The sequence below is a fragment of the Gemella sp. zg-570 genome, from assembly GCF_018866345.1.
Classification (GTDB): Bacteria; Bacillota; Bacilli; order Staphylococcales; family Gemellaceae; genus Gemelliphila.
In genome coordinates this window covers 1,358,597-1,473,939 of sequence record NZ_CP076443.1, presented here as the reverse complement: position 1 = coordinate 1,473,939, position 115,343 = coordinate 1,358,597, and the positions used below count along the sequence as shown (strand labels likewise).

At 30.1% G+C, this 115,343-nt stretch carries 112 protein-coding genes, 4 pseudogenes and 1 other annotated feature (2 of these 117 running past the window's edge); of the genes and pseudogenes, 102 read left to right on the top strand and 14 right to left on the bottom strand.

What is annotated here, in order from left to right; genetic code table 11:
• On the top strand, positions 1 to 641 hold the 3' portion of the coding sequence (locus KMP11_RS07170; RefSeq protein WP_215756447.1) for a Tle-like phospholipase domain-containing protein. It extends 343 nt beyond the left edge of the window; the window shows 641 of its 984 coding nt (coding positions 344-984); the start codon falls outside the window, past its left edge; the stop codon is at positions 639 to 641.
• A gap of 606 nt (positions 642 to 1,247) precedes the next feature.
• On the opposite strand, the gene KMP11_RS07165 is transcribed toward KMP11_RS07170, so the two are convergent.
• Entirely contained in the window at positions 1,248 to 1,598 is a 351-nt protein-coding gene (locus KMP11_RS07165) for a flavodoxin family protein (RefSeq protein WP_256444869.1), read from the bottom strand.
• 481 nt (positions 1,599 to 2,079) lie between these two features.
• Here KMP11_RS07165 and KMP11_RS07160 point away from each other — a divergent pair, with 481 nt between their 5' ends.
• The 9 genes from KMP11_RS07160 (at position 2,080) to KMP11_RS07985 (ending at position 12,383) form a co-directional block, all read left to right on the top strand.
• Positions 2,080 to 2,262, top strand: a complete 183-nt coding sequence (locus KMP11_RS07160; RefSeq protein WP_215756445.1) for a hypothetical protein — start codon at positions 2,080 to 2,082, stop codon at positions 2,260 to 2,262.
• Positions 2,263 to 2,650: 388 nt separating this feature from the next.
• Positions 2,651 to 4,888: an HAD-IC family P-type ATPase gene (locus KMP11_RS07155; RefSeq protein ID WP_216279832.1), complete on the top strand. Its 2,238-nt coding sequence runs from the start codon at positions 2,651 to 2,653 to the stop codon at positions 4,886 to 4,888.
• 177 nt (positions 4,889 to 5,065) lie between these two features.
• Positions 5,066 to 5,305, top strand: a binding site (T-box leader).
• Between the two features lie 85 nt (positions 5,306 to 5,390).
• Entirely contained in the window at positions 5,391 to 6,134 is a 744-nt protein-coding gene (locus KMP11_RS07150; RefSeq protein WP_215756443.1) for a cyclase family protein, read from the top strand.
• A gap of 48 nt (positions 6,135 to 6,182) precedes the next feature.
• Positions 6,183 to 7,349 (top strand): 5-methyltetrahydropteroyltriglutamate--homocysteine S-methyltransferase, encoded by a 1,167-nt coding sequence (locus tag KMP11_RS07145; RefSeq protein WP_215756442.1) that lies wholly within the window; start codon positions 6,183 to 6,185, stop codon positions 7,347 to 7,349.
• Between the two features lie 355 nt (positions 7,350 to 7,704).
• Complete coding sequence (locus KMP11_RS07990; protein ID WP_215756461.1) at positions 7,705 to 7,884, top strand: DUF1307 domain-containing protein; 180 nt, start codon at positions 7,705 to 7,707, stop codon at positions 7,882 to 7,884.
• Between the two features lie 290 nt (positions 7,885 to 8,174).
• The gene (locus KMP11_RS07135; RefSeq protein WP_215756441.1) at positions 8,175 to 9,011 is read left to right on the top strand and encodes a hypothetical protein; all 837 of its coding nucleotides are present in this window, start codon (positions 8,175 to 8,177) and stop codon (positions 9,009 to 9,011) included.
• Positions 9,012 to 9,684: 673 nt separating this feature from the next.
• Positions 9,685 to 10,296: a hypothetical protein gene (locus tag KMP11_RS07130; protein WP_216279831.1), complete on the top strand. Its 612-nt coding sequence runs from the start codon at positions 9,685 to 9,687 to the stop codon at positions 10,294 to 10,296.
• A 314-nt stretch (positions 10,297 to 10,610) separates the two neighbouring features.
• Positions 10,611 to 11,666: a membrane lipoprotein lipid attachment site-containing protein gene (locus KMP11_RS07125; RefSeq protein ID WP_215756439.1), complete on the top strand. Its 1,056-nt coding sequence runs from the start codon at positions 10,611 to 10,613 to the stop codon at positions 11,664 to 11,666.
• Positions 11,667 to 12,200: 534 nt separating this feature from the next.
• Positions 12,201 to 12,383: an ATP-binding cassette domain-containing protein gene (locus tag KMP11_RS07985; protein WP_215756438.1), complete on the top strand. Its 183-nt coding sequence runs from the start codon at positions 12,201 to 12,203 to the stop codon at positions 12,381 to 12,383.
• 928 nt (positions 12,384 to 13,311) lie between these two features.
• Here KMP11_RS07985 and KMP11_RS07115 read toward each other — a convergent pair.
• Positions 13,312 to 14,043: an HAD family hydrolase gene (locus KMP11_RS07115; protein WP_215756437.1), complete on the bottom strand. Its 732-nt coding sequence runs from the start codon at positions 14,041 to 14,043 to the stop codon at positions 13,312 to 13,314.
• A 448-nt stretch (positions 14,044 to 14,491) separates the two neighbouring features.
• Here KMP11_RS07115 and KMP11_RS07110 point away from each other — a divergent pair, with 448 nt between their 5' ends.
• The 4 genes from KMP11_RS07110 to KMP11_RS07765 all read left to right on the top strand — a co-directional run bounded on the left by KMP11_RS07110 (position 14,492) and on the right by KMP11_RS07765 (position 15,726).
• A complete protein-coding gene (locus tag KMP11_RS07110; protein ID WP_215756436.1) occupies positions 14,492 to 14,827 on the top strand; it encodes a zinc ribbon domain-containing protein YjdM in 336 nt (111 codons plus the stop codon).
• Between the two features lie 125 nt (positions 14,828 to 14,952).
• Positions 14,953 to 15,087 (top strand): hypothetical protein, encoded by a 135-nt coding sequence (locus tag KMP11_RS07870; RefSeq protein ID WP_256442618.1) that lies wholly within the window; start codon positions 14,953 to 14,955, stop codon positions 15,085 to 15,087.
• A 76-nt stretch (positions 15,088 to 15,163) separates the two neighbouring features.
• Positions 15,164 to 15,547 carry a pyridoxal-phosphate dependent enzyme gene (locus KMP11_RS07770; RefSeq protein WP_371741381.1) on the top strand — a complete coding sequence of 128 codons (384 nt, stop codon included), beginning with the start codon at positions 15,164 to 15,166 and terminating at the stop codon, positions 15,545 to 15,547.
• Positions 15,548 to 15,588: 41 nt separating this feature from the next.
• On the top strand, positions 15,589 to 15,726 hold the full coding sequence (locus KMP11_RS07765) for a hypothetical protein (RefSeq protein ID WP_252344695.1): 138 nt from the start codon (positions 15,589 to 15,591) through the stop codon (positions 15,724 to 15,726).
• A 183-nt stretch (positions 15,727 to 15,909) separates the two neighbouring features.
• Here the strand turns inward: KMP11_RS07765 and KMP11_RS07100 are convergent, their stop codons facing one another.
• A complete protein-coding gene (locus tag KMP11_RS07100) occupies positions 15,910 to 16,908 on the bottom strand; it encodes a lactonase family protein (RefSeq protein ID WP_216279830.1) in 999 nt (332 codons plus the stop codon).
• A 206-nt stretch (positions 16,909 to 17,114) separates the two neighbouring features.
• On the opposite strand from KMP11_RS07100, the gene KMP11_RS07095 reads away from it, so the two are divergent.
• The 13 genes and pseudogenes from KMP11_RS07095 to KMP11_RS07040 all read left to right on the top strand — a co-directional run bounded on the left by KMP11_RS07095 (position 17,115) and on the right by KMP11_RS07040 (position 28,323).
• The gene (locus KMP11_RS07095; RefSeq protein WP_215756434.1) at positions 17,115 to 17,573 is read left to right on the top strand and encodes a nucleoside deaminase; all 459 of its coding nucleotides are present in this window, start codon (positions 17,115 to 17,117) and stop codon (positions 17,571 to 17,573) included.
• Between the two features lie 148 nt (positions 17,574 to 17,721).
• Positions 17,722 to 17,913 carry a hypothetical protein gene (locus KMP11_RS07090; RefSeq protein WP_215756433.1) on the top strand — a complete coding sequence of 64 codons (192 nt, stop codon included), beginning with the start codon at positions 17,722 to 17,724 and terminating at the stop codon, positions 17,911 to 17,913.
• 23 nt (positions 17,914 to 17,936) lie between these two features.
• The gene (locus KMP11_RS07085) at positions 17,937 to 18,971 is read left to right on the top strand and encodes a competence protein CoiA (protein WP_216279829.1); all 1,035 of its coding nucleotides are present in this window, start codon (positions 17,937 to 17,939) and stop codon (positions 18,969 to 18,971) included.
• 20 nt (positions 18,972 to 18,991) lie between these two features.
• The gene (locus tag KMP11_RS07080; RefSeq protein ID WP_216279828.1) at positions 18,992 to 19,891 is read left to right on the top strand and encodes a DNA-processing protein DprA; all 900 of its coding nucleotides are present in this window, start codon (positions 18,992 to 18,994) and stop codon (positions 19,889 to 19,891) included.
• Between the two features lie 176 nt (positions 19,892 to 20,067).
• Entirely contained in the window at positions 20,068 to 20,850 is a 783-nt protein-coding gene (locus tag KMP11_RS07075) for a TatD family hydrolase (RefSeq protein ID WP_216279827.1), read from the top strand.
• A gap of 2 nt (positions 20,851 to 20,852) precedes the next feature.
• A pseudogene (locus tag KMP11_RS07760) lies at positions 20,853 to 21,494 on the top strand (ubiquitin-like domain-containing protein); the annotation flags it as partial.
• Between the two features lie 87 nt (positions 21,495 to 21,581).
• Positions 21,582 to 21,851, top strand: a pseudogene (locus tag KMP11_RS07755) (transglycosylase SLT domain-containing protein); the annotation flags it as partial.
• Between the two features lie 486 nt (positions 21,852 to 22,337).
• On the top strand, positions 22,338 to 23,282 hold the full coding sequence (locus KMP11_RS07065; RefSeq protein ID WP_216279826.1) for a diacylglycerol/lipid kinase family protein: 945 nt from the start codon (positions 22,338 to 22,340) through the stop codon (positions 23,280 to 23,282).
• Positions 23,283 to 23,287: 5 nt separating this feature from the next.
• Entirely contained in the window at positions 23,288 to 24,007 is a 720-nt protein-coding gene (locus tag KMP11_RS07060; RefSeq protein ID WP_216279825.1) for an HAD family hydrolase, read from the top strand.
• A gap of 85 nt (positions 24,008 to 24,092) precedes the next feature.
• Complete coding sequence (murC, locus tag KMP11_RS07055; protein ID WP_216279824.1) at positions 24,093 to 25,403, top strand: UDP-N-acetylmuramate--L-alanine ligase; 1,311 nt, start codon at positions 24,093 to 24,095, stop codon at positions 25,401 to 25,403.
• 31 nt (positions 25,404 to 25,434) lie between these two features.
• Positions 25,435 to 25,932, top strand: a complete 498-nt coding sequence (locus KMP11_RS07050) for a DUF948 domain-containing protein (protein ID WP_215756425.1) — start codon at positions 25,435 to 25,437, stop codon at positions 25,930 to 25,932.
• Positions 25,933 to 26,148: 216 nt separating this feature from the next.
• Positions 26,149 to 27,354, top strand: coding sequence for a sodium/glutamate symporter (gene gltS / locus KMP11_RS07045; protein ID WP_216279823.1), 1,206 nt, complete (start codon positions 26,149 to 26,151; stop codon positions 27,352 to 27,354).
• Between the two features lie 99 nt (positions 27,355 to 27,453).
• Entirely contained in the window at positions 27,454 to 28,323 is an 870-nt protein-coding gene (locus KMP11_RS07040) for a hypothetical protein (RefSeq protein WP_216279822.1), read from the top strand.
• 24 nt (positions 28,324 to 28,347) lie between these two features.
• Here the strand turns inward: KMP11_RS07040 and KMP11_RS07035 are convergent, their stop codons facing one another.
• The 4 genes from KMP11_RS07035 to KMP11_RS07020 all read right to left on the bottom strand — a co-directional run bounded on the left by KMP11_RS07035 (position 28,348) and on the right by KMP11_RS07020 (position 31,817).
• Positions 28,348 to 29,187 carry a metal ABC transporter permease gene (locus KMP11_RS07035; protein WP_215756422.1) on the bottom strand — a complete coding sequence of 280 codons (840 nt, stop codon included), beginning with the start codon at positions 29,185 to 29,187 and terminating at the stop codon, positions 28,348 to 28,350.
• Positions 29,181 to 30,041, bottom strand: coding sequence for a metal ABC transporter permease (locus KMP11_RS07030; RefSeq protein ID WP_216279821.1), 861 nt, complete (start codon positions 30,039 to 30,041; stop codon positions 29,181 to 29,183). The genes KMP11_RS07035 and KMP11_RS07030 overlap by 7 nt, the downstream gene beginning before the upstream one ends.
• A gap of 1 nt (position 30,042) precedes the next feature.
• A complete protein-coding gene (locus KMP11_RS07025) occupies positions 30,043 to 30,804 on the bottom strand; it encodes a metal ABC transporter ATP-binding protein (protein ID WP_216279820.1) in 762 nt (253 codons plus the stop codon).
• Positions 30,805 to 30,887: 83 nt separating this feature from the next.
• Complete coding sequence (locus tag KMP11_RS07020; RefSeq protein ID WP_215756419.1) at positions 30,888 to 31,817, bottom strand: metal ABC transporter solute-binding protein, Zn/Mn family; 930 nt, start codon at positions 31,815 to 31,817, stop codon at positions 30,888 to 30,890.
• A 149-nt stretch (positions 31,818 to 31,966) separates the two neighbouring features.
• Between KMP11_RS07020 and KMP11_RS07015 the strand changes: the two genes are divergently transcribed.
• From KMP11_RS07015 to KMP11_RS06990, 6 genes are all read left to right on the top strand, one after another.
• Positions 31,967 to 32,617 carry a metal-dependent transcriptional regulator gene (locus tag KMP11_RS07015; protein ID WP_216279819.1) on the top strand — a complete coding sequence of 217 codons (651 nt, stop codon included), beginning with the start codon at positions 31,967 to 31,969 and terminating at the stop codon, positions 32,615 to 32,617.
• A 402-nt stretch (positions 32,618 to 33,019) separates the two neighbouring features.
• On the top strand, positions 33,020 to 34,294 hold the full coding sequence (hisS, locus tag KMP11_RS07010) for a histidine--tRNA ligase (RefSeq protein WP_216280200.1): 1,275 nt from the start codon (positions 33,020 to 33,022) through the stop codon (positions 34,292 to 34,294).
• 1 nt (position 34,295) lies between these two features.
• A complete protein-coding gene (gene aspS / locus KMP11_RS07005) occupies positions 34,296 to 36,068 on the top strand; it encodes an aspartate--tRNA ligase (protein WP_216279818.1) in 1,773 nt (590 codons plus the stop codon).
• A 98-nt stretch (positions 36,069 to 36,166) separates the two neighbouring features.
• Complete coding sequence (locus tag KMP11_RS07000; protein ID WP_215756416.1) at positions 36,167 to 36,505, top strand: hypothetical protein; 339 nt, start codon at positions 36,167 to 36,169, stop codon at positions 36,503 to 36,505.
• 416 nt (positions 36,506 to 36,921) lie between these two features.
• Entirely contained in the window at positions 36,922 to 38,229 is a 1,308-nt protein-coding gene (dcm, locus tag KMP11_RS06995) for a DNA (cytosine-5-)-methyltransferase (RefSeq protein WP_215756415.1), read from the top strand.
• A 4-nt stretch (positions 38,230 to 38,233) separates the two neighbouring features.
• Positions 38,234 to 39,214, top strand: a complete 981-nt coding sequence (locus KMP11_RS06990) for a DNA cytosine methyltransferase (RefSeq protein WP_215756414.1) — start codon at positions 38,234 to 38,236, stop codon at positions 39,212 to 39,214.
• Positions 39,215 to 39,237: 23 nt separating this feature from the next.
• On the opposite strand, the gene KMP11_RS06985 is transcribed toward KMP11_RS06990, so the two are convergent.
• Genes KMP11_RS06985 through KMP11_RS06965 form a run of 5 tightly spaced genes read right to left on the bottom strand, consistent with a single transcriptional unit; the run spans position 39,238 to position 44,731 of the window.
• Positions 39,238 to 40,872, bottom strand: coding sequence for a hypothetical protein (locus KMP11_RS06985; protein ID WP_216279817.1), 1,635 nt, complete (start codon positions 40,870 to 40,872; stop codon positions 39,238 to 39,240).
• Positions 40,873 to 41,085: a helix-turn-helix domain-containing protein gene (locus KMP11_RS06980; protein WP_215756412.1), complete on the bottom strand. Its 213-nt coding sequence runs from the start codon at positions 41,083 to 41,085 to the stop codon at positions 40,873 to 40,875.
• Positions 41,072 to 42,886 (bottom strand): AAA family ATPase, encoded by a 1,815-nt coding sequence (locus tag KMP11_RS06975; protein WP_215756411.1) that lies wholly within the window; start codon positions 42,884 to 42,886, stop codon positions 41,072 to 41,074. Before KMP11_RS06975 ends, KMP11_RS06980 begins: the two co-directional genes overlap by 14 nt.
• Positions 42,886 to 43,335 carry an ABC-three component system middle component 2 gene (locus tag KMP11_RS06970; protein WP_371741342.1) on the bottom strand — a complete coding sequence of 150 codons (450 nt, stop codon included), beginning with the start codon at positions 43,333 to 43,335 and terminating at the stop codon, positions 42,886 to 42,888. Before KMP11_RS06970 ends, KMP11_RS06975 begins: the two co-directional genes overlap by 1 nt.
• A complete protein-coding gene (locus KMP11_RS06965) occupies positions 43,328 to 44,731 on the bottom strand; it encodes an ABC-three component system protein (protein ID WP_216279816.1) in 1,404 nt (467 codons plus the stop codon). The genes KMP11_RS06970 and KMP11_RS06965 overlap by 8 nt, the downstream gene beginning before the upstream one ends.
• A gap of 407 nt (positions 44,732 to 45,138) precedes the next feature.
• Here KMP11_RS06965 and KMP11_RS06960 point away from each other — a divergent pair, with 407 nt between their 5' ends.
• The 14 genes and pseudogenes from KMP11_RS06960 to KMP11_RS06900 all read left to right on the top strand — a co-directional run bounded on the left by KMP11_RS06960 (position 45,139) and on the right by KMP11_RS06900 (position 56,330).
• Positions 45,139 to 45,705 carry an RNA polymerase sigma factor gene (locus KMP11_RS06960; protein WP_216279815.1) on the top strand — a complete coding sequence of 189 codons (567 nt, stop codon included), beginning with the start codon at positions 45,139 to 45,141 and terminating at the stop codon, positions 45,703 to 45,705.
• Between the two features lie 82 nt (positions 45,706 to 45,787).
• A complete protein-coding gene (locus tag KMP11_RS06955; protein WP_215756407.1) occupies positions 45,788 to 45,997 on the top strand; it encodes a hypothetical protein in 210 nt (69 codons plus the stop codon).
• A complete protein-coding gene (locus KMP11_RS06950) occupies positions 45,990 to 46,301 on the top strand; it encodes an rRNA biogenesis protein rrp5 (protein WP_215756406.1) in 312 nt (103 codons plus the stop codon). The genes KMP11_RS06955 and KMP11_RS06950 overlap by 8 nt, the downstream gene beginning before the upstream one ends.
• 1 nt (position 46,302) lies before the next feature.
• Positions 46,303 to 47,430, top strand: a complete 1,128-nt coding sequence (locus KMP11_RS06945; protein WP_215756405.1) for a DUF2800 domain-containing protein — start codon at positions 46,303 to 46,305, stop codon at positions 47,428 to 47,430.
• Between the two features lie 2 nt (positions 47,431 to 47,432).
• Positions 47,433 to 47,984: a DUF2815 family protein gene (locus KMP11_RS06940; protein WP_215756404.1), complete on the top strand. Its 552-nt coding sequence runs from the start codon at positions 47,433 to 47,435 to the stop codon at positions 47,982 to 47,984.
• A gap of 12 nt (positions 47,985 to 47,996) precedes the next feature.
• Complete coding sequence (locus KMP11_RS07865) at positions 47,997 to 48,128, top strand: hypothetical protein (RefSeq protein WP_256444858.1); 132 nt, start codon at positions 47,997 to 47,999, stop codon at positions 48,126 to 48,128.
• A gap of 170 nt (positions 48,129 to 48,298) precedes the next feature.
• A pseudogene (locus tag KMP11_RS06935) lies at positions 48,299 to 50,236 on the top strand (DNA polymerase).
• Between the two features lie 121 nt (positions 50,237 to 50,357).
• Positions 50,358 to 51,038 (top strand): Rha family transcriptional regulator, encoded by a 681-nt coding sequence (locus tag KMP11_RS06930; protein WP_215756403.1) that lies wholly within the window; start codon positions 50,358 to 50,360, stop codon positions 51,036 to 51,038.
• Positions 51,022 to 51,414, top strand: a complete 393-nt coding sequence (locus KMP11_RS06925; RefSeq protein WP_253195956.1) for a DUF7768 domain-containing protein — start codon at positions 51,022 to 51,024, stop codon at positions 51,412 to 51,414. The genes KMP11_RS06930 and KMP11_RS06925 overlap by 17 nt, the downstream gene beginning before the upstream one ends.
• Entirely contained in the window at positions 51,389 to 53,635 is a 2,247-nt protein-coding gene (locus KMP11_RS06920) for a phage/plasmid primase, P4 family (RefSeq protein WP_216279814.1), read from the top strand. Before KMP11_RS06925 ends, KMP11_RS06920 begins: the two co-directional genes overlap by 26 nt.
• A 122-nt stretch (positions 53,636 to 53,757) precedes the next feature.
• Entirely contained in the window at positions 53,758 to 54,039 is a 282-nt protein-coding gene (locus KMP11_RS06915) for a PDDEXK family nuclease (RefSeq protein ID WP_215756400.1), read from the top strand.
• Complete coding sequence (locus tag KMP11_RS06910) at positions 54,020 to 55,363, top strand: SNF2-related protein (protein WP_216279813.1); 1,344 nt, start codon at positions 54,020 to 54,022, stop codon at positions 55,361 to 55,363. Before KMP11_RS06915 ends, KMP11_RS06910 begins: the two co-directional genes overlap by 20 nt.
• A gap of 45 nt (positions 55,364 to 55,408) precedes the next feature.
• A complete protein-coding gene (locus tag KMP11_RS06905) occupies positions 55,409 to 55,864 on the top strand; it encodes a DUF1492 domain-containing protein (protein WP_215756398.1) in 456 nt (151 codons plus the stop codon).
• Between the two features lie 175 nt (positions 55,865 to 56,039).
• Positions 56,040 to 56,330: an HNH endonuclease gene (locus KMP11_RS06900; RefSeq protein ID WP_252344692.1), complete on the top strand. Its 291-nt coding sequence runs from the start codon at positions 56,040 to 56,042 to the stop codon at positions 56,328 to 56,330.
• Positions 56,331 to 56,346: 16 nt separating this feature from the next.
• Here the strand turns inward: KMP11_RS06900 and KMP11_RS06895 are convergent, their stop codons facing one another.
• A complete protein-coding gene (locus KMP11_RS06895) occupies positions 56,347 to 56,619 on the bottom strand; it encodes a type II toxin-antitoxin system YafQ family toxin (protein WP_215756396.1) in 273 nt (90 codons plus the stop codon).
• Positions 56,619 to 56,894: a type II toxin-antitoxin system RelB/DinJ family antitoxin gene (locus tag KMP11_RS06890; RefSeq protein WP_215756395.1), complete on the bottom strand. Its 276-nt coding sequence runs from the start codon at positions 56,892 to 56,894 to the stop codon at positions 56,619 to 56,621. The genes KMP11_RS06895 and KMP11_RS06890 overlap by 1 nt, the downstream gene beginning before the upstream one ends.
• Before the next feature lie 207 nt (positions 56,895 to 57,101).
• On the opposite strand from KMP11_RS06890, the gene KMP11_RS06885 reads away from it, so the two are divergent.
• From KMP11_RS06885 to KMP11_RS06625, 55 genes and pseudogenes are all read left to right on the top strand, one after another.
• The gene (locus tag KMP11_RS06885) at positions 57,102 to 57,653 is read left to right on the top strand and encodes a terminase (protein ID WP_216279812.1); all 552 of its coding nucleotides are present in this window, start codon (positions 57,102 to 57,104) and stop codon (positions 57,651 to 57,653) included.
• A gap of 2 nt (positions 57,654 to 57,655) precedes the next feature.
• Entirely contained in the window at positions 57,656 to 58,438 is a 783-nt protein-coding gene (locus KMP11_RS06880; RefSeq protein ID WP_215756393.1) for an S-adenosylmethionine synthetase N-terminal domain-containing protein, read from the top strand.
• A gap of 9 nt (positions 58,439 to 58,447) precedes the next feature.
• Entirely contained in the window at positions 58,448 to 59,689 is a 1,242-nt protein-coding gene (locus KMP11_RS06875; protein ID WP_215756392.1) for a site-specific DNA-methyltransferase, read from the top strand.
• The gene (gene dcm, locus KMP11_RS06870) at positions 59,682 to 61,121 is read left to right on the top strand and encodes a DNA cytosine methyltransferase (protein ID WP_215756391.1); all 1,440 of its coding nucleotides are present in this window, start codon (positions 59,682 to 59,684) and stop codon (positions 61,119 to 61,121) included. The genes KMP11_RS06875 and dcm (KMP11_RS06870) overlap by 8 nt, the downstream gene beginning before the upstream one ends.
• A gap of 62 nt (positions 61,122 to 61,183) precedes the next feature.
• Complete coding sequence (locus KMP11_RS06865; RefSeq protein WP_163545661.1) at positions 61,184 to 61,375, top strand: DUF6900 domain-containing protein; 192 nt, start codon at positions 61,184 to 61,186, stop codon at positions 61,373 to 61,375.
• Positions 61,356 to 61,577: a DUF4314 domain-containing protein gene (locus KMP11_RS06860; RefSeq protein ID WP_215756390.1), complete on the top strand. Its 222-nt coding sequence runs from the start codon at positions 61,356 to 61,358 to the stop codon at positions 61,575 to 61,577. The genes KMP11_RS06865 and KMP11_RS06860 overlap by 20 nt, the downstream gene beginning before the upstream one ends.
• 97 nt (positions 61,578 to 61,674) lie before the next feature.
• Positions 61,675 to 61,968 carry a hypothetical protein gene (locus tag KMP11_RS06855; RefSeq protein ID WP_215756389.1) on the top strand — a complete coding sequence of 98 codons (294 nt, stop codon included), beginning with the start codon at positions 61,675 to 61,677 and terminating at the stop codon, positions 61,966 to 61,968.
• A 160-nt stretch (positions 61,969 to 62,128) separates the two neighbouring features.
• Positions 62,129 to 62,329, top strand: coding sequence for a hypothetical protein (locus KMP11_RS06850; protein WP_215756388.1), 201 nt, complete (start codon positions 62,129 to 62,131; stop codon positions 62,327 to 62,329).
• A gap of 35 nt (positions 62,330 to 62,364) precedes the next feature.
• The gene (locus tag KMP11_RS06845) at positions 62,365 to 63,954 is read left to right on the top strand and encodes a terminase large subunit (RefSeq protein ID WP_215756387.1); all 1,590 of its coding nucleotides are present in this window, start codon (positions 62,365 to 62,367) and stop codon (positions 63,952 to 63,954) included.
• Positions 63,955 to 64,003: 49 nt separating this feature from the next.
• The gene (locus KMP11_RS06840) at positions 64,004 to 64,186 is read left to right on the top strand and encodes a hypothetical protein (protein WP_215756386.1); all 183 of its coding nucleotides are present in this window, start codon (positions 64,004 to 64,006) and stop codon (positions 64,184 to 64,186) included.
• Positions 64,187 to 64,192: 6 nt separating this feature from the next.
• Positions 64,193 to 65,101, top strand: coding sequence for a hypothetical protein (locus KMP11_RS06835; RefSeq protein WP_215756385.1), 909 nt, complete (start codon positions 64,193 to 64,195; stop codon positions 65,099 to 65,101).
• Between the two features lie 73 nt (positions 65,102 to 65,174).
• On the top strand, positions 65,175 to 66,440 hold the full coding sequence (locus KMP11_RS06830) for a phage portal protein (RefSeq protein WP_216279811.1): 1,266 nt from the start codon (positions 65,175 to 65,177) through the stop codon (positions 66,438 to 66,440).
• On the top strand, positions 66,403 to 67,125 hold the full coding sequence (locus KMP11_RS06825; RefSeq protein ID WP_215756974.1) for a head maturation protease, ClpP-related: 723 nt from the start codon (positions 66,403 to 66,405) through the stop codon (positions 67,123 to 67,125). The genes KMP11_RS06830 and KMP11_RS06825 overlap by 38 nt, the downstream gene beginning before the upstream one ends.
• 5 nt (positions 67,126 to 67,130) lie before the next feature.
• Positions 67,131 to 68,012 (top strand): phage major capsid protein, encoded by an 882-nt coding sequence (locus KMP11_RS06820; RefSeq protein WP_215756973.1) that lies wholly within the window; start codon positions 67,131 to 67,133, stop codon positions 68,010 to 68,012.
• 8 nt (positions 68,013 to 68,020) lie between these two features.
• Complete coding sequence (locus KMP11_RS06815; protein WP_215756972.1) at positions 68,021 to 68,305, top strand: head-tail connector protein; 285 nt, start codon at positions 68,021 to 68,023, stop codon at positions 68,303 to 68,305.
• Position 68,306: 1 nt separating this feature from the next.
• Positions 68,307 to 68,639, top strand: a complete 333-nt coding sequence (locus KMP11_RS06810) for a phage head closure protein (protein WP_215756971.1) — start codon at positions 68,307 to 68,309, stop codon at positions 68,637 to 68,639.
• On the top strand, positions 68,632 to 69,009 hold the full coding sequence (locus tag KMP11_RS06805; protein WP_111743394.1) for an HK97 gp10 family phage protein: 378 nt from the start codon (positions 68,632 to 68,634) through the stop codon (positions 69,007 to 69,009). The genes KMP11_RS06810 and KMP11_RS06805 overlap by 8 nt, the downstream gene beginning before the upstream one ends.
• Positions 69,006 to 69,323, top strand: coding sequence for a hypothetical protein (locus tag KMP11_RS06800; RefSeq protein ID WP_215756970.1), 318 nt, complete (start codon positions 69,006 to 69,008; stop codon positions 69,321 to 69,323). Before KMP11_RS06805 ends, KMP11_RS06800 begins: the two co-directional genes overlap by 4 nt.
• A 2-nt stretch (positions 69,324 to 69,325) precedes the next feature.
• Positions 69,326 to 69,889, top strand: a pseudogene (locus KMP11_RS06795) (major tail protein).
• Positions 69,889 to 70,254: a hypothetical protein gene (locus tag KMP11_RS06790; RefSeq protein ID WP_216279810.1), complete on the top strand. Its 366-nt coding sequence runs from the start codon at positions 69,889 to 69,891 to the stop codon at positions 70,252 to 70,254. The pseudogene KMP11_RS06795 and the gene KMP11_RS06790 overlap by 1 nt, the downstream one beginning before the upstream one ends.
• Before the next feature lie 171 nt (positions 70,255 to 70,425).
• Positions 70,426 to 71,493 (top strand): phage tail tape measure protein, encoded by a 1,068-nt coding sequence (locus KMP11_RS06785; RefSeq protein ID WP_216279809.1) that lies wholly within the window; start codon positions 70,426 to 70,428, stop codon positions 71,491 to 71,493.
• Positions 71,457 to 73,166 (top strand): phage tail tape measure protein, encoded by a 1,710-nt coding sequence (locus KMP11_RS06780; protein ID WP_216279808.1) that lies wholly within the window; start codon positions 71,457 to 71,459, stop codon positions 73,164 to 73,166. Before KMP11_RS06785 ends, KMP11_RS06780 begins: the two co-directional genes overlap by 37 nt.
• Position 73,167: 1 nt before the next feature.
• On the top strand, positions 73,168 to 73,527 hold the full coding sequence (locus tag KMP11_RS06775; protein WP_215756967.1) for a hypothetical protein: 360 nt from the start codon (positions 73,168 to 73,170) through the stop codon (positions 73,525 to 73,527).
• Complete coding sequence (locus KMP11_RS06770) at positions 73,528 to 75,324, top strand: hypothetical protein (RefSeq protein WP_216279807.1); 1,797 nt, start codon at positions 73,528 to 73,530, stop codon at positions 75,322 to 75,324.
• Positions 75,314 to 76,672 (top strand): hypothetical protein, encoded by a 1,359-nt coding sequence (locus KMP11_RS06765; protein WP_216279806.1) that lies wholly within the window; start codon positions 75,314 to 75,316, stop codon positions 76,670 to 76,672. The genes KMP11_RS06770 and KMP11_RS06765 overlap by 11 nt, the downstream gene beginning before the upstream one ends.
• Before the next feature lies 1 nt (position 76,673).
• Entirely contained in the window at positions 76,674 to 77,075 is a 402-nt protein-coding gene (locus KMP11_RS06760) for a phage holin family protein (protein WP_216279805.1), read from the top strand.
• Between the two features lies 1 nt (position 77,076).
• The gene (locus tag KMP11_RS06755) at positions 77,077 to 78,060 is read left to right on the top strand and encodes an N-acetylmuramoyl-L-alanine amidase (RefSeq protein WP_216279804.1); all 984 of its coding nucleotides are present in this window, start codon (positions 77,077 to 77,079) and stop codon (positions 78,058 to 78,060) included.
• A 107-nt stretch (positions 78,061 to 78,167) separates the two neighbouring features.
• Positions 78,168 to 78,578 (top strand): RNA polymerase subunit sigma-70, encoded by a 411-nt coding sequence (locus KMP11_RS06750; protein WP_216279803.1) that lies wholly within the window; start codon positions 78,168 to 78,170, stop codon positions 78,576 to 78,578.
• Positions 78,571 to 78,741 (top strand): SHOCT domain-containing protein, encoded by a 171-nt coding sequence (locus tag KMP11_RS07980; protein ID WP_371741340.1) that lies wholly within the window; start codon positions 78,571 to 78,573, stop codon positions 78,739 to 78,741. The genes KMP11_RS06750 and KMP11_RS07980 overlap by 8 nt, the downstream gene beginning before the upstream one ends.
• Positions 78,742 to 78,792: 51 nt before the next feature.
• Positions 78,793 to 80,562: a recombinase family protein gene (locus KMP11_RS06745; RefSeq protein ID WP_216279802.1), complete on the top strand. Its 1,770-nt coding sequence runs from the start codon at positions 78,793 to 78,795 to the stop codon at positions 80,560 to 80,562.
• Positions 80,544 to 82,133: a recombinase family protein gene (locus KMP11_RS06740; RefSeq protein ID WP_216279801.1), complete on the top strand. Its 1,590-nt coding sequence runs from the start codon at positions 80,544 to 80,546 to the stop codon at positions 82,131 to 82,133. The genes KMP11_RS06745 and KMP11_RS06740 overlap by 19 nt, the downstream gene beginning before the upstream one ends.
• Positions 82,134 to 82,277: 144 nt before the next feature.
• Entirely contained in the window at positions 82,278 to 83,279 is a 1,002-nt protein-coding gene (locus KMP11_RS06735; protein ID WP_216279800.1) for a site-specific DNA-methyltransferase, read from the top strand.
• Between the two features lie 57 nt (positions 83,280 to 83,336).
• A complete protein-coding gene (locus KMP11_RS06730; RefSeq protein ID WP_215756830.1) occupies positions 83,337 to 84,662 on the top strand; it encodes an ATP-binding protein in 1,326 nt (441 codons plus the stop codon).
• Between the two features lie 71 nt (positions 84,663 to 84,733).
• Positions 84,734 to 85,798 carry a DUF6017 domain-containing protein gene (locus KMP11_RS06725; RefSeq protein WP_215756831.1) on the top strand — a complete coding sequence of 355 codons (1,065 nt, stop codon included), beginning with the start codon at positions 84,734 to 84,736 and terminating at the stop codon, positions 85,796 to 85,798.
• 15 nt (positions 85,799 to 85,813) lie between these two features.
• Positions 85,814 to 86,311 carry a PcfB family protein gene (locus KMP11_RS06720; RefSeq protein WP_215756832.1) on the top strand — a complete coding sequence of 166 codons (498 nt, stop codon included), beginning with the start codon at positions 85,814 to 85,816 and terminating at the stop codon, positions 86,309 to 86,311.
• A gap of 19 nt (positions 86,312 to 86,330) precedes the next feature.
• Positions 86,331 to 88,112, top strand: a complete 1,782-nt coding sequence (locus tag KMP11_RS06715) for a VirD4-like conjugal transfer protein, CD1115 family (RefSeq protein ID WP_216280198.1) — start codon at positions 86,331 to 86,333, stop codon at positions 88,110 to 88,112.
• Positions 88,113 to 88,429: 317 nt separating this feature from the next.
• Positions 88,430 to 88,741, top strand: coding sequence for a single-stranded DNA-binding protein (locus KMP11_RS06710; protein ID WP_215756843.1), 312 nt, complete (start codon positions 88,430 to 88,432; stop codon positions 88,739 to 88,741).
• 1 nt (position 88,742) lies between these two features.
• Positions 88,743 to 88,958 (top strand): Maff2 family protein, encoded by a 216-nt coding sequence (locus tag KMP11_RS06705; protein WP_134744142.1) that lies wholly within the window; start codon positions 88,743 to 88,745, stop codon positions 88,956 to 88,958.
• 10 nt (positions 88,959 to 88,968) lie between these two features.
• Positions 88,969 to 89,832, top strand: a complete 864-nt coding sequence (locus KMP11_RS06700; protein ID WP_216279799.1) for a VirB6/TrbL-like conjugal transfer protein, CD1112 family — start codon at positions 88,969 to 88,971, stop codon at positions 89,830 to 89,832.
• Between the two features lie 9 nt (positions 89,833 to 89,841).
• A complete protein-coding gene (locus tag KMP11_RS06695) occupies positions 89,842 to 90,150 on the top strand; it encodes a hypothetical protein (RefSeq protein WP_216279798.1) in 309 nt (102 codons plus the stop codon).
• A 2-nt stretch (positions 90,151 to 90,152) separates the two neighbouring features.
• A complete protein-coding gene (locus tag KMP11_RS06690) occupies positions 90,153 to 90,548 on the top strand; it encodes a PrgI family protein (protein ID WP_215756835.1) in 396 nt (131 codons plus the stop codon).
• Positions 90,481 to 92,958: a VirB4-like conjugal transfer ATPase, CD1110 family gene (locus tag KMP11_RS06685; protein WP_216279797.1), complete on the top strand. Its 2,478-nt coding sequence runs from the start codon at positions 90,481 to 90,483 to the stop codon at positions 92,956 to 92,958. Before KMP11_RS06690 ends, KMP11_RS06685 begins: the two co-directional genes overlap by 68 nt.
• Before the next feature lie 3 nt (positions 92,959 to 92,961).
• The gene (locus tag KMP11_RS07750) at positions 92,962 to 95,265 is read left to right on the top strand and encodes a CHAP domain-containing protein (protein ID WP_253195955.1); all 2,304 of its coding nucleotides are present in this window, start codon (positions 92,962 to 92,964) and stop codon (positions 95,263 to 95,265) included.
• A 47-nt stretch (positions 95,266 to 95,312) separates the two neighbouring features.
• Positions 95,313 to 95,534: a hypothetical protein gene (locus KMP11_RS06675; RefSeq protein ID WP_215756837.1), complete on the top strand. Its 222-nt coding sequence runs from the start codon at positions 95,313 to 95,315 to the stop codon at positions 95,532 to 95,534.
• Positions 95,518 to 96,396 (top strand): CD1107 family mobile element protein, encoded by an 879-nt coding sequence (locus tag KMP11_RS06670; RefSeq protein ID WP_216279796.1) that lies wholly within the window; start codon positions 95,518 to 95,520, stop codon positions 96,394 to 96,396. The genes KMP11_RS06675 and KMP11_RS06670 overlap by 17 nt, the downstream gene beginning before the upstream one ends.
• The gene (locus KMP11_RS06665) at positions 96,383 to 98,320 is read left to right on the top strand and encodes a coiled-coil domain-containing protein (protein WP_216279795.1); all 1,938 of its coding nucleotides are present in this window, start codon (positions 96,383 to 96,385) and stop codon (positions 98,318 to 98,320) included. Before KMP11_RS06670 ends, KMP11_RS06665 begins: the two co-directional genes overlap by 14 nt.
• 56 nt (positions 98,321 to 98,376) lie before the next feature.
• Positions 98,377 to 100,113: a DNA topoisomerase 3 gene (locus KMP11_RS06660; protein WP_216279794.1), complete on the top strand. Its 1,737-nt coding sequence runs from the start codon at positions 98,377 to 98,379 to the stop codon at positions 100,111 to 100,113.
• Positions 100,114 to 100,154: 41 nt separating this feature from the next.
• Positions 100,155 to 101,120, top strand: a complete 966-nt coding sequence (locus KMP11_RS06655) for a DNA cytosine methyltransferase (protein WP_216280196.1) — start codon at positions 100,155 to 100,157, stop codon at positions 101,118 to 101,120.
• Between the two features lie 77 nt (positions 101,121 to 101,197).
• Positions 101,198 to 102,610 (top strand): ATP-binding protein, encoded by a 1,413-nt coding sequence (locus KMP11_RS06650; RefSeq protein WP_216279793.1) that lies wholly within the window; start codon positions 101,198 to 101,200, stop codon positions 102,608 to 102,610.
• 880 nt (positions 102,611 to 103,490) lie between these two features.
• Positions 103,491 to 103,916, top strand: coding sequence for a TnpV protein (locus tag KMP11_RS07975; RefSeq protein ID WP_371741380.1), 426 nt, complete (start codon positions 103,491 to 103,493; stop codon positions 103,914 to 103,916).
• A gap of 56 nt (positions 103,917 to 103,972) precedes the next feature.
• Positions 103,973 to 110,431, top strand: coding sequence for a helicase-related protein (locus KMP11_RS06645; protein WP_371741379.1), 6,459 nt, complete (start codon positions 103,973 to 103,975; stop codon positions 110,429 to 110,431).
• 50 nt (positions 110,432 to 110,481) lie between these two features.
• Entirely contained in the window at positions 110,482 to 111,126 is a 645-nt protein-coding gene (locus KMP11_RS06640; RefSeq protein ID WP_216279791.1) for a single-stranded DNA-binding protein, read from the top strand.
• A gap of 113 nt (positions 111,127 to 111,239) precedes the next feature.
• Positions 111,240 to 111,458: a helix-turn-helix domain-containing protein gene (locus KMP11_RS06635; protein ID WP_215756808.1), complete on the top strand. Its 219-nt coding sequence runs from the start codon at positions 111,240 to 111,242 to the stop codon at positions 111,456 to 111,458.
• Entirely contained in the window at positions 111,459 to 112,388 is a 930-nt protein-coding gene (locus KMP11_RS06630) for a hypothetical protein (protein ID WP_215756807.1), read from the top strand.
• Position 112,389: 1 nt separating this feature from the next.
• Positions 112,390 to 115,343: the 5' portion of an Eco57I restriction-modification methylase domain-containing protein gene (locus KMP11_RS06625; protein ID WP_215756806.1), read on the top strand. 1,093 nt of this gene lie beyond the right edge of the window; 2,954 of the gene's 4,047 nt are visible here — the first part of the coding sequence; its start codon is at positions 112,390 to 112,392; its stop codon lies beyond the right edge, outside the window.

Here is a 115,343-nt window from a genome sequence, read left to right as displayed (position 1 = left end):
TTAGGGACAGGTATGGGGATAATATTATTTTAACTGGGCATTCACTTGGTGGCAATATTGTTCAAAGGGTGGCAGTTGAATTTAACGTAAAAAGAAGTGTCATCTATAATTCTGCTCCACTTTATATAGAAAATGGTGTCGAACTTTTTATGGACGTTAGCCCGGAAAATAAAAATTTATATCTAAAAAGATTGAGGCGATACAAGAAAAATAAACTTGCAATAGAAAGTAAAATTGCTGATTTTTCAGGAGAGATTTTACATTTTTCTTCTCAAGATGATATTTTAAATCGTATTATGGCAGTTTTAAAAGATGAAACGGTATATTGCTGTAAAAATTATATTTTAAAAAATGCAGGCAAGCATTCCTTAAAGGCAATGATTACAAATTCGCAGCAACTTATCTGTAATATTATTGAGGGCAAGGAATATGAAATTTCTGCTTTGGCAGAAAATTATTCTTTGCCGAGCAAGCTAGAAACAAAAAGTATGTTGCAAGTGGCTAGTAATGGCGACTTATCTTTAGAATATTTTGCTAGTATGTTTATAGGTTCTAGTGGTGTTTTGAATTTGGTCGGGACTATTGGTCAAGATGTAGATATTAGTAAATTTATTAGATACTTACTTTCTAAAATAGAATAATAGCCATTCCGATTTAGTTGTAATATATAATTTTATATTTTACTTAAAACTTTTTTATTACGATTTGTAAAATTTTTGGAATAAGGGTTTTAAAAAGTAAATCGTAATGATTTCTTTAAAAGGAAAAAGTATTGACAGAAAATATAAATCGTAATATAATAAAGATCCAATAAAAATAATAATTAGTAGGAGGAAGAAAATATGGAAAAATGTAAATGTGGTTGTGAAAAAGTAGGTTGTACTTGCCAAGAAAAATGCGACTGTGGTTGCCAGAAGGCGGCATAAAATTAAGACTATGATTATTTTTAATCATAGTCTTTTTTATTATCGGCAAATGAGATTTTTAGTTATCAGCGAATAATATTTTAATTATCAGCGAATAATATTTTAATTATCAGCGAATGATTTTTTAATTATCAGCGAATGATTTTTTAATTATCAGCGAATGATATTTTAATTATCGACAAATGAGATTTTAATTATCGACAAATGAGATTTTAATTATCGGCGAATGATATTTTAATTATCACTAAGTAAATTTTTAATCCAGCTACTAGCATTGGCTAAATCATTTTTGTCAGGGTGAGCTTTAGAATCCTATAGCCATTAGAGCATAGGTTGGTCTATCTTATGAATAAAATTCGGTTCTCGCCATGTTAAAAATTTGAAAACTATTAATATTTTGGGGTCTATTTTTCCTTGACAGATAAAAGTTGTTAAAATTTCATTATCTTTTTCTTGCATATATTTTAAATAGTTGTCTATGGAATCTTTTGCGTGATAGTGGTAATTTGGCAGACCGCAAGTCATAAAGAGGGCAACTTTTTTCTTCTCAATTTTTTGTTCTGCAATAAATTTTTGCATATTTTTATTGACTGTAGCCTTGTCGACCCAGCAACCCAAAATATATAAATCATAGTCAGTCAATGTTTTTTTAACTTTTCTAATGTCATAAATATCTACTTCATACCTATCTTTTATACTTTAATACATGGCTAGAGCAACTTTTTTTGTATTTTTAGTTTTTGATGAATATGCTAGTAGAATTTTCATTGCTATACTCTCCCTCGACCTACTTATTAAATAAATTATAGCATAAATTTTTTGTCGGGTAAATGATAAACATTATCAAGTATTTTAAAATTTTTATTGTGATAAGTTAAAAATTATTTTAATTATTTAGAAGATATATAAGATTTACGATAATATTTTTTTAATATTCGAAAAACTATTACAAAATAAATTGTCAAAAGTACATTATTAATTTTAATATAATTTAACTTACACCGCAACTTTACTAGGAAAATTTTGAGCATATATTTAATATTTTAAAAATATTAGCTTTTTTTATAGTTTACTTTTAATTTAAAATATTTATTTTATTATTGATTTTTTAATTTTATTTTGTTATTATATTATGTAGAAAGGAAGATTTTAGATGATGAATATTATTATAATTTTACTTGTTATAATTATTTTGCTTTTACTGTTTATTATTTTCAGCAATTTTAAAAAAAATAACATAGAAATATTTGGTGATGATATGCTTGCAAATATTATTATAATCAGTGGAATTATATTAGGAATGGTAACAACAATTTATCATATAATGAAATATTAAAAAAATTTTATAAAATTCAGAACAGTATTTTAATAATTATTATTAACCTAGTTTTAACTTATATTTTAGGATAAGGCTATATGCTGTCAAGAGATTATTAGAAAATTATTAAAAGTTGTAGAATATGTTTAGTAAATAAGCTAGCCTATAAATAATTCAAACAAATTATTACCCTAAGACTAAATAATAAAAATTATTCTGGCGGCAAAAAAGAAAAATCTAAGTATTATATTTACAATATCGAAGAAAATTAAAAAAGAGTGATACTAAAATCGCTCTTTTTTGTTTGGAATTAGCAAAGTTTTTTTGTTGTTAATTTTTTGTTATAATTAGGTATAATATTTTATATTGATTATATGAAATAAAAAATTTAATTTGGGGTGAGTTTTTGAGATTTTTAACGAATGAAGAAGTAAAACAAGCTAAAAAAAATATTGATGTGGTAAAACCCTACAAGACTACCAAAGAAATTATTTTTTCAAATGTCTTTACCTTTTTTAATGGTATGATTTTAGTTTTAGCATTTTTTGTAGCAACAACTTTAAGATTTGAAAATTTACTTTTTGTTCTTGTTATAGTAATTAATACTGTTATAGGAATTTATCAAGAAGTAAAATCGAAAAACGCCTTAGAAAAACTTAGTCTGATAAGCAGGGCAAAGTACAAGGTTAATAGAGATAACAAGGTTCAAGAAATAGATATATACGAAATTGTTTTGGGAGAATATCTAAACTTAAATCTTGGCGACCAAATTCCTTGTGATGGAGTTTTGATTGCTGGAGAAATAGAAGTAGATGAATCTTTACTTACTGGTGAAAGTGATAATATTTATAAAAAAGTTAATGATAAGCTTTTGAGTGGAAGTAATATTGTCAGTGGTAGTGGCTTGATGAAAGTTACGGCAGTAGGAGAGGATAGTTATATTAATAAGTTGGCTCAGGACAGTAAAAAGTTTAAAAAATATCCGTCTAAGTTAAGAGATTACTTGAATACAATTTTGAAATATATTTCTTTTTTATTAGTTCCAGTTGCTATTATACTGTATCTAAGAGGTAAGTTTATTGGTTTAGACTATGTAGATATAGTTTTAAATAGTGCAGGTGCCTTGGTAGGTATGATACCAGAAGGACTAGTTCTTTTAGTTAGTGTTTCCTTGGCTGTGTCTGCCTACAAGCTGACAAAAAAGAAAGTTTTGGTACAAGAATTATATTGTACAGAAACTCTGGCTCGTATAGATGTTTTATGTTTTGACAAAACAGGAACAATCACGACAGGAAATATGAATGTTGTAGCAATAGATGAATTAGCAAAAGAAAAATTATCTAGCTATCTAGCCTATTTTGATGATGAGAATGCAACATCAAGAGCCTTAAAAAAATATCTGAGACTAGAAAAAAAATGGCATGTAATTAAAAAAGGAGCATTTTCTAGTAGGGATAAATTTTCTTACATTCAAGTAAAAGATGAAGGAACATATTTTTTTGGAGCTTTTGAATTTTTGGATATAAAAGAAAAATTAGCAAGTAATTTTGAAGAATATAAAAATAATGGTTATAGAATTTTAACTTTAGCATTTAGTAAAGACTTTATAGATAAGCCTAAAGATACAGAGTTAATTGGCAATGTAGTTTTATCTGATGAAATTAAGGAAAATACAAAACAAACTTTTGATTATTTTAACAGTCAGGGTGTAGACATAAAAATAATTAGCGGCGACAACCACAAGGCAGTTTTGGGTGTTGCCAAAAAAGCTGGTTTTAATAAAAATGCTCTGGCAGTAGATATGACTAAAGTCAGTGATGAAGATTTTGAAAGTGTAGTTTTAAATAATCAAATTTTTGGTAGGGTTAGTCCTAATCAAAAAGAAAAAATGGTTGAGATTTTACAAAAAAATGGTAAGACGGTTGCCATGAGCGGCGATGGTGTTAATGATGTTTTGGCACTAAAAAAAGCTGATATTAGTTTTGGTATGAAAGAAGCGACAAGTGCAGTAAAAAGTGTGGCTAATATAGTTTTACTAACTGATGATTTTGGAGTTTTTTATAATATTCTTATGGAGGGACGTAGGGTAATAAATAACATTCAAAAGGTGGCAGCCCTATTTTTAACAAAAACATTTTTTTCAATTTCTTTTGCCATATTGTCGGTAATATTTGCAATGAAATTTCCTTTTATTCCTATTCAATTTACAGTTATTTCTGCACTAACTATAGGAATACCCTCATTCTTTTTAACCTTTGAAGAAAATAAGCAAATAGTTAAAAATAATTTTATGAAAGAAGTTTTGACTAATGCAAGTTTGGCTGGGAGCATTCTTGTTGGAGCAGTCTTGCTGGTCAATATTTTTCAAATTAATTCAAGTATAGCCTTTATATTAGCCCTACTTAATGGACTACTTATGGTTTACAGGGTAAGTTTACCCCTTAATAGCCATAAAAAATTATTATTATATCTTTTAATTTTAGGTGGGGTCTTGGGTGTTTGTGCCAATATTTTTATTTTAGAAAAATCTTTTGTTAGCCTTACTCTTAAAGATATTATTTTATTACTTATTACATTTATTTTTGTAGTAACTTTGCATTTGCTAACCCTAAAAAAACAAGTTAAGTATGATATAAAAAAATAATTTTGCTAGCTATTAATTAAAAGAAAATTTTTATTTTATTAATTAATTACAAGCATTAATTTATAAAATTTTAGTAATTAATATAAATAATATGTATTTTAATTTTAATTTTCAGAAAAATTTTTAAAAAAACTATTGACGAAATTTTTAAATTTTGTTATACTCTCCCTAACATAAAATAACACGTTGATAAGAAAAGTAAAAGTGGCAGATTTTCCAGAGAGTCTTCGTTTGGTGCAAGAAGATAAAGATAAAACTTTGAAAATGGTCTTTGAGTGTTAGTGGTCGAATATTTTAGACTGCTACGGGCAAGCCCGATATAGCTTCGGAGTATAATACTATTTTAGTACGTACTTTAGTGAGATGATTTTTTAATCAAATCAAGGTGGTACCGCGTATATTAATAACGCCCTTGAACAAGTTTATTCTTGTTTGAGGGTGTTTTTTAATTCTACTTTTTCTTGGGCGTTTATTTTATAAATAATAATAAAGGAGAATTGTAATGGCAGATTTACTTAATATATACAAAATTTTAAAATCAAGAAAGTGGGTTAATCTTTCTCATCAAATAGATGAAAATTCCCCACACTTTCCAGCTCTACCCGTTTTGGAAAAAGTAGACTTGTTCACTTTAGAAGATGGCTTTCACGTGCAAAAATTTTCTGTGGTTGGGCAGTACGGTACGCACATAGATGCTCCTATTCACTTTGTCAAAGGTGGAAGATATTTAGATGAAATAGCTTTAAAAGATTTATTGTTACCCCTATATGTAATTGATAAGTCAAAAGAAGTTGCTGAAAATAATGATTATGAAATAAGAAAACAAGATATTTTAGATTTCGAGTTAGAGTACGGAAAAATTTTGCCAGGATCGTTTGTAGCCTTTAGAAGTGATTGGTCAAAACGCTGGCCTAGTCAAGACAAGATAAGAAATTTAGATGACAAAGGCGTGCAACGCACACCTGGCTGGTCAAGAGAAGCCTTGGAATTTTTAATTCATGAAAGACAGGTCAAGGCTGTTGGCCATGAAACTTTGGATACTGACGCAGGTTTGACAGTAGCTAAAAAAGGATTTTTATATGAAGAATATTACCTACTAGAACAAAATATTTACCAAGTAGAAGTATTAAATAATTTGGACAAGTTGCCAGCAGTGGGTGCCTTAATATCTATTGCATATCCTAACTGGAAAGAAGCAACAGGTTCACCCGTCAGAGTAATAGCAATATTACCTGAAGAAGAATAAAATATAAAAAATATTATTAAAAAATTATTATTTAAGGAGATTTTAAAAATGACAGAAATAAAAAAATGTAATTGTAATTGTAGCGGACATAACGCACCATTTAGAGCTGACCATGTTGGTTCCTATTTAAGACCAAAAGAATTGGTAGAAGCTAGAGAAAAATTTTCTCAAAATTTAATCACAAGAGAAGAATTAACACAAGTAGAAAACAAGGCAATTAAAGAATTGATAGCCAAACAAAAAGAAGTAGGACTAAAAGGAATTACAGACGGAGAATTTCGTCGTGCTTATTGGCACCTAGATTTCTTTTGGGGATTAAATGGAGTAGAACACACGCAAGCTAAAATAGGTTATCAATTTCATGATGAAACAACAAAACCAGATTCAGCTGGCTTGACAGGAAAAATTTCTGGAGAAAATCACCCCTTTATAAATCATTTTAAATTTGTTAGAGATGAAGTTGGTAAAGACGCAACACCACGTCAAACTATTCCAGCACCTGCACAATTTTTTAGAGAACTTATAAGAGATGCAGAAAATACAGCAAATACTTTTAATGTTTATCCAGATAAAGAAGAACTTTTCAGAGATATTATAAAAGCATATAAGACGGTTATATTTGATTTATATGAAGCTGGTTGCCGTAATTTACAATTTGATGATTGTACTTGGGGAGCTTTGTCAGATGATAACTTGCTGGGAAAAGTAGCAAACGCTAATTGTCAAAGTATAGAGGAAGTTAGAAAAGATTTATCCGCTGATTTTATAAAATTAAATAATGGAGTTTTAGAAGGCTTGCCAGAAGACTTGGTAGTAAATACACACGTCTGTCGTGGTAACTTCCATTCTTCTTGGTTCTGTCAAGGTTCCTATGACAAGGTAGCAGACACACTATTTGCTAAAGAAAATGTAAATGCTTATTACCTAGAATTTGATACAGATAGAGCTGGTGGATTTGAACCTTTAGCAAAAGTTACACCAGGTAAAAAAGTTGTATTAGGACTTTTAACATCTAAATCTGCTACATTAGAAAATAAAGAAGAAGTAATAGCAAGAATAAAAGAAGCAGCCAAATACGTTCCACTTGAAAACTTATATTTAAGCACACAATGCGGTTTTGCTTCTACTGAAGAAGGAAATATTTTAACTGAAGAAGACCAATGGAAAAAAATTAAACTTATCCAAGAAATAGTTGCAGAAGTTTGGGGAGAATAAAAACAGATTTTATTTTTTAAAAAAATATTGTATAATATAGAATTTAAATTTAAAAATTAGGAGAAAAGTAACGAAAAAATTATTATAAATTTTATTTACGCTTATATTATCAGTTACACCTGTAGGTTGCAGTTCTACTTCAACTTCAACAGACACTAAACAAGAAAATAATTCAACTTCAACAAGTAATAAGCAGGAAGATAATTTTCAAATAAAAACCTTTAGTAAGCAAGATGAATTAGTAATTTCAGAATTAGTTTATGTTCATCAAGGATATAGGCTTCTAAAACAAACTGCTAGGAATACAATTAATTATAAGCAAGCAGATCTTTTAAAATAAGATATGTAAGCTAGAATAAATCCTCTAGCAGAACAATATAAGGGAATTTCTGGAATAACTCATAAAATAGAATATCTTGATGATGTAATCATAGAAAATTTAGAAGTAGACTATGCAAAAATAGATGTAGCTAAATCAATACAAGGACTAATTATTGACGGAAATACTAAAAATATAATTTTAGCTAAGAGTTAAGAATTATTATAAAAAGAAGGATATTTAGAGAAAAAATAGATAAACAAAAAAGCTAAGTAATTTTTTACTTAGTTTTTTATTTTGAAATTTGTGTGGATAATTTATTTTAAATTTTTTATGCTATTTTATTAAAACTATAAATTTTTGAAAGCTCTAATTTATTTATTATATCAAATATTTTGAAGAAATACAAGTCTTGTTTTTTTCTTTTTTATTTATTATAATCGGGATGTAGATAAAAGTATATACTTTAAAACAATTAATAATATTTATAAAAGGAGGGAAATATTATGAATAAAAAAATAAAAATAGCAAGTGCTGTAATTTCGGCTAGTTTATTAGTTTCTCCCATTTCAGTATTAATTAATCATTATGATAATGTGGCTAAGGCTAATAATTATTCAAATTTAAATATAGGAAAAATGCTATATTTAAATAAAAATGAACAATATGTAGTTGTTAATAAAAATGACTATTTTATTACAGAATATGTAGTGGATAATAAAAAAATTTATAGCGTTATTTTAAAAGGTAAAGAACATTTAAGTAAAGATGAAAAAGAAAAATATTTAAATTTAGCAAAAAAAGATATAGAAAAATTACCTCAAGATAGAGCATTCCCATTACTTGTAGTTATAACAATAGTTGCTGGATTAGCGACTGTCGTAGGGATATCGAATGATATATATAAAACTTATTATAAACCTGATATAGATGAAGTTTCAAGAGCAGAGTCTGTTCAAAATGGTTGGATTAGTATATCTAAAGATTATAAAACTATGTGGTTTTATAAAGAAAATGGAAATTTCAAGAGCGGTTGGCATTGGGATGATTATTATGATGGATGGTATTTTTTCTATGATATAAAATTTAGTTTTTTCTTAAGATCTGATGTTTACGCTTCATTAATGTATAATCCCAGATTTGAAAATAGTCCATGGTTAAAAATAAACGATAAATGGTATGAATTTGAAGATGGAGGAAAATTAATTCAATATTCTGGTTGGCGAGAATATAATGGTAAATGGTTATATCATTTACCAGGCGACTATGGGGCTGTTGCTGGTCAAGGTTTGTATATAGCTGGGACATGGTATGATTTTGATGAAAATGGGTATTGGGTGTAAAAATGGAAAATAAGATATCATTATTATTAAACTCTGTAACTACTTCATTTTCCACTATAACATTAATAGGAGCATATCTTTTGTACAAAAAAAATAAAGAAAAGTCTAATATTGAAAAGACTTATAAAATAATATTAATTTTGATATTATTAGTAATAGTAATGTCAACTATATTTCTTATAACTTCATACGTATATCAATTAATGAATATTGGATATATTTTTAGTGATAAAATATTTGAAAGATTTCTATTAATAATATTATTAATTAATGGAATAATTATATTAACACTAATATTAATTACATATAAACAAAATAGAAAATATTAATAAACAAACCTAGTTTCTTAATATTTTATAAAATTATAATTATGTTTATTCATAAAGGAGATTAGATTTATGAAAAAAATATCTTATTTAATTAATTATAATGGGATGAATAATTAAAAAATATTGCAGACACTACTTCACTCACAGTATTGTACATATATTAAATTTTGTATGAATATTTTATTAAAACTCTAAAATTTTTAAAACCCTAATTCACTAATTATATCAAATATTTTGGAGAAATACAAGTCTTGTTTTTTTCTTTTCTATTTATTATAATTGGGGTGTGAATAAAAGTATATACTTTAAAACAATTAATATATTCATAAAAGTAGGAAAATATTATGAATACAAAAATAAAAATAGCAAGTGCCGTAATTTCGGCTAGTTTATTAGTTAGCCCAATTTCTACTTTAGTTAGCGGTTATGATAATGTAGCTAAGGCTAAAGATAAGACTTTTAATGAGAATACAATTAATAACGAAAATAACTCTTTTGAAATAGAAATTAACTTCTCTGAAATAGACATAGAAAGAGAACTTTATAATGCACAGATAAGATTAAATAAAAACTTAATATCTCAAGAAGAATATAATTTAATTGAAATGATACTAAAACCAGAAATAAAAATAAATCCTTATTTAAGGAGTGCATATTATCCAGAAACTAAAATTGGGTATATCAATTACTGGGGTGTAAAACATATGTACGAGAAAGGATTACGTTATGGAAAGCTAGCTGAAACTTTATCTTCTATTGCATTTGGGTTGATTCCTGGTGTAGGTTGGGGACTTTCAGCAATTTCAATAGCTGCTACTTATGGGGGATATAATTACTTAGAAAAAGTAGTTCAACAGGCATATTGGCAAGGAAAAGGAATAGATATATATATATTATCAAATACACACAAGTATAATGAGTTTAAACAAAATAAGATTAGAGGTTATTTGATGTGAACAAAATAATAAATAAATATGATATAGTAATGTTTCTTATTCTTACCAGTATATCTTCAATAATATTAAAAAATAAATATGGAGTTTCTATAATTACGTTAATTATTTCTTGGACAGTATTACTTATATTTATGCTTATAGGTAGGTTTTTAATTATAAAAAATAAAAAATAAAAAATAAAAAATAAAAAATTACTAAAATATTTAAAAATAAGTAGACAGTAGAGAATACAATATTTTTTAATATTATTATTATTATTTTTATTATACCTGTATTGTATAATTATTTTATTATTCATAAAGGAGGTTAGATTTATGAAAAAAATATTTTATTTAATAATAACACTTGTATTAATTCTAACGGGATGTTCCAATTTTAAAAATAATGAAAAAAAATATCAATATGATATAGGGATTGTCGATAAAAACAAAATACTTCTATTTGAAGAAAAAAATAATGAATTAAATTTAGTAGACACTAAAGAGAGGTCTGGTAAGTATGGGTTCTTAAATTATGATTATATAGATTTGGATAAAAACCTGCTTATAAAAACTACAGTTATAGGAAAGCATGCTCTTTTGGCAAATATAGATAAGGATACTTTAGATATTAACTTAAAAAATGATAGTAGCGAACCCTATACATTTACTCACTACAAGGATAAAATCTATGCAACAGATGTTTTTACGGATAGATTTAACATTTATGAATACGATATGTCCTTTAAAGAATTGAGAAAAAAAGAAATAAAAAGAAGTGGTATCAATGTTACTAATGACATCATAGTAAAAGATGATATTATCTACTTGTTAATAGGTAATGTAGTAGAGAAACAAAATAAAAATATATTATTAAAACTAAATATGGATTTTGAAGTGCAGGAAGAAATAGATTTGAATTATGAAAATGGTGCTTATATGAGAATGGTTATGGATGATAATTATATCTATCTTAGTCAAAATTCTGCCGGCTTAACAGAAAGTAGAGAGCCGAGAGGTAGTAATAAAATACTAAAATTAAATTTAAAAAATAATAAGCAAGAATTTATAACTTTAGACTATAACTACCCCTTATATATGCATCAAGATGAAAAAAATTTAATAATAGAACATTACAATTTATATGTTCCCAGCCATGTTTTCACCATATACAATAAAAGAAGTGGCAAAAAAACCATCATAAACTTCCCAAATGAAAAACCTGGAGATGGAAACAGTCCATATTTTGCTCAAGATAAAAATAATTTTTACTTTTTATTTGAAAAAACAATATATAAATATAACAAAGAAACTTTTGCTGAACAAATATATGATTTATCTAAATTTAATGTAGAAAAAGCAAATGTGATGATTAAAAAAGACGACAAATAGTCGTCTTTTTTCTAAATAAATTCTTTTCTTATGAAGAAATTTTAAAAAATAATTTATTGCTAGTTAAATTTTATTTTAAAAATAATATTTTTGTTTTTAAATTTTTGATTGGTTAAATATTTTTCAAATAAAACTTTCAACTAGAAAAAACATTTTTATAATTTAAATTTATATTTATCTAAATTCCTTTGGTAAGGGTTTATTGAAAAGAGAAATTTATTATGTTTAATGAAAGTAAGAGATTGTAATTATATAGTAAATTTTAGGAGATAAGATAAATGAAATTACATAAAATTCTTTCGATGATAGTATTGTCAGCAATATTTTTAACTGCTTGTTCATCAAGTGGCAACCACCACAATTAGTCAGATTCTTTATGTGAATATAATCATTCTGCAAGTACAGAGCATTCTTTTAAAAAGATGTCAGGGAAAAAGAAAATATGTTGTTGTTTATACTAGGTCGATGGGATAATATTATTTTAGATAATATCAGTTATACTTTTGAAAAAGGGAAAAATACGCATTTCTTGCTTTGTTAGGTTCTGGCAAGTCAACGCTCTTAAAATTATTATTAAGAATTAATATTTCTAATGATGATAGTGTAAAAATTAATGGGATAGATATAAACTTAATAGATGATATGAAATTAATTAATAAATTTTCCTGCATAGACCAAAACGTTTTTGTTTTAAGTAAAGTATATTTAATAATATAAGTCTACATAATAATAAGTATTCCAAAGAAGAAATAATTAAATTAATGAAAATACTAGGACTGTATCATTTTATTGCCGAAATCGATAATGAAAATTTTATAAAAGAAAATGGAAGTAATCTTTCTTTAGGGTAAAAACAAAGAATATCAAGAGCAAGGCTTCTTATAAGAGCTTGCCAGCCAATATTAGCGGATGAAATGTTTCCTAGTTTAGATAATAATAATGCTTTAAATATTGAGAACTACTTATTAGAGTATGAAAACTTAACCCTTACCTCTATAACTCATAAAATAATGGCAGAAAGTCTAAGAAAATATTAGAAATATTAGTTTTAAAAGATGGCAAAATAATAGAGTGTGGTTCTTTTGAATATTTACTTAATCAAAAACCTCACTTTAAAAAATTATACACAGTGGAAAATATATAAAATTTTCTTAACAAAAAAGATGACTAACAAGTCATCTTTTTATTTTAGCAAGATTATATTTATTAGTGCTAAATTGCAGAAAATATTGCGATACTAGATGCAAACCAATTTAGTAGGTAAATAAACTATACTTTGATAATTAAACACTTTCTATGTTTATTTTTAGCACAATTAAATTTTATTTAAAATCTTTTATTAAGATTTTAGTATGAATTTTTACTTATAGACTTTGTTTATTTTCTTTTACAAGCTAGAAGTAAATTAATTTATTCTCTTCTAGTATTTAATTAACAATAAATTAAACTAATCGATATTTTAAAAGTTTTAAATACTATTTCACTAAAGCTAGAATAATTTCTAATTATTTTTTCTAGCAGATAGTATTTCAATTTTCAACTAACTTTTTCAGAATATTAACTGAAAAAATAGAAAAATAATTTTTATTTTTATTTGAATATAATTTTATATTTGATATTAAAATTTAATGAAAGCAGAAAAATTTTATATTTCTAGTGTTTTGACAGTATCTTTTAGTGAGTAGATAACATCTTTTCTTTCTATTATAATATCAATTTTTTGGGAAAGATTTTTATTATTTTTAATATTTGTTAAGAGTTCGCTACTCGGATTTATTGCCACAGGATTTCCAACCCGGCTAAGCATTTCATAATCTCCGTTAGTATCGCCATAAGCGTAGGAATTTTCTAAGTCTATTTCATAGGTCGCTATAAGTTCATCAATCATATTATTTTTACTCTGCGAATCCCACATAGGAATTACCTTACCAGTAAAGATATTGTCTTTTATAATATAGCCGCTACCAACGCTTAAAAAAACTTCGTGTTTTTCTCCCATTTTTTCGACCAAAAAGTCTGGACTACCCGAGATGAAAAATACTAAATGCCCTTGTTCTTTGTGTTTTTTAATAATATTTCTTGTATACTTATAAACCCTATCAGCCTTTAATTTTATCACCTGCTCGGCAACAAAATCTAAGGTGCTTTTTTCAAGGCCAGTTATTGCCTGAACATATTTATTAGATAGTTCAAACAAATAACCGTCGTAGTCATCTTCCCTATTGTCCCAAGCCTGATACAAGTGGCGAATGTCGTTTACCCAAATTTTATTGTCCAATATTTCATATTTAATTAATTTTTTAAAGTGTTCTGTCATCAAGGAATCACGATAAAGAGTTCCATCTATATCAAAAAAAGCTGCTATTTTCTTTGCCATGGCTACCTCCTTTTAAATTTTTCTTATCTTATCACATATATTTAAAATAAGCAAATAAAGAAAGCTACTATTATTTAGTAAATAGGGATTTGTAATAAAATAATTTTTTGCAATTAAAATTTCTTAGACAAGATATTACATCTTGAGATTTTTAAAAACTTTAGCAAGGTAAAAAATAGTTTATAAATAGAGAAATATGTAAATTTAATTTGTATTTTAATAAAGTAAAAAAATTGTTCAAAAGTATAAATTCAAAAATCATAAATTTAAAATAATTTTAAGTCTTTTTTGTTTTTGTTTATATATTTTTACTAATAACTAATTTATTTCAGCAAAACTTTAAATATGCTCAAAGGAAAAGAAAAAATTTAACAAGTAAAAATGTTATATATGCTAAAATATAAATATTTATGTTAAAATAATTTTATAAAATTAATAGGAGGTTATTATGACAATTTTACCAAATTGTCCAGAATGTAAATCAGAATATACTTATGAGGATGGGGCTTTATTTGTCTGTCCTATGTGTACTTATGAATGGACTGCAAATGATATAAAAGAAGACGAAGAAAAAGTTTATAGAGATTCTAAGGGAAATATCTTGCAAAACGGAGATACAGTAACAGTAATAAAAGATTTGAAAGTAAAGGGAGCCTCATCAGTTTTAAAACAAGGAACACGAGTAAAAAACATTCGTTTAGTGGAGGGCGACCACGATATAGACTGTAAAATTGATGGTTTTGGAGCTATGAAATTAAAATCAGAATTTGTTAAGAAGATATAGAATATAAATAAAAAACATGAGAAATATTATTAATAATATAAAAAATTTTTTAAATATACTATACAAAAAATCAAATAAAAGTAGTGATAATAAAATAATAAATTATCCTAAAATATATATATATAATGAATAAACAAACAGATTTAGACTATATAGAGAAACTTATTTTTGATTTAAATAAGGAAAATTTTGGTATAAATTCAGATGATTTTGAATTTTTACTTGATGAAAATTTTAGCTCTAAAGAAAATCTTTTTTAGGATATAAGGCTATATTAGTAATTACAGAATCTATGAGTCTTGAAGGTCGTACACTTATTAAGCTCTATTGAACTAAATTAATTCTAACTCCAAAAAATTAGGTATTAAGGCTTCTATTGAAAAAGCAAAAGAACTAACAGAAAAATACGAAAATGCAATTATTTTAAGTCAATTTGATAATCCTGCAAATCCAAATTATCACTATAAAACAACTGCAAAAGAAATTTTAGAACAAGTACCTAATGTTGATATTTTTGTTGCTGGAGTTGGTACTGGTGGAACATTTACAGGGGTAACTAAGTTTCTAAAAGAATCTAAAAAAGATTTATTAGCAGTAGCACTTGAGCCAGCAGAATCACCAGCAATTTCTAAAGGTGAAGCTGGAGTACACAGAATTCAAGGTATAGGCAGAGGTTTTGTTCCTGGTAATTTCAACAGAGAATTAATGATGAAATTTTAACAAGAACAAGTGAATAAGCTATTGAAGAAGCTAAAAACTTTATGCTGACAAGAGGCATTGGTCTAGGTATTTCATCAGGAGTCGTAATATTAGGAGCTAAGCGTGCAGACGCTAAGTACCCAGAAAAAACAATAGCTAATTTTACCAGACGGAGCAGAAAAATATTTCTCAATGTATGAATTTGAGGATTTAAAATATATTAACTAATTAGGTAATATAACTATTGGAGAAAATAGTAAAATATCTACTAATCTTGTTGTAAAAAAGACGTTCCTAAAAATTCAGTAGTATATGACCACAGATCAATAGTAAAATTACAAAATGAAAATTAAAAAACTGGTTAATGGATTTAAATCCACTCATCAGTTTTTATTTACTATATTAACAACTTCTGGAGCAAAAATATTTTTTTCAATACACTTAAGTCTGCCGTCTTCATTTCTTTCAAATAAGGTTAGATTATCAGATTCTTGATGTCCTACAAGTAAAAATTTATCATCTGAAGATAAATTAAAATCTCTAGCCACACTACCCAAGGTATCAACAGTTTGAATATGATTTAATAAGCCATCATCTTCAATTTTAAATGCTAGTAAAACATCTTTTCCTCGGTTGCTAGCATATAATTTTTTTCCGTCCTTAGTAATGCGTATAGCTGCTGCCCATTTTTTTTCATCATTTTCTACTAGGGAGATACCATCCTTTTTAGTAAAACTTCCATTAACTTTATCAAAATTTAATATTTCTATGCTGGCATTTAGTTCACATATCAAGTAGGCTATATCTTTTTGAGGATGAAATACTAGGTGTCTAGCCCCGCTTTTTTCTGTTGCCTTGTAGGTTGCGACCTTAAGTAATTTTTTATTTTCTATTTTATATGTTATTAGGCTGTCAGTTCCCAAATCGCAAGCTACAATAAATTTTTTATCAGAACTAAAATTGCTGTAATGTATGTGGGATTTTTCTTGAGAACCTAATGAACTTTTGCCTTCATGAATTATTTTATCAAGTAAAATTATTTTGTCCTTATTAATTTCATACAAGATAAGACTAGCTGTATGGTAATTAGCTGTTAGTAAAAAATTATTTTTTTCATCATAGGCTATGTAGCAAGGTCCAGAATTTTCTGAATGATGATCGGCTATTTTTTTACCATTTTTAAAATATGTAAGTCCTCCTAAAGATTCTTTAGTAGAAACGGTAAAAATATTTTCTTTGCTAGTTACTAAATATGTAGGATTATTTACTGAATATTCTAGTTTCAAATCAAATAATTTTTTATTTACTTTATCAAGTTTTATAGAATAAATTCCTTGACTAATTCTTTTGGTATAAGTTCCTAAATAAAATTTTTCAATCATTAGCTACCTCTAAAATTTATTTTATCTAATTATATAATATTCTAGCTTATAATTCTAATTTTATATTTAAAGTATTTTTAAAATTTAATAATTATTTTAGCTTGAAATTATATTCTAAAATTTTAAAAGAAGCCTTGGATCTTAGCTTGATAACTTTTTTTTATTTTGATACAATTTAATTAAAAGTATAGTAAGGATAAGTGTAAATGACAAATCATGATTACTTTATGAGCATTGCTTTAGAAGAAGCTAGACTTGCCTACCAGAAAGGAGAAGTTCCTATTGGTGCTGTCTTAGTTGTCGATAATAAAATTATTGCTAAGGCACACAATACCAGAGAAACAAGCCAGCAAGCCCTAAATCATGCAGAAATTTTGGTGATAAATGAGGCTTGTAAGAAAATAGGATTTTGGCGACTTGATAATAGTTTTTTATATTCTACTGTTGAACCCTGCGTTATGTGTAGTGGAGCTATAATTCAAGCTAGGGTAGAAAATGTTATTTACGGCACAAAAGACCCCAAAAATGGTTGTTGTGGTAGTATAATAAACTTGGTAGAAAGTAATCTTTTTAATCATAGGGCTAAGATAATTGGCGGTGTCATGGAAGAAGAATGTAGTTATATTGTAAAAAAATTTTTTAAAGAGCTTAGGGAAAGAAAATAAAATTTAAGATAAAAATAGAAAATGTAGTAAAAAATTTAATAGTCAATTAATTTATTCTTGTCATAAGTGTAAGGCTAACTCATATATAAAGGAAAAAAGTTTAGTTTTTATAAACAAGCACAGTTAGGGTTTTTCAACAAAGGCTTATATGCATCTAATAGCTAATTATAAACCTACTAAGTATAGCGAAGAACTATTTAAGCCTAGGGAAATAATATTTAATGCTACTTTTTATAATCATATAACATTTTCTAAGGAAATAAGGGCTGAAGATATCGAAAAATTAAAAAATATAAGTATTGAATTAGAGATGATTGTCGCCAAGGTTAAGAAAGGATAAGTTTTATAAGGAAGTGAGTAGGTATGTATATTGTATATGATAAAAATAATAAAATTTGTAATGCAATAGATGAGGAGATAAATAGAAGGGATAAGTATTATTGTCCCCTGTGCAAGAGTGAAGTTATTTTTAAAAAGGGAAGCAAAATCCAATCACATTTTGCTCATGTAAAAAATAGTGAGTGTAGTTTTGAAAATTATAAAAAAGAGAGTAAGGAACATTTAGAGGTAAAGAAAAAGTTATATCAACACTTTAAAAATAAATATAAAAATGTCCAAGTTGAATATATTTTTAAAACAAATGATAGTTTACAGATTGCAGATCTTTATTTAGCCGATAAAAATATTGCTCTTGAATACCAGCGTTCTATCATACCCTATACTTTATTGGCAGATAGGACAAGGGGATATTTAGATGCAGGAATAAAATTAATTTGGCTAATAGATGTTAATAAATTTGTTAAAGAGATTAAAAGAAATAATGATATAGTGTATATAAAGTATTCACCTTTTGTAGATAATTTTTTAAACTATCACAAGGGGGCTATTTTTTTCTATGGTTTTGATAGGAATAGGGATGAAATTTTATTCTATCAACTTTGGGCTAGCAGTTTAAAAAAACATAATGCGATTTGTAAAATTAGTAGTTGTAAATTATCTAATTTTGATTTGCCCCTAAATTTTACTTTTTCTAGCAAAAATTTAACAACAAAATTTTATCCGACCGATATAGAAAATTATGTTTATAGGCAATTAAAATTTGATAAAACTGTAAAAAACAAACTTTTAAGTTTATTCTACAATCAAAGAATTGCCCTTAATAAGATACCAAAAATTATTGGTCTTAATCTAAACGAGCAACTATTATTAAGAAGCCCCTTAATCATGTGGCAGGGACAAATGTTTAAACTTTATAAGCAGGGAAAATCATATCAAGAAATTTTAAAATACATGCTAAACTATATTACTTTTATTGATACTATATATATTAATGATTATGAAAAATTAAGGATACTAAAAAAAATAATAGACTGGTATTACACAAAATTACAAAATTAATTTAAGAGGAGGGGAAAAATATGGATAGGGAAGAAATCTTGCAAAAGAAATTAACAGATGAAGAAAAAAAGATAATCTTATCACTAATAGCCATTGAAAATATAACAACATTAAGGATACACAAGGCACTAAAAAATGTAAAAAAAATTGAAGATATGGCTAGCCTAGACTTAAAAACTTTTACATCTTATTTTGGCAAGTCTTGTGAAGAGGCTTATGATAAATTTCAGTATAATTTAAGCTTTAACTATGAAAAATATTTTAATTTTTACGGAACTGAATATATTTTTTATGACAGTGAATACTATCCGAAAGAATTATTTAGATTATATGATTTTCCTTTTGTAATTTTTTATAGGGGCAATAAAGACTTGCTCCTGTTCAAAAGAAAAATTTCCATAGTGGGGACAAGAAATAATACAAAATATTCTGAGAATGCCCTTGATGTGATTGTGCCTTTTTTGGTTGATAATAATTTTGTTGTGGCAAGTGGTCTTGCAAGTGGAGTAGATAGCATAGCCCATACAAAAACCATAAGAAGCAGGGGCTATACAATAGGGGTAATAGCTCACGGTCATAATACAATTTACCCTGAAAGTAATAATAAATTGTATGAAATAATGAGAATAAAACATTTGATTATATCGGAATATTTTCCTACTGCCAAAATTAGAAAATACAGATTTTTAGAACGTAACAGAATAGTTGCAGCCTTAGGTTGTGGTTTAATAGTTACAGAAGCGGGTATAAAAAGTGGAACTTCTAGGACAATAGATTTTGCTCTTGATATAGGTAATGCAGTATTTTGTCTGCCTGGTAGATTTGGAGATAAGATGAGCTTAGCCTTGAATGAACATATTAGAAGCGGAGCAATTATGCTAAATAAGTTGAAGGATATAAAAGATGAATTTAATCTTTAAGCAAGTATATTAAAAGTTATAACTTAATAGAAATAAAAAATCTAGTTTGATATTTTAATCGACTAGATTTTTTATTGAAATTGATTTTTGTAAAGAATTTGTAACATAAAAGTAATAATCATTATATTTAATTGTAATTTTTATTTGTTACAATGTAATAGGTGAGGAGTAAGCTTATGTTATTTGATACACATGCTCATCTTAATGATGATGCTTTTAAAAATGATTTAGAAAAAACAGTTAATAGGGCAAGAGAGGCTGGAGTTAAACTGATAAATATTGTCGGTTTTGACGATAAGAGTATAAAACGTGCCTTAGAAATTGCTGAACTTTATGATGAAATGTATTTGACTGTGGGTTGGCATCCAGTAGAAGCCATAGACTTTACAGAAGAAAAATACAATATGATAAAAGATTTAGCCTTAAATCATAAAAAAGTAATAGCTATTGGTGAAATAGGTTTGGATTATTACTGGGATAAAAGTCCCAAAGAAATTCAAAAAGAAGTATTTAGAAAACAGATAAAATTAGCAAAAGAAGTTAAAAAACCAATAGTAATTCATTGTCGAGATGCCATGGCAGACACATTAAAAATATTACAAGAAGAAAATGCTAAAGAAGTCGGAGGAATAATGCATTGTTTCTCTGGTTCTGTTGAAAGTATGAAGATAGCATTAAAAGAAAATTTCCATATATCTTTGGCTGGTCCGGTAACATATAAAAATGCAAAAACTCCGAAAGAAATAGCAAGATTGTGTCCATCAGATAGGTTATTACTAGAAACAGATTGCCCCTATTTAACACCAAGTCCATACAGGGGGAAAAGAAATGAATCTTCTTACGTTAAATATGTTGCACAAGAAATTGCTGACTTGCGAGAAATGTCTTACGAAAAGTTGGCAAGCCTAACCTATAATAATGCTTGTAATTTATTTAAAATAAAAAATAAAGAGAGGTAACAATGTCAAAATTTAAAAAAGTAATAGCTTCTATTTCTGTTATTACTGTATTATTCTCTGGAGCTTATATAACTAATGATGACTATAGAAAAGTTGCTTTAGCCATACATGCAGATGATTCGGTAATTGAGGTTAAAGTTAAAAAAGGAACTGTTAGGGAAATACTAGAAAGTCAAGGAATAAAACTAAATCCTACTGACAGGGTAGAACCATCTTTAGATTCAAAAGTTAGTAACAATGACGTTATAAAAATATTTAAGGCTAAAGATATTCTTATACAGGATGCAGACAAAACAGAAGTCAGAAAAACTACTTATACAAAAGTAGAGGATATTTTAAAAGAATTAAATATTAGCTTGGGTCAGTATGACATAGTAAGTCCAGAAAAATCATCTGACGTAAAAGCTGTCGATACCATAACTATTACAAGAATAGAAAAAGAAAAAACTACTTCAATAGAAGAAATACCTTATACTAGGAAAGAAGAAAAGAAATCTACACTAAAAGCAGGTGAAAGAAAAGTAGTAACTCAAGGTAAAAATGGAAAAAAAGAAATAATAAGAGAAGTAGTAAAAGAAAATGGACTTGTAGTTTTTGACGATATAGTTTCAGAAAATATAATTACAGAAGCAATAGAAGAAGTTGTCCAAGTTGGTTTATTATCATCTACACAAAATATTTCTAACAATTCTAGTTCAGCACTGCCTGTTCAAAAAACTTCTTATAGCGGTAGAGTTTTATCAAATGGAAATAGGGCTGGAGCAACTGGAGAATATGCAGCTCAACAAATGGCGGCAAAAACTGGAGTTCCAGCAGCAACTTGGGAATATATTATAGCAAGAGAATCAAATGGAGATCCATCAGCCCGCAATCGTTCAGGAGCGTCTGGTCTGTTCCAAACAATGCCTGGCTGGGGGTCAACCGCTACTGTTGAAGATCAAATCAATGCAGCAGTGCGTGCATACAAGGCTCAAGGCTTAAAAGCATGGGGAATGAGATAAGTTATACAAGTAAATTGCTTGTATAACTTTTTTTCTTTTTAATAGCACTGATGAAAAATATTTTAATTTTTTTGTTAAAATAATACCTAGTTATGTCAATGACAACATAAAATAAAATTTCTAGCAAGTTAATTAATATATCTAGTATGAATAAAAATTTATACTAGATATTTTTATTTTTAGAAAATAATATTTAAAATAATTTAAAGAATAAAATTTATAAATTAATTTTGTAAAAGTAAACAATTTTTTTGTAAGATAATAATAAAATTTAGCTGGATAAAAAATTCAAACTAAATTTTTTATTTTTTATAAATTAAACTAAAAATTTTTTATCAAGAACAAGCAAAAATTAATTTTATAAAAATCAAATTTTAAAAAGTAATTAATACAAAAATTCTATAATACGGAAGAACACAATTAAATTGTTAAAAAATACTTTTCTATGTTAAAATATATATAATTAATTTCTGAAAGGATATAATAATGAATAGTATATCTATACTTGTATATTTAAATGCAGGTGGTGAGCATGGGAAAAGTTCAGTTGCAAGACTGCAAGCTACCTGCAATCAAAGAAATATAGATTTTAAAGTTTATACAACAAAATATCCAAAACATACTAAAATATTAATACAAGAAATTGCCTTGAAAAATAAATATAAAGAAAATCATAGAATAGTTGTTGTCGGTGGAGATGGTACTCTTAATGAGGCTATGTATGGTCTTCATAGTCTTAAAGAAAAAATACCTATATCATATTTTCCATCTGGAACTGGTAATGATTTTGCTAGATCCTTAAAACTTACAGCCGATGCAGAAAAATTTATTGATAATATTTTTAAAGTTGATTTAGAAAATCTTGAATTTATAGAAGTAAGTAATGAACGGGGGCTTGCCTATGTAGCTATGAATGGTATGGGTATAGGTTTTGATGCCCTAATTTCACATCTAACCAACCAAGATAAAAAGAAAAATATTCTTAATAGGGCAAAAATGGGAAAAATGATTTATATTTCTAAGATACTTGCTGCTTTTAGAAATAGAAGTGTTTTTGATGCTGAAATTTCTGTTGATAATAAAGAAGTTTATAAACACAAAAATATTTTATTTGCGTCATTTATGAAAAATCAATATTTTGGTGGTGGAATAAAAATAATTCCTGACGCCCATAAAAATAGTGGTTTGATTTATCTGGCTTTGGCAAAAGATATTTCTGCTAAGGATATTTTAAGACTACTACCCCACGTTTTAAAAACTGGAAAACATTTTGAAAAAACTCCAAAATTCACCAAAATTATCGGCAAGGAATTCACTATAAATGTGTCTGGTGAAAATTATTTGCAGGCAGACGGAGAAACAGATAAAATAAAGGATACTAAATTTAATATCAAGCTAGCAACCTATCCATTTTATTTAGTGGAGGAATAGTGCTTATGAAAGAAAATATTAAGGCTGTAATTTTTGATTTGGACAACACCCTGTATGACTTTAGTAAATCCTGGTTAAGAGCAAATAGAGATATGTATAATTATCTAAACTTATCCCCATATGCAAGTTACGAAAAATTTTTTGCAATATTTAAAAAATACAATGAAAATATATTATCCGATATTTCTCAAGGTAAAACTAGATTAAGACACTTACGATTTTTAAGAATTATGGCAACTATGAAAGAGCTAGGTCTTAATTTTACAGAAGAAGATGCCCAAAAATATTATGAAAAAATGTTTGAATTTATCTTGGCAGATATTAGAGAAGATAAAATTTTAACTAGCAACCTAACTAAATTAAAATCAAAATACAAAATTTTTCTTCTTACTAATGGCATAGCAAGAGAGCAGAGATTAAAATTAGAAAAAATGAAAATTTTAGATATTTTTGATGGTATTTATATCTCTTCTGAAACAATGCTAAATAAACCAAATAGTCAGGCTTTTTTACAAATAATTGAAAATCATAATTTAAGGGCGGAACATACACTCATGGTTGGTGATTCTTTTTATCATGATATTGTTCCAGCTCAAAAATTAGGCTTGCAAACTTTTTTTATAGAAAAAAAGTGGCACCTATCAGATGAAAATTATACTTATGACTACAAGGGCTACAAGACGAATAGAATCAATAATGTATTTTCTAAACTCTTAGCAAATTAGATATTTGCCTAACTCTTGAAAAAAATTCTAATATAGGGTAGAATTAATTTGCTTGTATAAAAGTTACTTTAATTAGGAGGAGAATATGGAAAAATTTCATTTAATAGGAATAAAGGGTTCTGGTATGAGTCCCTTGGCACAAATATTACATGATATGGGATATTACGTTCAAGGCTCAGATATTGAAACCTATTTTTTTACACAAAAAAAACTAGAAGATAGAAATATAAAAATATTAGCCTATTCTGAAAAAAATATTGAAGAAGGACTTACCATAATTTTAGGAAATGCCTTTAATGAAGAACATATAGAATATGTCAGGGCAAAAGAATTAGGACTAACAACCTACACATATAGTGAGTTTTTAGGAAAAATAGCAGATAAAATAAAATCTATCGCAATCACGGGTGCTCACGGTAAAACTACTACAACAACAATGGCAAGCACCATCTTTAAAAATGTAAAAGACATTTCCTACTTAATAGGAGATGGCACAGGGCTGGGTAAAAAAAATTCAGATTTATTTATCTTTGAAGCCTGTGAATACTATCGTCATTTTTTACATTATAGACCTAATTATGCGATAGTAACCAATGTTGATTTTGACCACCCAGATTATTTCAAAGATGAGAGTGATGTTTTAGATGCTTTTCAATCATTTGTAAATCAGGTAAGAGATGCTGTCGTTTACTGTGGTGATGACTTGTTAGCGTCAAAACTAAAATCTTATTCAGCCCAAATGATTTCTTATGGCTTTAAGGATAGCAACGACTATCAAGTTAGAAATTTAGAAACTTCTGAAGAAACTAGTAAGTTTGATGTTTATAAGCACGGTGAATTTTTCGGAAAATTTGTTATGCGAGTTTTTGGACTTCATGAAATTAGTAATGCACTTGCTGTTATAGCTATGGCTGATATAAATGGCATTCCACTAGAAAAAATGCAAGAAGCGGCAAAAAATTATAAAAATGCCCAGCGTCGTTTTATTGAATATAAATTTAAAAATAATATCATAGTTGATGACTATGCTCATCACCCAAGAGAAATTGAAGCTACGATAAATACGGCACGCAGAAAATATAAAGATAAAAATGTGGTAGCAATTTTCCAACCCCATACATTTACTAGAACTGAAGCATTTTTAGATGGCTTTGCTCAGAGTTTACGCAAGGCTGATGATGTTTACTTGTATCCAATTTTTGCTTCGGCAAGGGAAACGAGTGGTAATGTAAGCATAGAAGATTTGAGAAAAGTAGTAGATGAGAATGCGAAAGTTATAAGAGGGGAAGAAGATTTTTCTACCCTATCCAAATTAGAAAACTCTGTAATTTTATTTATGGGAGCAGGAGATATTAATAAATATCAACAAAAATTTTTAAAATCATTAGACAATTAATAATAAAATAATAGTTAAAAGGAGAAATATTATGCCGGATATAGATTGGTTAAATATTGCTTATGCAGGTATATTTTTAGCAGGAATAGGAGTTTTAGCGATGGGCTTTAGTGCGGCAAGAACTCTTAGAACACTTAGAAAATCAATAAAGACAACTACCGAATGTGTAGAAGATTTAACAGCCATGGCTGATGATGGAATAAAATTAGCTAAAGATTTGAATGAAACTATTAAAAAAGTAGAAAAAAATATTGAACCTATCATGATAGAAACAAATATACTACTTCAAAACACAAATCTTTTAGCAGAAGATATGCAAGAAAAATCAGAAAAATTAAATCCACTTTTCGACTCGGCAGAAGGATTCGTAAAATCGGTAAATACTTTACAAAATTCTGTAACTAATATGACTAACAATGTTACAAGTTTTAAAAAAGAAACTGATGAAAAAATAACTAATGCAGTAGAAAAAAGCAAAGAGAATGTAGAAAAAGCAAGCGGACTTATAAATAAATTTTTGAAAAAATAAAAAAATTCTAGGGTAATTACTTACCTTAGAATTTTTATTTTTGTTAGGAGTTTTAATAAAAAATAAAATTTTAAAAACAAAGAAAAATCCAAAGACAGTATCATTTAAAACGTTATAAAATCTTACACACTCGGTAAATAAATCTTACAAACATTTGCAGAAAAGATATTTCTTAGATAAAATATTATTAAATTATTTTCTGAAAGGAGCAATACTATGATTGAATTGAAAATGAATATGATACAAACAGTAGGATTGGCAGTGATAGTATTATTAGTTGGAAGAATACTGAGAAAGCAGGTTAAATTTTTTGAGAATTACTGCATACCTTCACCAGTAATAGGAGGTTTTTTATTTGCCATTATAAATTTAATTTCCTACAAGGCAGGATTTTTATCCATAAAATTTGATATTACTTTACAAAGTTTTTTTATGACAATTTTCTTTACCAGTGTAGGCTTTAATGCCAGTTGGAAATTATTAAAAATCGGTGGAAAGAAAGTTGCTACTTTTTTAATAGCGTCAATAGGCTTAGTTATTGCTCAAAATATTACGGCGATAGGTGTAGGCAAGTTGCTGGGCTTGAATGCTATTTTATCATTAATGACAGGGTCAACACCTATGACAGGTGGGCATGGTACTTCTGCTGCCATAGCCCCCCTAGCAGAAAATTTAGGTGCTTCTGGAGCTAGTACGGTAGCAATAGCGGCGGCAACATTTGGACTGATAGCCGGATCTAGTTTAGGAGGCCCCTTGGCAAATAGGTTAATAAAAAAACATAATATAGCTATCAAGCCAGAAACAACCAAAGAAGAAAAATTAAAAAATGATGAGTTTTTATTTGGTATTAATAATAAAATACTTGATGGAGAAAAATTTACTAAGGCATTTTTTATTATTCTAGTTTCCATGTTTATTGGTAGTTATGTGTCTATCTTTCTAAATAAATTTTTAAACTTTCCTAGTTACATAGGACCCATGCTGGTAGCGGCCCTGCTTAGAAATATAAGCGACCATACTGATAAATTTAACCTGCACTATGAAGAAATAAGAATTTTAGAAGATGTTTCGCTAAATTTATTTTTAGGTATGGCAATGATGACTTTAAAACTTTGGGAACTGACAGGCCTCGCCCTTAGCTTGTCCCTACTTTTAATTGCTCAGGTCTTGCTAGCTTATCTTTATATTTATCACATAACATTTAGACTTATGGGGAAAAACTATGACGCCGTTGTGCTTTCGGCTGGACACATGGGCTTCGGACTAGGTGCAACACCAAACGGAATTGCCAACATGCAAAGTTTTAGTGATAAATACGCTTATTCCAATGTAGCATTTTTTGTTCTGCCCATAGTCGGAGCCTTGTTTATTGATTTCTTCAATATTTCCATAATAAGTTTATTCCTATCTTGGTTGCAATAGATTTAATATTTATAAATTTACTTGCCCTGCTTAGAACTTTACAAGCAAACTTATATTTGCTAAAATCAAATTAATAATATTTGTGGAGGAAGAAAAAATATGGGGAAAATATCAAGAAGAATATTACTAGGAGTCGTTTCAGCCTTGGGTGCTTACTACTACAAAAATCCGAACAAGGCAAAAAATCACAAAGATTTATTGGTAGACAATATTAAGCAAGGGCTTGAAAAAATAAAAAACAAGGATGTAGCAGAAGTAAGCCAAGAAGAGAAAAATGAAGCTAAGGAAAAACTAGATAATTTAATCTCTGCCTTTGATATTAAAGAAGATCTTGTAAGAGAAGATGAGAAAACAGGGCAAGAAGATACAGTAATCGATGGACAAGCAGTAAAAGAACAAGAAATATTAATTCCAGAACAAAAAGAAAATGTTTCGACTGCTGAATTTGTAATATTAAAAGATGGACTAGCAGACCAAGAAGTAGAAAATATCTTTGATGAAGACTTAGTAGAGGGAGCATTAGGACAAGAAAATATTTCAGCACACGAACCACTAGTAAGCAAAGAAATATTAATTCCAGAGCAAGAAAAAAATATTTTAGAAGAAGCAAACCTAGAAGTACCAGAAGCAAATATTTCTAATGAGCAAGCCCAAGAAATTTCACAAGAAGAAATTTTAAATGAAATAAAAATTAGGGAAGTTGGTGGAAATATCTTAGAAGAAGTTGAAAAAAATAGCCTAAACGAAGAAGCAATTGCTGAAATTAGCCTGCAAGACACGGTAACAAATCTCGATAACTCAGCCCTAAAAAAAGAAAATAAAAGTATAGGAATAGCAGAAATAAAAGAAAAAATAATGAAACGTTCAGAAAGAGAAATTCATTTCTCTAACGAAACAGAAGAAGCAAAAGAAAAAACTAAAAATGCACTAGAAACAATAGTTTCTCTATTTTCATCAAAAGAAAAATAAAACCAGAAAATATTTTCTGGTTTTTTATTTATGAAATTTTATTTTAATTTTACTAATATTGATAATCAATAAAAGATTTATTAGAGAAACAAAGCAAGTTATACCTGCAATATTAATATCCATATACAAGGCAACAAAAAATCCTATAATGGCATTTACTACACTAATTAAGCCTGATAAGACAAGCATTTTAAAATAATTTTTTGTTAAAAATATGCTGGACATGGCAGGAGCAACAAAAAAACAAATTACGGCAATAGAACCTACCGAATTAAAAGAAATTATACAGGTAGTTGCCACCAAAACAACAGAAATTAATTTTAATACTCTGGTATTTATTCCCAGTAATTTTGCTTGTGTTGGATCGCTAAGATATACTTTTAACTTGTAATAATTCAAACCGATAAAAGAAATATTTAGAATTAATATTATGGCTAATTCTAAAACTGATTTTGCTATGGAAAAACCAAAAATTTCAGTTCTATTCAAAGAAGTAAAAAGAATTTCTCCCATAAGAACAATATCAATATCCAAGTGGGCATTTCTAACAAACATAGTTATTAAAATTACGGCTATGGAAAAAAGTAGGGGAAAAATAATTCCAGTAGCAGAATCGTGATTTATTTTTTTAGACGTATTTATCCAATCTATTAATAAAATAGTTAGTAGGGCAAAAAGTGCTGCTCCGATAATTAATAGGGGAGAATTTAAGTCTGGATTAACAAAAAAGGCCAAAACAATTCCTAAAAGAACAGAGTGTGATAGGGCATCTGTTAGCATAGATTCATTCCTTATAACTAGAATAGTTCCCAAAGAAGAACAAGCCAGACTTGTTAAGATTAAGGCAATAAAAACTTCTAACATTTTTTCTTCCTCCCTCCACTAAAAGTTGGTAAAGATTTAAGAGCTAGTGATGTTAAACAAATAATAGACATTATCACAATAATAGCTGGGCCCGTTGACAAACCAGAAATAATTGATGACAGATAAGAACCTGTTAGGGCAGCAAAAACACTTGACAAAATAGAAATTATCAAAGCCCTAATATATGTTTTAGACCATATTATGCCCGTAACTGCTGGAGCAATCAGAAAAGAAGAAATTAAAATAGCACCGACAACTTTTAAACCGACTGCAATAATACTAATCATCATAAAATTAATTAGATGTTTTAAAAATTTCACAGGCAAACCAGAAAGCTTAGCCAGGCTATAGTCCATAATATAAAGTTTAAAATTATTATAAAATAAAATAAACACGACAATACACATTGAAGCAACAATAGAAATCATAATAATATCATTATATTTTATAAAGGCCGCTTGCCCGAATAAATATTTTTGCAAACCTGCTTGTGCAGATTTTGCTGAGAATGACTGCGTTAAAGTTTTTAAACTTATACCCAAACCAAAAAATGACGATGAAACTAGAGCTAAGGCATTAACTTTTGTATGCTTAGAATGGTCGACGATATATTCTACTGTATAGTAAGACAAGTAGCCAGAAAACATTGCTCCCAGTGTCATTATTACGGGATTAAAAGAATTGAATATAATAAATGCAAAAATTAATCCGGGATAACTAGAATGTGCCAGGGTGTCGCCAACTAAACTTTGACGAGTAAGAACAGATACAGACCCAACCAAAGCCGCAGCAATAGCTAATAAAGACGTACCTATTGCAATAGTTAGGAAAGAATAATCTAACAAAATAGACATACTAATTCACTTCCTTATCAAAAGTAAATATTTTTGAATCTACTGCAGTATAAGTTTTTTTATAATTTTCTTCATTAAAGGCTTGCTCTACACTCCCCTGAGCTATCACATTTTTATTTATCCAAATAACATAGTCAAAATATTTACTCACGCTAGATAAATCATGATGAATAACTATACAAGTTTTATTATTTTCTTGAAATTCTTTAAGACTATTCATAATAATTTCTTCAGTTTTTATATCTACACCAGCAAGGGGTTCGTCCATAATAAAAATATCTGCCTCCTTGGTTAAGGCTCGTGCAATAAATGCCCTTTGAGCCTGCCCACCAGAAAGCTCACTTATATGCCTATCTTTTAAGTCGCTTATTTTCATTTTTTCCAAAGCAGAAATTGCAATATCCTTGTCTTTTTTACCAGGAATTTTTAAAAAATTTTTTATGTTTGCATATCTTCCCATTAAAACAATATCAAAAACATTTGTAGGAAATTGTGAATTTATTTCGCTACGTTGAGCAATATAGGCTATCCTATCAACAATAGTTTCTTTATTTATATCCTTGCCGAGTATTTTTAATTTATCATATTTTGCTTTTTCCAGTCCCAGTATAGTTTTTACCAAGGAAGATTTTCCAGCCCCATTAGGTCCTAAAATTGCAATTCTTTTTCCCCTGGGAACTTTTAAAGATAAATTATTTAAAGCCTTGTAACCATTAGGATATATTAGGTTTAAATTTTTTATTTCTAATACATAATCATCCATAATTTTACCCCTTCTCTAATCTTAGATACAGAAAAAAGGAGTTTCCTCCTTAATTTTCTGTAATTATTTTTATTTTAAATCTTCTATTTTAAATTTTCAACAATTAAGTTAATATTATGCTTATACATTTCTATATAAGTATCCCCAGCTTGCCCTTGAGGAGCTAGTGAGTCAGAGAATAACTCTTGTCCTTCGCCCGTAACAACTTTTACATTATGTCCTCTTGCTGCGACAGCCTCTTTTAATTTTTCCATTCTTTCAGGGTTGGTAGTAGATTCTGAGAAGATGGCCTTAATTTTTTTCTCGATTATTAAATTAACTGTTTCTATCATGGCCTTATTATCAACCTCTGATTCGGTAGTAATTCCCTGTGGTGCTTCTACCTTAACATTATATTTTTTGCCAAAGTAAGTAAAGGCATCGTGTGGTGTAATTAAATATCTAGATTCAGCTGGAATTTTATCTAATTCTGTTTTAATCCATTTATCCAATTCATCAAGTTTAGCAAGATAATTTGTCGTATTAGTTTTTACTAAATCTGCTTGGTCTGGAAGTAGTGTGCTTAATTCTTTAGAAGCAGCCTCTACTGCCATTTTGTAAAGGTCAATATCAAACCAGAAGTGAGGGTCAAGAAGCTTAACTCCGTCTTCTTCCATAGTATTGATTTTATCTTTTGGAAAATCTTTACTAACTGCTTGCCCCCTACTTTCTAAAGCCTCAACCATTTTTCCTTCAAAATGTAAACCATGATATAAAACTAAATCAGCATCTTTTATCTTTTTCAAATCGCTAGCCTTAGCAACGTAAAGATGTGGGTCTTCTCCAGCTGGAATAATAGTTTCAATATTAACCTTATCACCTACTAATTCTTTAGTCATATCTGCCAAGAATGAAGTAGTTACCGTAACAGTTTTTTTGTCAGTTTGTGTATTATTTGTTGATTTACTAGAACAAGCTGTTAAAGTAAAAACTAAAACTAAGCAGATTGCTATAATTTTTTGTAATTTTTTCATATAATTTACTCCTTATTTTTTGTTAAGTATGATTAACTACAATGTTAAGTATACATAAAAAATTTTTTTATGTCAATAGTTTATTTAAAATTTTTAATAATTTGACTAAAAAAAAATAATAAAATATAATAGCACAAAAGGAGATAACTATGACACCTAATAAAGAAGATTATTTAAAATGTATTTATAACATAAGTATCAGCAAGGAAAAAGTTACAAATAAATTAGTTGCAGAAATTATGAACGTATCAAAACCAGCAGTTACTGAAATGTTAAGAAAATTAGTAAATTCTAAGCTAATAGAAAAAGATAATTCTAAAGGCTATACTCTTACAGAAGAAGCCCTGATTTTAGTTTCTAATGTTGTGCGTAAACATAGACTTTTAGAAGTTTTTCTTTTAGAACATTTAGCCTATCCAACAAACAAAGTTCATGAAGAAGCAGAAATATTAGAACATGCCGTATCCGATTTTTTTATTGACAGTTTGGATAAAATGTTAGGTCATCCTAATAAGTGTCCTCACGGCAGTATAATTCCCCAAAAAAATATTATTCTTGAAGATGATATAATCTTATTGTCAGAAGCCCTGCAAGGAAAAATTTATTATGTAAAAAGACTATCTGCAAAAAAAGAAATAGCAGACTACTTATTAGGTGAAGGAATTAAATTAGGTTCAAAAATTATTATAAAAGAAAAATCAAGTTTAGGAAAAATTATCAAGTTAGAAGTTGACGAGCTTACTATAAGTCTTAGCGACCATCTAGCTAGCCACATTTTTTTAGCAACAAATAATTTATAATTTATTATTTGTCTTGACAACAAGCCTAAATTATTATAATATTTAGAAATAACAAAAAGTAACAAGAGTAATAAAGATTTTATTTTAAAAAATATTAATTTTAGAGAATCTGGTTCGTCGGCTGCAAGACTGGATAATTAATTTTAAAATGAGCAACACTTTATTATCACAAAAAATATTTTAATGAGGTATCAATAAATTTTGATATAAATTAGGGTGGCACCACGAATTATTATCGTCCCATATAAGCACTAGCTTGTATGGGATTTTTTATTATTAATTAAAAAATTAATTTTACAAGTTAAAAATTTTGAAGAAAAAATTCACAAAAATATTTTAATTAATTTCAAAGAATATAAATTAAAAAATTATGGAAAAAAGGAGAGAAATTGCATGAATAATATAATAAATATGCCAAGGGGTACCCAAGATATACTCCCCCTAGAAGCAAAAAAATGGCAGTATGTAGAAAATATGCTTAGAAAAATAAGTAATAATTTTTGCTACGACGAAATTAGAACACCAATTTTTGAATCGACAGAACTTTTTGCTAGGGGAGTGGGAGATACTACCGACATAGTTCAAAAAGAAATGTACACATTTTTAGACAAGAGTAATCGTTCTTTGACCTTGCGTCCGGAGGGAACTGCGGGGACGGTACGTTCTTACATAGAAAATAAACTTTTTGCAGAAGTAATTAAACCTCAAAAATTATTTTATATGGGTCCCATGTTTCGTTATGAAAGAAAACAAAAGGGCAGATACAGACAGTTTGTGCAATACGGAGTGGAAGTTATCGGCGAAGAAAGTCCTAAAATAGATGCAGAAGTTATCAGTCTAGCTTATAACATTTACCCTTATTTCGGTTTAGAAAATATTAAAGTCAGCATTAATTCTTTGGGCAATCCAGAAGAGAGAAAAGCCTATAACGAAGCCTTGGTAAAACATTTTGAACCCTCTATTGATGAATTTTGTAGCGACTGTAAAAATAGATTGTATAAAAATCCAATGCGTATCCTAGATTGTAAAATTGATGCGGGGCATAAACTTATGAAGACAGCACCAAAATTATTAGATTTTCTCGGTCAAGAATCAAAAAATTATTTTGATGAAGTGCTTAAACACTTAGACAGCTTAGAAGTAAAATATGAAATTGATCACAATTTAGTGCGAGGCTTGGACTACTACACACATACAGCCTTTGAAATTATGATAGACAATAAAGAAGTTGAATTGAAAACTCTTTGTGGTGGTGGTCGTTATAATGGTCTTGTAGAAATGTTAGGTGGGCCTGCTGGGGAAAAAGGTATCGGTTTTGCCCTGAGTATCGAACGTCTATTACTGGCACTAGAAACTGAAAATATTTCTTTACCCTTAGAAGATAATATCGATATTTTTGTAGTTTCTATGGGAGAAGAAGCAGGTAATTATGCAGTAAAACTTACAAATGATTTACGCTTGGCAGGTTTTAAAGTTCAAAACGACTACTTCGATAAAAAAATGAAAGCACAATTAAAATTAGCCGACAGATACAAGGCAAGCTTTACAATAATTATTGGCGAGCAGGAACTAGAAGAGAAAGAATTAGTAGTAAAAGATATGGCAAACTTTACACAAGATAGGGTAGCCATAAATGAAGTTATAAAATATTTAGAAGAAAGAATTAAAGGAGAATAAAATGTCAGCATACGGAAGAACAGAATATGCAGGTCTTATCGACGAAAGATTTGTAGGACAAACAGTAACAGTAAAAGGCTGGGTAGCCAAGAGAAGAGATTTAGGGAATTTAATTTTTATTGACCTTCGTGATAGAATGGGAATTGTACAATGTGTTTTTTCAGGAGAAAAAAATGAAAAAGCTCATAAGATAGCCGACAGCATTCGTAATGAATATGTAGTTTCTATCGAGGGGCAAGTAGTTTTACGTAAGGCAAAAACAATCAACGAAAAAATCCATTCAGGTAAGGTTGAAATTATCGTAACTCATGTAGAAATTTTATCAGAAGCAAAAACTTTGCCATTCGTACTAGACGACGCTTCACTATCAAGTGAAGAATTAAGAATGAAGTACCGCTACCTAGATTTACGCCGTACAGAATTAGCAGATGTAATTAACCTACGTTCAAAAATTACCAAAGCAAGTCGTGATTACTTAGACGGTAATAATTTTATAGACGTTGAAACACCAATTTTAACAAAATCAACACCCGAGGGAGCAAGAGATTATTTAGTACCTAGTAGGGTTCATCCAGGAGAATTTTACGCCCTGCCTCAATCACCTCAACTTTTCAAACAATTATTAATGGTTGCAGGTTTTGATAGATATTATCAAATCGCCCGATGTTTCCGTGATGAAGACTTACGTGCCGACAGACAACCAGACTTCAGCCAAATAGATATGGAAATGAGCTTCATGTCGCAAGATGAAATTATTGCTACCATCGAAGGACTGATTGCCCACGTCATGAAAGAAGTAAAAGGAATTGACGTAAGTCTGCCATTTGCAAGACTAGATTATGACGACGCAATGGAACGTTTTGGTTCTGACAAACCAGATACACGCTTTGGTATGGAATTAAAAGACGTGAGTGATATCGTAGCGACTAGCGATTTTAAAGTTTTTTCTAACGCAGTAGAACAAGGCGGAGCCGTTAAGTGTATAGTTGCCAAAGGTGTAGCCGACAAATATTCACGAAAAGATATTGATAATCTTGCATCCTATGTCGCAAATTACGGAGCTAAGGGACTGGCATGGCTTAAGGTAACAGAAGAGGGACTTAACGGAGCAATAGCAAAATTCTTTACTGAAGATGTAGCAGCAGAATTAGTAGAACGCACAGAAGCAGAAGTAGGAGATTTAATTTTATTTGCCGCCGACAGTAAAAAAGTATGTTACGCTTCACTGGGAGCCTTACGCCAAAAACTTGCTCGTGATTTAGACCTAATAGATAAAAATAAATTTAATTATCTGTGGGTAGTCAACTGGCCCCTACTAGAATTTGACGAAGAAAGTGGACGCTACAGTGCAGCCCACCACCCATTCACCATGCCAAAAGAAGAAGACGTTCATCTGCTAGAAAGTTCACCAGAAAAAGCCTACGCCCAAGCCTACGACATCGTCCTTAACGGTTATGAATTAGGTGGAGGAAGTATTCGTATCTTCGACAAAGAAATTCAAAAATCAATGTTCAAGGCTCTAGGCTTTACAGAAGAAAGTGCCAATTCACAATTCGGTTTCCTACTAGACGCCTTTGAATACGGAGTACCACCACACGGAGGGTGTGCAATAGGTTTAGACAGATTTGTAATGTTGCTAGCCAGCAGAGAAAATTTAAGAGATACAATCGCCTTTCCAAAAACAGCCAATGCTTCTTGCCTAATGACACAAGCACCATCACCAGTCGACCTAGAACAATTACTAGAACTAAACATTTCAACCCTAAAAAAATAAGAAAAAAACACCAAATTTTTGGTGTTTTTATTTTGGGAAAATTTAATAAAATTCTATTTTATGATACAATAAAAAAAATAAGACAGAAAGGAAAAACCATGGCAAACATATCACAGCAAAAAAGACAGAAAATGCTAGAGTTTTTAAATAAACTAAAAGAGGAACATCAAGATGATGATAGTCTAAGAGCTTTGGGAGAAATTGAAACAGCACTTAACGAGAAAAAATACGGTCTAGTCTGGGAAAAACACACAGAAAAAGTAGATGAAATGTTAGAACACAACATACCCGTATTCTGTGAAGATGAGAATAGAAAAATCACAGTAAAAGAAAATGAAGTTTACAATTTTTTATTAGAGGGGGACAATCTCCACTCCCTAAAACTTCTTGAAAAAACACACAAGGGTAAAATTGATGTTATCTATATCGAAATGTAAGTTACAGAAATGATACAATAGGAATGCTTATATTAAGGGCTTTTATTCAATTAAGAATAGAAGGCTTATTTTTTATCTAAAAATAGCATAAAATCTAAAAGATAGAGTTTAGGTAGGTGCATACTTTATAACGAATAAAAAGGTCTATCGTTAAATGTTGCACATAGTTTATTAATTATGTGAAGTGTGCTGTATTGCTGAAAAAAGGGGCTCTAAAGCTACTTGATACTAAAGGTTTTGTTAACTCTTTTTTGGCTTTAAACCATTGTGTCTATTGGCTTAGTGAAGTTGATAGAATGGTTACAAGGGGAGGTTATGGAGAGAGGGGAGATTAATCAAAAAAATTGAAAAACTCCGAAAGACATGGTAATATAATTCTGATATAGCAGAAAAACATATTCATACAGGAGTAATTAATGAGTGTTAGATATAATAAATTATGGAAAATTTTGGTAGATAAAAAATTAAATAAAACTCAATTTAGAGATACTGTTGATATTAGTAATCAGACACTATCAAAATTAAGCAAAAATCAATTTGTTAGTTTAGAAGTATTAGATAGGATATGTGATGTTCTTAAATGCAATATAGGTGATATAGTTGAGCATATATCAGAGAAAGGTGTAGAAACAAAAAAAGCGGAATTAAGAGTGGTTAGTCTATTTTCTGGAATCGGTGGTTTTGAGAGTGGAATAGATTCCTCAAATATATCTGCAAAAGTTGTTTTTGCATCAGAAATTGAAAAATTTGCGACTTTATCATATCAATCAAATTATCCAGATCATATGTTAGTGGGGGATATAACAAAAATTCACGAAACTGATATACCTGATCATGATATTCTTGTGGGGGGATTTCCTTGTCAAGCTTTTAGCATAGCAGGAAAGCGAAATGGATTTAAGGATACACGAGGAACATTATTTTTTGAAGTTGCAAAGATATTAAAAGAAAAAACACCTAGAATTGTTTTGTTAGAAAATGTTGAAAACTTAATAAACCATGATAAGTCAAATACAATACGAACTATATTGTTGACTTTAAGTGAATTGGGATATACTGTTGATTTTACCATATTGAATTCTTCTGAAATGGGGGTGCCACAGAATAGGTCTAGAACTTTTATTTTAGGTATAAAAAATTTCCCTAGTGAACCTTATAAAGAAGATTTTAGAAGTCAAAAAATTAGTAGCTTAAAAAAAGAATTGAATTTGGATGATAATTTTAATGGTTTTAATTTTTTTAACGATTTAAAGTCTAATAATGAGGATAAATATATAAAAGATATATTAGAGAATAGTGTAGATTCAAAATACTACTTTGACAGTAAAAAAGTCCAAAATTACATAGATTCTTTGGAAATTCCAAAAATAAATTCTGAGAAAAAGATAATAAAAGTATTTGATTTTCCCAAAGAAGTTCATAATGATCAAGAAAGACAGAGAAGAGTACATTCTATTGAAGGAATTTCTCCTACAATTTTGGCGAGATCGGATACTACAAAGATACTAGTTGAAGTTGATGGAAAGTTAAAAGTAAGAAAATTAACACCAATTGAAAATATGCGCATTCAAGGCTTTGATGAGGCGTTTATTGACAACATAAAAAACATTGGTATGAGCGATACACAGATGTATAAACAATCAGGTAATGCAGTTAGTCCACCAGTAATTTCAGAAATATTTAACCTAATAAACGATTCAATACTTCATAAAAAAAGGAGATAGTGCGATGAAAATTAAATTTATTGATTTATTTGCAGGGATAGGTGGATTTAGACTTGCATTAGAAAAAAACGGTGGTACTTGTGTTTTTTCTAGTGAAATAGATAAATTTGCTAGTGAGACGTATTTTAATAATTTTGGAGAATTTCCATCAGGTGATATATTTAAAATAAAGGATGATGAAATACCAAATCATAACATTTTATGTGCAGGATTTCCTTGCCAACCGTTTTCTTTAGCAGGGAAAAGACTTGGTTTTAATGATGTTCGTGGTACACTTTTTTTTGAAGTTGCTAGAATATTAAAATCTAAAAAACCGGAAGCTTTTATTTTAGAGAATGTTGCGGGGATTGTTAGTCATGATAATGAAAAAACATTAGAAACAATTGAAAATATATTAACAGAGTTGGGTTATAAATTTTCTTGGAAACTATTGAATGCAAAAAATTATGGAATTCCTCAAAATAGAAATAGATGGTATTGTGTAGGGGTCAGAAACGAATTTGCCATTGATATAGACTCTGTTTTTCCAGAAAAAATCAAACTAAGTAAAACTTTAAAGAATATAATTGAAATGGAGATAAAAGATTCGCATATTGTATCAGATACAGCGATAAAAAACATAAGTAAGCATGTTAATTCATTTTTAGAAAAATCAAATAACATAATATATAATGAGCCCATTATTGCAAATAATATTAGACCTTCCAAGGTATCTTTTAGCGCTAATGGGATATCACCTTGTTTGACTGCAAAAATGGGAACAGGTGGGAATAATGTACCAGTCGTTGTTGAATTAAATAGAAAATACACTATTACAGAATGCCTAGCTATTATGGGGTTTCCTTCTAATTACAAAATAAAAGATAACTATAGTCAGAGTTACAAACAAATAGGTAATAGTGTCGTAGTACCGTTAATTGAATTAATTTCAAAAAATTTATTTAAATCACTAGAAATACTTTTACAAAAACAAGCGATGGAATAAATTTATACCATCGTTTGTTTTTATCAATTTGGTTTGATAGTTATATAGTATTTTCCTTTACTTCTACCAGATCCATTATCAATATGGTATGGCATTAGTAATTCTTTGCTTAATTTTCCGTGCGAAAATAAAAAAGATGTATAGTAAGGAGGATTGAACCACCCTTTGCCTTGGAATAAAGCTTCCTTAAGGTCTATATTAGCATCGATAACTTGTTTGATTTCATTTTTTACCAATGTTGTTAATTTACCTAGAGCACTATAGTCCAATATACTCGTTACATTTATTTTATAATATTCATTGCAGAACTTGATATAATTTTCTATATTTACATTTAAATTATTTGCAATAGTAGGGTTTTTATTGACTTGTTTTTTATCACAATAAAATATCAAAGTTGCAATTTTATTATCGATTTCATCAATATATTTAGTGAAAGCATCTTTGAAATTCGTAACCGACATTTTAGTAATTGTATAATTTTTTGAATCTTTTAGTTTTACTGATATACCCGAGTTATTTAATATTTCATAGTTAGGTATTAGTTTTAAATCCTCTTCAGTTAGTTGATAGTCATTTTTTAGTAGTAGATTCCTATCAATTGGCGTACAGGTTCTAATTATATAATTGTCAGATTTACACATAACTTTCTTTTTGGCGTTTTTTGAAAATTTATGTCCAACAACTTTAATGACATAGTAGTGATTGTTAGTGTCTAAATTGAGATCTGCACTCAAATATTTCCAAAAGGAATGTGATTTGTTTTTATTTAGTAGTTTAGAAAAACTGAATTCTTCAATATTTCCCTCGAATGTCCCCATATTGTTGGTATTTTGTAACATTAGGTTTGCAAGATCGTTTTGTATATTTCCATATTTAAGTTGAATATATCCACGTTTTTTTTTGCCAGAATCAGTTCCTTTAAGGTCGGCATTATAAGTTTGGAAAGACAATCTACCAACATTAAAGGTGCTTTTTTCTATTTCATTTTCTAGGTTAAATTCTAGTAATTTTGATTGCTTAATCCAGGATCCATGACGTTCATTTCCATGATAGATATAATGTACTTCCTTTCCTACTTTGCCAAAAAATAATGCACGTCGTATTATTGCTTCTTTATTATTGGTCAATAAATTTTGAATTTTTGTCCATTTATCTGAGAATAATATTTTGAACTGAGTGGTTGAAAATCTTCCAATGACGTTACCTTTAAGATCTCTTTTTATAGGTGCAGTTCCGTCAATTGTACCATCTGCCCAAATTAATAATCGTAAATCATTGTATACCGATTCATCGCAGTCATTAACACTATTTAAACTTTTTAGCCAATTTATAAAAGATTCAATATCTTCCTGATGAACACTGTTTCCATTTCCAATTTTTGTACTAATACCAAATGTACTATCTTTTATATGTATATAAAAATCAGGTTTTACATTTATTTTTTTGTTTGAAACGGGATCAAGCTCTTTAGTGGCAATTTCTGAGGTAATTATCGTATTGTCAGAAATTGAAATTTGATTATCCGAGCAAATACTTAGTATAAATTGTTTTAAATGAGATGATAATTCTTGTAAAGATTTGTTATTTAAACATTTTACTAAAATTTCTTCATTTGAAAAACCATGTGAATTATTTCCTGTAATGTGCATACTCATTTAATTTTCCTCCTTGTAACTTTCCATAATATCTTCGAGTCTGCAATCCAAAGCGTTGCAAATTTTCAGCAAAATATCTGTTGTAATATTTTCTCCTCTTCCTAATTTTGCAATAGAAGAAGGACTGACACCGCTGACTTCCATTAGTTCTTTTTTGTTCATTCCTTTGTCAATTAGTAGTTTCCATAATTTGTTATAGCTAATTCGTAACATCAATTTCCTCCTGTTCTAGATATAAAAAGCCTTGTCTTCCAAAATTAGAGAATTCAATAATATTTGCATTTTGAGTATCCATATCTTTGAAATGTTCGGCATTTTCTACAATTATTAACTGTCCAGATTTATACGATTGGGTTAAGTAATTGAATAAACCTATTTTCATTAAATCACTTTGATCTTGGTATATTTCTTCATCTAGACCTAGAGTAGGACTATCTATAATTAAATAGTCGATATTATGGTCAGCATATTCATTCATATATTCTTTCAATGATAAAGCTACTATACTATTTACAAAAGATCTATAACCATTCCCATTGTTTTGATGTTTTTTCAATCCATTAATACGTACATCAAAGTCTTTTCTATTAAATTCAACAGTTGAAACATCGGGATAATTACAACTTGATAAAAGACTTTTAATTATATCTCCTAGACTATCGTAAAAATTACTTGAGAAATGCTCTTTAGGATGGTACTCATTTTTTTTATCAGTAGTTTCTTTTCCAAAATCTTTTAAATCTTTCTCATATGAAGAAATGTAATCATCAATAGATTTCAGATTTTCTTTGAGATTACTATATTTTGTGTATAAAGAGAGTGTATTTTTTATACTATCCACTTGTGGTTGTAAAGTGCGTTTGATATGACTTTTTATTTTCAAGTACTCGTTATTTAAGTTTTTTAAAGTTTCTTTTTGAGATTCAATTTCATTACCTAAATCAAGCGTAGTTAATTCTAGAGAATGAGAGTGTTCTAAAATATGACTAAGTTCAGCCTTTGCAGATTCAATATATGAGTGATTACCTTCTATTTTAATTTCAGAATCACAGAATGGACACAGTCCACCATTAGAATGAGCATCCAGTAATGTGCTTCCTTCTACAATTAAAGAAAGACGCTTGATATCTGAAATATATTGTTCTCTCAAATTATTATATCTATCTTTGAGTACGTCATTTTCAATTAATTCATTCTGTACTTTAGAAATATCTTCTAAAATAGTATTAGCTTGTGTATTATATTGATTGATGATTGTTTCAGATATTTCGAGTTCCTTAATTAAAGTTGTCATCTCTTTATTTATATCTAAGTTTTCGAACTCTGATAAGTTTTTTACCAATATATTTTTTTGTTGAACTAAACTATTTACTTTAAGAGCTACATAATCGTTAAGGGCAGTATTTTTTGCTTCTTGTATTTCTTTTGTTACATTAGCGTCATAACTAGAAAAATCTTTTGATGATAATAGATAAATTAAGGAAGACAAAAACGCAGTCTTGCTAGTATTATCCATAGAGAGAAGTATAGACTCTTTATTACTAATGTTTGTTTGAGAAATATAATTAATATCAGAAATAGTTCTCCATGTAAGAGAATTTCGCACAAAATCTTTATTTTTTATAACATTAACAGGAGTATTTATACCTATTAAGTACAATAATAAATCGGATAGATACATCTTTTTGTCGCTACGTTTACTAGCGTTTAGATAATAATCTCCATCGTTAATAGTTGGGATTGTTGAAGTAATATGTACTTTATTTGTATTAAAATTTCTGGAAATGATAATTTTACCTTCTGGGTGAATAAGAGTGAGTTGAACATTATCATAACCATGAGTTTTAGAAAAAGGGAGATTTTTACTACCTAGACAATAGTCAATAGAATCGGCAATGCAACTTTTACCCGTATTAGATGGTCCAATAATGAAATTTATATTTGGAGAAAACTCAATAATAGCATCTTTTCTTAATTTTCCTGTAGCTCGTATTTCTTTTATATAAAACGACACTAAAGTATACCTCCTTCCAATTTTATAGATTTTTTGCTAACTAATTGTTGTAACTCAATATCATTTTTGTGATGAAAGTTTTTATAAATTTTTTCAGCTAAGATAATGTATTCATTTTTATATTCTGATTCAATTGAGTTTACAATGTTAATTCCGTTATTATTAATGGCGTAGACGAATCCATGTTCAGTCGATGTAGCTGTTATTAATCCTTTTTGTATCAAGATTTGTAATCCTTTTTTTGTAAAAGTTCTTCTTAATGATAATTGACTAAATGCTAGTGAAGAATTACCATGTAAATTATGAAGTGCAATATTGAATATTTTTGAAAAACAAACCATAAAATCATAAAGATATATCCGTTCTAACGAAATAGGAGAGGTTTGAACAGATAGCATCAATAATGTGCGTAGACTGAATTCTGTAGGAGTATTAAATATTTTATTCATCTATTGTCACCCACGATCTAATTACATTATCATTTACTAAAACATGACAGATACCTCTTTTTTCTAAATTTCCTATCAATCCAATGATATTTTTTAATGTTGAATTATCTAAAGTAATAGTAGTAATTTTTTCTAATATGGCATTTAGTCTCTCTAATCCAGTAGTATAATGATTTAGGTATGTCATTTCGATACCACTAAATGCATCTTCTTTCAATATCTCCATCTGATACTCTCCGTCATCAAATACATCTCTAATAGCGCGTTGTTTTTGCTCTAACGCAAAATAAGATTTATTTTGTGTTTCATAGTGGTTTTTTAAGTTAGGTAGAAGAGAATTAATGTTTGATGAAGTAATATCTATGTTAGTAATCTCAGAATATAACTCATAAAGGGCTTGTACATATTTTTCATCTTCACTACTTATATTAGCATCTGGAGAAATACTGATTGGTATACTTATATCCACTCCAGATATAGTTATGGTATTTTTATACTTATTATATCTGGCTTGTGCAATAGGAACTAAAGGTTTATTATTTGAAATTTCTAAATTATTAATTTCTAAATTTATCACCCCACCATTACTTGCATTGAAAAAATTATTTGTAACTTGTGGTGTATTCTGTTTATTCTCTTCTAAGGTATTTTGAATATATTCATCATCAATAGGTTTTGTTGACGCTACTACATTCATCTGGGAAGAAGATGAATTAAACATATTATTAATGTCATCTTCAGATAAATCAGTTAATTGAATACTATTAAATCTATTTCCTAAGGCGTCATTATTAAATTTCCAAATTCCTTGGCTAGACTTTGAATGCCAACTTAGGAATGTTGGTCTACCTAAGCTATTATCTGTTCGATTTTTCAATATAAATAGAAGGATGCTAAAAAGAAATATGGGAAGACATACATGCTCAATTTGAGGAAAATTTTTCTTTTCTATCTCTTGATTAATATCAATATCAAAATGCTCTGTATCAGATATTTCTATATCTAGTATTATGGTTTCCAATAGTACTTTAGTTAGCCATTTTCTTTTATCTGTTCCTAAATAATTATTTATTAACCTAGAAATTCGAGAAAGAATTTCTAGGTTATTTTTGTTTGAAGCAAATGTTGATACGTTCTGAAAATTATCTAATTCAATGTATACACTTTTAAAATCTGAACATTGCTTATAGTTACTTGTAGCTTTTTTTATTGTGTTTCCCATATGTGAAGTATCATCACCAGTTAAAACATAATTTAATGCGTGCATTAGATCAATTTCACGTAGATTGTCGGTTCCACCTTTCAGTTTATCTCTTGCTTTTTGCCGTGGTTTTCTAGCAGGTAAAAGTAGTGAAAAAAATATACCTCCTGTAAGATAAGGAACATTTTTAGTCATATTTTTTCCTCCTTTCTTAAATTAGTAACGCCCAGGTACCTTAGGCACCTCAAAGTACATTTGACTAGGACTATATCTACTATAGGGTAGTATATGTAGAAACAATTAATTTCATTTATTGTAAATATTATATCAAAATTGAAGCAAAAAATATATTCAATAGTATAAGAAAATTTTGTTTTTAGACAAATAATTACAATAAAAGATAGTTTTCTACTTATTAATATTCCCTTCTTAGCTCATCAATTAGCTACTGATGACTGGCAGCGAAGAAGGGAAAACAAAATTTAATAGTATCAACCTAGCCAGTTGGTTGATCTGAAATGAGGAATTCATTTTATGATCAACAACAATAGGAAATTCCACTGGGTTCCTCATTTCCATTATGGAAAGAGAGGTAACCAAAAGTGGTTAATAAAAATTACATTGGGAAGAAAACCCCACAAAACAAACGCACTACATACAAGTATTATGTAACAGAAAAGACAGAAAAAGGTGAGTGGAAAACAAAAGTTGTATGTGAAATCAAACCAGATGGCACTGAAGAAACAGAGATTTTAATAGATACTCTTCATAAAATGGACGATGCTGAGATTTACAACAATATCAAAAATAAACGCAAGATTTTAAATAATAAAGAGAAAGCAGAAAAGAACAAGTGGGAAAAAGAACATCCAGATAAAGAATGGGACTTTAACTACACACAGTCGTTAGATGCCATAGAAGAAAAAGGCATTCAGTTAGACAAAACATCAATTTTGGCAGTATCAGATAATATAGAGCTTGATGAAAACGTTGAAAAGCTTAAGGATGCAATGCAAAAACTGACACCTAAACAAAGAGAACTGATTCAAAAAGTATTTTATGACGAAATTCCCCAAGTGGAAATCGCAAGACAAGAGAATGTCTCTCCATCTGCGATTCATAATCGCCTACAAAAGATTTTTAAAGCAATACGAAAAAATTTTGAGTAGGGGGTTCATTTTAGCAACTTTTCTTTGCCTATATATGTGAAGGGGTTAAGCCTTTCAAAAAATATATAGGAGGATAGTTGCTATGAACTTAAAACATAGAGTATGTATCAACGTAACAGATAGTGGTGGCAACAAGAAAGCGGTGCTACGTGGTGGTATGCGAATTATACCACGGAAAATAGCACAGTGGCTGTTTGGAGAAAATCTTGAGATTTTAGTCCTAACACCTGGTCAAAGCGTTGAATCGGTAGAGATACATGAAGTGAAGAAAGGAGAAGATAGGGATGAGTAAAACGAAGTTGTTGCTAGACGTAGTGGAGAATTTGCGAAATTTAGCTGATAGTCTTCAAGATCTACATGACGTAATGGTTAAACCACTAAATGTTGAAACAGTAGGTGCTATAGAAGAAAAAAATAAAAATTCAGAAAAAACGAAAGTCTCTCTTGAAGAAGTGCGTGGTTTACTTGCAAAAAAATCTAAGGAAGGAAAGTCTGCGGAAGTAAGGGCATTAATTCAAGGGTATGGTGTGGTTAAGTTATCTGAAATAAATACATCTGACTATGAAGATTTATTTAAGAAAGCAGAGGTGTTGTAGAATGACTGAAAAACATGCGGTTTTAAGTCCATCGTCAGCACATCGATGGATTACATGTCCAGGACTTCCACAATTAGAAAAATTTTTTGCAAACAAGACAAGTGAAGTAGCACATGAGGGAACACTCGCACATGCTGTAGCAGAAAACAAATTAAGAAAAGCACTCGGTATGAAATATAAGATGATTCAAGTATCCGACATAGATATGGACGCATATACAGATGATTATGTAGCCTATATCTTGCAGGAACTGGAAAATATCAAGCAGTCAACAAAAGACCCCGTAGTCTTGGTTGAAGAACGTTTAGATTTTTCAAACTATGTACCCGAAGGTTTTGGTACCGGTGATTGTCTGATTATCGCAGATGAAAAACTCTATATTATTGATTTTAAATATGGAAAATCTGTACAAGTTGATGCAAAAGATAATCCACAAATGATGTTGTATGCTCTAGGCGCTTTAAATCTCTATGATGCACTATACGACATTAAGGAAGTCACGATGACCATCTTCCAACCGCGAAAGTTTCATATTTCAAGGGATACGAAATCAGTAGACGATTTGTTACATTGGGCGAATACAGAGTTAAAAGAAAAGGCTGAATTAGCTTTTAAAGGTGAAGGAACGATTGAGTATGGACCTTGGCTACAATTTAGTAACTGTAATGCCGTACTAAGAGTTAGGAAAGACTATCATGATAAACTCAAACAATTTCAACTAGCGTCGCCACATTTATTAACCGATGCAGAAATAGAAGAAGTGCTAGAACACGTAGATGACTTAGTTAAATGGGCAACGGAGATAAAAGAATATGCAACGAAAGTCGCAATAGAAACTGATAAAGAGTGGTCTGGTTACAAGTTAGTAGAAGGACGTTCAATTCGTAAATTTAAAGATGAAGAACAAGTCGCAAAAATAGCACAAGAAAATGGTTATACGAACATTTATCGTCAAAGTCTAATTACACTGACGGATATGCAAAAGTTGATGGGACGAGATAAGTTCAATGAGTTATTAGGAAATTACATTTATAAACCACAAGGTAAGCCTACTCTTGTGCCAATAACAGATAAAAGAAAAACATTCATTATGCATAATGCAAAACAAGAATTTAAGGAGGAAAAGTAAACATGACAAATAAGTTAAACAATACAAAGGTAGTAACGGGAGTAAACACACGATTTTCATATTTTAACGGTTGGGAGCCGGTGTCTATCAATGGAAGTAATCCAAAGTACAGTGTATCGGTTTTAATTCCAAAGGATGATAAAGAAACAATCACAAAAATTGAAAAAGCGATAGATGTTGCGATTGAACAAGGAATTGCTAAATTTGGAGGTAAAAAACCAAATAAACAATCGATAAAATTACCACTACGTGATGGGGATATTGAACGAGAAGATGAGGCCTATAAAGGACATTATTTCATTAATGCTAATTCAACAACAGCCCCACAAATCGTAGATAAAAATGTAGAACCCATTTTAAACCGTGAAGAAGTGTACAGTGGTTGTTATGGGCGAGTATCGTTAAACTTCTATGCTTTTAACTCTAATGGAAATAAAGGAATCGCCTGTGGTTTAGGGAATATCCAAAAATTACGAGATGGAGAACCATTAGGTGGTAGAAGTAATGCGGCTGATGATTTTAGTACAATAGAAGATGATGAGTTTCTAGCTTAGGAGGATAAAAAGATGAGTGAATTTTTAACAGTAATGGCTTATGTTTCAATGATTTTATGGACGTTATTTGGATTATTTATGCTTTATACGTCTGTACGTGATGATATTCGCAACGAGAAAAAACGTAAGGAGGAAAAACAATGATTGACATAGTAAATGGCTTACTTGTCCTACTCCTAGGTGTATATATTGGTGAAATTGTCATTAAGCGACTAACTGACTTATACATTGAAATTAAAGACAAATTCGATAAGTAGATGACAATGGGAGTGGAGAGATTCGCTCCCTTTGTTTGATTGGAGATAAAAATGAAAATAGAAAAACTCAGTATTGATATTGAAACATTCTCTAGTGTTAACCTCGCAAAGTCAGGAGTGTATCGTTATGTTGAGTCAGATGATTTTGAGATATTACTATTTGCTTATTCGATTAATGATGAACCCGCCAACATAGTGGATGTCGCCAGTGGAGAGAAGATACCGCAAGGAATAGTTGATGTGCTAAAAGATAACACGATAGCTAAATGGGCATTTAATGCACAGTTTGAACGTATTTGTTTATCACGTTATCTAGGTTTGAAAGCTGGAGAATACTTAAACCCGATGAGTTGGCGATGCACGATGATATGGTCTGCTTATATGGGGTTACCATTATCGCTTGAAGGAGTAGGTACTGTACTAGGATTGGATAAGCAGAAATTAACAGAAGGCAAAGACCTTATTCGTTATTTTTGTGTACCGTGTAATCCTACTAAGTCAAATGGGCAAAGAACAAGAAATTATTATTATCATGATGAAAAAAAGTGGCAACAGTTTAAAGAATACAATAAGCGAGATGTAGAAACTGAACAAGCAATACAAACTAAGCTAAAAAAATTTCCAGTACCAGATTTTATATGGGATGAGTACATCTTGGATCAAAGAATCAATGATTGCGGCATTTTAGTAGATAAAGAGTTTGTCAAACAAGCAATCAAAACAGATGAAAAAGTGCGAAATGAGCTTTTATTAGATTTACAAGAAATAACGGGTTTAGATAATCCAAATTCAGTAGTTCAATTAAAAGAGTGGTTATTATCTAAATGAATAGAAGTTGAAAGTTTGGATAAGAAATTAGTTATGAAATTAGTCAAAGAAACAAAAGGTGAAATTGCTGAAGTATTGGGTAAAAGACTACAACTTGCGAAGTCATCGGTTAAAAAGTATCAAGCAATGAATAATGTAGCTTGCGAGGATAATCGGTGTCGAGGTATGTTTCAATTTTTGGGAGCCAATCGTACAGGACGGTTTAGTGGTAGATTGGTTCAATTGCAAAATCTACCACAAAACCATATGAAGGATTTATCTGAAGTAAGGGAACTATTCAAACAGAAAGACTCTAACTTAGAGTTACTTTACGATGATATTCCTAAAGTGTTATCAGAGTTAATTCGTACAGCGTTTATTCCATCAAAAAATAAAAAATTTTATGTAGCGGATTTCTCAGCTATTGAAGCAAGAGTGATTGCATGGCTTGCAGGAGAGAGTTGGCGTGAAAAAGTGTTTAAAGAAAATGGAGACATTTACTGTGCTAGTGCTAGTCAGATGTTTGGTGTTCCAGTTGAAAAGCATGGTGCAAATAATCATTTAAGGCAAAAAGGGAAAATTGCTGAACTTGCTCTTGGTTATGGTGGGTCGATTGGAGCCTTAACGGCTATGGGAGCATTAGATATGGGATTAGCTGAAGAAGAGTTAAAACCACTGGTTGATGTATGGCGAGAGTCTAATCCAAATATTGTTGATCTTTGGTGGAGTTTCGATAAGGCTGTAAAAGATGCGGTGAAAGGACGGACAACAACTAGAAAACATGGAATTGAGTTTAATTGTAAAAGTGGGTTACTTAGAATAACACTACCTAGTAAACGTCAACTAACCTACATCAAACCACGAATTGATATGAACAAGTTTGGTAGTGAGTCAGTGACTTATGAAGGAGTAGGCACAACGAAAAAATGGGAGCGAATTGAAAGTTATGGTTCTAAGTTTGTCGAAAATATCGTTCAAGGAATTGCCCGAGATATTTTGCTATATGCGATGAAAAATTTAAGTGATTATGACATAGTAGCCCACGTACACGATGAAGTAATTATTGAATGGGATAAAAACATAAAGATCGAAGATATTATTCAAGTTATGAACCATGTACCTGACTGGGCTAAAGGTTTGATGTTAAATGCAGACGGATATGTGTGTGATTTCTATAAAAAAGATTAATGTGGGAAATTTTTTCTCACATTTTTTTATTAAGGGGGTTCATTTTAGCTAAATTTCTTTGCCTATAGATGTGAGAGGTATAAGACCTTTTCAAAAGATAAAACTATAGGAGGTAGCTACTATGAAAGAGCTAATACCAAAAAACGAATTTGGCATTTTTGCCGACAAGCATGATATTGCACGAGTAGATAGTTTGTTTGTGGCTGAGGCATTTGGGAAAAACCACAAAGAAGTACTGAGGGATATTAGAAAAATGACTGAAGTAAATTCTGGACTAAGTGAAGAATTTGCTGAGCGCAATTTTGCGCTGGGGTCTTATAAAGATAAGCAAAATCAAAAAAGACCTTGTTACTACTTAACTAGAGATGGGTTCACGATGCTTGTGATGGGATACACTGGAATTAAGGCGATGAAGTTTAAAGAGTTGTACATTAAACGATTCAATGAAATGGAAGAGTTTATCTCGACATTACAGTCTGCAAGATATGAATTTCCACATTTAACTGAAAACATTAAACTCATTCATATAAATCCAAAACCATACCACTTCAGTAATGAGTGTGACTTGATTAACAGAGTAGCTTTAGGACAGTCAGCTAAACAATTTAGACTTGCTAACGGAATTGAAAAAGGAAAAAGTATTCGACCTTATTTAACAAAAGAACAGATTAATCTTGTTGAAGTTTTACAAAAAGTGGATGTAGGATTGCTTGTTGCTTTTTCAAATTATGAAGATAGAAAACGACACTTAGAGTGGTACAAAACAAAATGGGAGGAGCAAAACAATGTCAAAATCAATTAATCGAGTAATGAAAGAAAAAGGGACGGAGTTTAAACCTTTGATTTATATCTGCGCACCATTTAGTGGGAATGTAGAAAGGAATATTAAAAATGCAGTTAAATTGGCAGAATTAGCTTATCAAAAAGGTTGTATTCCACTAACTCCACACTTACTGTTTCCATTTATGGATGATGACAACAAAAAACATCTAAAAGATGCGATGTTCATGGATATTATCTTTTTAGGTAAATGTCAAGAGTTATGGGTGTTAGGAGATACCATTACAGAAGGTATGGAAAAAGAAATTCAAGTCGCAATGCAAAGACGTCAAACAATTAAACATTTTAATAATGATTTTTTGGAGGTAGCGTATGAATCTGACGATTTATTCATCTAATGATAGTGGGAATGCGAAAAACTGCGTATACCAAACGTTGCATACAGTACGTAATGCTGAAGAATTAAAACAAGCCGTTTTACATGACCATGTTTGTGCGAGGTTTAAAAACAATTATCGAAATAAGGAAAACTTTATAAGTAGTGATTGTGATGTGTTTGACTGTGATAACGAGCATAGCGACAATCCAAGTGATTGGATTTATCCAGAAGATTATGAGTTTTTACTAGACGGTGTGAGTTACGCAGTAGTTCCAAGTAGAAATAATATGAAAGATAAAAATGGAAGATCAGTACGACCAAGACACCATGTTTATTTTCCACATAAGTCGTTTAATAGTACTGAAGAATGTGAGAACTTCAAACGAAAAGTACAAGCAAAGTATTCTTTCTTTGATGCTAATGCACTAGACGCTGCACGTTTTATCTTTGGACATAATACGGATGAGATTGTTTGGTTTGAAGGGACTAAAACAATTGATGAACTATTGTTTGATGATGTGGATGTGTTTGAAGAAATGGAGTTACAACTACCTAGTATTGAAGAAGGTTCAAGGAATGCTACTCTGAGTCATATCGCAGGAAAACTTATCAAGCGATATGGCAATTCGGATACTGCTTATCAATTGTTCTTAAAAGAGGCAGAAAAGTGTAATCCACCATTAGAACAAGATGAACTGCGTACGATTTGGAACAGTGCAATTAAGTTTGGTCATAAGATAAGCAGTCAAGCAGACTACATTCAACCAGAACACTATAACCAAGAATTACAACTTATGCCCACAGACTACTCGGATGTTGGGCAAGCAACGGTTCTTGCTCGTGAGTACAAACATAAATTACGTTACTCACCTTCAACAGAGTATTTAGTATATAACGGAAGATTTTGGGAAGAGTCTAAACCTTTAGCCCAAGCAGTCGCACAAGAATTAACCGAGCGACAATTAGATGAGGCAACGATTGAAATTGAAAAGTGTTTAAAAGATTTAACGAACACTGGTGCTATGAAACTCATTATAGGAATAGGGGCTAAAAAAGCGAAAGAGCAATTTAATAAACTACAAAAACGTGCATATGAAAAATACGAGAATGCTTTGAATTATGAAAAGTATGCTATCAAAAGACGTGATAGCAAATATATTTGGTCTGCTTTGAAAGAAGTACATCCGATGATACAAATAGCACCTGTAGATTTAGACACAAATGAGTTTCTACTCAATACTCCAAAAGGAACAATTAACTTGCAAAACGGTAGCTTGCAAGCACATAATCCTAGTAATTTTATTACGAAACAGACAAGTGTAAGTGTATCAAACGAAAATGAACATATATGGCTAGAAACACTAAATACTATTTTTGTAAATGACCAAGATTTAATTGATTATGTTCAGCTGATTGTAGGTTTAGCTGCAATTGGCAAAGTATATGTAGAGGCACTCATTATTTCTTATGGCGAAGGACGAAATGGGAAGTCCACCTTTTGGAATGTCATTTCAAGAATATTAGGAACCTACGCTGGTAGTATCTCGGCAGATATTTTAACGAGTCAAATTAGACGAAACGTCAAACCAGAACTAGCTGAGGCAAAGGGTAAACGCCTACTAATTGCCGCTGAATTAGAAGAAGGAATGCGACTAAATACATCTAACATCAAGCAACTGTGTTCAACAGATGAAATTGCAGCGGAGAAAAAATACAAAGACCCATTCAAGTATGTACCAACGCACACCTTAGTCCTTTATACCAATCATCTACCAAAAGTTGGAGCAATCGATAAAGGGACGTGGCGACGTTTGATTGTTATTCCGTTTCTAGCGACTATTGAAGGCAGTCAAGATATTAATAACTATGCTGATTATTTATATGAAACCTGTGGCAGTGTAATACTTCAATGGGTTATTGATGGTGCTCAGAAAGTAATTAAAGCAAACTATCATCTAACCTTACCACAAATCGTGCAAGAATCTATTGAAACCTATAAGAAAAATAACGATTGGTTAGGTTATTTTATTGAAGAGTGTTGTGAAATGGATAAGGCTTATACTCAAAAATCAGGAGAGTTTTATAGTGAGTATCGTGCGTTTTGTGCACGAAGTGGGGAGTATGCACGAAGTACTTCTGATTTTTACACAGCATTGGAATCAATTGGAGTCGAGCGTAAAAAGACTAAACAAGGTATTTTGATTTATGGCTTACGTTTGAAAAGTGAGTTTTTAAACTAAGGTGCAAGTCATAGAAGGTCATATACAGTACTTTTTCTATAGTATAAAAATTTTTAATCTATATAAAAGTATAGTATAAGACTTTCTACAACCTGCAACCATATAAGTGGAGGTATTAAGAAATGCTAGAAAAAAGAGTAGAACAACAATTAGTGAAACAAGTAAAAGCTAAAGGTGGTTTATGTTTAAAGCTAAATAGTCAGAGTATGAGTGGTATTCCAGATAGGTTAGTTTTGTTACCACCAGGGAAAATAGGTTTTGTAGAAGTGAAGCAGAAAGGAAAGAAACCAAGACCACTTCAAATACGAAGAATGAAACAATTGATGGAGTTAGGTTTTTACTGTTCGCTCATGGATGAGATAGAACAAGCTGGAGGTGTAATTGATGAAATATGTGCCACATAGTTATCAAGAATATGCTAAAGAATTCATTGTGAAGAATAAGGTAGCTGCTTTGCTACTTGAAATGGGTTTAGGCAAAAGTGTCACAACACTAACAGCTATTGATGAGCTTATATACGATAGATTTGAAGTGAGTAAGGTTTTAGTTATAGCACCGCTTAGAGTAGCGATTAGTACATGGCCAAGTGAAATCAAAAAATGGGAACATTTAAATAGACTAACTTACTCAGTGGTAGTTGGAACTGAGAAAGAACGCTTGTTGTCTTTAAACAAGAAAGTAAATATTTATATCATTAATCGTGAAAATATAGATTGGTTAGTGAACAAAAGTAGAGTAACGTTCGATTTTGATATGGTAGTCATTGATGAACTGAGTTCTTTTAAATCATATCAAAGTAAACGAGTGAAAAGTTTACTAAAGGTTCGACCGTACATTAAACGCATAGTTGGTTTAACAGGAACACCAAGCAGTAATGGTTTGATGGATTTGTGGGCTGAGTTTAGAATACTTGATTTTGGAGAAAGACTGGGTCGATATATTAGTCACTACCGCAGCACATACTTTGTTCCCGATAAGCGAAATGGTGCAATTGTATATAGCTATAAGCCACAAAAGAATGCTGAAGAACGAATCTATGAAAAAATTTCAGATATTACCATTTCAATGAAAGCCAAAGACCATCTGAAGATGCCGGATTTAGTCATGAATGAAGTAAATGTAGAGCTGAGCAATAAAGATAAAACAAAGTACGAAGAGTTTAGAAAAGAAATGGTTATGCAAGTAAGTGATAGGGAAATTGATGCTGTAAATGCTGCAAGTCTATCCAACAAACTACTACAGATGGCGAGTGGTAGTATTTATGATGAAGATGGAAAGTTTTATGAAATCCATGATAAAAAATTAGATGCACTGGAAGACTTAATTGAAGGAGCAAATGGGAAGCCAGTGCTAGTGGCGTATTGGTTTAAATCAGATAAAGAACGAATTGAAAAAAGATTCAAAGTAAAAGAAATCAAAACAAGCGAAGATATAGCTGAGTGGAATAAAGGGAACATTCCAGTAGCACTCGTCCACCCAGCAAGTGCAGGGCATGGTTTGAATTTACAACAAGGCGGCTCTACTTTGATTTGGTATTCACTCACTTGGTCATTGGAGTTGTACCAACAAACCAACGCACGGCTTTATCGTCAAGGGCAAACACAAACAGTGGTGATTCAACACATTATCACTAAAGGCACGATAGATGAAGATGTCCTAAAGGCATTGAAACGAAAAGATAAAATACAAACGGCACTGATGAATGCCGTGAAAGCACAGATTGAGTAGAAATTCTATCGAGAATTTACCTCAAAGTAACAGGAGGTAAAAGACATGAGTGCAGTGAATATACTAAATCGAGTAAAGGAAATAGAGAAAGAGATACAAATCAAACAAAATCTTGCGATGAGTTATCGACAAATCGCAGAAGGCTTACAATCTCCAAAGTATTCAGATATTCCTAAAAGTCCTAATCGTAAGCGAGAGCCGATGGCAGATGCATTGAACAAAGCGATGGATTTGGAAAATGAAGTCAAAGAATTAGAAAAAGAAATTGTATCAGTGAAATCAACCATCTTTCATGTGATTCAGTTAGTGGAAAACAAGGAGCAACAGTTGATATTACTGGAACGCTATATACATGAACAACCGTGGAATAATATCATCAAGAAGATTAACTACTGTCGTTCGCGTGTTTTTGAACTTCATAACGATGCCATAGTGAGTTTTTATAGGGCATATGATAACTTCGGACTCGAACGGACTTCAGTGGACTCGAGTGGACGTTGAAAGACTAGTAGTCTTTATGTTATGATATACTTGTCAAAATAGAATAAAGAGAAGCCTTGAAGGAGAAATCCGACAGGGCTTTTTTCATACCCCAAAGGAGAAAGTCATGCCGAGAAAACCAAAGCGACCGTGTTCATATCCAAGTTGTCCGAAGCTGACGGAAGGACGATTTTGTATGGAACATGAACGACAAGAGAATAAGCGATACGAACAGTATGACCGTAATCCAGTAGTCAGAAAACGTTACGGCCATAATTGGCGAAAGATACGTGCCAGTTATGTTAAAGCTCATCCTTACTGTGAACGATGTTTTAAAGAAGGTCGTATGAAACGTGTAGAAGAAGTTCATCATATCAAGCCACTCGCTGAAGGTGGTACACATGATACAACTAATTTAATCTCGCTTTGTCAGTCTTGTCACAGTAAAATTCACGCACGAAATGGAAGTCGATGGAATAAAAAATAGTCACTCAAGTGAGTGACTAAAATAAATCTGAATGCGACCCTGTATCGATCATAGTTAAGGTTAGAATATCATTTTCTATTAAATAAATTAAAAGCCAATCTGGTTTGATATGACATTCATGATATCCAGCAAAATTACCTGTTAACATGTGATTCCTATGTTTTTCTTCGAGAGGAATGCCTTTACTTAATTTTGTGATGACATCCTCTAATAAACTAAGATCATAGCCTCGTTTCTTCATTAGTTTATAACTTTTTTTGAATTTATTGGTGTACTTGATATGATACATTATTCTTCATCCAATGCTTTAAATAAATCTTTAACAGATGAATAACTTGGTACATTTGGGTCTTTAGAAATTTTTCTTGCTTCTTCCATAGCATCTAACGTTTCTTGATTATACTTTGGAAGTTCTACTGTAAAAGGTAAACCTCCACGTAGAACGCATTGACGTAAGAACATATTCACTGCACTAGACATATCTAAGCCAAGTCTCGAAAATAATGCGTTGGCATCTTCTTTAACAGTCGAATCGATTCTAATTTGAGTTGGACTTGTAGCCATAATTAATACCTCCTTTAATCAAGTATAATTATACTACAAAAACAACACATTGTAAACCGATGTGGTGACTGATGAAAGGGTAGGGGGGAGTTAAATCTCTAAAAATGATCCGATCCAACAACGGGTGCCTCCCATCACGCACAAAAATAGCGAAATCAAAAGGGTAATAGGGAAAAATCAAAAATAAAATAAAGTGAGGTGATAGAAATGCCGACAAAATCAAACAATATCGGAGGACGTGGTGGTAAAAGAATCGGTGCAGGAAGAAAGAAAAAAGCCACAATTGAAAAATATAAAGAAGGAAATCCTAGTGGGAGAAAACTAGAAATATTAGATATTCCTGAAATTGAAGGAGTCAGCATGCCAGAGCCGCATGAGTTTTTATCCACAATACAAAAAGATGGTACAAGTCTTCAAGCAAAAGAAATTTTTGAAGAAACCTGGAAATGGCTTCATGAAATCGGAGTTGGCAGGAAAGTTCCGATCCCATTTCTTGAAAGATATGCCATGAGTAGTGCTAGATGGATTCAATGTGAAGAGATGACAAGTAAACTAGGTTTTTTATCGAAACATCCAACAACAGGCAAACCGATTCCGTCTCCATTTATTAATATTGGCATTAACTATATGAATCAAGCAGTACGGCTATGGAATGAAATCTTTCAAATTGTTAAAGAAAACTGTTCTACAGAATTTGATGATATTACACCTCAAAATGATATGATGGAGCGTTTACTACGTTCTAGGAAAGGATTATAAATATGATTGAAAAAGTAAACCCACAACACCCAGACAAGATTGCTGATCGCATTGCAGGGGCAATTGTGGACTTAGCCTATACAAAGGAAGATGAACCAAAGATTGCAATTGAGGTATTGATTGGACATGGTAAGTGTCATGTCATTATTGAAACCACAGTCACTCTAAAGAAAAAAGAGATTATCCCAATTATTGAACGCATTGCTGGTAAGATATCGTGTGATATCACAATTGAAAAACAAGATGAACATTTGGCAAATAATCAAAAAGAGAAAATGCGATGTGGTGATAATGGTATCTTTAAAGGTGTTCCACTCACAGATGAACAGAGACGACTATCAGATATTGCACGAAACATTTATAGACAATACCCATTTCACGGCAAGTATATTTTAGACAAAGAGAAACTAATCATCTGTCAAAGTAATGCCTATACGCAGTTTTTACAAAGTCAATTTCCAAATGCCATCATCAATCCGTTAGGTGATTGGACTGGTGGTACGGATGTAGACACTGGTGCTACTAACCGTAAGCTAGGCAGTGATATGGCAGATTCAATAACAGGTGGTGGTTTACATGGTAAAGATTTATCGAAAGCAGATGTATCGGTCAATATTTATGCTTTTTTAAGAGCACAACAGGTAAATGAATCTGTGTTGTTCTCTTGTGCTATTGGCGATGAAACGATTGACGGTATACCGTATGAGGATATTGTCAACATCGCAAAAGAATATGTAGACTCCGTTGGCGGTTTTGAAAAACTAGCCGAATGGGGTCTTTTTTAGAGGTGTGATATGAACAAAGAAGCAACCTATTATTTAGCTAATATTCATGACCTTATCCCTTATGCGAACAATGCAAGGACGCATTCAGATACTCAAATTGCACAAATTGCTTCCAGCATAAAAGAGTTTGGGTTTCTTAATCCAATTATTGTATCACGTGATCACACAATTCTCTGTGGACACGGTCGTTATTATGCCGCACAAAAGTTAGGTCTTGAAAAGATACCATGTATAAAAGAGGAACATCTAACGGAAGCACAAAAGAAAGCCTATATTATCGCAGATAATAAACTAGCACTTAACGCTGGGTGGGATAATGACCTATTAACCATTGAGTTATCAGAATTACAAGGGTTAGACTTTGATTTAGACTTACTTGGATTTGATGATAAAGAATTATCCAAACTGTTTGATGATGACAAAGAGACTCAAGAATATGACTTTGATGTCAATGACGAGTTAACGAAACCAACGATCACACAATTCGGTGACATTTGGCATTTAGGCAAACATATGTTAATTTGTGGTGATTCTACCAAAGAAGAAACTTATAAAAAGTTACTCGGAGATACTAAAGTCAATCTAGTGGTAACTGATCCGCCTTATAATGTGAACTATGAAGGTAGTGCAGGAAAAATTAAAAACGATGATATGGAAGATGGAGCGTTTTATCAGTTCTTGTGTGATGCTTTTACGCAAGCTGAAAAGGTCATGGCACAAGATGCAAGTATCTATGTGTTCCATGCGAATACGGAAGGCTACAATTTCAGAAAAGCATTTAAAGATGCAGGATTTTATTTATCAGGGACGTGTATTTGGAAAAAACAGTCACTTGTTTTGGGGCGAAGCCCTTATCAGTGGCAACATGAACCCATTTTGTTTGGTTGGAAACAAAAAGGTAAACATCAATGGTATACCGGTAGAAAAGAATCCACGATTTGGGAGTTTGATAAACCAAAGAAAAATGCAGATCATCCAACGATGAAACCCATCGAGTTGATGGCTTATCCGATTAAAAATTCAAGTATGACCAATAGTGTCGTGTTAGATATGTTTGGTGGTAGTGGCTCTACTTTACTGGCGAGTGATCAACTGGGTAGAATCTGTTATTCCATTGAACTTGATGAAAAATTTTGTGATGTGATTGTAAAACGATATATCGAACAAGTCGGAAAGTCGGATGATGTGTATGTCGTCCGTGATAATAAGAAAGTATCATACGATGATTTAGTAGGTGATGAAAATGCGTAAGCTAACAATGGGAAGTTTGTTTTCAGGGTCAGGAGGTTTTGAACTCGCTTCAAAATTGTCTGGTATTACACCGATTTGGAATTCAGAAGTCGAACCGTTTCCTGTGCTTGTCACTAGGAAGAATTTCCCAGAAGTCAAACAATTAGGCAATATTCAACATATCAACGGCAAAAGAATACCACCAGTAGATATCATTACTTTTGGTAGTCCTTGTCAAGATTTATCTATAGCAGGCAAAAGACAAGGGTTGGACGGTAAACGGTCTAACCTTTTTTATGAAGCGATTCGAGTAATTAAAGAAATGAGGAAGGAAACAAATGGTAACTATCCACGATTTATCATCTGGGAAAATGTCCCAGGTGCCTTCTCAAGCAACAAAGGAGAAGATTTCAGATGTGTCCTTGAAGCCATCTGCCACATCAAAGACATACAGACATCTATCCCTAGACCTTCAAAATGGGAAAACAGTGGCGACATCATGGGTGGAGCATTCTCTCTTGCATGGCGAGTGTTGGACGCTCGGTATTTTGGAGTCCCCCAAAGACGCAAAAGAATCTTTCTTGTCGCAGATTTTAATGGCAGAAGTGCCAGTGAAATATTATTTGACGAAAAAAGCGTGCCAAGGAATATTGAAACGAGCTCAGATGAGAGGAAAACAACTACCAAAAGAATTGGAAGACGCACTACGTTGTGCTTAAACGACCAAGGTGGAGAGCGTATGGACGTGACCGAAGATTTCACAGCCACACTTCGTGCCAAAGGGAATCGAGCCCCGTATGTGTTTGAAAATCACGGACAAGATAGTCGATTTAATGGACCACTTGACGTATCCCCAACATTGGGGGCAAACCTTGGTTTAGGGGACAATAATCAACCATTGGTAGTGGATGCCAAAACTTACGACATTCGTTTGACAAGCGAAAACACACGCAATGTCAGGGCGACTATTTACGAAACAGATACCTCAAGAACGATTGATACTGGAGGCAACAATCTAGACAGAAATCAAGGTGGATTAGCTGTGGTGTATTCCACCAGTAAAAACTCACACCATACAATCGCTAATGTGAATGAAGTTGGGACGCTTGTGGCAAGTGATTATAAAGATCCACCAACCGTCATGGAAAGAAACTTAAAGGTTCGTAGATTAACACCATTAGAGTGTGGTCGATTACAAGGCTTTCCAGATGACTGGTGTAAGGATTTAGCGGTTCTAGAACCTAGTGAAAAAAATATACGGCTTTGGAGAGCTGTCTTTGAAGAACATCGACTCATCAATGGCAAAAGCAAATCGAAGTCTGATAAACAAATTAAAAAATGGCTATCCAATCCATATTCGGATACGGCTCAGTATAAAATGTGGGGAAACGGTGTCGCCCTTCCATGTGTCGTTTATCTGATGAAAAAAATCTTCGAAATAGCGAACAAATGACTTGATAAATAATCGGTTTAGAGTGATATATAGTGTAACGAAAATACAGGAGGTTAATTCTGATGACACAAGCATTAAACGAAAAATTATACGAGGTTGCAGAAAAGCATATTTTTTCTTTAGAAGGTAGAGGCGATTTAGTACCTAGAATGCGAGATAACGATGACTTTTTGGATGTTTATGTGATGAGTTTAGAGAAACTTTTAAAAGAAGTCTATGAGTTGGGAAAAGCAGATGGAAAAAATGAAAAATAACATTGAGAAATTAAGATTGGAGTACCAAAACGGTACTCGAGTGAAACTTGTTAAAATGGATGACAAACAAGCACCACCTATTGGTACAAAAGGGACTGTGTTAGGAGTAGATGATATTGGCTCTATTATGGTTTATTGGGATAATGGTAGTCGATTGAGTGTCGTATTGGGTGAAGATTGTTGTATGAAACTTGATGATTAAAAAAATTGAATCATTATGAGAAATAATCAACATAAGACTTGATATTCATAGCGTTTAGAGTGATATATAGTGTAACAAAACAAAAGGAGAAAACACCATGTACAGACATACACAAGAAGCACTCAACGGATTAAAAACAGAAATAAAAGCCTGTAAAAAATATGCAGATTTAGCTACTCAACAAGCACAAAAAGGAAACGTAGGCAATGCGATTCAATTTTTAGAGATTGCCCAAACGGCAAGGACGTGTGCCAAGCAAGCACATGAAGCCTTATGGGATTTATCAAAAGGGCAACTAAGTGATGAAGCATTTGATCGTTTTTGCGAAGCAGAAACCCTAAGTCAAGTGATAAACAAGGCTTATAAAGCCATTCAACAAGCAAGAACTTAAGAAAAACGGATCGGATAGGGGTTTATACAAGTTTGTCACTTTTATTGAAGAAGATGAAAAAGAATGTCGTAAAATCATTCTAAATAGTGAAAAAATCACTTGATAAATAGTTGTTTTAGAGTGATATATCGTGTAAAGACATGAAAGCGAGGAAAGTAACATGACAAGATTTGAAAAACATTTTAACATGATACAAACTGACCCATTTTCAGCAAGAGAGATTTTAGAAGAAAGACAAAAGGAACTGAATCGTTTAAAAAACAAACGAGACTGTTGTAAAAATGGATTTAGATGGCAATGTATCACACAAGAATTAGAACAGCTAGAAAAAGAATATCAACTTTTAGATGAATTGATTTAGGAGCATTGGCTCCTTTTTTGTTGGGAGGACAGAACATGACCTATAAACCAAGTCCGTTTAAATTAAAGACATCAACCTATAATAAAGAGTTTGCTGACTATGCCGTCAATTTTATTGAATGTCTATCGCATACTAAAGGCACATGGGCAGGGAAGCCATTCAAACTTCTTCAATGGCAAGAACAAATTATCCGTGACTTGTTTGGCATTGTTAAACCAGATGGGTATCGACAGTTTAACACGGCCTACATTGAAATCCCTAAAAAGATGGGTAAGAGTGAGTTAGCGGCTGCTGTTGCATTATTACTTTGTTGTGGGGACTTTGAGGAACGTGCAGAAGTCTATGGTTGTGCAGCAGACCGACAACAAGCAAGTATTGTCTTTGAAGTAGCAGCAGATATGGTACGAATGTGTCCTGCTTTAAATAAACGTGTGAAGATTTTAGCCTCACAAAAACGACTTGTGTATTTACCAACCAACAGTTTTTATCAAGTCTTATCAGCTGAGGCTTACTCCAAGCATGGTTTTAATATCCACGGTGTGGTGTTTGATGAATTGCATACACAGCCCAACAGAAAACTCTTTGACGTCATGACCAAAGGGAGTGGAGATGCACGGACGCAACCTTTGTATTTTTTGATTACCACAGCTGGTACAGATACCCATTCGATTTGTTTTGAAACGCATCAAAAAGCAAAGGACATCTTAGACGGACGGAAAGTCGACCCTACTTTTTATCCTGTCATTTATGGGGCAGACGAGAGTGATGATTGGACAGATCCAAAGGTGTGGCATAAAGCCAATCCATCATTAGGAGTTACTGTACCCATTGAAAAAGTCAAAATGGCTTGTGAATCGGCTAAACAAAATCCAGGAGAAGAGAATGCCTTTAGACAATTAAGACTCAATCAATGGGTAAAACAAGCAGTCCGTTGGATGCCGATTGAAAAGTGGGATGCGTGTGCGTTTAACGTCAATGAAGCAGACCTTGAAGGACGAGTGTGTTATGGAGGCTTAGACTTATCTTCTACAACTGACTTGACTGCGTTTGTATTAGTCTTTCCACCAGAAGATGAAGACGATAAATATGTGATACTACCATACTTTTGGTTACCCGAAGATACCATTCCGTTAAGAGTTAGACGTGATCATGTGCCGTATGATTTATGGGAGAAACAGGGGTATGTTGAAACGACAGAAGGGAATGTCGTGCATTACGGTCATATTGAAAAATTTATTGAACGATTAGGTCAAATATTTAACATTAAAGAAATTGCCTTTGATCGCTGGGGAGCCGTTCAAATGGTACAGAATTTAGAGAGTATGGGATTTACCGTTGTACCTTTTGGACAGGGATTTAAAGATATGAGCCCACCCACTAAAGAATTGATGAAGCTCACACTTGAACAAAAGATAGCTCATGGGGGGAATCCTGTTTTAAGATGGAATATGGATAACATTTTTATTCGAACAGACCCAGCAGGAAATATCAAAGCAGATAAGGAAAAATCAACAGAAAAGATTGACGGTGCGATTGCGACTATTATGGCATTGGATCGTGCGATAAGATGTGGAAATCAAAATACAGAAAGTGTTTATAATGACAGAGGCTTGTTATTTATTTAGTTTTAGTTTTATGTTATATTTTATATAAAATTAATTTGGAGGAAAGATTATGTCTTTTAATAAACTAATTTCTAAGTATAAAGAAAATGTCGGAGAAATTAAAGATTTTGATGAATTATTGAAAATAGAAGAGTATAACCCATGGACTTCAGAAAAAGTGAAAGACTTGTCTTTGAAGTTCATAGATGACCTAGAAAATGATTATCGAGACTTTTCATGGTTAAATATATAGGAAGGATTGTGTGAATTAGAGTCTAATCAATATAAAAATCTTCACTATGGTATACCAAATCATGTTCGAGGTAATATTGATATAGTAACATTATTTTTATGTTTAGTAAATCCAAATATTCCACTAAAGGATAAAAAAAGAGAGGTAGGTGCATATTCCTATTTTAATGAAGCAAAAGAAATTAATAGTGAAGATAGTTCGTTAAATATTCTTGGAGAAAAAGAAGAATATTTAAAAAAATATATAAAAGATCATATTATAAATATCGAAACCGAAAGTAGCATTCTATATCAAGAATTAGAAAAGATAAAGAGTACTTGTTCAAAAGAAGACGCATATTACTTATCACATTATTTTTCGCATGTTTGTTTTAATTACTTAGAGAAAAAGCAAATACCTGTACAAAAATTTATAAGTAATTTGAATGATGAAGAGTGGGAAAAGTTAAAGGATATGTCTAAGTTAATTGTTAATCTTGAAGCTTTTCCTTTTAGAAGTAAGAATCCAGGTTTTACGAAAAGTAAGAAATCTAGTTTTACAAATCATATCGTTTCATCAAATACAAAGGTTGGTATGTTAAGTGCAAGGATAATTATTTGGCGTATTGTCAAATATTTAGAGAAGAAAGATAAGGAAGAAGGAAAAGGAGAAGTAAAACCTATATTTATTTTTAGAAGATTTAATACTGCATGGCTACCTTCTATTCGAAATGTTTTATTATTATATTTGAAATTCAACAAAAATGAATGTGATGAATTAATAAAAAAATTTCATCAAGAATTTTTCTTAACTATTAGCGAACAAGAGTATGATAGACAAAGTGGTTTTGTTGGGAAATATATATGTAAGAATAACGATAAACTAACTGACAAAGAATTTGAAAAGATTTTCAACGAAACTTTAAGTAAAAAGTAGTATAATATCATAAGGTCAGCATTAAGCATCTCATTAGAGGTGCTTTTTTAGTATTCAAATTTAGGAGGTATGTATGAATTATTTTATGAAATTATTTAAATCTAGAGATAATCCTAAAAATAGATTAAATGGAAGTTCCTATAGTTTTTTTATGGGTGGAAGTTCTAGTGGAAATAGAGTAACAGAAAGAAGTGCAATGCAGATGACAGCTGTATATTCATGTGTGAGAATATTATCAGAAACCCTCGCTAGTTTACCACTACATATATACGAAATAACAGATTTAGGAAGTAAAAAAGCAACCAACCACTATTTATATAACTTACTCCATAACGAACCTAACAATGAGATGACAAGTTTTATATTTAGAGAAACATTAATGACACATTTATTATTATGGGGGAATGCATATGCTCAAATTATTCGTAATGGGAAAGGTGATGTTTTAGGACTTTACCCACTAATGCCAGATAAAATGAAAGTTGATAGAGATGAAAATAATACAATTTTTTATGAATATACAACAAATGATGGAAAAGTAAAATTAACCACACAAGACGTATTACACATACCAGGATTAGGATTTGATGGCTTAGTAGGTTACTCACCAATAGCTATGGCTAAAAATGCAATTGGTATGGCTATTGCAGCTGAAGAATACGGGGCGAAATTTTTTTCTAATGGAGCGACACCAAGTGGAATATTAGAACATCCTGGTACAGTAAAAAATGCAGAGATTTTAAGGAAAAGTTGGACTAGAGGATTTTCAGGTAAGAATAACCATAAAGTTGCGATACTTGAAGAAGGTATGAAATATACTCCTATTTCAATAGCACCAAATGAAGCACAGTTTTTAGAAACAAGAAAATTTCAAATAAATGAGATAGCTAGAATTTTCAGAGTTCCTCCACACATGGTAGGTGATCTTGAAAAGTCTAGTTTTTCTAATATTGAACAACAATCTCTTGAGTTTGTTAAATATACGCTAGATCCTTGGGTGAAACGTTTTGAACAAGCTATGACTAGGAGATTACTTAAAAGTGATGAAAAGAAAAAATATTATATAAAATTCAATGTTGATGGACTACTTAGAGGAGATTATCAAAGTAGGATGAATGGATATGCAACAGCACGTCAGAATGGTTGGATGAGTGCTAATGATATAAGGAGTTTAGAAAACTTAGATTTGATATCAGATGAGGAAGGAGGAAACTTATATCTAGTCAATGGTAACATGTTACCACTTAAAAAGGCTGGTTCTTATGCAGAGAGATTAACAGATTATAAGGAGGAAAACACAGATGAAAAAATTTTGGAATTGGAAGACAGTACAAAATAATAATGATAAACCACCAGAGAACATATTATTTTTAAATGGAACAATAGCTGAAGAATCGTGGTTTGATGATGAGGTTACTCCACAGATTTTTAAAGAAGAACTAATTAAACATAGTGGAGATATTACTGTATGGATAAATTCACCTGGTGGAGACTGTATTGCAGCCGCACAAATTTATAATCTCTTAATGGAACACAAAGGAAATGTTAAGGTGAAAATTGATGGGATAGCAGCTAGTGCTGCGAGTGTAGTTGCTATGGCAGGAACAGAAGTTATTATGAGTCCTGTTTCAATGCTTATGATTCATAACCCTATGACAATTGCATATGGTAGTACAAGCGAAATGCAAAGAGCTATAGATATGTTAAGTGAGGTTAAAGAATCAATAATTAATGCTTATGAAATAAAAACGGGATTATCACGAAACAAAATATCAAAACTTATGGATAATGAAACATGGATGGATGCAAGAAAAGCAGTTGAACTTGGTTTTGCTGATTCTATCTTAAAACGAGATGAGATTCAGGATATTGAGATTCCAAATGTTAGTATGCTTTATCAAGAAGCAACAGTTCAAAATTCAATGATGAATAAAATCAAAGAAACTTTTAAAAACGTAAACGAAGAAAAAATAGAAGCTGATTCGTTAATAAATAGATTAGATTTAATAAAAAACTGGAGGTAAGAATTATGAATAAAAAAATACAAGAATTAATTGAAAAACGCGCTAAAGCATGGGAAGGTGCAAAAGCCTTTGTTGAGAGTAAAAAAGATAGTGATGGGCTATTATCAAAAGAAGATGTTGAAACTTACAACAAGATGGAAGAAAAAGTTAAAAACTTTACTTTTGAAATAGAGAGACTTCAAGAGATGGAAAATATGGAAAGAGAATTATCAAAACCAGTAAATGATCCGTTAATCTCAAAACCAATGGTGTCTGACAAAGAAGATAAAATCAAAAAAAATCTTCAACACAAAAAAGCAATGATAAAAGCACTACGATCTAATTTTAGACAAATTGAAAATATCCTACAAGAAAAAGTAGATACTGATGGAGGATATTTAGTTCCAGATGAGTATGATAGTAGATTAGTTGATACGTTAGAAGAAGAAAATATTATTAGAAAATTATCTCAGACTTTAAAAACAAATGGTGGAACCTATTTAGATAAAGTATCTACGATTAAAGCAGATGATGTAATAAACTTAGTTCATGCTTTAAAGCGTCCATACCGAAAAAATGCAGTTTTTATTACAAATGATAAAATAATAGCTAATATCAGAAAACTAAAAGATAACAATGGTGCATATATTTGGCAACCATCATACCAATTAGGAGAACCTGATAAATTAGCAGGATACCCAGTGTATACTTCAGCTTTTGCACCAGAAAATAAAATTGCTTTTGGTGATTTTAGCTATTATAACATAGGTGATAGAGGTGCTCGTTCATTTAAGGAACTCCAAGAATTATTCGCGGGTAATGGTATGATTGGATTTGTAGCTAAAGAAAGAGTTGATGGTAAGCTAGTATTACCAGAAGCAGTTCAGATATTACCAATCAAAGGATAATATAAACTATGGAACTAAAACTTGAACAAGTTAAAAACTATTTGAGAGTTGATACAACAGAAGATGATGAGTTAATCTCATCACTTTTGTTTACAGCTAAAAAATTATGTTTAGGAATACTAAGGGTGAGTAGTTTTTCAGAGTTAGGTGATGAGCATGATTTTGATGAATTTAAAATACCGATATTATATACTGTTGCTTATCTTTATGAACATAGGGAAAATGCTGATTTTAGAGAATTAACACTAATACTTAGAGCGTTATTATTTAATCATAGAAAAGAGGAGTTTTAAGATGGATATTGTAGAACTGGATACTAGAATTACTTTTCAAAAGGTAGTTTTAGAATTTGATGAATTGCATCAACAATTAGAAACATGGAGTGATTTTTTTACTTGTTGGTCTAATTTAAAATTGGTAACTTCAAGTGAGGTAGAAAGACATAGTGTTAATAGGAGTTCAGAAGTAATCTCTTTTGTAGTTAGAAAAATGTTGGAATTAAAAGAACTTAATACGTTAGAATATAGAATAAAGTATAACAATAAGTTTTTTGACATATTAGAAGTAGATGTGTTCAGTAAAGATAAAAAGTTTTTAAGAGTTAAGGGAGTTAATAGCTATGACTAAGAGGACAACTATTGATTCACTTGCTGCGGAGATAACAAAAGGCTTAAAGGAATATTCTAAGCTAACTGAGGAAAGTTTAAAAGGTGCAGTAGTTGAAGTGAGTAATGAAGTTAGAGATAAAATAAAAGAAGGATCACCTAAAAAAAGTGGAGATTACGAAAAAAGTTGGAAAGTGACAAAAGAAAGAGAAACAGCACACTCTATACAAACAGTAGTTCATTCAAAAAATAGATATCAATTAGCACATTTACTTGAATTTGGACATGCGAAGAAAAATGGAGGGCGTACTAAAGCAATTCCACATATAGAGCCAGCAACAAGAGATATTAGCGAAAAAGTATTAGAAAGAATAAAGAGGGATTTATCGTGAATAAAAATGAAGTATGTGAAATGTTATATAAGCTAGAAATTCCATTTGTTTATAGTCATTTTAAAGAAGGAAGTGCTCCAAGATTACCATTTCTTATATATTATTATGACGGTGAAAATACTTTTAAAGCAGATGGAAAATTATATTATAGTGTAAAAAATTTAATTATAGAAATATATACAGAGAAAAAAGATTTTAAATTAGAAAAAAAGATAGAAGATCTTTTACAAACTTATTCTTTAATCTATACAAAAGACGAGGTATGGATACCGAGTGAAGAAATGTATGAAACAATTTATAAAATGGAGGTTTAAGTATGGAAAATAAAGTAAAATTTAATTTGTCTCATGTTCACTATGCAAAATTAACTGAAGGTGATACAACAACTTATGAAAAACCAGTACCAATTCCAGGTGCTGTAAAAATTAGTTTAGAACCTAATGGAGAACCAGAAAGTTTCTATGCAGATGGAGGATCATATTACACAATCAATAACAATATGGGATATGACGGTGATCTTGAGATTGCAATGATTCCAGAAAGTTTCAGAAAGGATATTCTTCAAGAAAAAGAAGATAAGAATAAAGTTCTAGTTGAAGATTCAGGATCAGAAACAAAGAACTTTGCACTACTTTTTGAATTTGATGGAGATCAGAAAAAAATACGTCATGTACTTTATAATTGTTCAGCAGGTCGCCCAAAAATTGAAGGTCAAACAAATGAGGAATCAAGAGAAGTACAAACAGAAACACTTTCAATAAAAGCAAGACCTATCAAATAAGGACTTGTGAAGAGTAAAACTGGTAAAGAGACAACAGAAGAAACATATAAGAATTGGTATCAAACAGTGTATATGCCAACACATGAAGGAGAAATGTAATGGGAGTTATTAAAGATATAAATGTAGATGGAAAAGTTGTAACATTTAAAGCGTCAGCAGCGATACCTAGACTTTACAGAATGAAGTTTAGTCGTGATATTTATAAAGATTTGCTTATATTAGATAAGATTAATAAGAATAAAGGAAATATCGATATTGAGAGTTTAGAAATATTTGAAAATATCGCATATATTATGGCTTACCATGCAGATGATAAAATCTCAAATGATGTAGGTGAATGGTTAGAACAGTTTGATACTTTATCTGTATATAAACTTCTACCAGACTTAATAAAATTATGGGGTATAAATGTTAAAAATATGAGTACATCTAAAAAAAAGCAAAAGAAACTGAGCGGACGTTAAATACCGCTCTTTTTTTACTGCGTTCAGTTGAATTAGGACTTTCAATGAATGATTTATCTGAGTTAACAATAGGGTTAGTAAATGATATGTACATTGAAAAAAAAATGATAGTTATAACTATAAAGTAATAGCGACACAAGAAGATATGGATAATTTTTAGGAGGTGATTGTATGGCAAGTAGAATAGCAGGTATTACTGTAGAAATCGGAGGAGATACTCTTAAATTAAAACAAGCATTAAGTGAAGTTGAAGGTAAGATTAAGCAAACTCAAAGAGAACTTAAAGATGTTGAAAGACTATTGAAACTTGATCCACATAATACCGAATTACTTACTCAAAAACAAGAACTCTTAAATACAGCCATAGAAGAAAATAAGAAAAAACTAGAAACATTAAGGCTCGCTGAGGAACAAGCTAAAACTGCACTCGCAAATGGAGATATTTCAGAAAAGCAATTTGACGCATTAAAAAGAGAAATTATTGCGACTGAACAAGAACTAGATAAATTCACAGAAAAATTAAAACACACTAATAGTTCGATGCAAGCTACACTTAAAGAAGTTGGAGGTAAATTCAAAGAGACTGGAGAGAAGATATCTTCAGTAGGCACAAATCTATCAAAAAATGTGACAGCACCAATTGTAGCAGTTGGAGCTGCAGCAACATTAGCCTTTCGTGAAATTGATGAAGGATATGATACGATTATCAAAAAAACTGGAGCAACTGGAGAAAGTTTTGAGGGGTTAAAAAATGTTGCGGATAATATTTTTAAAAGTTTACCTGTTAGTATGAGTGATGTAGGTGTTGCGGTGGGAGAGGTTAACACTAGGTTTAAAGTCACTGGTGATGAGCTTCAAGAACTATCTACTTTATTTCTTAAGTTCGCAGAGATAAATGAAACAGACCTAAATACCGCTATAGGAATGACAAATAAAATAATGCTTCAGTGGGGTATTGACGCTAAGGAAACTGCCAATGTGTTAGGATTAATAACACAAAAAGCACAAGATACAGGAATAAGTGTTGATACTCTTATGAACGGAGTTCAGCAACATGGAGCAATCCTAAAAGAAATGGGGTTAAATCTAGGTCAGAGTATTAACTTACTTGCACAATTTGAAGCAAATGGTGTAAATGCAGATCAAGCGTTAAGAGGTTTTAGAAAGGCAGTCGCAGCCTACACTAAAGATGGACTTTCTATATGGATGAAGCCCTTAAGAAAACAATTGAATCGATAAAAAATGCAGGGAGTGAAACTGAAGCACTAACGATTGCGACTAAGATTTTCGGAACTAAAGGTGCTGCAGAGATGACTAGGGCTATAAGAGAAGGTAGATTTTCTATAGATGATTTATCAAAAAGTATGTCTGAGTACGAGGATGTTGTAGACAAAACATTTGAAGGAACAGAGGATGGTATAGATAAATTTAAAGTAGCTAGTAATAACGCTAAGCTAGCATTAGGTAGTTTAGGAGAAACAATTTCTGATGTTTTAGGTCCAATTTTACAAGGGATCGCTACAGTTTTTGGAGGTATAGCAACTTGGTTGAATAGTTTAAGTCCAACAGCTAAACAGATAGTCGTAATAATTGGGCTTATAGTAGCTACGATAGGTCCACTTTTAGTAATAATCGGTACAGTCATTGGTTCTATAGGAAATTTAATAACGGGTGTTGCAACAATTTCTGGTGCTTTTAGTGCGATGAGTGGTGTAATGGCTGGTTTATCTGGTGCGATAGTACAAATGCTCGCTATAATAGCTGCGGTTGTAACATTGATATCTATAGGTAGTTATTTAAAAGATCATTGGAGTGAAATAAAAGACTTTTTTATAAATCTTTGGGAAGGGATAAAAACTTACTTTTCAGAAACATGGACGGCTATTAGTACTACTATAACCGTTGTGTGGGAAGTTATTAAAAATTATTTTTCAACAACACTCACAGCTATTAGTCTTATATTTACAACTGCTTGGGAGGGTGTTAAAACTTATTTTACAGAACTTTGGCAAAGTATAACCTTAGTAGTGACTACAGTTTGGGAGAATATCAAAACATATTTTACAACTACCTTTACGGCTATTCAAACTATCTTCACAACCGCGTGGGAGAGTATAAAAAATTTCTTATCAACAACTTGGGAAGTAATAAAAACAATTTTCCAAACAGTTCTTGATGTAATAAAAAATATCATTACAAGTTACTGGGATTTTGTATTCCAAACTACAAGTACAATTTGGAATAGTATAAAAGATTTCTTATCTACTATATGGCAAAATATTAGTAATTCTATAAATACGATAGTACAAGCAATTAGTGATTTTATAAGCACCTCTTGGAATAATATAAAGAATGTTATAAGTAATATTTTAGATGCTATTTTTAACACAGTTTCAAATATCTGGAATAATATTTATTCAACAATTTCTAATCTTGTAAACTCAGCTTATTCTTGGGGGAGTGATTTAATTTCAGGGTTAGTACAAGGTATAAAAAATAAAATTAGTGCAGTAGTAGACGCAGTAAAAGGAGTAGCTGATACCATTTGGAGTTATCTACACTTTAGTGTGCCAGAAGTAGGGCCACTTACAGATTATGAGGATTGGATGCCAGACTTTATAAAAGGATTGTCTAAAGGTTTAGATAGTAGTAGAAGTCTTTTGAAAAACTCGGTATCTAAGTTATCAAATGATTTGGTGATAAATCCAGCTTTAAAAGGATTCACACTTCCAAGAGTGAATGCAACATCAGGTATAAGTAGTGATGATTTAAACAAATTAATTCAAGCTATAAATATACCACACGAGACAACTGGTGATATAGTTATCCCAGTTTACTTAGGTGCAACATTACTTGATGAAATAATAATAAATGCACAAAACAGACAAATTATAAAATCAGGAGGAAGGTAATATGAAAAAATCATATATAAAAATTAATAATGAAACAATACCAACTCCTAATGAGATAGACTTTGAGTTTAGAGATATAGAAGGTAGTAGTAGCGGAGTTACCGAAGCAGGAATAACACATAGAGACATTGTAAGGGAAAGTGTGATATCTATATCTTTGAAACTAACTCTAACAAGCCGGTATCTTTTAAAGTTATCAAAAATGTTAAAACAAACTACAATACCAGTTAAATATTTCGATCCTTATTCATTAGAAGAAAAAGAAATAAATACTTATTGTACAAATTTTAAGGTTAGTCTTTTAAATAAAAACGGTAGTCTTGGAATTTGGGGTGTTAGTTTTAAATTGGAGGAATACTAGATGTATCAGACAAGTGTTAACTTCAATAAAACGATAAAAAATAAAAGTAGAAAGTATTTTTGGACAGGAGAGGTAGTATTAAAAACTGGAAAAATAATAAAATTTGATGATAAACACATCCTTAAAGATAGTTGCTATATAAGTAATTCATGTTCAGGAAGTAATGAAATAGAACTAGGTTCTGTTTACGCTGCGGAGATGGGTATTACCTTGAAACTTGATGAACTAAGAGAAATAACATTAGACGGAAGCATTATAAAACTATATTTCAACTTAGTCTTGGAAAATAATGAAATTGAAAAAATACCACTTGGAATATTTGAAACAACTGAAGCTAATAGAACGAAGAAATTTGTTGAAATTAAAGGTTATGACTTTATGGTTAAGTTTAATAAAACTCTGAGTTTTAAAGAAACATCTGGGACTATTTATGAACTTCTAGAATTCTCTTGTAAGAAGTGCAGTGTAGAACTTGGAATAAGCAAAGAAGAAATTGAAAAATTACCAAATGGAGTAGAAAGAGTTGGGATTTATGCCGAGCATGATATAGAAACGTATCGTGATTTAATTCACTATATTAGTGCAACTACTGCAAGTTTTGCGACTATAGATCGTTTTGGGAAGTTAATATTAAAAAGATTTAATACGAACTCAAATTATGAAATAAAAGAAATAGATAGGTATGAATTAAGTATTTCAGATTTTACAACTAGATATACTGCAGTACAAAGTACAAATCTTAAAACAAAAATATCAGAGTATTATTCAAAAGAAAATGACAATGCTTTAACTATGAATATTGGTGTTAATCCTCTGATGCAGTTAGGACTTCCTGAAAAACGAGTAAGGATGTGTAAAGCAATTTTAGAAGAGGTAGCTACATTTGATTATACTCCATTAGATAGTGTAGTCGTAAGTAATCCAGCTTTTGAAGTTGGAGACAAGATTACTTTTAAGGTTGGAGTTGAAAGTTATCATACTATAGTTACATCAATTGAGTATAAAATTCATGGAAAATATAGAATTAAGAGTGTAGGTAAAAATGCATTACTATCTAAAGGTAAGAGTAAACAAGATAAGAATATTCAAGGTATATTACAAACAATTGAGTCTGACAGAGTAAAGGTGAATGCTTATGTTAATGGAACTGAAATAAAAATAGGACAGAATTCACAAACAATAATTGATATAGAATTTGCATCAAGTAAAGAAACTGATGCTTTTTTTATCGCTACTGTGTTATTTGATGTTAAAAGTTTAAAAAAACATATTGAAGAGACTGTTACCTTAAAAGATGAAAAAGAAGAGAAGAAACTAACTTTGATTAGAGAAGTCGAGGAGGATCAAAAGCTTAATATCATATACTCATTAAATGAACTTACAATAAAAAATCACGTACCAAAGTTTATAGCTAAAGTAGGAAGTCAAATGGTTACGTTATTCTACCCACTAATAAACTTAAAAGAAAAAGTGATTAACAGATTTACTGTGGATTTCGAGTTAGAAAAAGGTAGTCTAGTTATTCCAATAGAGGGAATAAGTGCTGCGATCATAGGTAGTGCTTTAGGAGGAGATGTACCTTGGGACGGTAAAATAAAAGTAAATGAGAACTTAAGTAAATTAAAACTATCACATAGAAAACAAGTGGATTTAAGTGAAGGTAGTATAGATGTTGAAACTTATGATGTTCCTAAATATGAATTTAGTGATGTGATTATAAAAAATGATCTAAAACGAAAATTCGTATTTGGAAATATAACCGATAATGTAGAAGTGGAGGATAAAAATGAAAGGTAAGACAATAATAGAATTAACCGATGTTAAAACAAAAAAGAAAGAGGTTTTAAAAGATGATAACCTCGTAACAGATGTTTTAGAAAAGATTCTAACATTAAATCCCAATGGGCTACTTACAAATATTAATAAAGATACATTTTATCCAATAGTTGAAAAGATAGTAGGAGGAATCTTGTTATTTAAAGATAAAATAATAGAAGATAAAAATACTAGCTTTGTAAGTACAAGTAATGAATGTATTGGATATGCAGGACAAGTAGAAGGAGTTCAGGAAAATCCACTGCAAGGTAGTTTTAATAAGCAAGAATCGAAAGCAACGTCAAATGGTTATAAATTTGTTTGGGATTTTGGAACATCAAAAGCAAATGGTAAAATATCGAGTGTTTGTTTAACTAATGCCAAAGCGGGAGGTGGTTATTTTGGAACAAAGAGTGATGGTAAAACAAACCGTATAAAACTAGGTGAAGATAAATATCTTATTAAGGATACAGATACTGAGATGAAGAAAAAATATGTCAATGCAGTAGAAGCTAACTTCGAAGAAAATTATATAGTATCAATAGTTCCTGAAAGTGATCATCTTAGAATAATAAAATCAAGAGAACCACTGCTTAATTTTAGATTAAATGATTCATTATCATTTTTAGCTGAGAAGAATATAACAGAAACAAAGATAAAGTATAAGAAATCTTACGGAACATATGGAGTGTGTATTTATGTGGACGAAGAGAATTATTATTTATTGAAAACTAGTACTAGCGGAGGTAATACCAATGTAACTAAGTTAAAAATAAATAAAGTTAATAATTCTATAGAAGAAACTGAATTCACATTAGAAAATGTGAAAATAGAAAATATAGGCGCACACTCATTAGACTATGATTATTATAGAACTATTAAATCTGTATTGAGAGGAGGATATGTGTATGCAGTTAGTACAGATGAAAAATATGTTGTGAAGTTTGCGATAAATAACCCAGTAGATGTAACTAAAATAGAACCTAAGTTTACTCTAAAAACAGGATCAGTATCAAGACATACAACAGGATGTGGAATGTATATATTAGGAGATATGATAATAGGGACTAATTTTACTATTGATAAAAATGATAAAGTTACAGAAATAGCACAAAGCGATTTATCAACAATAGAATGCATTCCATTAGGCTATGGACCATTTTTACTAGGGTATTTTGCGAACGGAGAAAACTACGGGGATAAATACTTAAGAAAAATATTATACCTAATAACACCTTACGCAGCAACAATAAATAATTTATCGAAGACAGTAGAAAAAACGGCGGATAAAACAATGAAAATTACATATTATTTAACGGGAGGTAAATAATATGAATACATTATTAAATTATAAACTTATAATCTCAAGTATAGGTGGCGTTTTAGGAGCATTTTTAGGAGGTATGGACGGACTTATTTATGCACTTTTAGCATTTTCAGTAATAGACTATGTGACTGGAATAATGTGTGCAATTGATAAAAAAGAATTATCTAGTTCAGTAGGCTTTAAGGGAATAGCTAGAAAAATTATTATATTTTCACTAGTTGGGGTAGCTAACATACTAGATGTTTATAGTTTAGGTCATGTAGGAGTATTAAGAGCAGTGGTAATATTTTTCTACCTATCTAACGAAGGAATTTCAATACTAGAGAATGCCTCTAAATTGGGACTACCTATACCAGAAAAACTAAAATCAATATTAAGTCAACTAAAAGAAAGAGAGGAAAAATAAAATGAGTAATAGCCCTTTAGTAAATTATATAAATTTAAGTCCTAATCACAGTGGACTTAGAAACCATAAAATAGACACAATCACAATACATCATATGGCAGGAAATTTATCAGTAGAAACATGTAGTAATATATTTGCATCACCTAGCAGACAAGCTAGTAGTAATTACGGAGTAGATTCTAATGGTAGAGTTGGGATGTATGTTGAGGAAAAAAACCGTTCTTGGTGTTCATCAAGCGCAGCTAATGATAATAGAGCAATAACAATAGAAGTAGCAAACGATGAATATGGAGGGATATGGCATGTAAGTGACATAGCATTAGAAAAAACAATAGAACTTTGTGTAGATATATGTTCTAGAAATGGAATTAATAAATTAGAATATACAGGAGATACAACAGGAAACCTAACAAAACATGAGTGGTTTGCGAATACGAACTGTCCAGGACCGTATCTTGGCAGTAAGTTCCCCTATATTGCAGCTGAAGTGAATAAGCGATTAAGTGGGCAGTTATCGACACCTGTTCAACAAACCGATACGAATCTTGATGATGTGGCACGACAAGTTATCAACGGACAGTTTGGGAATGGAAATGACAGAATACAACGATTACGTGCTGCTGGGTATGATCCATTTCATGTGCAAGAAAGGGTTAATGTATTGCTTGGAAAAGGAACGGTGGCGAAACCAATACTAAAATCTGTTGATGAAGTCGCTAGAGAAGTATTGAATGGGAAATGGGGCAATGGCGATGCGCGCAAATCTGCGCTAGCAAATGCAGGATATGATTATAACCAAGTACAAGTTAAAGTTAACGAACTAGTGAGTGGAAACGTGACGCCATCTTTAAAACCAATTGATGTGGTCGCAAGAGAAGTCATCAACGGTCATTGGGGTAATGGACAAGAGAGAAAGCATCGATTAACCCAAGCGGGATACGATTATGATCACGTTCAACAAAAAGTGAATGAAATATTGAGTTAAATTTTTAAGGTCTATCGTAGATTTTTTAGTCTGCGATAGGTCTTTTTTTGTTTATGGGGGTTCATTTTGAATAAAATTCTTTGCCTATAGATGTAGGAGGAATAACGATGAATCAATTAACACAAACAAAAATTATCCAATTACGAAATCAAGGACTAGGTTATACAAAAATAGCTAATCAATTAAATATATCAGTAAATACGATTAAGTCTTTTTGCAGAAGAAACAATGTAACCATAGGGAATTTGCAAGATAATCATCTGACTAAAACTAAATGCGAACAGTGTCATGCCTATATACAACAAGTAAAAGGAAGAAAAGTAAAAAGATTTTGTTGTAATAAGTGTAGAAATAGTTGGTGGAATAATCATCTTGATTTAGTGAAACGAAAAGCCATCTATAAATGTAAGTGTCTAAATTGTAGAAAAACATTTGAAGTGTATGGAAATAAAAACCGTAAATACTGTAGTCATGAATGTTATATAGAGTATCGTTTTAGAGGCGTTCATCATGATTAAAATAGAGTATAAAAACGAAAGATTGTATCAGACAACAATGATGACACTAAAAAAATTACATCAACAAAAGTTAATTACTAAAGAGGAATTTCAAAAGATGGAGCAAATATTTAAAGAAAAATATCATCCTGAAATTAGTGTATTATTCTCGCAATTGACTTGACTTTATAGCCTTTTAGAGTGATGTATATAGAAACGAAGAAAGGAGTATTTCATGGCAAAAATTACCAAAATAAATACCAGTAAACTACTGATAAAACCAAAAATTAAAGTGGCAGCTTATGCGCGTGTTTCGATGGATACAGATAGGTTAAGACATTCATTATCCACACAAATTAGTTATTACAATAATCTTATTCAAGAAAATCCTGAATGGGAGTATGTAGGTGTTTATGCTGATTTAGGAATAACGGGTACAAGTATTGAAAAAAGAGTGGAATTTAAAAGAATGATGGAAGATTGCAAGCGAGGAAAAATTGATTTAATTCTAACAAAGTCAATCCAACGTTTTGCACGGAATACGGTTGATTTATTAAATGTAGTTAGAGAATTAAAATCTCTAGGAATTGAAGTATGGTTTGAAAAAGAAAACATCCAATCTTTGAGTGGAGATGGAGAATTGATGCTTTCGATACTTGCTTCATTTGCACAAGAAGAAAGTCGTTCTATTTCAGAAAATGTAAAATGGGGAACAATTAAACGTTTTAAGCAAGGCATACCTAATGGGAAATTTAGTATTTATGGATATAGGTGGGAAGGAGAACACTTAGTCATCATTGAAGATGAAGCAAAAATTGTTAGAAGAATCTATAAAGAATATCTTTCAGGAAAATCGAGACTACAAATAGAAAAAATGTTTGATGTAGAGGGAATTAAGACAAGAAAAGGTTATAGGTGGGTAGATTCTAATATCAAAGTGATACTCACTAACATTCACTATACAGGAAATTTACTTTTTCAAAAAGAATATGTTGTAGATCCAATTTCAGGCAAGACTAGAAAAAACCGCGGAGAACTTCCTCAGTACTTTGTTGAAAATACACACGAAGCGATTATTTCAATGGAAGATTTCAAAAAAGTTGAGACTGAAATGAAAAGAAGAAGAAATGCAGGGGCGATTGGTAATCCTTCTATTAATACGACTGCATTAACGAGTAAAATTAGATGTGTACATTGCCAAAAAAATTTCCAAAGGGCTATCAGAAACCAAAAAGAAGCTAAAGTTTATACTTGGTTATGTGCTAATCGAAAAGCGGGCAAAAAAGCAAATTGTCAAACAGGAGAAATTAGAGAAGGTATTTTAAAAGAGATACTCCAAGAGGCATTAGGTGTTAAAGTAATCGATGATAAGTTAATAGAAGAAAAAATAGATTACATTGAAATTATCAAAAAAGAGAAGATAATCGTTTATAAAAACGATGGGCATGTTCTTGAAAAACCTTACAGAGAAAAAGATAGAAGTTCATATTATACAAAGGAAATAAGAGAACAATTATCAAAACAAAGACGGGATAAGCATCAGTATAAAAGAACTTATAATGCAACACCATTTACAGGACTTGTTGAATGTGGTAAGTGTGCTAATCCATATCGTAGTCAAGGGCGCACTTTGACAACAGGAGTTTATGAAAGACGAATGTACTGTAATACGAAATCTACCATTTGTCAAAATACAAGTATAAAACAATATACTTTAGAAAGAATTATTTGTGATGTGTTAAATATCGAATCTTTTGATGAAAAGACAATGGATGATAAGGTACAACGAATTTTTATCAATGATAATAAAGTGACAATACTTTTGAAAAACGGTATTGAAGAAACAAGGGTGTATAAAGAAAAACGTCCGTTTATACCTTGGTCTGAAGAAAGAAGAAAAAATCAGAAACAAAATCCAAGAGTATGGACTGATGAAGAACGATTAAAACAAAGTGAACTGATGAAAAAGGTAAGGAGAGAGAAAAAATGGTCAACAAGAAAGTAACTACTATACCTGCAACGATAAATCCTTATCATTTCAAGCCAATCAATGATGTGAAAAAAAGAAAGGTTGCAGGGTATGCCCGTGTATCAACTGATAGTGATGAGCAACAGACTAGTTATGAAACACAGGTGGCTTATTACACAAATTACATTAAAGGTAGAGATGATTGGGAGTTTGTCAATGTTTATACGGATGAAGGGATATCAGCCACCACTACTAGAAAGCGAGAGGGTTTTAATAAGATGATAGAGGATGCATTAAATGGAGAAATCGATTTAATCGTCACCAAATCAGTTAGTAGGTTTGCAAGAAATACAGTGGATAGTCTTTCAACTATTCGAAAGTTAAAAGAAAACGGAACAGAAGTTTATTTTGAAAAAGAATCAATTTGGACATTTGATAGTAAGGGAGAATTACTTATTACTATTATGTCATCACTCGCTCAAGAAGAAAGTCGATCTATTTCAGAGAATGTCACATGGGGTAAGCGTAAAAGAATGGCTGATGGCAAAGTGACTATTCCTTATTCAAGAGTTTTAGGTTTTGAAAAAGGAAAGGAGGGTAACATATTAGTCAATCATGAACAAGCAGAGATAGTGAGACAAATATTCGGATTATTTTTACAAGGAATGACACCACATAGTATTGCGGTATATTTAACGAAAAAAGAAATTAAATCACCTGGAGGAAAAGATAGATGGAATCAAGGCACGATAAGACGTATGCTTTCAAATGAAAAGTACAAAGGAGATGCACTGCTACAAAAGGAGTTCACGGTAGATTACTTGAGTAAAAAAAAGAAGAAAAATGAAGGAGAAGTGCCACAGTACTATGTTGAAGGAAATCATGAGGCAATTATTAGTCCACCAGTATTTGACTTGGTGCAAGAAGAATTGAAAAAACGATGTGTTAAGAAAAGTACACGATACAGTGGAGTAAGCATTTTTTCAAATAAGGTAAAATGTGCAGAATGTGGAAATTGGTTTGGTGCAAAAGTATGGCATTCTACTAGTCTTTATAAAAAGAAAATTTATCAGTGTAATCATAAGTTCAAAGGTAGCAAGAAATGTAGGACACCACATTTAACAGAAGATGAAATTAAATTGTATTTTATCAAAGCGATAAATTCTTTGACAGCAGATAGAGAAGAAGTTATAGAAAATATTAAACTAGTTCAAGAAACTTTATGTAATATGGGTCATTTAAAAGTAGAGAAACAAGAACTTCATAATGAATTAGAAGCCTTAGTTGTACAAATTCAAGAGATGATTGATAGAAATGCCAGAGTAGTTCAAAATCAAGAAAGTTATCAAGTTCAGTACAATCAACTAATAATGAGTTATAACTTGAAAAAAGAACGCTATGATGAACTCGAAATACTTATGACTAAAAGGAAGGCAAAGTTTGAAAAGTTAACGGTGTTTATTCAAAACTTGGAACAAATAGATGATATCATAAAAGACTTTGATGCAAGCATGTGGGGAAGTTTAGTTGAATACTTAGAAGTAGATAGAGATAAAAAAGTAATAGTTGTTTTTAAATATGGAACACAAATAAAAATAGAAAATTAGTAAAATTCCTCGTCATTTGATGAGGAATTTTGTCGTTTATAGAAGGATATGGCATGCTCACCTGGATAATCTGTTTAGGTGTTTTTTAACGTTAAATAATGCACCCACTAGGTTCATCGTTAATAGGGTATAAAAAGACAAACGTTGAATTGTATCAAAAACAGCTCGGGAACAGACCCACCTTATAACACTGGGAATAAAGACTTCATTTATAACGACAGCTTTGTTGATAAAACAGACGGTTATTCACATAGCAAATGGCTATCCTTTATGGAACAAAGACTTGAAATTGCCAGAGAACTTTTAAGTGATGAGGGTGTTATTTTCATCTCTATTGATGATAACGAACAAGCACAACTAAAATTACTTTGTGATGAAGTGTTTGGGGAAGAAAATTATGTAGGACACTTTATTTGGGTCAGAAAGAAAAAAGGTTCTTTTCTTAATAAAAAAATTAGAAAAATGACAGAATATGTACTATGTTATACCTCTAATGAAAGAATAAAATTTTTTGGAGAAGATGCGTATTCTAATAAAATGCAACCTATTGTAAAAAGAACTAATTCATTAAAAATGCTTAAATTTTCTAAATACACCATAAAAACAAAGTTAAAAGATGGTGAATACAAAAAGGGAAAATATACTAGTGGTAACACAGGAGTTGAATTTTTAAATGATTTTATAGTAAAAGATAGTATTGTTATAAGTGAGTTGTTAGTGAATGGTCGGTTTGTGTGGACGCAAGATTTTTTAGATAACGAATTAAATCAAGGAACATTTGTAGAGTTATCTTCTAAATTTGGATTTAATGTATTACGACATAATCAAGATGAAAAATTTAAAACTCCATCAAGTCTGATAAATTCTGATAATGGGGTTGGTACAAATGAAGATGCAAGTGATGAGTTATCTAAGTTACTTAATTTGGAATTAGAAGATGTATTTAACTATTCTAAGCCAACATCACTAATAAAATATTTAATAAGTTTTATTAAAAAAGAATTCATTAATGCAACCATCCTCGACTTTTTCGCAGGGTTTTATGTCATAATTATGTTAGTGGTAAAAAGTCTAATAAAATCAAGGGTTTTAGTGATTCTACAAAATATTAAAACTCAAGTAAGTAATAATCTATGTGTTGTTTAGAGTCATATGATATTATATGATTGTAAACAACACATAGAACCTAAATAAGGAGGATATATGGAAGATAGTAGAATTGAATATAAAATTGATATTCCAGAAAAACAAAACAAACTAAAAGCTGAAATAGTATCTTTCTTAAACAGCGAAGGTGGAGAAGTTCATTTAGGAGTAAATGATGATGGTACTATAAATAGGTCATTAATAGAAAATAAGCAACAAGAATGGGAACAAATATTATCTAATTGGGTTGTTAATGCTTTTAGCCCTGATGCTACCAACTTAATTTATATTCATCCAAATGAAGTACCTTTTAAGATTAGAATATTAGAAGGTAAAGATAAACCATATTTTTATAAAGATGGTGAAGGTTTTAATTCTAAAGGTGTTTTTATTAGAGTTGGTAGCACAAAAAGAGTAGCTAGCTTTGATGAAATACAAAGAATGATTAGACAACATTCTTCAAATGATTTTGAATCAATAAGTATTGATAGAAATGATTTAACTTTTGAATATATTGAAAATAGATTTAAAGAAAAAGGTATTAAGTTTGATGTATATGCCTTATCTCTAATAGGTAAAGATAACAAATATAATAATGCTGCGTTACTTTTAAGTGATCAAAATCCAACAATTAGTAAATTTGCAGTATTTCAAGGAAGAGATGTTAGTGTATTTCTTGATAAAAAAGAGTTCACAGGTTCAATTTTAAAGCAATTAGATGAAATACTTTATTTTGCTAGTTTATCAAATAGAAAACGAATCACAATTTCAGGCAAACCTGATAGAGATGAATATTTAGATATTCCTAAAAGAGCTTTAAGAGAAGCGATAGTAAATTGTTATTGTCATAGGGATTACACTTTAAGTGGTGATGTAAAAATTGAATTTTATGATGATAGAGTTCAAATTTTTTCACCAGGAAGTTTACCTGATGGATTAACACTTGAAAATATAAAAATGGGTATGGTAGCTAAAAGAAATAAAATCATTGTTAACACATTGGATAAAATTGATGTTATTGAAAATTATGCTTCAGGAGTTAGAAGAATTTTTGAAGATTATGCAGATTTTAAAAAACAACCAGAATATTATATTTCAAATAATGGAATAATTGTAACATTGTTTAATCGTAACTATGAAGTTCAAAATGACACCCAAAACGACACCCAAAATGACACCCAAAAATTAATATTTATTAACAGAGGCGAACAAATCATTCAACTAATTAAAAATAATCCACAGATAACAGCAGATGAAATGAAAGATATATTGAGTTTATCAAAATCTACAATTAGAAGAGAACTTGCAAAACTAAAAAAAGAAAATAAATTAGAATATATCGGAAGTTCAAAAAAAGGTTATTGGAAATTAAAAAACAACTAAAAAAATATATAAACCAACGAAAGACAAGTAGATAAAGACTGCTTGTCTTTTTCTTTTAAGAGGAGGTAAAAATGAGTATGTATTTATTTGATGAACATCCAATCATCGCAAACAAAACACTTGCTAGAGAAATTGGATTAAATGAAGCACTAATATTACAACAAATAAATTATTGGATAGAAATAAACAAAAAAACTGGAAATAACTTTTATGAGGGAAGATATTGGACATACAATTCAATTAGGAAATGGCAAGAAAATGATTTTGACTATATGAGTTTTGATACTGTAAAACGAACTTTTGCTAAGTTAGAAAAACAAGGCTACTTACTAAGTGGAAATTTCAATAAAGACCCAAGAGATAAAACAAAATGGTATACATTAAATGATGAAAAACTTATAGAATTATATCAAAAAATAGAACAAAAGAAAAAAGAAGAAGAGCTAAAGATATTACAAGAAAATGTGGATAACTTTACAGAATTTAATACAATGCCCAATGCATTAGGGCAAAATGCCCCAATGGAAAAGGGCAAAATCCACCAATGCAATAGTTCAAATTGCACCAATGCATTTATGCAAAATGCCCCGATGCAATATGGCAATTTGCCCCAACCATTACCAAAGATTACTACAAAGAATACAACAGAGATTACTTCAGATATTTCTACAAATCCTTCCATCATTCCATTATGGACACAAACACAAGAAAAAAATATAGAGTATGAGGATAACAATATAGAAATATGGAAAGAAGGAGGGATGGAAAATAAAAAAAGTTATCATGACTATTTAGAAATACTTAGAAAAAACACATGCTATTATGATCATTTAGAAGTTGGTAATCATTACCGAGCAGAAGAGATAGATGAAATTCTGACAGTTCTTGCAGATGTTATGGTATATGACGATAATGACTATATAAAAATAAATCAAATAAATATGAAAGCTAGCGTTGTTAGAGAAAGATTTTTAGAACTTAGATATGATCATTTAGAACACTTGGTAACAATTTTAAAAAATCATGATACAGAAGTTAGAAATATCAGGGCTTTTATCTTAACAGCAGCCTATAACATTCTAACAACAATTCAATCTTACTATACCAATAAAGTGGGATTTGATTGTAATCACTGATAAAGGAGGGATAAAGTGATAAATGAAGAATTAACGCATAAGTTAATAACCATTGAAACGAAAATAACAAAAGCAACTGCAAGTGAAGTGATTAAAGCACTAAAACTTATCGTGGGTAAAGCAAATAAAAATAAAGTAAAGCTAGATAAATTTATTGATGATAAATTTAAATCAAATGCAAAACCACTAAGCCAAATGGTAAAAAAAGGACAACTTGAAAGTCTAAATATTTCTAAAGGAGAATTAAAAGAACTTAAAAAACTATTAAATCGTTATGGTGTTAATTTTTCTGTGATGAAAGATAAAGAAACTAAAGAATACTCAGTATTCTATCAAGCTAAGGATACAAAAGTCATGGAAAAAGCATTTACTAAGGCAATAAAAAATGCAGAGAAAAAACACGATAAGAAAGAATCGACAATCAAAAAAATTAAGGAATTTCAAGAAAAATCAAAAGCAATGTTTAGCGACAAAGACAAGATTAAAAATAAGCAGAAAGAACAGAGTTTGTAGTAGGAGGTAGTATGTGAAGATAGTTAATGCAATTATAAAAGATATTCAAAATTTATTTAAGATACAAGATAAAAAGGCATTTATTAAGCACAATATACCTTATCTTGTATTTTTTTATTTAGGAAATATCTTTGCAAGTCATGTGAATAGTTATCGTGGTGGAGATGTATTTGATAGGATATTTAAAGCAACATTAGAATTAAATAAGATGAGCTTTTTACCCAGTTTTGATATAATTGATATATCGATAGGACTAATTTTTTCAGTAGTAATCAAGCTAATAGTTTACTCAAAAGGGAAAAATGCTAAGAAATTTAGACAGGGTAAGGAATATGGTTCAGCAAGATGGGGAAATTCAAAAGACATTGCCCCTTATGTAGAGGAGAAGTTTGAAAACAATATATTACTTACGAATACCGAAAGACTTACGATGAATGGAAGACCATCTAACCCAAAATATGCACGAAATAAAAATGTGTTAATTGTTGGTGGTTCTGGAAGTGGTAAAACTAGATTTTTTGTAAAGCCAAATTTAATGCAGATGCACTCTAGTTACTGTGTAACTGATCCAAAAGGGACTATTGTACTTGAGTGTGGAAAGATGCTTGAAAATAATGGGTATGAGATAAAAATATTAAACACCATTAATTTTAAAAAGAGTATGAGATACAATCCCTTTGCCTATCTTAGAAGTGAAAAAGATATTTTAAAACTTGTGCAGACTATTATCGCTAATACAAAAGGAGATGGAGAAAAGTCTGGAGAAGATTTTTGGGTAAAAGCTGAAAAGTTATACTATCAAGCACTTATAGGGTATATTTACTATGAAAGTCCTAAAGAGGAAAAGAATTTCAATACCTTACTTGCAATGATTGATGCTAGTGAAGTTAGAGAAGATGATGAAACTTTTAAAAATGCGATTGACCTTATGTTTGAAGTTTTAGAAGAAAAAAATCCTAATCACTTTGCAGTCAAGCAATATAAAAAATACAAATTAGCTGCGGGAAAAACTGCTAAGTCTATTTTAATTTCTTGTGGAGCAAGGCTTGCACCATTTGATATTGAAGAACTTAGAAACTTAATGAGTGAAGATGAATTAGAACTTGATACATTGGGAGATAGGAAAACAGCATTATTTGTTATTATTTCAGATACAGATGACACTTTTAACTTTGTAGTGTCCATTATGTACTCTCAATTATTTAATCTACTTTGCGATAAGGCAGATGATGAATATGGTGGAAGATTACCAGTTCATGTTAGATGTTTACTTGATGAGTTTGCCAATATTGGACTTATACCAAGATTTGAGAAGTTAATCGCAACAATCAGAAGTAGAGAAATATCAGCAAGTATTATTCTACAAGCTAAATCACAATTAAAGGCAATTTATAAGGATAATGCAGATACCATTATTGGTAACTGTGATAGTGAATTATTCTTAGGTGGTAAAGAGGGAACAACACTTAAAGAATTATCTGAAAACTTAGGAAAAGAAACTATTGATCTTTACAATACATCAGAAACTAGATCAAATCAAAAATCATTTGGACTTAACTATCAAAAGACAGGAAAAGAACTAATGAGTAGAGATGAAATAAAAGTTATGGACGGTGGAAAATGTATTTTGGAGATAAGAGGGTCAAGACCCTTTTATTCAGATAAGTTTGATATTACTAAGCACAAGAATTATAGATTACTTGAAGATTATGATAAAAGGAATTTATTTGATATTGAATACTATATGAAGAGAAAAGGGAAAGTAAATTTGAAAGAAAATATCCTTGTTACAAGATTGTAATGGATTGTATTTTAATTAAATTATATTTTTACTGAATAAAATACATTAGACGATAGAATTTTTATTTCTATCGTCTTTTTTTATATCTATTTTCCATTTGTATTGCGATTAATAAATAGAGAAAACTCGCAGAGGAACTAACTAGTATTTCAAATGCCCCTCAATTTATATATACGAACAAAAAGCAGAAAATCCTAAAAAGGAGAGAAAAAATGAAAAGGATAAGAGCTCCAACAATAAAATTTAACATGTAATCTTAGACGAGTAGATAAGTGGTATCTAGTCGTTTTTATTTTTTAAAGAGAAAGGAATTTAAAATGAATAATGAAATGATTAATATCAATGCAAATTTAGTTGATGAAATTAAAACCAATACTTTTACAAAAGATGATAAGGAAGTAACAGTAGCTAATTTCACATTAGTGAAAAAATATGGTAGTGGAAAGGAATATATCAACTGTTCTGTATATGGAGAAAAAACAGAAATTACCAAAAATTTTAAAAAAGGTGATTTTATTCATGTCTATGGATATTACAAGGAAAACAAAAAAGCAGATAAAGTATATAAGAACTTTATCGTAAAATCATTAAATAAAATTGAAAAAGAAGAAAATAAGGAGGAAAAATAACATGGAATTTTTTACACAAGGAGTAGATGTTTTAAAGACTTTAGTCATTGCAATAGGTGCAGGTCTAGGAGGTTGGGGAGTAATCAACCTAATGGAAGGTTATGGAAATGATAACCCTGGTGCAAAATCACAAGGAATTAAGCAACTTATGGCAGGTGGTGGCATTGTCCTTATTGGATTAAAACTAATCCCACTACTATCAAATGTCTTTAATTAAGGAGTAATCTATGTTTGGGATATTCGATAAAATAAAAGAATTTTTCCAAGATATTTTTATCGGAATAATCCAGTCAAATTTAGAAGTAATGTTTGTCGATATAAATGATAAAGTAACATTTGTATCAAGTGAAGTAGGAAAAACACCTCAAAGTTTTAATGCTGAGGTTTTTTCCTTTATTAAAAATATCAATGATACTGTGATTATACCTATTGCAGGTTTAATTATTACAGCAGTTTTGTGTATTGAACTTATTCAAATGGTTATGAATAAGAATAATATGCATGATGGAGATAGTTTTGAATTTTTCAAATATATTATAAAAATGGCAATTGCAGTGTATTTAGTTTCACATGCTTTTGAATTTGCTATGGCTTCATTTGATGTTGCACAAAATTTAGTAGTAAAAGCAGCAGGAGTGATTAATACAAGTTCTAATTTATCATCATCAGAATTTATTTCGATGATAGAAGCATTGAAACAAAAAGAGGTAGGAGAATTGATTGCTATTGCCTTAGAAACATCACTTGTAAAAATGTTGATTCAAGGTGTATCTATTTTAATCACAATCATTGTTTATGGTCGTATGTTTGAAATTTATGTATATAGTGCTGTTGCTTCTATTCCATTTTCTACAATGGGAAATAAAGAATGGGGAAGTATTGGTACAAATTATATTAAAGGACTATTTGCTTTGGCGTTACAAGGATTATTCTTGATGATTTGTCTTGGGATTTATGCTGTTTTAATCAAAACAGTAAACATAACAGATATCCACACATCAACATTTATGATTTTAGCTTATACGATTTTGCTAGGTCTTATGATGTTAAAGAGTGGAACAATCGCAAAAAGTATTATGAATGCACATTAGGAGGAAAAAATGAATATAAAGAATAAAGAAAATATTTTATTAGGTGGAGTGGTATTAGGTTTAGTAGGTATAGTTGTTAATTGTATTAGGATAAGAAAAGTGGATGAAAAAGTAAATTATTTAGGAGAACATGTAGATACTAATTTTACTGAGTTTTCAAGCAAATATAATACATGTGTCGATTTACAAGATGAAAGATACCAAGATATAACAAATGATATGGAAGAAGTAAAAAACGAAATTATTGTTTGCTATGACCATATCGAAACATTAAGTAAACAATTAGATAAATCAGACAAGAAACAAGTTGAGGTATAGCTATGGCTTATGTAGGAATACCAAAAGACTTAAATAAAGTAAAGACAAAAATAGCTTTTAACTTAACAAAAAGACAACTGATAGGTTTTTGTTTAGCTGGTATTGTCTCTGTTCCAGTATATCTAAATACACGATCTGTACTTGGAAACGATATTTCTATGATACTATTGGTTCTTTTAGCTTTTCCGTTTTTATTTATGACTTTTTATGAAAAAGACGGTTTAAAGGCAGAAGAGTATTTTAAAGCCATGTATCTTCACCAATTTTATCAACCGAAAAAAAGAATAAAGGAAAGTGAATATATCAAGCAAAGAAAGGAGGAAATAAGAAATGCAAAACAAACAAAGAAAAAGAGTAGAAAAGTTAAATCAAGATCAAAAAAATTTAAATCGAAGTAAAAAAGATTTAAAAAATCTAGGTAAAGAAAAGAAAAAAGGAATTTTTGAAACAACATTTAATTTTTTCAAACTTGAAGATAAGAGATATACACTAGAAGATAGCATTCCTTATGAAATAATGTATGATGATGGTATTTGTAAAGTAAATGAAACAACCTATAATAAAATGATTTCTTTTGAAGATATTAATTATCAATTAGCACTTGAAGAAGCAAGAGATATGATTTTCAATCAGTTTGCTAACTTTTTAAATTCCTTTGATCCAAGTGTTAGCATTCAGTTTTGTTTTACCAATCAATTAGGTAGATTAAGGGAAATGGAGAAAGTTATTAATATTCCTGAAAAAGAAGATGGTTTTAATGATGTCCGAAGTGAATTTAGAGAAATGCTTAAAAATCAACTTTCCAAGGGGAATAACGGTCTGAAAAAAGAAAGATATATAATTTTTACAGTACATGCAGATTATTTCAAGCAAGCTAAGGTAAAACTTGAAAGACTTGAAATTGAAATACTATCACAATTAAAAGCAATGGGAGTTAGGGCAGAAAGTTTAGATGGCTTTGAAAGATTAAAGATTATGCATGATATGTTAAATGTTGGTAAAAGTTTTATGCCGACTTATGAAGATGTATCAATGGTACTTGAACAATCAAACGAAAAAGACAGCAGTAAGGATAGAAAGAAAAAACAATCCAAAGCCTATATTATTCCAAGTGCATTAGATTTTACACCTAAAGACTTTTTTAAGTTAGGTAGTCATTTAGGTTCTGCTAGTCATTTTATTATTATGGCAAGTGAATTGTCGGATAGAATGCTGTCTGAAATTTTATCTTTAGAAGAGAACATGTATGTTTCTATACACATTCAAGCACTTGATCAAGTAGAAGCAATCAAGATGATTAAAAGAAAAAATACAGATATTGATAAGATGAGAATTGAAGAAAATAAAAAGGCAATTCGCAGTGGTTATGATATGGATATTTTGCCATCAGATTTAATTACTTATGGAGAAGATATTAAAAGATTACTCAATGATTTACAATCACGAGATGAAAAGATGTTTATGGTTTCTTTTGTAATTTTAAATGTTGCAAAAAGTAAACAGAAGTTAGATGCTAGTGTAGAAAATATTGCAAGTATTTGTAATAGACATAACTGCCCACTTAAATTGCTTGATCATCGACAAGAACAAGGTTTAATATCTTCACTTCCACTTGGCATAAATCAGTTAAGTCTGAAAAGACAACTTACATCATCGTCAACAGCAGTCTTTATGCCATTTACGACACAAGAACTATTTATGAGTAGTGAAGCAAGTTTATATTATGGCTTAAATGCCCTCAGCCATAATTTAATTATGGCAGACAGAAAAAGATTAAAAAATCCTAATGGTTTAATTTTAGGAACGCCTGGTAGTGGAAAGAGTTTTAGTGCAAAAAGGGAAATAACAAATGCTATTCTAGTAACAAATGATGATATTATTGTTTGTGATCCAGAGGGAGAGTATGGCAATTTAGTTAAACAATTTAATGGAGAAGTGATTAAAATCAGTGCAAAAAGTAAAGACTATTTAAATCCATTAGATATTAATATGAATTATGGTGATGGTGATGCACCACTTAAAGATAAAGCAAATTTTATTATGTCGATGCTTGAACTTGTGGTAGGAGGAAGTGGTTTAAGTGCAGCTGAAAAATCAGTTATTGATAGATGTTTACCTAAGATTTATGAAAAATATTTTGATAATCCAATTCCAAAAAATATGCCAATTCTACAAGACTTATATAATATGTTAAAAAATCAAGAAGAAGTTGTAGGAAAAAAACTAGCAACAGAAATGGAAATATATGTAACAGGTTCTTTAAATGTCTTTAATCATCATTCAAGCGTTGATTTAGATAAAAAACTCTTATGTTTTGATATTAAGGAACTTGGCACACAACTTAAAAAAATAGGCATGCTTGTTATTCAAGACCAAGTATGGAATAAGGTATCAAAAAATAGAGTGGAGGGAAAAGCAACAAGGTATTATATTGATGAGTTTCACTTGCTTTTAAAAGAAGAACAAACAGCCCAGTATTCAGTAGAAATTTGGAAAAGATTTCGTAAATGGGGAGGTATTCCGACAGGATTAACTCAGAATGTAAAAGATTTATTGGCAAGTAAAGAAATTGAAAATATATTTGATAATACAGATTTTGTATTAATGTTAAATCAAGCAAGTGGCGATAGAGAAATACTTGCTAAAAAATTAAAAATATCCCCTTATCAGCTAAACTATGTAACTAATTCAAATGCTGGAGAGGGGCTTTTATTTTTTGGGAATACAATCGTTCCATTTATAGATAAGTTCCCTAAACATACTGTACTTTACAAGAAAATGACAACAAAACCTGAAGAAGTGGAGTAGATTATGAATAGAAAAGTATTAAGTAAAAAAATAAGAGATTCTACAACATCATTAAAAGATTTTAATGAAAAAAATATTGATAAACTAGAAATTAATTTTTTAGAACATCAGAAAGACTTTAAAGGTAAGCTAATTAGTGAGAATAAAAGATTTGATGAAAAGATAGAACATACAAAGACAAAATTCTTATCTAGTAATACAACTGATAAAAAACCAAAGAAAAGATTTTTAAGAAATAAAAATGATGATATTTTAGAATTTAATCTTAGTGAAAAGTCTAATTATAGTGGTGTTAAAAATAAGATATTAAATAGTAAAGAAACTAAAAATAATATAAACGATTTTACAGATAGTTCATTAGATAAAAAGGCATTACAGAAAAAATCAAATCAAAGAATATTCAAAGAAAATACAGACGCAAATGTAACTGAGGTTTATGATCCACTTAATAAAGACTTGGATAATGATGGAGTAATTGATCGATATGATAACAATATAAATAGTAGCGATTATTTTTCATCTACTTATGATGTCGAAAAAGAAAATAGTAAGGAAGTAATCACTCAAACAAAAAATAAAAGAAAAAATTATTTTAAAAATGAAATATTTACGAGAGATAAGAACAAGACACAAGGCGAGAAAGTTGAGGAAGTTCTTGCTAAATCTAAAGAAAGTAACATTGATCAAAGCTTTGGTGATGTGGATAGCTTGTTAGGTGCAAGGGACAAAAAATTAAAAAAGTTAAAAAGTAAAAAAGATAACTTACTAAATAAAAAAGTTCCTAAAGATTCAATACTGTATAAAGGTAATAAAAAGATGTTAGGAGCTATGGCAAGTAGTGCAGGTATATTATCAAGCTATATATCACATGGTAGTCATGAAAATGTAGGAGCAGAAGCTAGTGAGAAGTCTTTAGATAAAATATCTCAATCAGTGAGTTTAGTTAAAAGATTTTCAAGAAATCGAAAAAGTAAACTTTTAAAAAGGCAAGAAAGCAAAGTATCTAAGTTAAATAAACGAATACGAAAAAGAAAGTCTAAACTTGAATACAAAGATAAATTAAGTTCGCTAATTCATACTGATAGTTACAAACAAAAAACGATTTATAAAAGATTTATTCAAAGAAAACAAATGAAAAAACTAATCTATCAAAAATATGAAATCAGCTTTAGAGATAGAGTTAAAAAGAAAGTAAAAGATATTTTAGTTGCCTCTTCAAAATTAGTAGTTAATAATGCAAAGAAAATTGTTGGAGTATTAGTTGGTTTCTTAATTTTATTTATGATGGTATTTCAACTAATTTCATCTATAGGAGGAATGTTTGGAGGTACAGGAAATAATGTACTAGCAACAAGTTATTTAGCTAGTGAACCAAAACTTTTAGCAATCAATCAAAGCTATTCAACAAAAGAATTAAATTTAGAAAATGAACTTGAAAGAGTAGAAGCATCTAATCCAGGATACGATGAATATATTATTCACAATAATATTGATATTTCTCATGATACTCATCTACTTCTTTCTTACATCACATCAAGATTTGGAGAAGCTGAAAACATGAATGAAGTTGAAGATGAATTAGAAAGTTTATTTAAGGCTATTTATGATGTTGAGTACAAGGAAGAAATTGAAATAAGGTATAAAACAGAGTATTACACAACCATTGATGAAGATGGGAATGAAATATTAGAAAGTATTGAAGTTCCTTATGAGTATAAAAAGTTGATTGTTACTGTTAGTAAAAATGATATGAAAAATGAAATACTTTCTAGGTTACAAGGATATCCAGATAATATAAAACATTTTGAAATGTTGTATGAAACAAAAGGAAATATGTCTAGATTCTTTTCTGATGCCAATTCTCCTGTCTTTCCAAGTGGAGTAAGTAGTTTATATGATTTTGATGTTTCAGGAGGTGATTTTCCACAACCTGATCCAAATTATGTTGCTAGTTTAAATGGTGGTTACCCTGGTCAATGTACTTGGTATGTTTATAATCGTTTCTCACAACTTGGAAAACCAATTAAGCATAGTCCAATGGGTAATGGTGGTGAGTGGGCATTTTACGCACAAAATTATGGCTATTCAGTGTCAAGGAATGCAAGAGCAGGAACAGCAATCAGTTTTCCACCAGGAGTTGCAGGGTCATCGCCACAATATGGACATATTGCCTTTGTAGAAAAGGTGAATGAAGATGGTTCAGTACTTGTTTCAGAAATGAATGTTAAGGGAGAATTTATTATCTCAACAAGAACTATTTCAAAAGAAGATGCAAGTCAGTGCTACTATATTGATTATGGGTTGTAGAACAATAAAGGTCTATTATTTTTATTAAAAAATTGAAAGGAGAACTAATGGAAAAAAATGAAGCAAGATATATAAAACTGGAAAAAGAGGAAAGAAAACTCAATGCTAAAAAAGAAGATATTAAGCAAAAATTAGCAGAAATTCAAGAAGAGAAAAATAAAATTCAAGCAGATCATGTCAATGTTATTCTAAAAGAAGAAAACATTGGATTTTTTGATTTAATAAACATTTTAAAGAATAAGGAGAAAAAAGATGAAAGAACAGTTTAAAAAAATAATTCTTGTATTTACACTATGCTTTATGGCTATACCAGTAAGTGTATATGCAAGTGAAAAAAAGGAAGTAGAAAAAGACTTTACCATGGAGGTAAGTAAGGAAGATGTTACGAAAGAAAATTCCTTTACAGTTGATGTGGTAGAAGATACAAAAGAAAATAAAAAAGCAAATCTATCTGAAAAAGAACACTCTGAAAAAACAATTGATGAAGGAAATAAAGGAGTTACTAAGGAAGAAATGAAAGAACTTTTAGAAAGCTATTCTAAAAATTCAAGCAATAATAGCCCAATACTTGCAACTCCACAAAGTAAAGCAAGGGGAACATCAATAGAAAATGTCGGTGCTGATAATAAAGAATATCCAATTAGACGAGATATTGTCAGCAAATCAACTACTTCAAAAAGTGATAGTAAAAACAATACAACTCAGTCAAAAGAAAGACCAAGTAGTGATGCTAGACAGTTTCTAACATTTAAAACGAAAAGTGGCAAGGTATTTCATTTAATTATAAATCATGATCAATCTAGTGATAATGTTCAATTAGTAACTGAAGTTTCAGAAAGAGATTTACTAAATATGATAGAAACAAAAGAAATTAAAGAAATTCCAAAACAAGAAGTTAAACAAGAAACTAAAGAAGAAGTGAAGAAAGAACCTAAAAAGCAAGACAATAGCTTAGGTTCTTATTTTATTTTAGGTCTTGTCCTTTTAGGAGCATTAGGAGTAGGTTATTATTTTAAAATTATCAAACCTAAACAAGAAAAAGATTTTGATTTTGAAGAAGATGAAAATGATGATGAATTTTTCGAAGAAAATCAAGAAGAAGTAAAGGAGGAAGAAGATGAAAACATATAAAAAATTTTTAGCAGTAATGATGCTTGTAAGTTTAGCAACAACAAACATTATTCATAATGTTACACCAGTTTACGCTATTGAAAGTGATGAAGGAAGAGTAGCGACAGAAGATGAAACATACTACACAGCTAGTTTTCACTCACAATCATCTGACAACCATTTTGAGCAGTTAGGATTTGAGTTTGATTTCAAAATGATAGTAGGTTATACATTTGAACATAAATCAGATCATTCAGTAGTGAATAAAAGTATTACACTAGATAAAAATGATTTTATTCGTAGAGGGGATGGGTATTATAGGACTAAAAAACCATATAGCAAATATCTGTTAAGTAAAGAAGATTACAACCTTATTGGCACAGCTGTAAATGTGTTGTTATTAGATACAGACAGTAATAAAGATAGATATTTAGGATACGCCTTTCTTTCAGGAGAAATTGCAAGATGGAATGGTAATGATTTAAAAAGTCAAATTGTTAGAAATGTTGTAAGAATTTTGAATCGACATATTGAAAAAGTAACCATTGATTATGATGGGGAATTAAAGACTGAAGATAAATATAAAGTTATTGATAATATTAAAAAAGCAAATCCAAATATGAACGGGAATGCAAGTTACACAATAAATGGTGAATATATTGAGATTTCAAATATTGGAAGGGAAGTCCCTTTGAAAATAGCAATCGAAGAAAATGTAAAAAGAGTTAAACACACAGAGGTTATGACCGATTTAACTATGGATGACATTTCTAGTTTAGAAGAAAGTGTAAAAAAATTACAAGCAAGAATGACAACTTTAGAACAGGATTTATCAACTAAAGATAACTTAAATGAAGCATTACAAGAAAGAGTAGAGAAATTAGAAAAAGAAAAAACAATATTACAAGAAGAATTAGCGAATATTCAGACACTTTTAGATGAAAAAATAGGGAATATCGCTGATTTAAAAGCAGATATTGTTGAACTAGAAAAACGAATAACAGAACTTGAAAAAGAAGTTGTTAGTTTACAAGAAGACAAGAAAAATTTAACAGAAGAAAATACTACTCTACAAAATGAAAAATTAGAATTAGCAAAACAGATAGCTGAAAAAGATAAAATTATTAAAGAAAAAGAGGATAGAATTATAGAATTAACCAATGAAATAACTAGCCTAAATAATCAAAAAGAAATGCTAGCAAATGAAAAAGAAAATTTGGAAAAAGAAAAAGAAACTTTGCAAAATAGTAATGATATTTTAACTAATCAGCTTTTAGAAAAAAATAGCTTGATTAAGGAAAAAGAAGATGAAATAAATAAGCTAGCAAGTAAGATCTTAATTCTTGAGAAAGAAAAAGAAATTTTAATGGTTGAAAAAACAACATTGGAAGAAGAAAAAGCAAATCTACAACAAGAAAATAATATACTTAATCATAAGTTAGTCGAAAAAGAGGATATTATTAAAGAAAAAGAAGCTAAAATAAATGATCTTGAAAAACAAATCAAGCAACTAAATGAAGATGCACGCTGTTGTGTCAATCATGAAGAACTTGTTAGAATTACTAATTTAATTCAAGGTTTAGAGAATGAAGTTATTAAACTAAAAGATGACATAAAACGAACAAATGTTGATATGCCAAAGGATATTAAGATAGGTCAATGGTATCCTGAAACAATTATAAAATTCCCAACAAAAAGACAATATAAACACAATGATGATATTGATTTAAGTGGAATGGTTATTCGTTTTACAAAATATATTAAAGAAAATAATGAATATAAAATGGTTCATGAAGATATAGCATATGCAACATTTAAGAATGAAACACATGGGTGGGAGTTTAATTTAAAAACACCAAAGGCTATTTATAATAAAGATACCAATGGGAAAATGCAAATCAAATTTTCGTTTGTATTAAAAAATCAAGACAAATCAATGGAGTAGAGATTAGACAAGGCAGTTAAATCATTTAGCTGCCTTATATTTAGATAGGAGGAAATATGAAATTAGTTATTGCAGAAAAACCGAGTGTTGCAATGAGTATTGCAAAGGTGCTTGGTGTAAAAGATAAAAAAGATGGCTATATAGAGGGGAATGGTTATATTGTCAGTTGGTGTTTAGGACATCTTATTCAAATGGCAAATCCAGAACAGTATGATGATCAGTATAGTAAATGGAATATAGAGGATTTACCTATTATTCCAAATGAATATTTGTATGATGTTTCTAAAAGTACAAAGAAACAATATCAAGTACTAAAGAAATTACTCACATCTAAAACTATTAGTGAAGTAATTAATGCTTGTGATGCTGGAAGAGAGGGCGAATTGATTTTTAGATTAGTTTATAATCAAAGCAAATCTACATTACCAATAAAAAGACTGTGGATTTCTTCGTTAGAGGATCAAGCCATTCAAGAGGGTTTTAAAAATCTTAAAAGGGGAGAAAATTATAATCATCTTTACCAATCAGCCCTAGCTAGAGCAAAAGCAGATTGGTTAATTGGTATGAATATGAGTAGGTTATATTCTTGTTTATATCGCCAACATTATTCTGTGGGGCGAGTACAAACACCAGTGTTAGCTATGATTGTGGATAGAGATGAAAGTATCAAAAATTTTAAAAAGGAAAAATATTATGTTGGTGAATTAAATTTGGGAAGTTTTACTTTAAGTACAGGTAGAATGGATAACTATGAAATTGTAGAGGACTTAGTGTATAAGGCTATTGGCACTAATATCAAGATAACAGATGTTATTAAAAAGGAAAAAACAACAAGACCTGATTTACTCTATGACTTAACAACATTACAAAGAGAAGCCAATAGATATTTTGGATTAAGTGCAAAAGACACATTAGATATTGCACAAAAATTATATGAGCAGAAATTAATTACTTATCCAAGAACGGATAGTAGATATTTAAGCAATGATATGATTATAAGTACGATAAATTCAATTTTAGGTAAGTATGATTTTGATACAAGTAGAATTAAAGAGGTTTTCAATTCAGAAAAAGTAACAGATCACCACGCTATTATACCTACCTCAAGCAGTATGGAATATGATTTATCAAAATTAAATACAAAAGAAAAAAATATTTATGACTTAATCTTAAATAAAACATATGCAAGTTTTGGTTATCCTTTAAAAGAAATCACGACTAAAATTATCTATGTTTATGAAATTCAAGGAGATACTTACGAATTTACAACGAATGGGAAAGTTGTTGTGGATGAAGGATTTACAAAGTATTTAAAACAATATAAAAAAGAAAGTAAAGAAGAAATTTTACATGATGTAAATGTAGGGGATACTTTTGAAGTTATAAATAAGGAAATAAAAGAGAAGTTTACTAGTCCGCCTAAGCATTACACTGAAGAAAGTATTTTAAAGGCGATGGAGATTGCTGGAACTGAATTTATTGATAAAGAGGTTGAGGTAGAGCGAAAAGGACTAGGCACACCTGCTACTAGAGCGGGAATAATTGAAACATTAATCTTGAAGGGTTTTATAATTCGTGAAAAGAAAAATCTTCTAGTAACAGAAAAAGGCATACAATTAATTACAATAGTTGCAGATTTTTTAAAGAATGCTAATACAACAGCTATTTGGGAAATGAAATTGTACGATATTTCTATTGGGAAGTTTAGTGAACAAGAATTTTTAAAAGAAATAGAAGACACTATAAAATCAACAATACAATTATATGAAATAGTAAAAAAGAAAAGCGAGTAAGTATAAGAACTTAGTCGCCTTTTTGTTTGGAGGTGATAATAATCAAAATATTAAAAATTGTAGAATTATTTGGAGGTATTGGTGCAGTTAGAAAAGCTATTATTAATCTTCAAATTCCTTATAAAGTGATTGACTATGTGGAGATAGATAAAAATTGTGTAAAAAGCTACAACAAACTTTATCAAGAAAATTATCAACCTAAATCAGTGATTGATTATGAATTACCTAATGAAAAAATAGATATTTTAATGCACGGTAGTCCATGTCAAGATTTTAGTAGAGTTGGACTACAAAAAGGTGGAGAAAAAGGAAGTGGCACAAGATCTAGTTTGCTTTTTGAAACAATAAGAATTATTGAACATGCAAAACATAAACCTAAGTGGGTGATATGGGAGAATGTTAAAGGCGTCCTTGATAAAAATATGAGGGCTGCCTTTTTTTATTATCTTGCTGAAATGAATAGACTTGGTTATGAAACAAAATATCAATTACTAAATGCAAAAGATTTTGGAATACCACAAAATAGAGAAAGAATATTTGCGATAAGTTATCTAGGAGAAAACAATTTTGACTTTAATCACTTAGAGAAAAAAGAGAAGAAAGCTATCAACGAATTTTTAGAAGTTGATTGTAGTGATAAGTATATAGTAAAACAAGCGTCAATGTTAAAATATATACAAGATGATAAATCAAATAAAAAATTCAAAGGAAGATTAAACATAGTTCAAGAATTTTGTTACACAATATCAACAAAACAGATGAGAATACCAAATGCTGGCATCGTTGATTTAAAAAATGGCAAGTATAGATATCTAACTGAAAGAGAATGTTTTAGATTAATGGGATTTTCAGATGATGATTTTAATAAATTAAGAGAGATATATCCAGAAAAAGAAAATAAAACATCATCAATACTATATAAACAAGCAGGAAATAGTATTGTAGTAGATGTATTAGAAGCCATTTTAAAAGAAATTTTTAAAAATAAAATACAATTGCTAGAGTAGAGAAAAAGCACAAAAAATGGTACAATGTCAAAAGTGTAAAGACAATTTAATGCAAAATAAATAGAAAGGAGTAAATAATGGATTTATCAAACTATATTGGTGAAACAAGTTCTTATGATAAAAAAGTTATGTTAGAAGTAAAAAGACCCAAAAGTTGGTTAAAATCAGTTGTGGCATTTGCGAATACAAATGGTGGAAAAATCTTTTTTGGAATAGATGATAATGATAAATTACTGGGTTTAGAAAATGCCAAGCAAGATTCTGAAATCATTAGCGAAATAATTAAGACAAAACTAGATCCCATTCCTCAGATATCATTAAATATTGAAAGAATCTATAATAAGGATTTTATTATATTAAGTATTTTTTCAGGCAATGAAACACCCTACTATTTAATTGATGGTGCTAGTAGGATAGCTTTTATAAGAATTGGTAACGAAAGTGTTATAGCTAATAGTAATCAATTAAAAAATCTTGTATTAAGAGGAATAAACAAGACTTTTGACAGTATTTCAAGTGATATTAAAATTGATAGGGCATCCTTTAGTAAACTAAAAGCTGTTTATTACCAAAAAACGAAAAAAGATTTAGTTGATAGTGATTTAATTTCTTTTTCGCTTGTTGATGATAAGGGATATTTAACCTATGCAGGAGCATTACTTGCTGATGAAAGACTTGTTTATCAATCAAGAATTTTTGCGACAAGATGGAATGGACTTGATAAGGCAAATAGTCGACTAGAAGCCTTAGATGATAAAGAATATGAGGGTGGTCTTTTATATCTACTACAAAGTGGAGAAGACTTTATTAAATCAAATTCTAAAAAAATGTGGAAAAAGGGAAATGAAGCAAGAATAGAATATCCCGATTATCCTGAAATAGCAATAAGAGAAGCCTTGGTAAATGCACTAATCCATCGAGATTATAGTGAAATAGGTTCTGAAGTTCATATTGATATTTATGATGATCGACTAGAAATTTACTCACCTGGTGGCATGTTTGATGGGACATTGATCCAAGAACAAAATCCCTATCAAATTTCATCCAAAAGACGAAATCCGATTATAGCTGATCTTTTTAGTCGGATGAATTTAATGGAAAGACGAGGAAGTGGATTAAAGAAGATTTTAGATAATTATGAAATACAAGAAAACTATAATGAAACTTTAAAAGCAGAATTTCGTTCTACACAAAGTTCATTTTATATTATTTTAAAAAATCTGAATTATAAAGTGGCGATAAAAAACGGCGATAAAAAAACGGCGATAAAAAACGGCGATAAAAAAACGGCGATAAAAGAAAAACAAAAAGCATTAATTATTCAATTTGCAAATGAAGTTGAATATTTCACCATTAATGATATAAAAGAATTACTAGAACTTAAATCATCAAGAACAAGAGAATTATTATCTTTATTGGTATCAGATAATATATTAGAAGCTATAGGTGAAAACAAGAACAGAAAATACACTTTAAAAGATACAAACTAAAAATATGGATACTATAAGACGATAGATGAAACACTATCGTCTTTTTCTATGTAATAAAATAAGGAGGTAAAAATGAGAATAAATGATTATGAACATCTATTAAAAAAAATGTTAGAGGAAAATCTAAAAGATAGCGAAAGATATGTTGCATTACTTAAAGTTATTGGAAATAACTCGAAATATGATTTTAATAGTCAAGTCAGTATAGCCTATCACAATAAAGAGGCAACAGCTTGTGGAGAATATGATTTTTGGCAAAAAACATTTAATCGTGTTGTGAAAAGAGGGCAAAAAGGTATTCCGACTTTAAGGCAATTTGGCGAATATAAAAAGGTTGTTTATGTTTTTGATGTTTCTCAAACTGTTTCAAAAGATAGAAATGTTAATGAAATAAATCTTTGGAAGATGAATGCTGATTTAAGGAATGACACATTAGATAATATTTTAAAAAAAGCATACATGAATATAGATGAACACGATACGAGTATTTCAAAACTAAAGGAGGTCATTAAACAGTTTATTAATGCAAATTATTCAGTAATTGCTAATGAAATGAAAATAGAAGCCTTTAAACAGAATGATTTTAGGAACTTTTTGGAAGAAAGTTTATTAATATCTGTATCTGAAAGATTAGGTATAAATCATGTTCCTAAAGTTGAACTATTAAAAAATCATTTACAAGATTTTGATGAGATATCTTTTCAAAATTTAGGAGCATATTTAAGCACAATAAATAAAAATATCATAACAACCGTAATAGAAGCAGAAAAAGAAATTTTCAGATTAAATGAGCAGACAAAAGAGGCTGATAAGCAGTACAATATAAAAAACAAGGAATTAAATATTGAAAATCATACACAGATTAAAGGAGGAATAGAAGATGATGGACTTCGATCAAGCATTGGAGATGAACTTAATGGAGAAGAAAGAAAATTCATTTCAAGAGATGCCAACAACAGAGGAAATCTTAGAGAAGATAGTAGAATTGACAAGGCAAGAACTTTACAAACAAGCACCGATGAGTTTCTTTACCAAGGAGAGATTGAACTTTTTGATGAACTCACAAGAAGAGAAACATCAAATCATGTTACAACAGATGTATCAAGAGAAAACATTGTTGAAACATCTTATAGAAATTCAGACACAAGCAGAAAACTTTATGGAGAAAATGAAACCAGAGATGATGAAAAATATGGGGATAACAGAAGAGTTGAAAGTCAAAGATCAAATGCAGTGGGTAGGTCTTATGAACAACTTGAATTCTACCCTGAGGGAGATGACCTTAGAGGAGATAGTTTACAACTAGAGGAAGTAGAAAAAACTACTTCCTTTTTCTATTCCAAAGAAAATCCTAGTGAATTAATGACAGATGAAATGCTTGCAAGAGTACCAAAATTATATGGACAAGAAAAAGTAAAAGCATCTGAAAAGCAAGTACACGCAGCTTATTTTATTCCGTTTAAATCTAATTGGACTTGGTATATGACTGAATACGATAAGGATACTAAAGAAGCATTTGGTTTAGTTTTAGGTGGGGAAGCTGAATGGGGATATTTTTCTATTAAAGAATTAGAAGAACTTGGTGCTGAAAGACTTGTTTTAGAAGATTTCCCAAAAACTTTCAGAGAACTTAAAGATACAGAACTTAGAAAACAAATGAATGAAATAGAATTACAAATTGTATTTAACGGTGAATTAAGTTTTGAAGAAAAAGAAATTGATAATCTTGAAAAAACGGATATACCTGTTATTCATCATAAAAATGAGGATATAAAAGAATATATTTCAAGTGAATTAACACCGACTAGCTTATCTGTTAGAGTAGATAAAAAAGATTATGATTCACCTATTTTAAAAGAATACTTTAAGGATTTTGAGTTTAGAGATGGTAGGACATTAAAAGATTTTAATCCATTTAAAGAAGATGAGGATTTTTTTGACTTAATTCGTTTAGATTTCTTTAAAAATCATCTCGGAGAATATCGAGTTAGTTATATCAGTACAAATAGCTTAATGTATAATTCAGAATTAAATCCCTTTATAGAAAAGTTAGAAAAGGATATTGAGGCATTTAAAAACAGTAAAATTGCCGTAAAAGTAGGAACAGAGTTTATTTTATTATCTCAAAGTGATATTAAAGAAATTGAGTTAGACATACATTCTTCAAATGAACATGTATTTGTAGAAGGTAAACAATATCCGTTATATTCAGGAACTACCTTTGTTGAAAGCACAAAGGTGGATGGACTAATTGATAGTGGGGAATTTACTGTCTATAAAATTAATGAATATTTAAAAGATAAATTAAATATTGAGAATGTTTTTGAAGAAAAGCTACAAAAAGAAGATAATAAAGAAGGAAATAAAGACAATACAAAAGTTAATCATATTAACAATTTTGTCATTACTGAAGAAGTACAAGCAGAAAAACTAAGCCCAAGTGAGAGATTAAATCACAATCTTGAAGCTATTTCTATGCTTAAAAGAATTGAAGAAGGACAAAGAAAATTAGATACAACTGCTCAAGAAGTTTTAGCCAAATATGTTGGTTGGGGTGGTTTAGCAGAAGTATTTGACGAAGATAAAAAAGGACAATGGGAAGTTGCAAGAAATTTCTTAAAAGAAAATCTAACATCTAAAGAATATGAAAATGCTAAGGAAAGTACTTTAACGGCATTTTATACACCAAAAATTGTTATTGACGGTATATATAAAGGCTTAGAAAAAATTGGCTTTAAGGGTGGAAATATACTAGAACCTAGTTTAGGCATTGGAAATTTTATTGGTAATTTACCAGTAGAGCTGAACAAATCAAAAGTTTATGGAACTGAACTTGATTCGATTAGCGGGAAAATAGCACAGTTTTTATATCCAGAAAGCAATATAAAAGTACAAGGTTTTGAAGAAAGTAAATTCAGTAATAATTTTTTTGATGTAGCAATAGGAAATGTACCTTTTGGAGAATTTAAAGTAAGTGATCGTGAATACGATAAAAATAATTTTTTAATCCATGATTATTTCTTTGCCAAGTCTATTGATAAAGTAAGACCTGGTGGCGTAATTACCTTTATTACATCAAGTGGAACAATGGACAAAAAAGATGATACGATTAGACGCTATATAGGTAGTCGTTGTGAGTTGCTTGGGGCAATTCGATTACCTAATACAACCTTTAAAGGTGTTGCAGGAACAGAAGTAACAAGTGATATTTTATTCTTAAAGAAAAAAACTAGTGTTAAAGACATAGAACAGGGTTGGTATAATCTTGCTTATGATGTTAATGGAAATAAATATAATAAATACTTTGTGGATAATCCTGAAATGGTACTGGGAGAAATAAAAGAAGTTAGTGGGCGTTTTGGAAATGTCCTGACTTGTGAAGAAAAAGAAAATACAGATTTAAAAGAAATGCTTAAACAAGCTGTTTCAAATTTAAAGGGTGATTATGAAGAAGTTGACATTGAAGTTTTAAAAAATGTAGATAATGATATAAAAGTTATTCCAGCAAATGATGATGTTAAAAACTTTTCTTTTACTTTAGTGGAAGATGAAATATATTACCGAGAAGATTCAGTTATGGTTGCATATTTATTTAATGATAAAGAAAGAGAAAAAATAAAAGACTATATTGAATTAACATCAGTACTTAAAGAAGTGATTAGGCTACAAAAAGAAGATTACTCTGATGAAGAAATTAAAGAAGCCCAAAATAAATTAAATGAAGTCTATGATAGCTTTTCTAAAAAACATCAATTTATTAATGCAAAACAAAATAATAAATTATTGAGTAAAGATAGTCATTATCCACTTGTATCATCTATTGAAAAACTTAAAGAAGGAAAATTCAAAGAAAAAGGAGATATTTTCTATAAACGCACCATTAGAAAAGCAAAAAGTATTGATAAAGTAGATACAGTAGAGCAAGCATTAATTTTATCTGTTGCATCAAAAGGAAGAATTGACTTTGATTATATGTCAAGTTTATTAAGTGACATGAATAAAGATAGTATTATTAATGAATTAAAAGGGCAAATATTTTTAGATATTAAACTTTTTGACAAAGAAAATAATTTGTTTCCATTTAAAGAAAAACAAAAAGAAGAAAATTTTGCCTTTAACTATGTAACTGCAGATGAGTATTTAAGTGGAAATATTCGAGAAAAAATTGCTGTTATGAATGAATACATTGCTTATCATAGTAATGTTTTATCTTTTATATCTGACAAAGAAGCAGATAAGATTACTGAGATTAAAGAAGAAATATCCAAATTGACATTTCAAAAACAAAAATTAGAAGAAGTTATGCCAAAAGAATTAACAGCAAGTGAAATTAATGTAAGGCTTGGAGCAACATGGATTCCTGAAAAAGATATAAAGTCATTTATGGTTCATTTACTTAAAACACCTGGTTATGCTATGTGGGATATTAATGTTAGATATTCTCCATTTACAAGCGAATGGAATGTAGAGGGGAAAAGTGTTGACAGAAATAATGACCTTGCCAATTTAACTTATGGGACAAGTAGGGTAAGTGCCTATAAATTAATCGAGGATTGCTTAAATCTTCGTGATACAAAAGTTTGGGATCAAATTATTAATGAAGATGGTTCTAAAACATCGGTATTAAATAAAAAAGAAACGATGTTAGCTAATCAAAAACAAGAATTAATTAAAGAGGAATTTAAAAACTTTATTTTTGAAGATCCTGAAAGAAGACACAGACTTGAAAAAATATATAATGAAAAATTTAATTCAGTTGTTAATCGTGAATTTGACGGAAGTCATTTATTACTTGAGGGAATGAACTCTGAAATATCTTTAAGATCACATCAAAAAGATGCAATCGCAAGAAGTTTATATGGTGGGAATACCTTGCTTGCTCATGTTGTTGGAGCAGGTAAAACATATGAAATGGTGGCAAGTGCTATGGAAAGTAAAAGACTTGGAATGTGTTCTAAGTCTTTATTTGTTGTGCCTAATCACTTAACAGAACAAATTGGTAGAGAATTTATGCAACTATATCCAGCAGCTAATATTATGGTTGCGACTAAGAAAGATTTTGAACCACAAAATAGAAAAAGATTTATTGGTAAAATTGCAACTGGAGAATACGATGCAGTCATTATAGGGCATACACAGTTTGAAAAAATACCAATGTCTAAGGAATATCAAGAAAATCATCTTAAGGCTGAAATTGCTGAAATTATTGACTATATTGAACAATATAAATATAGTAGGGATCAAAATTCCACTGTTAAGCAGCTACAAAATACTAAGAAAAAATTAGAAACAAGACTTAAAAAGCTAAATGATGATTTTAAGAAAGATGATGTTATTACATTTGAAGAACTTGGAGTAGATAAGTTATTTATAGACGAAGCACATAACTATAAAAATTTATTCCTATACACTAAGATGCGTAATGTAGCAGGGATAGGACAATCTGAAGCACTTAAAAGTTCGGATATGTTTATGAAATGTCGTTATCTTGATGAAGTAACAAATGGAAAAGGAATTGTGTTTGCCACTGGTACACCTGTTAGTAATTCCATGACGGAATTATATACAATGCAAAGGTATTTGCAGTATGATGAATTACAACAAAAAGGACTACAACATTTTGATTCTTGGGCATCAACATTTGGTGAAACAGTTAGTGCAATTGAATTAGCACCTGAGGGAGATAAATACCGAATTAAAACAAGATTTTCTAAGTTTTATAATCTTCCTGAATTAATGAGTATGTTTAAAGATGTAGCAGATATAAAAACTGCTGATATGTTAAACTTACCTACACCAACAGCACATTATGAAACAATTGTAACTAAACCTACTGAAGAACAAAAAGAAATACTAAAATCATTATCTGAGAGAGCTGATAAAGTTCGTGATAAAAGAGTAGAACCTGAAGAAGATAATATGCTTAAAATAACTAATGATGGCAAGAAATTAGCATTAGATCAAAGATTAATTAATCCATTACTAGCTGATGATGAAAATTCTAAAGTGAATGTATGTGTAAAAAATATTTTCAGTATTTGGGACAAAACAAAAGAAAAGAAATCAACACAACTTGTGTTTTCTGACATGTCTACACCTAAAGGATATGGTGAATTTAATATTTATGATGATATTAAAAATAAGCTAGTTAATCTAGGAGTACCAGAAACAGAAATTGCTTTTATACATGATGCTAATAATGAAAAACAAAAAGATGAATTGTTTGCGAAAGTAAAAAAAGGAGAAGTAAGAGTATTACTTGGGTCAACACAAAAAATGGGAGCAGGTACAAATGTACAAGATAAACTAATTGCATTACATGATGTGGATGTTCCTTGGAGACCGTCTGACTTAGAACAAAGGGCAGGTAGAATTGTACGACAAGGAAACGAAAATAAAGAAGTAAATATTTTTAGATATGTAACGGAAAATACATTTGATAGTTACTTGTGGCAAACAATAGAGAATAAACAACGCTTTATTTCTCAAATTATGACAAGTAAAACACCTGTAAGGGTTGCTGAAGATGTTGACGAGAATACATTATCTTATGCAGAAATTAAAGCCTTAGCAACAGGTAATCCACTTATTAAAGAGAAAATGGATTTGGATGTAGAAGTAACTAAATTAAAAATGCTTGAAGCAAATCATAAATCAAATGTATATAAATTAGAAGATAGAATAATAAAATTTTATCCTAAAGAAATTACAAGACTTGAAGACAGAATTGAAAAATTAAAACTTGATATTCAAAATGTAGAGCCACTAGGAACTAGTGATAAAAAATTCACTCAAATGGAAATTAAAGGAATTACCTATACAGATAAAAAAGAAGCTGGTGAAAAGTTACTGGATACTTTAAAAACAATGAGGTTAAAAGAAAATCAAGTTATAGGTAAATATAGAAATTTTGATATTGAAGTTAGTTATGATAGTTTTTTCAATAGGTTTATTTTCTCATTAAATGGGCAATTAAAACATAGTAGAGAAATTGGAGAAAGTTCAGATGGTAATATCACAAGAATGGATAATGTACTTGATAAACTAAAAGATAAGCTAGAAGATTCTATCCAAAAACTTGAAGCAACAAAAAATCAACTAAGCAATGCAAAAATAGAAGTTAAAAAGTCTTTTGAAAAAGCAGAAGAATTAAAAGAAAAAACATTAAGACTTGCAGAAATCAATCGACTATTAGATTTAGGAGATGTAGAAGAAAAAGAAAATCTTAATCCACTACTTGAAGATGTCAAAAAAGCAATTATTGATTTTTGTAATAGAGAATATAATAGTGGTCTTAATTATGAAGATTTTGATAATCAATTTAGTGATTTAAGTAGAATTGGAATAGCATATACAGAAACGGAAGATTCGGCACATTCCATTCAATTTGAAGTAAATTTAAAAGACTATACTTACACACTTTATGTTGATGATACAGTTATTACTGTGGATAGTTTAGCTAAAGATAGAACAGAAGAAGATGTTTTAAAAATAATACTTGAAGATATGAAGTATGGAGATTTTAGTGAATTTGTGAGAGTAAATGAAGATGATTTATATACTAAACTTGGGCTTAAAATAGATGATGACGGAAACTTTTATGATCCACTAGAAAAAGACTTAGATAATGACGGTATTGTTGACAGGTATGACAATGACTTTAAAGATAGTGATTATTTGTCATCTACATTTGATATTGATGAAAAAGAAATAGTAGAGCAAAAAGAATCGACTTTAGGTATGATTGAAAAATTTAAAGAAAAGATTAGTAATGAAAATAATTCAACAGAATTAAAGCAAGAAAGAGAAAATGAAAGATAGTTTTAGGAGGAGCAATTGCTTCTCCTTGTTTATTTGAAAGGAGATTTACAATGAATTTTAAAGAAATGAAAAACACCCTTAACGAGATGATTAATAATAACTATGAGGACTTTGTAAAAGCTCTTATTAGTGTAGAAAAAGGAGTAAATAATCAAGAAGCCTTAAATAACCTTTACGAACAATTTATGGAAAATGATGGAATGAATCTACTACACGAAGAATTTGATTATATGATTGATGAATTAGCAAATAATGGTGTGATTAAAGAAAATGAAAAAGAAGTAGAACTTAATGTGTATGTTGGAAATATTGTGTCTGATGTTAAAGTTGAAGAAATAGAAGGAAAAAATGGAAAATTCAAAGTTGCAAACTTTAACATTGCAGTCAATGATGAAAGAGGTGAAAGTAAATTTATTAATATCTCAGCCTATGGAGAAAAGACGAAGTTTGTTGAAGATATGAAAAAAGGGGATTTTGTAAAAATATCAGGAGAAGAAAGATATTCAACTGATGAAAAAGGTAATGAATATCTTAATGTAAAAGCTATTTATTCTAAAGTTTTAAAAGCTAAGGTTCAAGAAAAAGAAACTGAAAACAAGAAAGTGTCAACTTTAGATGCTATTGCTAAATTTAAAGATAAGATTAGTAACGAAAGTAAAGTGGATGATAAAAAAGACAAAGGAGTTGAGTTGTAGAGTTGTGGCAGCCCTTAGGGGCTGTCTTTTTTATTGTCTAAGAAGAAATTTATATAAAAATATGGTATAATATGTATTATAATTACATAAAAGTGGAGTTAGGAGAATAAATTATGGAGTTTAACTATAATGGATTGTGGAAAATATTGATTGATAAAAATATGAAAAAGAAGGATTTAATAGAAACTATTGGAATTTCTCCTACAACAATATCAAAAATGACAAGAGGGGAAGCTATCTCATTATCTGTTTTAGGGAAAATATGTAAATCATTAAATGTTGATATAGGTGATGTTGTAAATTTAATAAAAACCGATGTTGAGGATAAATAAATGGATTTAAAAATCGATGTAAGTGAAGAGAAGTGGAGTAGAGAAATTCTAGAAATACTCTTGATAGACAGAACAACAAATACAAATATCATCTGGGCAACAGATGATTATGAATATCTAGGAAATTCTTATTATTCAAAATATCCTATACAATATCATCTGATTACAGGCAGTCTAGGGAATATTATTCAACCTAGAATATTAAAGTCTAAAGAAAATCAGATTATTAGAACAAAGTCTAAAGCAGAAGTATTTACGCCTAGTTGGATTTGCAATGCACAAAATAATTTGATTGACGCTGCTTGGTTTGGAAGGAGTAATGTTTTTAATGTTGAAACGGAGAAATCATGGGACTCAACTGTAGAAAAAATTATTTTTCCTAAAGAAAAAAATAAGTCATGGAAAAAATATGTAGATGAGAAAAGGCTAGAGATTACATGCGGAGAAGCTCCATATTTAGTAAGTAGATATGATACAGTTTCTGGAAAATATATAGAACTTAATAAGAGGATTGGAATTTTAGATAGAAAATTAAGAATAGTAAATGAAAATACTGATAATGAGCAAGATTGGCTTGAATGGAGTGAACGTGCATTTCAAAGTGTATATGGTTTTGAATTTCAAGGTGATAGCTTATTAATTGCTAGAGAAAATTTACTGGCTACTTTTTGTGATAATATGGAATTTAAATTAAATAGGTATCCAACACATAGAGAATTAATTAGAATTGCAAAAATCATTTCATGGAATTTATGGCAAATGGATGGTTTGACCTATACAATACCATTTAAAAAGTATGTATCTCCAAACGAACAGATGTCATTTATTGGCTTTGAAGAGGAATACATAGATGACTATTGTGTGATTAAAGATTGGAGGTCCAAGAAGAAAGTTATATTTAAAGACTTGATTGGTAAGGAGGTATATTAAATTGAGAGACAATAAAATTGAAGCAATAGATATATTAGATAGGATAATTGTTGGTAGAGTTGACCCTTATATTTACGCTTTTACAACAAATACTATTCCTAATTATTTAAAAGTAGGAGACACTTATCGTTCAGTTGCGAAAAGACTAAATGAGTGGAGAGTATTCTTCCCAGAACTAGAAAAACAATATGAAAGCAAAGCACTTATTGATGATGAGACATACTTTAGAGACTATTCCGTTCATAAATATTTAGAGGACGATTTAAAGAAGATAAGATTATTACCCTCTGATTTGGAAAATGATTTATATTATAGTAAAGAATTTTTTAAAGGAGCTACACCTGAAGATGTTGAAAATGCCATTAATGATATAAAGAATAATCATATAGAAAACACTGGTAAATATGAATATTACAGTTCAAAAAATAATCTGCCTCAAACTTTTCATTATCAGCGAGGAGATAATTGGAATTTACGACCAAATCAATTAGAAGCAGTAAATAACTTTGACAAAGCGATTAAAAATGGAAGAAAAAATTTGTTAATGTATGCAGTTATGCGATTTGGTAAATCATTTACTTCTCTTTGTTGTGCGTTAAAAATGGATGCCGAATTAGTGTTAGTTCTCTCTGCTAAAGCTGATGTTAGAGATGAATGGAAAAAAACAGTAGAAAGTGCTGGAAACTTCCATCAGTATATTTTCTTAGATGCAGAAGATTTATTGAGAAATGAAGAAATTATAAAAGATAAAAAGTCAGAAGATAAAAGAATTGTTTTATTTTTAACGTTACAAGATTTACAAGGTGAAACAATAAAAGATAAACATAAACAATTATTCGAAGAACAAATTGATTTATTAATAGTAGATGAAACTCATTTTGGAGCAAGAGCAGAATCATTTGGAAAGATACTAAAAGATGCTGGATATGATAAAAATGATGAAAAGAATTTTAAAAAAATATCTGACGATAGTATGGATGTACTTGATGCTAAGGAAGAAATAAAGAAAATTAATGCTTCTATAAGGTTGCATTTATCAGGAACCCCATATCGTATATTGATGGGAAGTGAATTTGAAAAAGAAGATATTATTTCTTTTGTTCAGTTTTCTGATATTGTTAAGGAACAAGAAGAATGGGATAAAAACAACTTAAATAATGATGATGTAAATGAATGGGATAATCCGTATTATGGTTTTCCGCAAATGATTAGATTTGCATTCAATCCTAATAAATCTTCTAGGCAAAAAATGGAAGCTTTAAGAAGAAGTGGTGTTAGTTTTGCTTTTTCCAAATTATTTGAACCTGTATCTATAAAAAAGGATAGTAAAAATAATAATCATAAAAAATTTCAAAATGAATCTGAAATAATTGATTTGCTAAAAGTTATAGATGGTAGTAAAGATGATGAAGACTTATTAGGATTCCTAGATTATGACAAAATCAAAGAAGGTAAAATGTGTAGACATATGGTTATGGTTTTACCTTACTGTGCTTCTTGTGATGCTATGGAAGAATTGATTACTACCCATAAAGATTCCTTTAGAAATTTAAATGATTATCAAATATTAAATATTTCAGGGGTAGATTCAAGTAAAACATTTAGAACTCCTAATGATATAAAAAATAAAATCAAGGAATATGAAACGGAAAATAAAAAAACTCTTACATTAACTGTAAATAGAATGCTTACAGGATCAACTGTAGAACAATGGGATACCATGATGTATTTTAAGGATACAGCTTCACCACAAGAATACGATCAATCTATATTTAGATTACAAAATCAGTATATTAGAATTTTGTCAAGTGAAAGTGGAATTATAAAAGAAAATTTAAAACCGCAGACATTGTTAGTAGACTTTGATCCAGATAGACTATTCAGAATGCAAGAACAAAAGTCACTAATATATAATGTGAACACTGATGAAAATGGAAATTCAAAATTAAGGGAGAGAATAGAAGAAGAACTACGTATTTCTCCTGTAATAGTGATGAATAATAACAAGATTAAGCAAGTTGATGCAACAAATATACTTGAAGCTGTAAGTTTGTATAATAATAAGAGAAGTGTTTCAGATGAAGTAGTCGATATTCCTATAGATTTATCAATTTTAGAAGATGACGAAGTGAGAAAAGCAATTGAAGAGCAGGGAGAATTTAATTCTAAACAAGGTTTAACAATAGATCCAAATCAAGGTGAAGGCGACGACTTGGATATAGATGATTCTTCAGATGATTCATCGGATACAAATAGTAATAAAGATAAAGATAATAAGTCATTCAAAGAAGAAAAAACTGATGAAGAAATTAAACGCTTAGAAGGACAAATAAAAACTTATTATCAAAGGGTGCTATTCTTTTCTTTCTTAACTAAGGATAATGTTGCATCTTTAGATGATATATTAAATGTTATACAAAAAGATGAAAATACTCGATTAGCAAAAAATTTATATTTAAATAAGAATGTTTTAGAAAAATTATCGTATTTAATGGATCCTTTTAAAAGAAGTAAATTAGATTATAAAATACAAAATATTTCAAAACTTGCTTCGGATGATAGTGTTAGTCCATTAGATAGGGCTTTAACGTCTTTAAAGAAATTTAACAGAATGTCAGAGTCAGAGGTGATAACACCAACCAGAGTTTGTAATGAAATGGTTGATCTTATCCCAGAAGGTGGATTAAGGAAAATAGTAAATGAAAAAAATAAACTTTTAGATATTGCAACTAAGTCTGGTGAGTATGCAGTAGCTCTATATAAAAGATTGATTAATGATTTAGGATTTTCTCATGAAGAAGTAAAAGACATTATTTACTCTATTCCTACCTCTTCTATTGCTTATGAATTTACAAGAAGATTTTATGAAATATTGGATTTAGATATTGATAACATTGCCATTAATTTTAATGCATATGACTTGGTAAAAAGTACATCTGATAATGTAGATTATGA

Excerpts from the sequence above, each read along its gene's own strand:
- KMP11_RS07095 (WP_215756434.1), top strand. The coding sequence starts at position 17,115 with ATGACAAATCATGATTACTTTATGAGCATTGCTTTAGAAGAAGCTAGA.
- KMP11_RS06895 (WP_215756396.1), bottom strand. The coding sequence starts at position 56,619 with ATGTATCATATCAAGTACACCAATAAATTCAAAAAAAGTTATAAACTA.
- KMP11_RS07040 (WP_216279822.1), top strand. The coding sequence starts at position 27,454 with ATGGGGAAAATATCAAGAAGAATATTACTAGGAGTCGTTTCAGCCTTG.
- KMP11_RS06755 (WP_216279804.1), top strand. The coding sequence starts at position 77,077 with ATGAGTAATAGCCCTTTAGTAAATTATATAAATTTAAGTCCTAATCAC.
- KMP11_RS07035 (WP_215756422.1), bottom strand. The coding sequence starts at position 29,187 with ATGTTAGAAGTTTTTATTGCCTTAATCTTAACAAGTCTGGCTTGTTCT.
- KMP11_RS07015 (WP_216279819.1), top strand. The coding sequence starts at position 31,967 with ATGACACCTAATAAAGAAGATTATTTAAAATGTATTTATAACATAAGT.
- KMP11_RS06885 (WP_216279812.1), top strand. The coding sequence starts at position 57,102 with ATGCCGACAAAATCAAACAATATCGGAGGACGTGGTGGTAAAAGAATC.
- KMP11_RS06805 (WP_111743394.1), top strand. The coding sequence starts at position 68,632 with ATGACTAAGAGGACAACTATTGATTCACTTGCTGCGGAGATAACAAAA.
- KMP11_RS06670 (WP_216279796.1), top strand. The coding sequence starts at position 95,518 with ATGAAAGAACAGTTTAAAAAAATAATTCTTGTATTTACACTATGCTTT.
- KMP11_RS06725 (WP_215756831.1), top strand. The coding sequence starts at position 84,734 with ATGAGTATGTATTTATTTGATGAACATCCAATCATCGCAAACAAAACA.
- KMP11_RS07765 (WP_252344695.1), top strand. The coding sequence starts at position 15,589 with ATGCTGACAAGAGGCATTGGTCTAGGTATTTCATCAGGAGTCGTAATA.
- KMP11_RS06760 (WP_216279805.1), top strand. The coding sequence starts at position 76,674 with ATGAATACATTATTAAATTATAAACTTATAATCTCAAGTATAGGTGGC.
- KMP11_RS06740 (WP_216279801.1), top strand. The coding sequence starts at position 80,544 with ATGGTCAACAAGAAAGTAACTACTATACCTGCAACGATAAATCCTTAT.
- KMP11_RS07065 (WP_216279826.1), top strand. The coding sequence starts at position 22,338 with ATGAATAGTATATCTATACTTGTATATTTAAATGCAGGTGGTGAGCAT.
- KMP11_RS06825 (WP_215756974.1), top strand. The coding sequence starts at position 66,403 with ATGAAAAAATTTTGGAATTGGAAGACAGTACAAAATAATAATGATAAA.
- KMP11_RS06810 (WP_215756971.1), top strand. The coding sequence starts at position 68,307 with ATGGATATTGTAGAACTGGATACTAGAATTACTTTTCAAAAGGTAGTT.
- KMP11_RS06685 (WP_216279797.1), top strand. The coding sequence starts at position 90,481 with ATGCAAAACAAACAAAGAAAAAGAGTAGAAAAGTTAAATCAAGATCAA.
- KMP11_RS07870 (WP_256442618.1), top strand. The coding sequence starts at position 14,953 with ATGAATAAACAAACAGATTTAGACTATATAGAGAAACTTATTTTTGAT.
- KMP11_RS06840 (WP_215756386.1), top strand. The coding sequence starts at position 64,004 with ATGTCTTTTAATAAACTAATTTCTAAGTATAAAGAAAATGTCGGAGAA.
- KMP11_RS06700 (WP_216279799.1), top strand. The coding sequence starts at position 88,969 with ATGTTTGGGATATTCGATAAAATAAAAGAATTTTTCCAAGATATTTTT.
- KMP11_RS07160 (WP_215756445.1), top strand. The coding sequence starts at position 2,080 with ATGATGAATATTATTATAATTTTACTTGTTATAATTATTTTGCTTTTA.
- KMP11_RS06630 (WP_215756807.1), top strand. The coding sequence starts at position 111,459 with ATGGATTTAAAAATCGATGTAAGTGAAGAGAAGTGGAGTAGAGAAATT.
- KMP11_RS07975 (WP_371741380.1), top strand. The coding sequence starts at position 103,491 with ATGATGGACTTCGATCAAGCATTGGAGATGAACTTAATGGAGAAGAAA.
- KMP11_RS07075 (WP_216279827.1), top strand. The coding sequence starts at position 20,068 with ATGTTATTTGATACACATGCTCATCTTAATGATGATGCTTTTAAAAAT.
- KMP11_RS06925 (WP_253195956.1), top strand. The coding sequence starts at position 51,022 with ATGTCAAAATCAATTAATCGAGTAATGAAAGAAAAAGGGACGGAGTTT.
- KMP11_RS06730 (WP_215756830.1), top strand. The coding sequence starts at position 83,337 with ATGGAAGATAGTAGAATTGAATATAAAATTGATATTCCAGAAAAACAA.
- KMP11_RS06775 (WP_215756967.1), top strand. The coding sequence starts at position 73,168 with ATGAAAAAATCATATATAAAAATTAATAATGAAACAATACCAACTCCT.
- KMP11_RS06930 (WP_215756403.1), top strand. The coding sequence starts at position 50,358 with ATGAAAGAGCTAATACCAAAAAACGAATTTGGCATTTTTGCCGACAAG.
- KMP11_RS07030 (WP_216279821.1), bottom strand. The coding sequence starts at position 30,041 with ATGTCTATTTTGTTAGATTATTCTTTCCTAACTATTGCAATAGGTACG.
- KMP11_RS06750 (WP_216279803.1), top strand. The coding sequence starts at position 78,168 with ATGAATCAATTAACACAAACAAAAATTATCCAATTACGAAATCAAGGA.
- KMP11_RS06965 (WP_216279816.1), bottom strand. The coding sequence starts at position 44,731 with ATGACTAAAAATGTTCCTTATCTTACAGGAGGTATATTTTTTTCACTA.
- KMP11_RS06970 (WP_371741342.1), bottom strand. The coding sequence starts at position 43,335 with ATGAATAAAATATTTAATACTCCTACAGAATTCAGTCTACGCACATTA.
- KMP11_RS06905 (WP_215756398.1), top strand. The coding sequence starts at position 55,409 with ATGAGTGCAGTGAATATACTAAATCGAGTAAAGGAAATAGAGAAAGAG.
- dcm (WP_215756415.1), top strand. The coding sequence starts at position 36,922 with ATGAGTGTTAGATATAATAAATTATGGAAAATTTTGGTAGATAAAAAA.
- KMP11_RS06695 (WP_216279798.1), top strand. The coding sequence starts at position 89,842 with ATGAATATAAAGAATAAAGAAAATATTTTATTAGGTGGAGTGGTATTA.
- KMP11_RS07750 (WP_253195955.1), top strand. The coding sequence starts at position 92,962 with ATGAATAGAAAAGTATTAAGTAAAAAAATAAGAGATTCTACAACATCA.
- KMP11_RS06665 (WP_216279795.1), top strand. The coding sequence starts at position 96,383 with ATGAAAACATATAAAAAATTTTTAGCAGTAATGATGCTTGTAAGTTTA.
- KMP11_RS07050 (WP_215756425.1), top strand. The coding sequence starts at position 25,435 with ATGCCGGATATAGATTGGTTAAATATTGCTTATGCAGGTATATTTTTA.
- KMP11_RS06770 (WP_216279807.1), top strand. The coding sequence starts at position 73,528 with ATGTATCAGACAAGTGTTAACTTCAATAAAACGATAAAAAATAAAAGT.
- KMP11_RS06915 (WP_215756400.1), top strand. The coding sequence starts at position 53,758 with ATGCTAGAAAAAAGAGTAGAACAACAATTAGTGAAACAAGTAAAAGCT.
- KMP11_RS07115 (WP_215756437.1), bottom strand. The coding sequence starts at position 14,043 with ATGGCAAAGAAAATAGCAGCTTTTTTTGATATAGATGGAACTCTTTAT.
- KMP11_RS06660 (WP_216279794.1), top strand. The coding sequence starts at position 98,377 with ATGAAATTAGTTATTGCAGAAAAACCGAGTGTTGCAATGAGTATTGCA.
- KMP11_RS07080 (WP_216279828.1), top strand. The coding sequence starts at position 18,992 with ATGGATAGGGAAGAAATCTTGCAAAAGAAATTAACAGATGAAGAAAAA.
- KMP11_RS07135 (WP_215756441.1), top strand. The coding sequence starts at position 8,175 with ATGAATAAAAAAATAAAAATAGCAAGTGCTGTAATTTCGGCTAGTTTA.
- KMP11_RS06990 (WP_215756414.1), top strand. The coding sequence starts at position 38,234 with ATGAAAATTAAATTTATTGATTTATTTGCAGGGATAGGTGGATTTAGA.
- KMP11_RS06815 (WP_215756972.1), top strand. The coding sequence starts at position 68,021 with ATGGAACTAAAACTTGAACAAGTTAAAAACTATTTGAGAGTTGATACA.
- KMP11_RS06910 (WP_216279813.1), top strand. The coding sequence starts at position 54,020 with ATGAAATATGTGCCACATAGTTATCAAGAATATGCTAAAGAATTCATT.
- KMP11_RS06945 (WP_215756405.1), top strand. The coding sequence starts at position 46,303 with ATGACTGAAAAACATGCGGTTTTAAGTCCATCGTCAGCACATCGATGG.
- KMP11_RS06855 (WP_215756389.1), top strand. The coding sequence starts at position 61,675 with ATGTACAGACATACACAAGAAGCACTCAACGGATTAAAAACAGAAATA.
- KMP11_RS07110 (WP_215756436.1), top strand. The coding sequence starts at position 14,492 with ATGACAATTTTACCAAATTGTCCAGAATGTAAATCAGAATATACTTAT.
- KMP11_RS06765 (WP_216279806.1), top strand. The coding sequence starts at position 75,314 with ATGAAAGGTAAGACAATAATAGAATTAACCGATGTTAAAACAAAAAAG.
- gltS (WP_216279823.1), top strand. The coding sequence starts at position 26,149 with ATGATTGAATTGAAAATGAATATGATACAAACAGTAGGATTGGCAGTG.
- KMP11_RS06710 (WP_215756843.1), top strand. The coding sequence starts at position 88,430 with ATGAATAATGAAATGATTAATATCAATGCAAATTTAGTTGATGAAATT.
- KMP11_RS06850 (WP_215756388.1), top strand. The coding sequence starts at position 62,129 with ATGACAAGATTTGAAAAACATTTTAACATGATACAAACTGACCCATTT.
- KMP11_RS07100 (WP_216279830.1), bottom strand. The coding sequence starts at position 16,908 with ATGATTGAAAAATTTTATTTAGGAACTTATACCAAAAGAATTAGTCAA.
- KMP11_RS06785 (WP_216279809.1), top strand. The coding sequence starts at position 70,426 with ATGGCAAGTAGAATAGCAGGTATTACTGTAGAAATCGGAGGAGATACT.
- KMP11_RS06830 (WP_216279811.1), top strand. The coding sequence starts at position 65,175 with ATGAATTATTTTATGAAATTATTTAAATCTAGAGATAATCCTAAAAAT.
- KMP11_RS07865 (WP_256444858.1), top strand. The coding sequence starts at position 47,997 with ATGAGTGAATTTTTAACAGTAATGGCTTATGTTTCAATGATTTTATGG.
- KMP11_RS06900 (WP_252344692.1), top strand. The coding sequence starts at position 56,040 with ATGGAACATGAACGACAAGAGAATAAGCGATACGAACAGTATGACCGT.
- KMP11_RS06640 (WP_216279791.1), top strand. The coding sequence starts at position 110,482 with ATGAATTTTAAAGAAATGAAAAACACCCTTAACGAGATGATTAATAAT.
- KMP11_RS06790 (WP_216279810.1), top strand. The coding sequence starts at position 69,889 with ATGGGAGTTATTAAAGATATAAATGTAGATGGAAAAGTTGTAACATTT.
- KMP11_RS06950 (WP_215756406.1), top strand. The coding sequence starts at position 45,990 with ATGAGTAAAACGAAGTTGTTGCTAGACGTAGTGGAGAATTTGCGAAAT.
- KMP11_RS06650 (WP_216279793.1), top strand. The coding sequence starts at position 101,198 with ATGGATTTATCAAACTATATTGGTGAAACAAGTTCTTATGATAAAAAA.
- KMP11_RS06645 (WP_371741379.1), top strand. The coding sequence starts at position 103,973 with ATGACAGATGAAATGCTTGCAAGAGTACCAAAATTATATGGACAAGAA.
- KMP11_RS07145 (WP_215756442.1), top strand. The coding sequence starts at position 6,183 with ATGACAGAAATAAAAAAATGTAATTGTAATTGTAGCGGACATAACGCA.
- KMP11_RS07980 (WP_371741340.1), top strand. The coding sequence starts at position 78,571 with ATGATTAAAATAGAGTATAAAAACGAAAGATTGTATCAGACAACAATG.
- KMP11_RS06780 (WP_216279808.1), top strand. The coding sequence starts at position 71,457 with ATGGATGAAGCCCTTAAGAAAACAATTGAATCGATAAAAAATGCAGGG.
- KMP11_RS06980 (WP_215756412.1), bottom strand. The coding sequence starts at position 41,085 with ATGTTACGAATTAGCTATAACAAATTATGGAAACTACTAATTGACAAA.
- KMP11_RS07000 (WP_215756416.1), top strand. The coding sequence starts at position 36,167 with ATGGCAAACATATCACAGCAAAAAAGACAGAAAATGCTAGAGTTTTTA.
- KMP11_RS07085 (WP_216279829.1), top strand. The coding sequence starts at position 17,937 with ATGTATATTGTATATGATAAAAATAATAAAATTTGTAATGCAATAGAT.
- KMP11_RS07090 (WP_215756433.1), top strand. The coding sequence starts at position 17,722 with ATGCATCTAATAGCTAATTATAAACCTACTAAGTATAGCGAAGAACTA.
- KMP11_RS07130 (WP_216279831.1), top strand. The coding sequence starts at position 9,685 with ATGAATACAAAAATAAAAATAGCAAGTGCCGTAATTTCGGCTAGTTTA.
- KMP11_RS06675 (WP_215756837.1), top strand. The coding sequence starts at position 95,313 with ATGGAAAAAAATGAAGCAAGATATATAAAACTGGAAAAAGAGGAAAGA.
- KMP11_RS06875 (WP_215756392.1), top strand. The coding sequence starts at position 58,448 with ATGAACAAAGAAGCAACCTATTATTTAGCTAATATTCATGACCTTATC.
- KMP11_RS07125 (WP_215756439.1), top strand. The coding sequence starts at position 10,611 with ATGAAAAAAATATTTTATTTAATAATAACACTTGTATTAATTCTAACG.
- KMP11_RS06690 (WP_215756835.1), top strand. The coding sequence starts at position 90,153 with ATGGCTTATGTAGGAATACCAAAAGACTTAAATAAAGTAAAGACAAAA.
- KMP11_RS06745 (WP_216279802.1), top strand. The coding sequence starts at position 78,793 with ATGGCAAAAATTACCAAAATAAATACCAGTAAACTACTGATAAAACCA.
- KMP11_RS06705 (WP_134744142.1), top strand. The coding sequence starts at position 88,743 with ATGGAATTTTTTACACAAGGAGTAGATGTTTTAAAGACTTTAGTCATT.
- aspS (WP_216279818.1), top strand. The coding sequence starts at position 34,296 with ATGTCAGCATACGGAAGAACAGAATATGCAGGTCTTATCGACGAAAGA.
- KMP11_RS07060 (WP_216279825.1), top strand. The coding sequence starts at position 23,288 with ATGAAAGAAAATATTAAGGCTGTAATTTTTGATTTGGACAACACCCTG.
- KMP11_RS06845 (WP_215756387.1), top strand. The coding sequence starts at position 62,365 with ATGACCTATAAACCAAGTCCGTTTAAATTAAAGACATCAACCTATAAT.
- KMP11_RS06865 (WP_163545661.1), top strand. The coding sequence starts at position 61,184 with ATGACACAAGCATTAAACGAAAAATTATACGAGGTTGCAGAAAAGCAT.
- dcm (WP_215756391.1), top strand. The coding sequence starts at position 59,682 with ATGCGTAAGCTAACAATGGGAAGTTTGTTTTCAGGGTCAGGAGGTTTT.
- KMP11_RS06820 (WP_215756973.1), top strand. The coding sequence starts at position 67,131 with ATGAATAAAAAAATACAAGAATTAATTGAAAAACGCGCTAAAGCATGG.
- KMP11_RS06860 (WP_215756390.1), top strand. The coding sequence starts at position 61,356 with ATGGAAAAAATGAAAAATAACATTGAGAAATTAAGATTGGAGTACCAA.
- KMP11_RS06985 (WP_216279817.1), bottom strand. The coding sequence starts at position 40,872 with ATGAGTATGCACATTACAGGAAATAATTCACATGGTTTTTCAAATGAA.
- KMP11_RS07150 (WP_215756443.1), top strand. The coding sequence starts at position 5,391 with ATGGCAGATTTACTTAATATATACAAAATTTTAAAATCAAGAAAGTGG.
- KMP11_RS07020 (WP_215756419.1), bottom strand. The coding sequence starts at position 31,817 with ATGAAAAAATTACAAAAAATTATAGCAATCTGCTTAGTTTTAGTTTTT.
- KMP11_RS06635 (WP_215756808.1), top strand. The coding sequence starts at position 111,240 with ATGGAGTTTAACTATAATGGATTGTGGAAAATATTGATTGATAAAAAT.
- KMP11_RS06955 (WP_215756407.1), top strand. The coding sequence starts at position 45,788 with ATGAACTTAAAACATAGAGTATGTATCAACGTAACAGATAGTGGTGGC.
- KMP11_RS06940 (WP_215756404.1), top strand. The coding sequence starts at position 47,433 with ATGACAAATAAGTTAAACAATACAAAGGTAGTAACGGGAGTAAACACA.
- KMP11_RS06890 (WP_215756395.1), bottom strand. The coding sequence starts at position 56,894 with ATGGCTACAAGTCCAACTCAAATTAGAATCGATTCGACTGTTAAAGAA.
- KMP11_RS07025 (WP_216279820.1), bottom strand. The coding sequence starts at position 30,804 with ATGGATGATTATGTATTAGAAATAAAAAATTTAAACCTAATATATCCT.
- murC (WP_216279824.1), top strand. The coding sequence starts at position 24,093 with ATGGAAAAATTTCATTTAATAGGAATAAAGGGTTCTGGTATGAGTCCC.
- KMP11_RS06920 (WP_216279814.1), top strand. The coding sequence starts at position 51,389 with ATGAATCTGACGATTTATTCATCTAATGATAGTGGGAATGCGAAAAAC.
- KMP11_RS06880 (WP_215756393.1), top strand. The coding sequence starts at position 57,656 with ATGATTGAAAAAGTAAACCCACAACACCCAGACAAGATTGCTGATCGC.